Annotated in this window: 105 protein-coding genes, 1 tRNA gene and 1 pseudogene (2 of these 107 only partly in view); 50 read left to right on the top strand and 57 right to left on the bottom strand. The window is 74.3% G+C overall.

The annotated features are described in order from the left end of the window. The 9 genes from AC07B0_RS13440 to AC07B0_RS13400 form a co-directional block, all read left to right on the top strand. Positions 1-1,188, top strand: the 3' portion of a protein-coding gene (locus AC07B0_RS13440) for a TOMM precursor leader peptide-binding protein (RefSeq protein WP_469379558.1). The gene continues 825 nt to the left of window position 1, outside the view; 1,188 of the gene's 2,013 nt are visible here — the last part of the coding sequence; its start codon lies off the left edge, out of view; the stop codon is at positions 1,186-1,188. A gap of 63 nt (positions 1,189-1,251) precedes the next feature. Beyond that, positions 1,252-3,018, top strand: coding sequence for a thiopeptide-type bacteriocin biosynthesis protein (locus AC07B0_RS13435; RefSeq protein WP_469379560.1), 1,767 nt, complete (start codon positions 1,252-1,254; stop codon positions 3,016-3,018). Positions 3,019-3,032: 14 nt separating this feature from the next. Continuing rightward, the gene (locus AC07B0_RS13430) at positions 3,033-3,389 is read left to right on the top strand and encodes a zinc ribbon domain-containing protein YjdM (protein ID WP_356873241.1); all 357 of its coding nucleotides are present in this window, start codon (positions 3,033-3,035) and stop codon (positions 3,387-3,389) included. 532 nt (positions 3,390-3,921) lie between these two features. Further along, a complete protein-coding gene (locus tag AC07B0_RS13425) occupies positions 3,922-5,082 on the top strand; it encodes a hypothetical protein (RefSeq protein WP_469379562.1) in 1,161 nt (386 codons plus the stop codon). Between the two features lie 221 nt (positions 5,083-5,303). After that, on the top strand, positions 5,304-6,824 hold the full coding sequence (locus AC07B0_RS13420) for a glycoside hydrolase family 3 protein (RefSeq protein WP_478898094.1): 1,521 nt from the start codon (positions 5,304-5,306) through the stop codon (positions 6,822-6,824). Positions 6,825-6,868: 44 nt separating this feature from the next. Continuing rightward, on the top strand, positions 6,869-7,537 hold the full coding sequence (locus tag AC07B0_RS13415) for a DUF1796 family putative cysteine peptidase (RefSeq protein ID WP_478864222.1): 669 nt from the start codon (positions 6,869-6,871) through the stop codon (positions 7,535-7,537). Positions 7,538-7,549: 12 nt separating this feature from the next. Beyond that, a complete protein-coding gene (locus AC07B0_RS13410; protein WP_478898092.1) occupies positions 7,550-8,314 on the top strand; it encodes a PIG-L deacetylase family protein in 765 nt (254 codons plus the stop codon). After that, complete coding sequence (locus AC07B0_RS13405) at positions 8,308-9,099, top strand: ABC transporter ATP-binding protein (RefSeq protein WP_469379570.1); 792 nt, start codon at positions 8,308-8,310, stop codon at positions 9,097-9,099. The genes AC07B0_RS13410 and AC07B0_RS13405 overlap by 7 nt, the downstream gene beginning before the upstream one ends. Further along, complete coding sequence (locus AC07B0_RS13400; RefSeq protein WP_478898090.1) at positions 9,096-9,965, top strand: ABC transporter permease; 870 nt, start codon at positions 9,096-9,098, stop codon at positions 9,963-9,965. Before AC07B0_RS13405 ends, AC07B0_RS13400 begins: the two co-directional genes overlap by 4 nt. A gap of 29 nt (positions 9,966-9,994) precedes the next feature. On the opposite strand, the gene AC07B0_RS13395 is transcribed toward AC07B0_RS13400, so the two are convergent. The 10 genes from AC07B0_RS13395 to AC07B0_RS13350 all read right to left on the bottom strand — a co-directional run bounded on the left by AC07B0_RS13395 (position 9,995) and on the right by AC07B0_RS13350 (position 20,417). Next, a complete protein-coding gene (locus AC07B0_RS13395; protein ID WP_467297301.1) occupies positions 9,995-10,657 on the bottom strand; it encodes a hypothetical protein in 663 nt (220 codons plus the stop codon). A gap of 92 nt (positions 10,658-10,749) precedes the next feature. After that, positions 10,750-11,535 carry a 3-hydroxybutyrate dehydrogenase gene (locus AC07B0_RS13390; RefSeq protein WP_469379575.1) on the bottom strand — a complete coding sequence of 262 codons (786 nt, stop codon included), beginning with the start codon at positions 11,533-11,535 and terminating at the stop codon, positions 10,750-10,752. A 137-nt stretch (positions 11,536-11,672) separates the two neighbouring features. Further along, positions 11,673-12,335, bottom strand: coding sequence for a methionine ABC transporter permease (locus AC07B0_RS13385; protein WP_356873223.1), 663 nt, complete (start codon positions 12,333-12,335; stop codon positions 11,673-11,675). Next, positions 12,332-13,348, bottom strand: a complete 1,017-nt coding sequence (locus AC07B0_RS13380) for a methionine ABC transporter ATP-binding protein (protein WP_469379578.1) — start codon at positions 13,346-13,348, stop codon at positions 12,332-12,334. The genes AC07B0_RS13385 and AC07B0_RS13380 overlap by 4 nt, the downstream gene beginning before the upstream one ends. Continuing rightward, positions 13,345-14,226 carry a MetQ/NlpA family ABC transporter substrate-binding protein gene (locus tag AC07B0_RS13375; RefSeq protein WP_356873219.1) on the bottom strand — a complete coding sequence of 294 codons (882 nt, stop codon included), beginning with the start codon at positions 14,224-14,226 and terminating at the stop codon, positions 13,345-13,347. Before AC07B0_RS13375 ends, AC07B0_RS13380 begins: the two co-directional genes overlap by 4 nt. A 113-nt stretch (positions 14,227-14,339) precedes the next feature. Then, the gene (locus AC07B0_RS13370; protein WP_478898087.1) at positions 14,340-14,795 is read right to left on the bottom strand and encodes a GntR family transcriptional regulator; all 456 of its coding nucleotides are present in this window, start codon (positions 14,793-14,795) and stop codon (positions 14,340-14,342) included. A gap of 70 nt (positions 14,796-14,865) precedes the next feature. Next, complete coding sequence (locus AC07B0_RS13365; protein WP_356873215.1) at positions 14,866-15,849, bottom strand: ABC transporter permease; 984 nt, start codon at positions 15,847-15,849, stop codon at positions 14,866-14,868. Further along, positions 15,846-16,796, bottom strand: coding sequence for an ABC transporter ATP-binding protein (locus AC07B0_RS13360; protein WP_478898085.1), 951 nt, complete (start codon positions 16,794-16,796; stop codon positions 15,846-15,848). Before AC07B0_RS13360 ends, AC07B0_RS13365 begins: the two co-directional genes overlap by 4 nt. A 68-nt stretch (positions 16,797-16,864) precedes the next feature. Next, positions 16,865-18,406 (bottom strand): alpha/beta hydrolase, encoded by a 1,542-nt coding sequence (locus tag AC07B0_RS13355; RefSeq protein WP_478898083.1) that lies wholly within the window; start codon positions 18,404-18,406, stop codon positions 16,865-16,867. A gap of 127 nt (positions 18,407-18,533) precedes the next feature. Beyond that, positions 18,534-20,417, bottom strand: a complete 1,884-nt coding sequence (locus tag AC07B0_RS13350; RefSeq protein WP_478898082.1) for a glycoside hydrolase family 15 protein — start codon at positions 20,415-20,417, stop codon at positions 18,534-18,536. 303 nt (positions 20,418-20,720) lie between these two features. Between AC07B0_RS13350 and AC07B0_RS13345 the strand changes: the two genes are divergently transcribed. Beyond that, entirely contained in the window at positions 20,721-21,857 is a 1,137-nt protein-coding gene (locus AC07B0_RS13345) for an alpha/beta hydrolase family protein (protein WP_478898080.1), read from the top strand. A gap of 107 nt (positions 21,858-21,964) precedes the next feature. Here the strand turns inward: AC07B0_RS13345 and fusA are convergent, their stop codons facing one another. Next, entirely contained in the window at positions 21,965-24,043 is a 2,079-nt protein-coding gene (fusA, locus tag AC07B0_RS13340; protein ID WP_478898078.1) for an elongation factor G, read from the bottom strand. Positions 24,044-24,574: 531 nt separating this feature from the next. Here fusA and AC07B0_RS13335 point away from each other — a divergent pair. From AC07B0_RS13335 to AC07B0_RS13290, 10 genes and pseudogenes are all read left to right on the top strand, one after another. Further along, entirely contained in the window at positions 24,575-25,762 is a 1,188-nt protein-coding gene (locus AC07B0_RS13335; RefSeq protein WP_478898076.1) for an MFS transporter, read from the top strand. A 155-nt stretch (positions 25,763-25,917) separates the two neighbouring features. Further along, the gene (locus tag AC07B0_RS13330; RefSeq protein WP_478898074.1) at positions 25,918-26,349 is read left to right on the top strand and encodes a VOC family protein; all 432 of its coding nucleotides are present in this window, start codon (positions 25,918-25,920) and stop codon (positions 26,347-26,349) included. 123 nt (positions 26,350-26,472) lie between these two features. Then, entirely contained in the window at positions 26,473-27,549 is a 1,077-nt protein-coding gene (locus AC07B0_RS13325) for an MDR family NADP-dependent oxidoreductase (RefSeq protein WP_478898073.1), read from the top strand. Continuing rightward, complete coding sequence (locus tag AC07B0_RS13320) at positions 27,546-27,911, top strand: MerR family transcriptional regulator (RefSeq protein ID WP_467297274.1); 366 nt, start codon at positions 27,546-27,548, stop codon at positions 27,909-27,911. The genes AC07B0_RS13325 and AC07B0_RS13320 overlap by 4 nt, the downstream gene beginning before the upstream one ends. A 76-nt stretch (positions 27,912-27,987) precedes the next feature. Continuing rightward, the gene (locus AC07B0_RS13315) at positions 27,988-28,377 is read left to right on the top strand and encodes a VOC family protein (RefSeq protein WP_356873261.1); all 390 of its coding nucleotides are present in this window, start codon (positions 27,988-27,990) and stop codon (positions 28,375-28,377) included. A gap of 347 nt (positions 28,378-28,724) precedes the next feature. Then, positions 28,725-29,303, top strand: coding sequence for an RNA polymerase sigma factor (locus tag AC07B0_RS13310; protein WP_356873197.1), 579 nt, complete (start codon positions 28,725-28,727; stop codon positions 29,301-29,303). A gap of 818 nt (positions 29,304-30,121) precedes the next feature. After that, positions 30,122-30,952, top strand: a pseudogene (locus AC07B0_RS13305) (IclR family transcriptional regulator); the annotation flags it as partial. A 229-nt stretch (positions 30,953-31,181) separates the two neighbouring features. Further along, positions 31,182-32,690 (top strand): alpha/beta hydrolase, encoded by a 1,509-nt coding sequence (locus tag AC07B0_RS13300; protein WP_478898071.1) that lies wholly within the window; start codon positions 31,182-31,184, stop codon positions 32,688-32,690. A gap of 60 nt (positions 32,691-32,750) precedes the next feature. Beyond that, positions 32,751-33,335, top strand: coding sequence for a hypothetical protein (locus AC07B0_RS13295; protein ID WP_469379598.1), 585 nt, complete (start codon positions 32,751-32,753; stop codon positions 33,333-33,335). Between the two features lie 113 nt (positions 33,336-33,448). Continuing rightward, on the top strand, positions 33,449-34,273 hold the full coding sequence (locus AC07B0_RS13290) for a polysaccharide deacetylase family protein (RefSeq protein WP_478898069.1): 825 nt from the start codon (positions 33,449-33,451) through the stop codon (positions 34,271-34,273). Positions 34,274-34,526: 253 nt separating this feature from the next. On the opposite strand, the gene AC07B0_RS13285 is transcribed toward AC07B0_RS13290, so the two are convergent. Together AC07B0_RS13285 and AC07B0_RS13280 are read right to left on the bottom strand one after the other, a co-directional pair. Beyond that, positions 34,527-34,600 (bottom strand) — tRNA-Met (locus AC07B0_RS13285). Continuing rightward, a complete protein-coding gene (locus AC07B0_RS13280) occupies positions 34,578-36,329 on the bottom strand; it encodes a CocE/NonD family hydrolase (protein ID WP_478898067.1) in 1,752 nt (583 codons plus the stop codon). The genes AC07B0_RS13285 and AC07B0_RS13280 overlap by 23 nt, the downstream gene beginning before the upstream one ends. A gap of 99 nt (positions 36,330-36,428) precedes the next feature. Between AC07B0_RS13280 and AC07B0_RS13275 the strand changes: the two genes are divergently transcribed. From AC07B0_RS13275 to AC07B0_RS13265, 3 genes are all read left to right on the top strand, one after another. After that, positions 36,429-37,160: a TetR/AcrR family transcriptional regulator C-terminal domain-containing protein gene (locus AC07B0_RS13275; protein WP_356873187.1), complete on the top strand. Its 732-nt coding sequence runs from the start codon at positions 36,429-36,431 to the stop codon at positions 37,158-37,160. 49 nt (positions 37,161-37,209) lie between these two features. Further along, positions 37,210-38,559, top strand: a complete 1,350-nt coding sequence (locus tag AC07B0_RS13270; protein WP_478898065.1) for a hypothetical protein — start codon at positions 37,210-37,212, stop codon at positions 38,557-38,559. 102 nt (positions 38,560-38,661) lie between these two features. After that, a complete protein-coding gene (locus AC07B0_RS13265) occupies positions 38,662-39,870 on the top strand; it encodes a cytochrome P450 family protein (RefSeq protein WP_478898063.1) in 1,209 nt (402 codons plus the stop codon). A gap of 55 nt (positions 39,871-39,925) precedes the next feature. Here the strand turns inward: AC07B0_RS13265 and AC07B0_RS13260 are convergent, their stop codons facing one another. Next, positions 39,926-41,125 (bottom strand): serine hydrolase domain-containing protein, encoded by a 1,200-nt coding sequence (locus AC07B0_RS13260; protein WP_478898061.1) that lies wholly within the window; start codon positions 41,123-41,125, stop codon positions 39,926-39,928. Between the two features lie 234 nt (positions 41,126-41,359). Here AC07B0_RS13260 and AC07B0_RS13255 point away from each other — a divergent pair, with 234 nt between their 5' ends. After that, positions 41,360-42,460, top strand: a complete 1,101-nt coding sequence (locus AC07B0_RS13255; RefSeq protein WP_469379605.1) for an alpha/beta hydrolase — start codon at positions 41,360-41,362, stop codon at positions 42,458-42,460. A gap of 15 nt (positions 42,461-42,475) precedes the next feature. Here AC07B0_RS13255 and AC07B0_RS13250 read toward each other — a convergent pair whose 3' ends face one another. Continuing rightward, positions 42,476-43,063 (bottom strand): helix-turn-helix domain-containing protein, encoded by a 588-nt coding sequence (locus tag AC07B0_RS13250; RefSeq protein WP_356873177.1) that lies wholly within the window; start codon positions 43,061-43,063, stop codon positions 42,476-42,478. A gap of 78 nt (positions 43,064-43,141) precedes the next feature. Here AC07B0_RS13250 and AC07B0_RS13245 point away from each other — a divergent pair, with 78 nt between their 5' ends. Beyond that, entirely contained in the window at positions 43,142-44,104 is a 963-nt protein-coding gene (locus tag AC07B0_RS13245) for a class I SAM-dependent methyltransferase (RefSeq protein ID WP_478898058.1), read from the top strand. Between the two features lie 4 nt (positions 44,105-44,108). Here AC07B0_RS13245 and AC07B0_RS13240 read toward each other — a convergent pair whose 3' ends face one another. The 4 genes from AC07B0_RS13240 to AC07B0_RS13225 all read right to left on the bottom strand — a co-directional run bounded on the left by AC07B0_RS13240 (position 44,109) and on the right by AC07B0_RS13225 (position 49,408). Next, positions 44,109-46,193, bottom strand: a complete 2,085-nt coding sequence (locus AC07B0_RS13240) for a SpoIIE family protein phosphatase (protein ID WP_356873173.1) — start codon at positions 46,191-46,193, stop codon at positions 44,109-44,111. A gap of 169 nt (positions 46,194-46,362) precedes the next feature. Next, positions 46,363-46,920 carry a YceI family protein gene (locus AC07B0_RS13235; protein WP_478898056.1) on the bottom strand — a complete coding sequence of 186 codons (558 nt, stop codon included), beginning with the start codon at positions 46,918-46,920 and terminating at the stop codon, positions 46,363-46,365. Between the two features lie 43 nt (positions 46,921-46,963). Next, on the bottom strand, positions 46,964-48,028 hold the full coding sequence (locus AC07B0_RS13230) for an amidohydrolase family protein (RefSeq protein WP_478898054.1): 1,065 nt from the start codon (positions 48,026-48,028) through the stop codon (positions 46,964-46,966). A gap of 27 nt (positions 48,029-48,055) precedes the next feature. Continuing rightward, complete coding sequence (locus AC07B0_RS13225; protein ID WP_356873167.1) at positions 48,056-49,408, bottom strand: cytochrome P450 family protein; 1,353 nt, start codon at positions 49,406-49,408, stop codon at positions 48,056-48,058. Between the two features lie 351 nt (positions 49,409-49,759). Here AC07B0_RS13225 and AC07B0_RS13220 point away from each other — a divergent pair, with 351 nt between their 5' ends. Continuing rightward, a complete protein-coding gene (locus tag AC07B0_RS13220) occupies positions 49,760-50,317 on the top strand; it encodes a hypothetical protein (RefSeq protein ID WP_356873165.1) in 558 nt (185 codons plus the stop codon). Between the two features lie 14 nt (positions 50,318-50,331). On the opposite strand, the gene AC07B0_RS13215 is transcribed toward AC07B0_RS13220, so the two are convergent. The 4 genes from AC07B0_RS13215 to AC07B0_RS13200 form a co-directional block, all read right to left on the bottom strand. Next, on the bottom strand, positions 50,332-50,571 hold the full coding sequence (locus AC07B0_RS13215) for a hypothetical protein (protein WP_356873163.1): 240 nt from the start codon (positions 50,569-50,571) through the stop codon (positions 50,332-50,334). Then, positions 50,568-51,215 carry a TNT domain-containing protein gene (locus tag AC07B0_RS13210; protein ID WP_356873259.1) on the bottom strand — a complete coding sequence of 216 codons (648 nt, stop codon included), beginning with the start codon at positions 51,213-51,215 and terminating at the stop codon, positions 50,568-50,570. The genes AC07B0_RS13215 and AC07B0_RS13210 overlap by 4 nt, the downstream gene beginning before the upstream one ends. Before the next feature lie 274 nt (positions 51,216-51,489). Further along, entirely contained in the window at positions 51,490-52,119 is a 630-nt protein-coding gene (locus tag AC07B0_RS13205; protein WP_478898052.1) for a thiol:disulfide interchange protein DsbA/DsbL, read from the bottom strand. Positions 52,120-52,423: 304 nt separating this feature from the next. Further along, positions 52,424-53,164 carry a nucleotidyltransferase domain-containing protein gene (locus AC07B0_RS13200; protein ID WP_478864244.1) on the bottom strand — a complete coding sequence of 247 codons (741 nt, stop codon included), beginning with the start codon at positions 53,162-53,164 and terminating at the stop codon, positions 52,424-52,426. Positions 53,165-53,260: 96 nt separating this feature from the next. Here AC07B0_RS13200 and AC07B0_RS13195 point away from each other — a divergent pair, with 96 nt between their 5' ends. Beyond that, a complete protein-coding gene (locus AC07B0_RS13195; RefSeq protein ID WP_469379616.1) occupies positions 53,261-54,226 on the top strand; it encodes a TAXI family TRAP transporter solute-binding subunit in 966 nt (321 codons plus the stop codon). A 15-nt stretch (positions 54,227-54,241) separates the two neighbouring features. Here AC07B0_RS13195 and AC07B0_RS13190 read toward each other — a convergent pair whose 3' ends face one another. The 3 genes from AC07B0_RS13190 to AC07B0_RS13180 form a co-directional block, all read right to left on the bottom strand. Beyond that, positions 54,242-55,624, bottom strand: coding sequence for a sensor histidine kinase (locus tag AC07B0_RS13190; protein ID WP_469379618.1), 1,383 nt, complete (start codon positions 55,622-55,624; stop codon positions 54,242-54,244). Continuing rightward, a complete protein-coding gene (locus tag AC07B0_RS13185; RefSeq protein ID WP_469379621.1) occupies positions 55,621-56,400 on the bottom strand; it encodes a response regulator transcription factor in 780 nt (259 codons plus the stop codon). Before AC07B0_RS13185 ends, AC07B0_RS13190 begins: the two co-directional genes overlap by 4 nt. Positions 56,401-56,477: 77 nt before the next feature. After that, positions 56,478-57,890, bottom strand: coding sequence for an MFS transporter (locus tag AC07B0_RS13180; RefSeq protein WP_469379623.1), 1,413 nt, complete (start codon positions 57,888-57,890; stop codon positions 56,478-56,480). 309 nt (positions 57,891-58,199) lie between these two features. On the opposite strand from AC07B0_RS13180, the gene AC07B0_RS13175 reads away from it, so the two are divergent. Then, positions 58,200-59,144, top strand: a complete 945-nt coding sequence (locus tag AC07B0_RS13175; RefSeq protein ID WP_356873149.1) for a nucleoside hydrolase — start codon at positions 58,200-58,202, stop codon at positions 59,142-59,144. Between the two features lie 39 nt (positions 59,145-59,183). On the opposite strand, the gene AC07B0_RS13170 is transcribed toward AC07B0_RS13175, so the two are convergent. Continuing rightward, complete coding sequence (locus AC07B0_RS13170; RefSeq protein WP_356873257.1) at positions 59,184-60,005, bottom strand: helix-turn-helix transcriptional regulator; 822 nt, start codon at positions 60,003-60,005, stop codon at positions 59,184-59,186. Positions 60,006-60,145: 140 nt separating this feature from the next. Between AC07B0_RS13170 and AC07B0_RS13165 the strand changes: the two genes are divergently transcribed. Beyond that, on the top strand, positions 60,146-61,582 hold the full coding sequence (locus AC07B0_RS13165) for an MFS transporter (RefSeq protein WP_469379625.1): 1,437 nt from the start codon (positions 60,146-60,148) through the stop codon (positions 61,580-61,582). A 29-nt stretch (positions 61,583-61,611) separates the two neighbouring features. Here the strand turns inward: AC07B0_RS13165 and AC07B0_RS13160 are convergent, their stop codons facing one another. The 3 genes from AC07B0_RS13160 to AC07B0_RS13150 form a co-directional block, all read right to left on the bottom strand. After that, complete coding sequence (locus AC07B0_RS13160) at positions 61,612-63,120, bottom strand: glutamate synthase subunit beta (RefSeq protein ID WP_469379627.1); 1,509 nt, start codon at positions 63,118-63,120, stop codon at positions 61,612-61,614. Positions 63,121-63,284: 164 nt separating this feature from the next. Beyond that, positions 63,285-63,857 carry a hydrolase gene (locus AC07B0_RS13155; RefSeq protein ID WP_467297225.1) on the bottom strand — a complete coding sequence of 191 codons (573 nt, stop codon included), beginning with the start codon at positions 63,855-63,857 and terminating at the stop codon, positions 63,285-63,287. A gap of 56 nt (positions 63,858-63,913) precedes the next feature. Then, positions 63,914-64,411, bottom strand: coding sequence for a MarR family winged helix-turn-helix transcriptional regulator (locus AC07B0_RS13150; RefSeq protein WP_478864250.1), 498 nt, complete (start codon positions 64,409-64,411; stop codon positions 63,914-63,916). Between the two features lie 165 nt (positions 64,412-64,576). Here AC07B0_RS13150 and mraY point away from each other — a divergent pair, with 165 nt between their 5' ends. Next, entirely contained in the window at positions 64,577-65,647 is a 1,071-nt protein-coding gene (mraY, locus tag AC07B0_RS13145) for a phospho-N-acetylmuramoyl-pentapeptide-transferase (RefSeq protein WP_356873139.1), read from the top strand. Here the strand turns inward: mraY and AC07B0_RS13140 are convergent. From AC07B0_RS13140 to AC07B0_RS13095, 10 genes are all read right to left on the bottom strand, one after another. Continuing rightward, positions 65,644-66,093 (bottom strand): hydrolase, encoded by a 450-nt coding sequence (locus tag AC07B0_RS13140; protein ID WP_478898047.1) that lies wholly within the window; start codon positions 66,091-66,093, stop codon positions 65,644-65,646. The genes mraY and AC07B0_RS13140 overlap by 4 nt on opposite strands. Before the next feature lie 100 nt (positions 66,094-66,193). After that, entirely contained in the window at positions 66,194-66,448 is a 255-nt protein-coding gene (locus AC07B0_RS13135) for a hypothetical protein (protein ID WP_356873135.1), read from the bottom strand. Beyond that, on the bottom strand, positions 66,435-66,734 hold the full coding sequence (locus AC07B0_RS13130) for a DUF6400 family protein (protein WP_356873133.1): 300 nt from the start codon (positions 66,732-66,734) through the stop codon (positions 66,435-66,437). Before AC07B0_RS13130 ends, AC07B0_RS13135 begins: the two co-directional genes overlap by 14 nt. Positions 66,735-66,858: 124 nt before the next feature. Beyond that, positions 66,859-67,749 carry an aminoglycoside phosphotransferase family protein gene (locus AC07B0_RS13125; RefSeq protein ID WP_478898185.1) on the bottom strand — a complete coding sequence of 297 codons (891 nt, stop codon included), beginning with the start codon at positions 67,747-67,749 and terminating at the stop codon, positions 66,859-66,861. Positions 67,750-67,913: 164 nt separating this feature from the next. Further along, on the bottom strand, positions 67,914-68,456 hold the full coding sequence (locus AC07B0_RS13120; protein WP_478898044.1) for a CAP domain-containing protein: 543 nt from the start codon (positions 68,454-68,456) through the stop codon (positions 67,914-67,916). A 59-nt stretch (positions 68,457-68,515) separates the two neighbouring features. Continuing rightward, positions 68,516-69,103: a DUF4232 domain-containing protein gene (locus AC07B0_RS13115; RefSeq protein WP_478898042.1), complete on the bottom strand. Its 588-nt coding sequence runs from the start codon at positions 69,101-69,103 to the stop codon at positions 68,516-68,518. A 138-nt stretch (positions 69,104-69,241) separates the two neighbouring features. Beyond that, the gene (gene nadE / locus AC07B0_RS13110) at positions 69,242-70,072 is read right to left on the bottom strand and encodes an ammonia-dependent NAD(+) synthetase (protein ID WP_469379642.1); all 831 of its coding nucleotides are present in this window, start codon (positions 70,070-70,072) and stop codon (positions 69,242-69,244) included. Between the two features lie 124 nt (positions 70,073-70,196). Next, a complete protein-coding gene (locus tag AC07B0_RS13105) occupies positions 70,197-71,843 on the bottom strand; it encodes a phospholipase D family protein (protein ID WP_478898040.1) in 1,647 nt (548 codons plus the stop codon). Positions 71,844-72,099: 256 nt separating this feature from the next. Further along, on the bottom strand, positions 72,100-72,774 hold the full coding sequence (locus AC07B0_RS13100) for a sigma-70 family RNA polymerase sigma factor (protein ID WP_356873121.1): 675 nt from the start codon (positions 72,772-72,774) through the stop codon (positions 72,100-72,102). Between the two features lie 146 nt (positions 72,775-72,920). Beyond that, positions 72,921-73,658: a hypothetical protein gene (locus AC07B0_RS13095; protein ID WP_478898038.1), complete on the bottom strand. Its 738-nt coding sequence runs from the start codon at positions 73,656-73,658 to the stop codon at positions 72,921-72,923. Between the two features lie 282 nt (positions 73,659-73,940). Between AC07B0_RS13095 and AC07B0_RS13090 the strand changes: the two genes are divergently transcribed. Then, complete coding sequence (locus AC07B0_RS13090) at positions 73,941-75,083, top strand: MFS transporter (protein WP_356873117.1); 1,143 nt, start codon at positions 73,941-73,943, stop codon at positions 75,081-75,083. Further along, complete coding sequence (locus AC07B0_RS13085) at positions 75,080-76,444, top strand: collagen-like triple helix repeat-containing protein (RefSeq protein WP_478898035.1); 1,365 nt, start codon at positions 75,080-75,082, stop codon at positions 76,442-76,444. Before AC07B0_RS13090 ends, AC07B0_RS13085 begins: the two co-directional genes overlap by 4 nt. A gap of 248 nt (positions 76,445-76,692) precedes the next feature. Here the strand turns inward: AC07B0_RS13085 and AC07B0_RS13080 are convergent, their stop codons facing one another. Further along, complete coding sequence (locus AC07B0_RS13080; protein ID WP_478898033.1) at positions 76,693-77,895, bottom strand: acyl-CoA dehydrogenase family protein; 1,203 nt, start codon at positions 77,893-77,895, stop codon at positions 76,693-76,695. Positions 77,896-78,048: 153 nt separating this feature from the next. Between AC07B0_RS13080 and AC07B0_RS13075 the strand changes: the two genes are divergently transcribed. Then, the gene (locus AC07B0_RS13075) at positions 78,049-79,896 is read left to right on the top strand and encodes a CoA transferase (RefSeq protein ID WP_478898031.1); all 1,848 of its coding nucleotides are present in this window, start codon (positions 78,049-78,051) and stop codon (positions 79,894-79,896) included. Then, complete coding sequence (locus tag AC07B0_RS13070) at positions 79,893-81,599, top strand: class I adenylate-forming enzyme family protein (protein WP_478898029.1); 1,707 nt, start codon at positions 79,893-79,895, stop codon at positions 81,597-81,599. Before AC07B0_RS13075 ends, AC07B0_RS13070 begins: the two co-directional genes overlap by 4 nt. 56 nt (positions 81,600-81,655) lie before the next feature. On the opposite strand, the gene AC07B0_RS13065 is transcribed toward AC07B0_RS13070, so the two are convergent. The 3 genes from AC07B0_RS13065 to AC07B0_RS13055 are packed head-to-tail and all read right to left on the bottom strand — an operon-like array spanning position 81,656 to position 83,933. Further along, positions 81,656-82,477, bottom strand: a complete 822-nt coding sequence (locus AC07B0_RS13065; protein ID WP_478864263.1) for a metal ABC transporter substrate-binding protein — start codon at positions 82,475-82,477, stop codon at positions 81,656-81,658. After that, positions 82,435-83,301 carry a metal ABC transporter permease gene (locus AC07B0_RS13060; protein WP_356873105.1) on the bottom strand — a complete coding sequence of 289 codons (867 nt, stop codon included), beginning with the start codon at positions 83,299-83,301 and terminating at the stop codon, positions 82,435-82,437. The genes AC07B0_RS13065 and AC07B0_RS13060 overlap by 43 nt, the downstream gene beginning before the upstream one ends. Beyond that, positions 83,298-83,933 (bottom strand): ATP-binding cassette domain-containing protein, encoded by a 636-nt coding sequence (locus AC07B0_RS13055; RefSeq protein WP_356873103.1) that lies wholly within the window; start codon positions 83,931-83,933, stop codon positions 83,298-83,300. Before AC07B0_RS13055 ends, AC07B0_RS13060 begins: the two co-directional genes overlap by 4 nt. Positions 83,934-84,151: 218 nt before the next feature. On the opposite strand from AC07B0_RS13055, the gene AC07B0_RS13050 reads away from it, so the two are divergent. From AC07B0_RS13050 to AC07B0_RS13040, 3 genes are all read left to right on the top strand, one after another. Further along, positions 84,152-84,739 carry a hypothetical protein gene (locus AC07B0_RS13050; protein ID WP_478898027.1) on the top strand — a complete coding sequence of 196 codons (588 nt, stop codon included), beginning with the start codon at positions 84,152-84,154 and terminating at the stop codon, positions 84,737-84,739. 92 nt (positions 84,740-84,831) lie between these two features. Next, positions 84,832-85,485: a hypothetical protein gene (locus AC07B0_RS13045; RefSeq protein WP_478898025.1), complete on the top strand. Its 654-nt coding sequence runs from the start codon at positions 84,832-84,834 to the stop codon at positions 85,483-85,485. Positions 85,486-85,751: 266 nt separating this feature from the next. Next, a complete protein-coding gene (locus tag AC07B0_RS13040) occupies positions 85,752-87,218 on the top strand; it encodes an amidase (protein WP_478898023.1) in 1,467 nt (488 codons plus the stop codon). A gap of 63 nt (positions 87,219-87,281) precedes the next feature. On the opposite strand, the gene AC07B0_RS13035 is transcribed toward AC07B0_RS13040, so the two are convergent. From AC07B0_RS13035 to AC07B0_RS13020, 4 genes are all read right to left on the bottom strand, one after another. After that, positions 87,282-87,998, bottom strand: coding sequence for a hypothetical protein (locus AC07B0_RS13035; protein ID WP_356873095.1), 717 nt, complete (start codon positions 87,996-87,998; stop codon positions 87,282-87,284). 270 nt (positions 87,999-88,268) lie between these two features. Continuing rightward, complete coding sequence (locus AC07B0_RS13030; RefSeq protein WP_478898021.1) at positions 88,269-90,188, bottom strand: protein kinase domain-containing protein; 1,920 nt, start codon at positions 90,186-90,188, stop codon at positions 88,269-88,271. A gap of 106 nt (positions 90,189-90,294) precedes the next feature. After that, a complete protein-coding gene (locus tag AC07B0_RS13025) occupies positions 90,295-90,687 on the bottom strand; it encodes a GNAT family N-acetyltransferase (protein ID WP_467297429.1) in 393 nt (130 codons plus the stop codon). 112 nt (positions 90,688-90,799) lie between these two features. Further along, entirely contained in the window at positions 90,800-93,208 is a 2,409-nt protein-coding gene (locus AC07B0_RS13020; protein ID WP_478864269.1) for an ATP-binding cassette domain-containing protein, read from the bottom strand. A 223-nt stretch (positions 93,209-93,431) separates the two neighbouring features. On the opposite strand from AC07B0_RS13020, the gene AC07B0_RS13015 reads away from it, so the two are divergent. After that, entirely contained in the window at positions 93,432-94,004 is a 573-nt protein-coding gene (locus tag AC07B0_RS13015; protein WP_478898019.1) for a GNAT family N-acetyltransferase, read from the top strand. A 242-nt stretch (positions 94,005-94,246) separates the two neighbouring features. Here AC07B0_RS13015 and AC07B0_RS13010 read toward each other — a convergent pair whose 3' ends face one another. The 3 genes from AC07B0_RS13010 to AC07B0_RS13000 all read right to left on the bottom strand — a co-directional run bounded on the left by AC07B0_RS13010 (position 94,247) and on the right by AC07B0_RS13000 (position 95,769). Further along, entirely contained in the window at positions 94,247-94,612 is a 366-nt protein-coding gene (locus AC07B0_RS13010) for a PRC-barrel domain-containing protein (RefSeq protein WP_356873085.1), read from the bottom strand. A gap of 127 nt (positions 94,613-94,739) precedes the next feature. Further along, positions 94,740-95,063, bottom strand: coding sequence for a putative quinol monooxygenase (locus tag AC07B0_RS13005; RefSeq protein WP_356873083.1), 324 nt, complete (start codon positions 95,061-95,063; stop codon positions 94,740-94,742). A gap of 22 nt (positions 95,064-95,085) precedes the next feature. Then, positions 95,086-95,769: a TetR/AcrR family transcriptional regulator gene (locus AC07B0_RS13000; protein WP_469379677.1), complete on the bottom strand. Its 684-nt coding sequence runs from the start codon at positions 95,767-95,769 to the stop codon at positions 95,086-95,088. A gap of 191 nt (positions 95,770-95,960) precedes the next feature. Between AC07B0_RS13000 and AC07B0_RS12995 the strand changes: the two genes are divergently transcribed. The 4 genes from AC07B0_RS12995 to AC07B0_RS12980 all read left to right on the top strand — a co-directional run bounded on the left by AC07B0_RS12995 (position 95,961) and on the right by AC07B0_RS12980 (position 100,773). Beyond that, the gene (locus AC07B0_RS12995; protein ID WP_478898017.1) at positions 95,961-96,992 is read left to right on the top strand and encodes a medium chain dehydrogenase/reductase family protein; all 1,032 of its coding nucleotides are present in this window, start codon (positions 95,961-95,963) and stop codon (positions 96,990-96,992) included. A 74-nt stretch (positions 96,993-97,066) separates the two neighbouring features. Then, complete coding sequence (locus tag AC07B0_RS12990) at positions 97,067-97,588, top strand: SRPBCC family protein (protein ID WP_356873077.1); 522 nt, start codon at positions 97,067-97,069, stop codon at positions 97,586-97,588. A 139-nt stretch (positions 97,589-97,727) separates the two neighbouring features. Next, positions 97,728-98,960 carry a hypothetical protein gene (locus AC07B0_RS12985; RefSeq protein ID WP_478864272.1) on the top strand — a complete coding sequence of 411 codons (1,233 nt, stop codon included), beginning with the start codon at positions 97,728-97,730 and terminating at the stop codon, positions 98,958-98,960. Then, complete coding sequence (locus tag AC07B0_RS12980; RefSeq protein WP_478898015.1) at positions 98,950-100,773, top strand: dynamin family protein; 1,824 nt, start codon at positions 98,950-98,952, stop codon at positions 100,771-100,773. Before AC07B0_RS12985 ends, AC07B0_RS12980 begins: the two co-directional genes overlap by 11 nt. A gap of 47 nt (positions 100,774-100,820) precedes the next feature. Here AC07B0_RS12980 and AC07B0_RS12975 read toward each other — a convergent pair whose 3' ends face one another. Further along, positions 100,821-101,180 (bottom strand): hypothetical protein, encoded by a 360-nt coding sequence (locus AC07B0_RS12975; protein WP_356873071.1) that lies wholly within the window; start codon positions 101,178-101,180, stop codon positions 100,821-100,823. 272 nt (positions 101,181-101,452) lie between these two features. Here AC07B0_RS12975 and AC07B0_RS12970 point away from each other — a divergent pair, with 272 nt between their 5' ends. The 7 genes from AC07B0_RS12970 to AC07B0_RS12940 all read left to right on the top strand — a co-directional run bounded on the left by AC07B0_RS12970 (position 101,453) and on the right by AC07B0_RS12940 (position 108,389). Next, positions 101,453-102,343, top strand: coding sequence for a CAP domain-containing protein (locus tag AC07B0_RS12970; RefSeq protein WP_478898013.1), 891 nt, complete (start codon positions 101,453-101,455; stop codon positions 102,341-102,343). A 194-nt stretch (positions 102,344-102,537) separates the two neighbouring features. Continuing rightward, positions 102,538-103,113, top strand: a complete 576-nt coding sequence (locus AC07B0_RS12965) for a hypothetical protein (RefSeq protein WP_478898011.1) — start codon at positions 102,538-102,540, stop codon at positions 103,111-103,113. A gap of 404 nt (positions 103,114-103,517) precedes the next feature. After that, on the top strand, positions 103,518-104,234 hold the full coding sequence (locus AC07B0_RS12960) for a thioredoxin family protein (protein ID WP_478898009.1): 717 nt from the start codon (positions 103,518-103,520) through the stop codon (positions 104,232-104,234). Beyond that, complete coding sequence (locus AC07B0_RS12955; RefSeq protein ID WP_478898007.1) at positions 104,231-104,782, top strand: hypothetical protein; 552 nt, start codon at positions 104,231-104,233, stop codon at positions 104,780-104,782. Before AC07B0_RS12960 ends, AC07B0_RS12955 begins: the two co-directional genes overlap by 4 nt. 618 nt (positions 104,783-105,400) lie before the next feature. Beyond that, a complete protein-coding gene (locus tag AC07B0_RS12950) occupies positions 105,401-106,123 on the top strand; it encodes a response regulator transcription factor (protein ID WP_356873061.1) in 723 nt (240 codons plus the stop codon). Next, entirely contained in the window at positions 106,120-107,505 is a 1,386-nt protein-coding gene (locus AC07B0_RS12945) for a HAMP domain-containing sensor histidine kinase (RefSeq protein ID WP_469379694.1), read from the top strand. Before AC07B0_RS12950 ends, AC07B0_RS12945 begins: the two co-directional genes overlap by 4 nt. A gap of 302 nt (positions 107,506-107,807) precedes the next feature. Next, on the top strand, positions 107,808-108,389 hold the full coding sequence (locus AC07B0_RS12940; RefSeq protein WP_478898004.1) for a hypothetical protein: 582 nt from the start codon (positions 107,808-107,810) through the stop codon (positions 108,387-108,389). 26 nt (positions 108,390-108,415) lie between these two features. On the opposite strand, the gene AC07B0_RS12935 is transcribed toward AC07B0_RS12940, so the two are convergent. The 5 genes from AC07B0_RS12935 to AC07B0_RS12915 form a co-directional block, all read right to left on the bottom strand. Beyond that, positions 108,416-108,847: a pyridoxamine 5'-phosphate oxidase family protein gene (locus tag AC07B0_RS12935; protein WP_469379697.1), complete on the bottom strand. Its 432-nt coding sequence runs from the start codon at positions 108,845-108,847 to the stop codon at positions 108,416-108,418. A 259-nt stretch (positions 108,848-109,106) separates the two neighbouring features. Beyond that, positions 109,107-109,745 carry a cysteine hydrolase family protein gene (locus tag AC07B0_RS12930; RefSeq protein ID WP_469379699.1) on the bottom strand — a complete coding sequence of 213 codons (639 nt, stop codon included), beginning with the start codon at positions 109,743-109,745 and terminating at the stop codon, positions 109,107-109,109. Between the two features lie 107 nt (positions 109,746-109,852). Continuing rightward, complete coding sequence (locus AC07B0_RS12925; RefSeq protein WP_478898002.1) at positions 109,853-110,848, bottom strand: GlxA family transcriptional regulator; 996 nt, start codon at positions 110,846-110,848, stop codon at positions 109,853-109,855. A gap of 195 nt (positions 110,849-111,043) precedes the next feature. Next, a complete protein-coding gene (locus AC07B0_RS12920) occupies positions 111,044-111,298 on the bottom strand; it encodes a hypothetical protein (RefSeq protein ID WP_356873049.1) in 255 nt (84 codons plus the stop codon). A 409-nt stretch (positions 111,299-111,707) separates the two neighbouring features. Then, positions 111,708-112,073 (bottom strand): YybH family protein, encoded by a 366-nt coding sequence (locus AC07B0_RS12915; RefSeq protein ID WP_478898183.1) that lies wholly within the window; start codon positions 112,071-112,073, stop codon positions 111,708-111,710. Between the two features lie 106 nt (positions 112,074-112,179). Here AC07B0_RS12915 and AC07B0_RS12910 point away from each other — a divergent pair, with 106 nt between their 5' ends. Further along, a protein-coding gene (locus tag AC07B0_RS12910) for a LysR family transcriptional regulator (protein WP_478897999.1) crosses the window boundary here: on the top strand, positions 112,180-113,011 show its 5' portion. The gene runs 50 nt beyond the window's last position; only the first 832 of its 882 coding nucleotides appear in the window; it begins with the start codon at positions 112,180-112,182; the stop codon falls past the right edge of the window.

The raw sequence follows: 113,011 nt of genomic DNA, 5'->3' as shown, positions 1-113,011 counted from the left end.
TACGGACGCGCCGGTGACTTCGCCGACAGTGAGCGGATCGCGCTGTTCGAGGCCGTAGAGCGGTACGCGGGCATGCGACCGACCGGCCGCCGCACCACGCTGCGCGCCTCCTTCGCCGAGCTCGGGCCCGACCGGGCCGTGGACCCGGAGCGTCTCGGCCTGCCCGACCCCGCGTACCACGGTCATCCGGCGTCGCCGACCGTCCCCTACACCCCGGACCTCGAACTGGACTGGGTGCACGGCTGGTCGCTGACCCGGCAGCGGGTGACGGCCGTCCCCGAGCACGTCGCCTACTGGGAGGTACCGGGCCCCGGGCGTCCGCGCGTGGTGTACGAGTCCTCCAACGGCTGCGGTCTGGGCAACAGCCCCGAAGAGGCCGCCCTCTACGGCCTGTTCGAGGTCGCCGAGCGGGACGCCTTCCTGATGGCCTGGTACGCGCGGACGCCCCTGCGCCGCGTCGAGGTGCCCGCCGAGGACCTCGACACGGCCCTCCTCGCGGACCGGGCGGCCGTGGCCGGCTACCGGCTGGTCCTCCTCGACGCGACGAACGACTTCGGCGTCCCGGCCGTCCTCGCGGTCTGCCGTTACGAGGGCACCCACCCCGGGGCGCCGCGGATGTTCCTCGCGGCGGGTGCCCACCACGACCCCCGCGCGGCGATCCGTTCGGCGGTGGCCGAGGTGGTCACCAACGTGCTGGAGTCGGCGCACCGTTCGTCCGGCGAGGGCGGCCCGCGCGATCCGCGGCGGCTGCGCCCGATGCTGGACCGGCCGGAGCTGGTGGTGACCCTCGACGACCACGTCGGGCTCAACATGCTGCCCGAGGCGGCGCCGCGCACCGCGTTCCTCTTCGCCGGCCCGGGCCCGTCCCTGACGGCCGCCGAGGCCTGGCCGGACGCACCCGGGCCCGTCCACGACCTCGGCGCCCTCCTCGCGGCCACCGTCGAGCGGCTGTCGCGGGCCGGTCTGGAGGTGATCACCGTCGACCAGAGCGAACCGGGCGTGCGCGAACGCCTCGGCCTGCACTGCGTGAAGGCGATCGTCCCGGGATCGCTGCCGATGACCTTCGGGCACGTCAACCACCGCACGCTGGGCCTGCCCCGGCTGCTGGAGGTGCCGTACCGGCTCGGCCGCACGTCCCGTCCCCTGCGCCACGAGGACCTGGTACTCCACCCGCACCCCTTTCCCTGACGCCGGCGACCCCACGGCCCCGCCCCACGACCCGCCCCACGGACCCACACCCGAGGAACCCACGTGACGACCACCGGCACCTGGCACGGCCACCACCTCTTCCTGCACTCCACCACCGAGGACACCGACGCCTTCCTGCTCCGTGACGCCGCCCCGCTCCTCGACGGCCTGGTGGCGTCCGGGCACGCCGAGCGGTGGTTCTTCATCCGGTACGGGGAGGACGGCCCCCACGTACGGATCCGGGTGCGCGGCCTGAGCCCGGCCGCCGCCGGGGAACTGCCCCGCGCCCTGGCCCTGGCGGCGAAGGAGGTGCCCGCCGTGCCCGGCCCGTGGCCGTCCCGCCACGGGGAGGTCCGCGCCGTGCCCTACGTACCCGAGACCGGCCGATACGGCGGCCCCCGGGCCCTGCCGGTCGCCGAGGAGGTCTTCGCCGACTCCACTCAGACGGCCCTCGCGGCCCTGCGGGAGCTGCGCGGCGCCGGCCCGGCGGCCCGGCTGACGTACGCGGCGGACCTCGCGCACGCCACCGCGCACGGGCTCGGCATGGACCCGCTCACCGCGGCCGGCTGGCTGCGGCGGCACGCGGCGGGCTGGCGGTGGGTCAGCGAGGTGCCGCTGCTGCCGGGCGCGGCCGTGCACAGCCGGGTCAACTCCGTGTACGCGGCGCAGCGCGAGGGGCTGGCACGGCGCGCGGAGGACCTGCGCGAGCGGCTGGCGGCGGGCACCGCGCAGCCGTGGACCGGCCGGTGGGCGGCCCGCGTCCACGCGGCGGACGCCCTGCTGCGGGCCGGGGCGGACGGGGCCGGAGGGGAGGCGGCCGGAGGCCGTGCGCCCGGGGGTGCGGAGCCGCTGTCGCCCGACGCGTCCGCCCGGGTCTGGGCCTCGCAGCTCCACATGCTCTTCAACCGGCTCGGGGTGACCCCCGACGAGGAGCGGGCCGTGTGCCGGCTGGCCGCCCGGACGCTGCTGGAGCCGCGTGCGGCGTCCGGCTCCCCGTCGGAGGACCACACCTTCTTCCCGCCGGGGCACACCGCCCCCGACCTGCAGTACCTGGAGCGCAGCAAGTTCCAGATCGGCCGGGGCGAGGACACGGCGCTGCGGCCGCTGCCCGCCGGCCCGCAGCCGGCGCCGTCCTCCGGCGCCTGGCCGGAGACCGCCCTGCCCGCCGACCCGCTCCCGGACACGTCGCTGCGCGCGGTCCTGGCGGCCCGGTCGTCCGTCCGGGGCGCCCTCGGGGGACCGGTGGACGCCGGCACCCTCGGCGCGCTGCTGTGGCACTCCCTGTCCGAGAGCGGCCGCTCCGAGGAGCGGTTCCCCGACGGATCCGTCCGGACCGCCGTGCACCGCCCCCATCCCAGCGCGGGTGCGCTCTACACGGCCCGCGTCCGGCTGATCGTGCTCGACGTGGCCGGGGTGGCGCCGGGCACCTACGACTGCGTACCGGAGCGCAGGACGCTGCGGTACGTCGGCCCCGCGCCGACGGTGGCGGAGATCAAGCCGCTGTCGACGTACCTGTCCAGGCCGGCGACGGACCCGGCCGGGATCGGCATCGACGGGGTGCCCGTCATCCTCGGCCTGTACGCGGACCTCGGTCTGCTGCGCCGCCGCTACGGCCTGCGCGCGCTGCGCCTGGCCCTGCTGGAGACCGGCCACCTGGCCCAGAACCTCCTGCTGGTGGCCTCGGCGCTGGGCCTGGGCGGCACCACCCTGGGCGGCTTCCAGGACGACCTCGCGCACGAACTGCTCGGCCTGGACGATCTCGCGCAGCCGCTCCAGTACCTCCTGCCGCTCGGGCGCCGCCCGGAGGAACGGGTCGCGTACCCGTCCTGAAATAGACTGCCCCGATGACCGACGTCTCCTTGCCCCCCTGTCCCGAGTGCTCCAGCGCCTACACCTACGAGATGGGCGCGCTGCTGGTCTGCCCCGAGTGCGCCCACGAGTGGTCGCCCGCCGCGGCGGAGTCGGGCGAGGCGCCGGCCGAGCGCGTGATCAAGGACTCGGTCGGCAACGTGCTCGCGGACGGCGACACGGTGACCGTCGTCAAGGGCCTGAAGGTCAAGGGCAGCCCGACCGGAATCAAGGCCGGCACGAAGGTCCGCAACATCCGCCTCGTCGAGGGCGTGGACGGACACGACATCGACTGCAAGGTCGAGGGCTTCGGCCCCATGCAGCTCAAGTCCAGCGTGGTCAGGAAGGGCTGACGGCCCCCCACCAGTCCCACCAGTCCCACCTTTCGTCCTTCGCCTTCCGCCGGGGTTACAGGTACGAGGTCCGTGGCCCGTGCCCCGGCGAAACCCCCGCCAGCTTGATCGTGCATGGTCAAATGGCTGGATTCGTGCGGTTGGAGCCGTGGGCCCGGCCGCGACGCACCCCCGCGCGCCAGGCGCTGCGCCCGACACCCCCATTCCGCCCGCGCCCGGGCCCCCGGCCCGGGTTGCCGGGCGCCGCACCCCGCGCCGCCGTGGCGGCAAACGCCGAGGTCCCGCGCCGTGCGCGGGCCGTGCGGCCGGTTCGCGCGAAGGGGTCAGCGGTGCGCTTCCCGGGCCGAGTGCCGGGCCGTTCCCGAGCGTGCGGCGAGGCTCCTTCGAGGGGATGTCGAGCGGGCTCCGTTCGGCGTGAAATTGGTCTGGACCACCCGACTCCGTGATGGTTAGGGTTCTTAACAGAACTCGCGCCGGCCGGCAGCGGTCCCGTTCCGCCTTCCGCCAAACCCCTCTCGTGGAGGACCCGTCCGTGATCGACATCGTGGCCGTACTCAGAGCCGAAGACGCGGTTCTCGACTTCCTCTCCGTCCTCTCCGACCCCCGGCGCACCGAGGTCCACGTCCTGTCCGGCGACACCGGCGCCCACCTGGTCCTTCCCCCGGGCACGGACCCGCGCGAGCGGCTCGCCGCGCTGGCGGGCCACGTACGCCCGGTCGACGACACGGCCGCCTCGCCCGGGCCGGAACCCCTGGCCGTCCTGCTCCGCCGGGCGGCGGCCGGCCGGCCCGCGCGGCTGTGGACCCACTCGCCCGCCGACAACCGCCGGAGCCGGGGCGTACTCGGCCGCGACGCCGCCCGCGCGGCGGAGACCGAGGGCCTCCCCGTCCGGCACGCCGTGGGCTACTCGCCCTACCTCCAGTTCATCAGCGACCTGGACCGTCCGCTCGACGCCGCCCAGACCGCCGCCAAACTCGACTTCGTCAACCGGCACTGCGCCCACCTCCTGTCCACCCGTTCACCGGAACAGATGCTGTACACCGCCCGAGTCCCGGCCACCGAGCGGTACTTCGAGGCCGGGCCCGCCGAACGCGACGGACTCTTCGCCCTGTTGTCCAGCCTCGACGACGGAGCCGCCACGGTGGAGGACCCGTGGGAGTTCGCGAGCTCCCCCTACGAGCAGGAACGGCTGGACGCGACGACCGCCTGGATCGCCGGCCGGCTGGCCCCCGCGGACGGACCGCTGACCGAGGTCGGCGCCTGCGAGGGCGCGCTCACCGTCCGGCTCCGCGACAAGGGCTTCACCGTCGAGGCCACCGAACCCAACCCCCTCTTCCGCCGACGCCTGGCCGCACGCCTCGGCGACACGGGCCGCGTCCACCCCGACGGACTCGAGGAGCTGGCCGCCCGGCCCCGCCTGCCCGGACCCGCGTACCTGCTGATCGAGATGCTCTACTACGGCCAGGACCTCGACCTGCTCGACACCCTGCCGACCGGCCTGGTCTTCGTCGCCCTCGAACCCGAGGCGATCGCCACCCGCCTCGTCCCCTGGCTGGAGACCGCCCCGCACTGGGAGAACGCCGGGGAAACGGTCCTCGTCCGTCCCGCGCTCGAAGCAGTCTGCGGCGGCCGCGCCTACCTCAGCAAGCGCGGGAGCACCGGCGTCCTGCTGCGCCGCACCGCCGCCCGCTGACCCCGCCCGGGCCCTGACCGCGGCCCCCTCGGCCCGACGGCCTCCGTACGACGGCCTCCGTACGACGCTCCGGTAGGTGCGGCCCCTGCACACCACCGCCGCCGTGCCCCGCCCCGCCCCGTACCGCTTCCGCCGTACCCCCCACGCCCGTTCCGAGCCGGTGGCGGCGCCCCTCCGCACCCGTCTCCTTCCTCCGTCCCGTTCCCGAAGGTTGAACGCCCGTGAGCACTGCCACGACCCTGGTCAACGCCTGCCTGCTGCCCGCCTACGACGGCCGGACACCACCCGGCTGGATCCTGCGCGCCCTGGACGAAGGGCTCGCCGGAGTAGGCCTGTTCGGCACCAACCTCCGCTCCACCGGGCGCGGCCTGCGCGAGGACATCGTCGATCCGATCCGCGCGGTACGGCCCGACGCCCTGATCGCCCTGGACGAGGAAGGGGGTGACGTCACCCGGCTCGACTACCACCGCGGCAGCGTCTACCCCGGCAACCACGCCCTCGGCAGCGTCGACGACCCCGAACTGACCCGCCGCGTAGCCCTGGCCGTCGGCGCCGACCTGCGCGCTGCCGGGATCAACCTCTGCCTGGGCCCCTGCGCCGACGTCAACTCCCGCCCCGACAACCCGATCATCGGCGTCCGCTCCTTCGGCTCCCGGCCCGGCCCGGTCGCCCGCCACACCCGCGCCTTCGTCCAGGGCCTCCAGGAGCACGGAGTCGCCGCCACCCTGAAGCACTTCCCCGGACACGGCGACACCGTGACGGACTCGCACACGGCGCTGCCCGACATCCACCGCGACCTCGACGCCCTCCGCGCACTCGACCTGCCCCCCTTCGCCGGGGGCATCGCCGCCGGCGCCAAGGCGGTCATGACCGGCCACATCCGGCTCCCGCACCTCTCCGACCTGCCCGCCACCCTGAGCCACCGGATCGTCACCGGCCTGCTCCGCGAGGAACTCGGCCACGAGGGCGTGGTGATCAGCGACGCCATGGAGATGGCCCCCGTCAGGGACCGCTGGGGCTTCGGCGGCGCGGCCGTCCTCGCCTGGTCCGCGGGCGTCGACCTCGTCCTGCTCGGCGCCACCGACGGCGAGCTGCTCCTCCCCGAGGTCCACCGGGCGGTGGAGCACGCCCTGCGCACCGGCGAACTCACCCTCGAACGGCTGGAGGAGGCCGCCGCCCGGGTCGCCGCACTCCGCGCCTGGGCGGCGCCGACTACGGCCCCGCACCCCGGCCCGCTCACCACGGCCCCGGCCGGTTCCGCGGCCGGCTCCGCGAACGGGTCCGGCATCGGGCTCGCCGCCGCCCGCCGCGCCCTCGCCTCGGCCGGTCTGCCGCCCGTGGCCCCCGGCGAGCCGGTGCACTCCGTACGGCTCGTCACCGGCGCCAACATGGCCGTCGGAACGGCCCCTTGGGGACTCGCCCCGGCCCTGAAGCTCCTCGACGCACTGGCCTCCGACACCGACGTGGAACAGGGCACCGATCCACGGAACGTCCCCTTGCCCGACACCGGCCCCGTCGCCGTCGCCGTACGCGGCGCCGCCCTCGACCCCTGGCAGCGGGCCGCCCTCGACGCCCTGCGCGCCCGCAGGCCCGACCTCGTCACCGTCGAGATGGGCCTCGGCCCGCAGACCCCGGAACCCGGCGGCCGGCTCGTCCTCACCCGCGGGGCCGGCCTGGTCAACGCGGTCGCGGCCGCCGAACTCCTCACCGGCCGGACCTGCACCGGCCCCCTGCGCGCCTGAACCGTCCCGGCCACCCCCATCCCCCTGCCACCCCGGAGGACCAGGTGTACGACGTCTGCGTCGGCCTCGGCTACCACTGCGAATCGACCCACCAGATCCGGCGGATCACCGGCGACGAACGGGCCCACTTCTTCGACTGGCTCGACCTCGACTTCGACTCCGTGTACGACACCCTCGCGACCGACTTCCGCGAAGTCCTGCGCCCCGGCCTGACCGAACCCTTCGGCAACGGCACCTGCGCACTCGACACGGGCTCACGGATCCGCTTCTTCCACGACTTCCACACCCCCGACGGCGGACCCCTGACGGCCGACGACATCGCCGACCAGTTCCCCGCCGTACGCGCCAAGTTCGAGCACCTCGCGGAGCGGTGGCGCCGGCTGACCGCCTCGCCCACCCGCGTGCTGTACGTCCACCACGACGCCTTCGACGAACGCGAAGCCGCCGACCTGGCCCGTCTGCACGCCCTGCTCCGCGACCGCCACCCCGGCCACCGCTTCGCCCTGCTGTGGCTGCGCCGCACGCCGCCCGGCGACACGGCCGCCCTCCCGCCCGGCGTCCGCTGGGGCACCGTCGCGGCGCGCCCCGGCCGCTGGCAGGGCGACGACGCCCAGTGGGACGCCGCCTTCGCCGCCCTGGGCGCCGTCATCCGCCCCGCCGTCCCCGCCGCTCCCGCCGCCGCCTCCGTCATCCGCCCCGACGTCCGCACCTGACCCGGAGGAACCATGCCCGCCCCCGAACCGCCCCGCTGGCGCACCGTCGTCCTCTCCCCGCACTTCGACGACGCCGTCCTGTCCCTCGCCGGACTGCTGCCCGCACTGCCCGCACCCGTCGCCGTCGTCACCGTCTTCGGCGGCGCCCCGGCGCCCGGAGCGCCGGTCTCGTGGTGGGACGGCACCTGCGGGTTCTCCACCGCCGCCGAGGCCCACCGCACCCGCCGCGCCGAGGACGCCCGGGCCTGCGCCCTCCTCGGCGTCGAACAGGTCGTCCTCGGCCATCCCGACGGGCCGTACGGCGACGGCGGGGAACCCGACCTCCTCGACGCCTTCCTGGAGGGCCTCGCCCCCGGCACCCGGATCCTCGCCCCGCTCGGCAGCAACCAGCCCGACCACGCGGGCGTCCGGACGCGCGCCATGAAGGTGCTCGCCGCGCTCGGCGCCCCCGCACCGTGGGTCTACGCCGACCTCCCCTACACCGGGCACCTGCCCGAATGGGGCAGTGACGGGGCGAGCGCCGCCCTGGCGCGGAGCCCGAGGTGCGGACTCGCGTACCAGGAGCTGCTGACGAGCCACCGCACCACCGTCCGTCACGCCCTGGTCCTGACGGACGAACAGTGGCGGGCCAAACACGAGGCCGTCCTGTGCTACGCCTCCCAGCTGGCCGCCCTCGTCCCCGACCACGGCGCCTTCCTCGCCCGCACCGGACCCCTGCGGGCCGAAGTGGTCTGGGAACTGTCGCCCCTGGAGACGCCGTTGGACCCGCCGTGCTGACCCCGGACGGCCCCGGCGCTCCCGGTGCGGACCGGCGCCCCGTCGTGCTGGAGGCGAGCGGCCTGGTCAAGGAGTACCGGCGCGGCCGGGCCGTCGACGGCGTCGGCTTCACCGTCCGCGCGGGAGAGCGCCTGGGCCTGCTCGGCCCCAACGGCGCGGGAAAGACCACCACCCTCCTCATGTGCCTCGGCGCCGTCGAACCCGACGCGGGCCGGGTCGAGATCCTCGGCCGGACGGTGCACGCCGAACGGGCAAGGGCCATGCAGGGTGTCGGCTTCGTCGCGGGCTACCTCCCCCTGCCCGACCGGGTCCGCGTCCGCGAGTACCTGCGGCTCTACGCGGACCTGTACGGGCTGCGCGCCCCCGGCGCCGCCGTGGAGCGGGTCCTGTCCCGGTTCGGCATCGAGCACCTCGCCGTCGCCATCGGCACCGAACTGTCCAGCGGCCAGCGCACCCTGGTCGGCATCGCCAAGGCCGCCCTGCACGAACCCCGCCTGATGGTCCTGGACGAACCCACCGCCTCCCTCGACCCGGACATCGCGCTGCGCGTGCGCACGGCCCTGCTGTCCCTCTCGGCGGAACAGGGCACCGCCCTGCTGGTCACCAGCCACGACATGGTGGAAGTGGAGCGGCTGTGCGAGCGCGTGATGTTCCTCCACGGCGGCCGGATCGCCGCGGACGGGACACCCGCCGAAGTGGCGCACCGCTTCGGCAGGGCCGACCTGGAGGGCGTCTTCCTGCACCTGGCCGAAGAACGCGACCGCGAAAGGGCGTCCGCCCGATGAGGATCCCCGTCAGCCCCCTCGCCGCGGACGGCGACCGCCCTCCCGCGCTGCGTTCCCCGGCCGTCGCCTCCGCGCACCGGGTGCGCGCCGTCGCCCGCCGCCACTGGCTGGTGCTCAAGCGCAGCCCGCACCGCTTCTTCGACGTACTGGTCTGGCCCCTCGTCGACACCCTGCTCTACGGGTCCATCGGCCTGTTCGCCGCCGAGGCGGCGGGCACCGATCCGGGGGCCGCGACCACGGTGGCCGTGTACCTGCTCAGCGGCACCGTGCTGTGGCACCTGGTCCACCAGACGCAGATCTCGCTCGCGACCGGCTTCCTGGAGGAGACCTGGTCACGGAACCTCCTCGGCCTGCTGGCCACCCCCATGCGGGAGTGGGAGTACCTCGCGGGCGTCGGCCTGTTCGCCCTCCTGCGCACCGCGGCGAGTACGGCCGCGGTCGCCGCACTCGCCTTCGCCGCCTACGCCTTCGACGTCACGGCACTCGGCCTCGGCCTGATCCCGGTGGCGGCCCTGCTGCTCGCCTGCGGCTGGTCGGTGGCCCTCCTGGTGGTGGGCCTGGTGCTGCGCTACGGCAGCGGGGCCGAAGCCCTGGTCTGGGGCGCCCTGTCCGTGGTGATGCCGCTGTCGGGCGTCTTCTACCCGGTCTCCACGCTCCCGGCCGCCCTGCGTCCCCTCGCCCAAGTCCTGCCCACCACGCACGTGTTCGCCGCCGGGCGGGCCCTGACCGCAGGCGGGGCCGTGCCGTGGCGGGAGCTGGGCACCGCCGCCGCCGGGACCCTCGTCCTGATGCTGCTCAGCCTCTACGCGCTGAACCGCATGATGCGCTCCTTCCGCAGACGGGGCCTGGTGACGCGGTACTCCTGACCAGTGCCGTGACCGGAAAGGCCACAGCGCTAGCCCCTCCCGCCGCCGGGCCCCCCGCCCTCCGGCTCCGGCGCCGTCCGGTCCGGGCACTGCGGGCGGCCGGACGACAGGAGCGGGTCGTCCAGGAGCACCAGCCGGTACCCCGCCCGGCGCGCCCGGCCCTCCGTGGTCCGGCGCCGCGGGCCGGTGCCGTGCCTCTTCGGCGACCGGGCCCGTTGCGCCGCCGCGATCAGGGCCGCGACGGGTGGCGCCTCGGCCCGCAGACGGTTGAACCGGCGCACCGAGATCCCGACCAGGCCCGCCGCCGCCGGCCACGTCGCGCCCTTGCGGATCGCGTTGAGGACCAGCTGGAGGGCGGCCGGAGTCGGCGCCGCGCCGGGTCCGAGGCCGTGCGCCGAGGCGAGGGCCTGTCCGGCCCGGATCGCCTCGGCGAAACTGGCGTCGAGAGCCAGCCAGTCGCGGAGCATGTGCTCGGGTATGCCCGCGGCGGCGGCGCACCCCGGGATGGTCAGTCCCTGCGCCGCTCCCCGTACGGCTTCCGCCATGTGCGCGATGGTCTCCTCGCGCTGGCTGGGCGTGCGGCGCAGTGCGTCGCGCAGCGACCTGTCGATCTCCTCCTGCGAGGTCAGCCATGCCAGTATCCGGTCGGCCCACTGGTCCTGTCGGGCCTGGTGTGATGCGTTCTCCGTCATCCCGTACCCCCATGTGATTAGGGCAGCCTAACCTAAGGATTTGGGTGGGTGGGCGGAGTGGGGAAGTTGGCCGAAGGCATATGCACGGTCCGTCAAGCGGCGGTCCAGCCGCCGTCCATGGGCAGGGAGGCGCCCGTGACGTGCCCGGTGTGCGGGCCGCAGAGCCACAGCGCGACGGCCGCGACCTCCTCGGGTTCGATCAGCCGCTTGATCGCGGAACCCCGCAGCAGCACCTCGCCGACGACCCGTTCGGGCGGGAGGCCGTGTGCCTCCGCCTGGGCGGCGATCTGCCGTTCGACGAGCGGGGTGCGCACGTAGCCGGGGTTCACGCAGTTGCTCGTCACGCCGTGCGGCGCACCTTCCAGGGCGGTGACCTTGCTGAGCCCTTCCAGCGCGTGCTTGGCCGTCACGTAGCCGGACTTGAAGGCGCTGGCCCTCAGGCCGTGCACGCTGGAGACGTTGACCACCCGGCCCCAGCCCCGCGCGTACATGTGGGGGAGGGTCCGGCGCAGCAGCAGGAAGGGCGCGGTGACCATCACCTTCTGGAGCAGCTCGAACCGCTCGGGCGGGAAGTCCTCTATGGCCGCGACGTGTTGGAGTCCGGCGTTGTTGACCAGGATGTCGAGATCGGCGGGCAGGGCCGCGATCGCGGCCGGATCCGCGAGGTCCGCCGGATGGGCCCGCCCGCCCACGAGCTCCGCCACGTGCGCGGCGGCCCCCGCGTCGACGTCCACGACGTGGACGATGGCCCCCGCGGCGGCCAGCGCCACGGCGCAGGCCCGCCCGATGCCGCTCCCGCCGCCCGTCACCATGGCCGTACGCCCGCCCAGCCCGCCGGCCGGGAGCCCGGGCACCGTTCCACCGAATCCGCTCGTCATGACCGAACGTTAAGGACGTGCGCCGGGCCCTGCCGATGTGCGCCGCCCCCACACTCCGGGCCCCGGACGTGGCGGCGGCCACCACCGGCCCCCCGGAAGGGGGGAGCCGATGGTGGCCGGGGCGGGGCGGCGGCCGGTCAGCGCCGGAGGATCCTGCGCGACACGCGGTTGCCGAGGAACTGGGCGGACTGCACCAGGATGATGAGGACCAGCACCGTCACCACCATGACGGAGGTGTCGAAGCGCAGGTAGCCGTAGGTCATGGCGAGGTTTCCGACGCCTCCGCCGCCGACCGTCCCGGCCACCGCCGAGAAGTCGATGAGCGCGACGAGCATGAAGGTCAGGCCGAGGACGAGCGGCCCCAGGGCCTCGGGGACGAGCACCGTGAGCAGGATGCGCAGCGGTCCGGCCCCCATCGAGCGGGCCGCCTCGATGACGCCCGGTTCGACGGAGAGCAGGTTCGACTCGACGATCCGCGCGATCCCGAAGGTGGCCACGATCGTCATCGGGAAGATCGCGGCATCGGTGCCGATCATGGTGCCGACCACGGCCCGGGTGACGGGGGCCAGGGCCACGATCGCGATGATGAACGGCACCGGCCGGATGACGTTGATGAACGTGCCCAGGACCGCGTGCACGATCCGGTTCGGCAGGATGCCGCCCTTGCGGGTGGCGTAGAGGGACAGCCCCACCACGAGCCCGCCGACGGTGGAGAGCGCGAGCGTGATCAGCACCATGTAGACGGTCTCGCCGGTCGCCTCGACGACCTTGGGCCAGAAGGTGCTCCAGTCCGCCTTCACGCGGCACCCACCTCCCGGCCGGCGCCCGCGCCGAGTCCGGCGGCCACGGCCTCGACGGCCCGCGCCTCGCCCCGCAGTTCGATGGTCACGCTGCCGAGGGGCCTGCCGCGGACCTCGCCGACGCCTCCGTGGACGAACGTGAAGTCCACGCCGTGCTCGCGCAGCAGCGGCGAGAGCCCGTCCGTCACCGGGGCCCCGTCGACGACCGGGAGCGTGACCAGCCGTCCCGGATGGCGGGCGCGCAGCCGGTCGAGGAGCGGGCCGTCGGGTTCGCTGTGCAGCGCCGAGCGCACGAAGGCGGCCGTGGTGCGGTGGCGCGGCCGCGCGAACACCTCGTAGACCTCGCCGCTCTCCACGACCCGGCCGTCCTCCATGACGGCGACCCGGTCGCACAGGGAACGGACGACCTCCATCTCGTGGGTGATCAGGACGATGGTGACGCCCAGTTCGCGGTTGACCCGGCGCAGCAGGGCCAGGACCTCCTGGGTGGTCTGCGGATCGAGGGCCGAGGTGGCCTCGTCGCACAGCAGCACCTTCGGGCGGGTGGCCAGCGCGCGGGCGATGCCGACGCGCTGGCGCTGTCCGCCGGACAGCTGCTCGGGGTAACGCTTGCCGTGCCCGGAGAGGCCGACGAAGTCCAGGGTCTCCTCGGCGCGCGCCCGGGCGGACGCGCGGTCCATCCCGGCCAGGCGCAGCGGGTAGAGGACGTTGCCGAGGACGGTGCGGGAGCGGAAGAGGTTGAACTGCTGGAAGATCATGCCGATCTCGCGGCGGATCGGACGCAACGCGCGCTCGCCGAGCGCGGCGAGGTCCTGGCCGTCGACGAGGACGCTGCCCGAGGTCGGCTCCTCCAGGCCGTTGACCAGGCGCAGGAGGGTGGACTTGCCCGCGCCGCTGTGCCCGACGACCCCGAAGACGCTGCCCGCCGCGACGGACAGGCTCACCCCGTCGACGGCACGCGCCCCGCCGGGGAACTCCTTGTGGACGTCCCGCAGTTCGACCGCGGCCGTCATCGGCCCAGCTGCTTCGCTACGCGGGCGAGCTCGGCGCGCAGCTCGGCGGCGGGCAGTTCGACGTGGTGGGCGGTGCCGTTGCTGGTGCGGCGGACCTCGTCCTGCACGGCCTTCGACGCGTACAGCTTCACGATCTTCTCGTAGTCCGCGTTGTCCTTCTGGTCCGCGCGGGCGGCGATCACGTTCAGGTAGGGGACGGCCTGCGGGCTGGTGGGATCGTCCTTGAACAGCGCGGTCTTGGCGTCGATGCCGGCGAGTTCGGCGACCCCGTCGTTGATGATCGCGGCGTCGGTGTCCTTGAGCGTGCGGGGGGTCTGCTGGGCGTTCACCGGGGTGAGCTTGATGTGCTTGGGGTTGGAGGTGATGTCGTCAGGGGTGGCGAACAGCCCGGCGTCCTTCTTCAGCTCGATGAGCTTCGCCTGTTCCAGCACGCGCAGGGCCCGGCCCTGGTTCGCGGGGTCGTTGGGCAGTGCGATCCCGGCCTGGTCGGGCAGGTCCGCGAGCTGCTTGTGCTTGCCGGAGTAGAGACCGAGCGGCACCACCGTGGTCGCGGCGATCGGCGCGATGTCGGTCTTGTTCTCGGTGTTCGACTGGGCGAGGAAGACCAGGTGCTGGAAGGCGTTGAGCTCGATGTCGCCCGCGCTGAGGGCCTTGTTGGGCAGCGAGTAGTCGTCGAAGACGACGGTCTCGACCGTGAGCCCCTCCTTCTTCGCCTCCTTGGCGAGGACGTCCCACTCGGGGGAGTCGCCCGCCACGCCCACGCGGATGCGCCGCTCGTCGGAGCCGCCGAACCCGCAGCCGGAGACGAGGAGCGCGAGGGCGGTGGCGGAGGTCGCGAGGGCGAGCGCGGTACGGCGGCGCGGAGATACAGCAAGCATCGTGGGATCCAGTGGTAGACGAAACGCGTCAAGCGAGGTACCTACGAACGGTAGGCATGGATCCCGGAAAAGACTTGGTTTGAAAGATCGTATTCACGATCCTGCAATGAATCTCAGGTGGTGGGTGGGGGTGGGGGTGGGGGTGGGGTGGCTGGGACGGCCGGGGTGTGCGCGGGTCTCATGACCCCCGCCGGGTACTGCTCGCCCAGGACGGTGTCGAACAGGCTCGTCACCTCCTGCGCGGTCAGTCCGTGCTCCCGCGCCTCGCGCATCCACTCGCCGAGCCGGGCCCGCACGGGCGACTCCGGGGCGGTCCGGGACGTGGCCAGCGTGCGCGTGATGAAGGTGCCCGACCCCTGGCGCACCTCCACCAGCCCGGACCGCTCCAGTTCCCGGTACGCCTTGAGGGTGGTGTTGGGGTTCACCTTCGTGGTGGCGGCGACCTGCGCCGCGGTGGGCAGCTTGTCCCCCTCGGCCAACGCCCCCATGCGGAGCGCCTGCTCCACCTGGTGGACGATCTGGAGGTAGGCGGGCAGACCGCTGCGTCGTTCGATGCGGAACACGACCACGGCGCCCGCCTCCTTGATCCCTCGTCGGTCGATCCCTTGCGGATCCGGTCCAGCCTAGGCGGTTGCCGCCCTACATCCGGCCCCTGCCGGTCCGCAGCGCGCACACGCCCAGGAGCAGGACGGCGGCCGCCAGCAGCACCCCCGCGTAGGTCCACTGCATGCCCGCCATCTGGTCGCGGCCGAAGTAGTCCCAGACCGAGTTGACGATGCCGCGTTCGCTGCGGCAGGCCTCGGGCGAGGACTCGTGCGCACAGGTGCTCCAGCCGTAGAGCCTGCCCGACGCCGTCCCCACCCACTGGTCGATCTGCACCGCGTGGTCGAGGACGGCCGGCGGGGTGCTGTCGAGCGGGAAGGCGAGCCTGCGCGGCGTGGCGAGCCGGTCCCGGAAGAGGGAGGCCGCGAACAGGGAGGCGGCCGAGATCAGGAAGGTGAGGGTCATGGCGGGCGTGACCCGCCGCAGCAGGGTGCCGACCGCCAGGCCGAGCGAGGTGGTGAACAGGGCGGTGGCCACGAGGACGGGACCCGTGGTGTCGAACACCGAGCCGGTCAGCCAGTCGTCGGGGGCGAACGGTCCGACGGAGCGCCACCACCAGGCGTAGAGCAGGCCCAGGACCGCCGTCGGCACCGTCACGAGGATCAGCGCGAACGACAGCTTGGCCAGCAGCCACTGACGCAGGGTCACCGACTGCGTGGTGACGAGGCGCACCGTGCCGTGCTCGTGGTCGGCGGCGATGAGCGGTGCGCCGAGGAACGCGCCGAGCAGGACGGGCAGGAAGCCCAGTGTCGATCCGCCGGACTCCAGGTCGTTGGAGATCCGGTTGCTCAGGGCCTCGTCGACGGAGCCGGGTGTGCCGGGCCAGCCGGCGCCGTGCAGGGCGTCCAGCATCGCGCCGCGCTGGTACACGATCCAGGCCGCCCCGATCACGGTGACCGCGAGGCAGGACAGGAGGGCGGCGCGGTGCTGGTGCACCATGAGCCAGGCCAGCCCGCGCAGCGCGCGGGGACCGGACGGCTTGCGGTCCCGCGTCGCGGGGCCCCGGGTGAGCGTGTTCATGCGGCGCGGTCCTCTCGGTGGCCGGGAACGGAGCTGGGCGAGAGCAGGGCGGGGGCCTGCGGCGAGCGGAGGTAGGCGAGCAGCACTTCCTCCAGGCTGGGCTCGGCCGGCTGCCACTCCGGGCCGATCGGCGCCTCGCGGCGCACCAGTGCGGTGAAGTGCCGCCCCGAGGTCCGGGCCTCGATCAGGGTGTGGGCGGCGAGGGCGGCGGGCAGTGCGCCGCCCTCGTCGGTCACGCCCGTCACCAGGGTGTGCATCGGGAGCAGCTCGTCGGTGTCGCCCGCCATGCGGACGCGCCCGTCGGCGAGGACCAGCAGGTGGTCGCACATGTCCTCGATCTCGCTCAGCAGGTGCGAGGACAGCAGGACCGTCGTTCCGTGCTCGGCCGCCTCGGAGAGGAGCAGCGAGCCGATCTCGTCCCGGGCCACCGGATCGAGATCGGCCATCGGCTCGTCGAGGAGCAGCAGTTCGGGCCGCTTGCCGAAGGCGAGCGCGAGGGCCACGCGGGTGTGCTGGCCCCCCGAGAGGTCCCCGATCCGCGCCTCCATCGGCACGTTGCCGCCGCGCACGATCCGTTCCGCCGCCTCCTGGTCCCAGGCCGGGTTGAGCTCCTGCCCCATGCGCAGGGTCCGGGCGACGGTGAAGCGCTTGAAGAGCGGCTTGTCCTGTCCGAGGTAGGCCCAGCGGGTCCGGGTGTCCTCCGAGCCGACGGGACGGCCGAAGACGCTCAGCTCACCGGCCGTCGGCTCGACGAGCCGGGTCGCCAGGCCGAGCAGGGTGCTCTTGCCGGCGCCGTTGGGTCCCACCAGCGCGGCGATACGGCCGGCGGGTATCCGGAACGAGGCGTTTCGAAGTGCCCACCCCCGGCGGTACCTCTTGCCCAGCCCGCGCGCCTCGACGGCCCACCGGTTGTCGGCCGCAGCGTCATCATCGGTCGTCTTGCGCACGGCGTCCCCCCTCTCTCCATGAATCCACTAGATGAGTAGTGGAATAATGGACTCGGGTCCGGCCCCTGTCAAACCTTCGGTTCCGGCAGCGGCTTCGCCGCGCAGGAGGAATCCCGGGCCGGCAGCCGTCCGTCGAGCAGGAACTCCTCCACGTAGGCGTCCGCACAGGCGTGGTGCGACTGGTAGGCGACGTGGTCACCGCCCCCGATGGTGATCAGACGCGAACCCGCGAGCGCCCGGTGCGACCGCAGGGCGCCCTCGTAGTGGGTCGCCGGGTCACGGAGCGAGCTCAGCATCAGGACCGGCGGCAGCCCCTTGCCGGTGACCTCGACGCGCGGCGCGGTGGAGCGCGGCCAGGCGGCGCAGACCGACGCGAAGGTCAGCTCCCGCGCCCCTGCCATCGGGTACCGGCGGGTGTCCGCGGCGCTCCTGGCCACCCAGTGGCCGGTGTCCCGCGTCCAGGGGGTGTCGGAGCAGGTGACGGAGAAGTAGGCGGCGGCGAACTCCGCCGACATCGGGTGCCCGAGCTTGCGGGCGACGGCCCGCCTGACCTCGGGCGGCGCGTCCTGCGGGCGTTCCAGGACGCCGAACGCCGCCGCGATCTGGGGGAAGGAGTCGCCGTCGTAGATGACTCCGGTCGTGGCCGCGTCGAGGTGGTTGGCCGTCACCACGGTCCCGTCGAGGTCGAGCGGCCGGTCCCGCAGGCCGCGGCGGAGCCGCTCGTACCCGGCCTTCGCCTCCCGGGGCGTGCGGCCCATGTGGTAGGTGGCGTCGTTCTTCGCGAGCCACGGCAGGAAGTCCTCCTCGAACCGGCGCTGGAAGCTCAGAGGCTGCCCCGTCGAGAAGGACTCCCAGCCACCGCTGAAGTCGACGGTGCTGTCCAGCACGAACCGGTCGACTCGGCCGGGGAACCCGCTCGCGTAGTACGCGCCGAGGAATCCGGCGTACGAGGGGCCGTAGTAGGAGACCCGCTCGGCCCCCAGCAGGCTCCGGTAGAGGTCCATGTCGTGCGTCACCTGGGCGGTCGTCAGGTAGGGGAGCAGATCGCCCGAGTTGCGGCGGCAGTCCTCCACGAAGCCCCGGGTGCGCTCCAGGGTGGCGCGGACCGCCCCTTCCGAACGGTCGCGCAGGTCACCGCTGCCGAACAGGGCGTCCACGGTGTCCTGGTCCGAGCAGACCACCTTGGTGCTCGCCCCGATGCCGCGCTGGTCGAAACCGACGATGTCGTAGGCGGCCGCCAGTTCCGGTGCGTACGAGGCCAGCCCCGCGGGCCGCCCCAGACCCGAGGCTCCCGGCCCGCCCGCCGCCGTCAGCAGGACGCCGCGCCGGGCGGCGGAGCCCGTGGCACGGTGCCGGGACACCGCGACCGTGAGGTCCGGCCCCGCGTCGGGGTGGTACCAGTCGCGCGGCACCGCCATCGCGGCGCACTCCAGCGCCCCGTCCGGGCAGGCGTGCCAGTCGAGCCGCTGCTGGGCGTACCGCGCCGGAACGGGCGGCGCCCCGGCCGGTGCCGCGGCGCCGGCCGCGGATGCCGGCAGGGCGGAGAGGGCGAGGACCGCGCAGGCGGCGGCCGCGGCCCATCGTGCGGGGCGCACACTGGAAAACTGCATGTGAAGGGCTCTTCCCGTCGGTGTGGATCGGCTCCGCCAAGCCTCTCCGAGGGGACGCCCCGTGACGATCGTGCTGCTGCCCGTACCGGGGGTGGTGCTGGTGCCACCCCCGGTGCGGGTCCCGGGATCAGGGCCGGGCCATCGGCGGGGCCGGCAGCGGTGCGCCCTCCGTGGCGCGCAGGGCGAGGAGCACGATGGCGTCGGTCCAGCCGAGCGGAACGACCGCCTTCGGGCGGCCGTCGGGGCTGACCGTCTCGGGGAGTTCACCGAGCGCGTTGCGCTTGGACAGCACCCAGTCCACGACCGCGTCGGCCTTCTCCCGTTCCCCCGTGCCGGCCCACGCGAGCGCGAAGAAGGAGGTACTGGGCGTCCAGGTGATGTCGCCCCACGGGGCATCGGGATCGTCGCCGGGGATCACGCCGCCGTTGGGCCGCAGCAGCGCCCCGTACGTGTCGTCGAGGGCGCGGGGGAGACCGGCGGGGGCCTGGTTGAACGGCGGCGCCATGAACGCGACGGCGCTGTCCCGGCCGTGCAGCCCGTCGGCGGTCCGCGGATAGCCGAGCGGGGCGAACCGCCGCTCGATGCCCGCGGACAGCCGCTGCGCCGCGACGGCCCACCGGGTGGCGTCCTGCGTACGGCCCAGACCCCGCGCCAGGTCCGCGGCCGCGTTCAGCCCCGCCAGCAGGGGCGCCGCCGTCCCGATGTTGACGGTGTCGGTGGACAGTTCCCAGTAGTCGGGAGAAGCCGGGGGCAGGCCGTCGGCGTCGAGGCTCCCGGCCGCGTGGTCCGCCGCCTTGCGGAGCATCGGGTAGAGGGCCTCCAGCCGCGCCGCGCGGCCCGCCTCCGGGGCCGTCCGGTACCACTGCCACGTGGCCCAGGGCACCCAGCCGTTGCCGTCGAGCTGCCACGGCCTGTCGTCCGGCGGCCCGGAACCGTCCAGCCGCGTACGGGCCTCCCAGGTGCCGTCGGCGCGCTGCGTCCCCGCGTTGTACCGCAGGATCCGGTACGCCTCCTCGTCGTACCCGCAGTGCGCGAACGCCACGGCGGCGAAGCTGGAGTCGCGCGGCCAGGAGAAGTCCCAGAACGGTGACCAGGCCGCGGCGAAGGAACCGTTCGGCCGCAGCAGCGCCCGCATGGACAGCAGGGCCCGCTCGGCGCTTTCGCGCCGGGCCCCCGCCGCGCCCGGGATCCGGCCCGCCGCGAGCCACGCCCGGGACTCGGCGATCTGCTCCAGGGCGAGCGCGTCGTCCGCTTCGACGACGACGGAGGCGGCCCTGCCGGCCGGCAGGTACCGCCACCGCCCGGACGGCAGGCGCAGCACGTTGCCGCCGGTCACGTACCGGGCGCCGACGGCGAACTCCGGAGTGACCGCCTCCACGTCGGTGCCGTTGGAGAGCAGGCCCGACGTCCGCGCGATCCGGTCGGCGGCCGGCACGTAGCAGGGATCCGTCTCGCCGCACCGCTCCGCACCGGCCGGGTTCACGTGGAACGCCAGCCGGGACGCGACCGCCTCCCAGCGGCCGGCCGGCCCGTCGCGGTGCCAGCTCACCGGCGCACCGGCGGCCGTCTGCCGGGTTCCGTGCCAGACGACCGGCTTGCCGTCCGGGGTCGTCGCCTGCGCGAACAGGTAGTACGGGGTGTCCGGCGTCACGGCGGCGTCCAGGGGAACCTCCACCCAGCCCGCGCCCGCACCGCCCAGCGCCGCCACGTCGACCGTACGGGAGGCGATCGCGGACCCGGAGTCCTCCCGGGTACCGCGGACCTCGACCCGTACCCGGCCGCCGGCCGCCGTGCTGCTCAGGTACAGGCTGACCCGTGACAGGCGGGCGTCGGCCGTCCTGAACTCCTGCGCGGCCGCGCTGCCGGCGGCCGCGATGCCGATCAGGGCCGCGTCGTGCAGCGCCTGCCCGTCAGGGGGGACCCCGTCGCGCGCGCTCGCCGGCCCGCCGGCTCCGCACAACAGCGTGGACAGCAGGGCCGTGGCCAACGCGGCGGACCTCGTACGCACCATGCTTCTCCCTTCGGGTGATCCGGACGTCAAACGAGAGACGGGCATGGAGGGTGGCGCGCTCCTCTCCGAGGGTGACTCGTGTGATGGGCGGACCATCGCAGGACCGCCCGGCCGCGCCGGAACCGGACCCGTCTGGACGAACCGCGGCCCGGGGGCGGTCATCCGCGGACGTCATCCCACGGATGTAGGGAGGGACGGGTGTTGCATCCGTGGACCGATGGCAGCCGCGGGACAGCTTCCTAGCCTGGACACACCGGGTCGCGGGGAGCACCCCCGACGACGTACATCGCCGTGAGGACACCAATGAGGCGCGCGTTCCTGGCTGTTGCGGCAGCCGCCCTGCTCATGACCGGTACGGCCCAGGCGGGTTCGGCCCGGGCCGCGGCCACACCGGCGCACGCGCCGCGGGACGCCCCGGCGTTGCCGCGGCCGACCGGCGGACACCCGGTCGGCATGACCACCGTCCACCTGAAGGACGAGGACCGGGCCGACCCGTGGGTGCCGCAGGAGCGCCGGGAACTGATGGTGTCGCTCTGGTACCCGGCGAAGAAGCCCTCGCGCACGCCCGCGCCCTACATGACGGAGGAGGAGTCCCGCAGGTACGTCGAATCCAACCGGGCCGTCGTACCGCAAGAAGTGCCTTCGGACGTACTGACGACCGTGGTCACCCACGCGACCGTCGACGCCAAGCCGGTGACCGCGCGCGGCAGGCTGCCCCTGGTCGTGCTCTCGCCCGGCTTCGGCATGCCGCGCGCCACCCTGACGGGCCTCGCCGAGGAACTCGCCTCACGCGGCTACGTCGTCGCCGGCATCGGGCACAACCACGAGGCCGTCGGCATCACCTTCCCCGACGGCCGCACGACCGGCTGCGAGGCCTGCCCCGCCCCGGACTTCCCGCGCGTCGGGGCCGAACGCGCCCGCGACGTCTCCTTCGTCCTCGACGAGCTCACCGGCCGGCACCCGAAGTGGAAGGGCGGCACGCTCATCGACACCGGCCGCATCGCCATGGTCGGACACTCGGCGGGCGGCTTCAGCGCCGTCCCGGCCATGCTGGGAGACCCCCGCATCAAGGCGGGCGTCAACATGGACGGCAACTTCCGCTTCCCCAACGACGTCCCGCTGGACCGGCCCTTCCTGATGCTCGGCAAGCCCGGCCACGTCCCGGGCGGCGGCGACCGGACCTGGGACGAGACCTGGAGCGAACTGACCGGCTGGAAGCGCTGGCTGACCGTCGACGGCACCGAACACACCTCCTTCGGCGACATGGCGACCGTCGGCAAGCAGCTGGGCATCAGGCTCCAGCCCCTCGACGGAGACCGCTGCGACGCCCTCCTGCGCGCGTACGTCGGCGCCTTCGTCGACACCCACCTGAAGGGACGCCCGGCCCCCCTCCTGGACGGCCCCTCGGCGCACCACCCCGAGGTCCGGTTCCACGGCTAGGCCGTAGGGCCCACGGGGTCGCGACGGCCGGCAAGGCACCGGAGCCGCAGAGCCCCGCCCCCCCCCCGGATTTCGCCGGAGGGGGGGCGGGGCTGCCGGGCCGGCCGTCAGCGGGTCAGCAGCTGGCCCGCGACCGACGCCGGGACCGGGGCGAGACCCGCCGGCCGGGTGGTGAAGGTGCCCCGGCCCTGGGTCCGGCCCCGCAGCCGGGACGCGTACCCGAACAGCTCGGCCAGCGGCACCACCGCCGTGATCACCGAGGTGCCCGCCCCGGCCGTGGACCCCGAGACCCGGCCGCGGCGCGCCGCGAGATCACCGAGGACGCCGCCGACACCGTCCTCCGGGACGGTCACCGTGACCTCCACGACCGGCTCCAGCAGCTCCACCGTGCTCGCCCGCAGCGCCTCGCGCAGGCCGAACCGGCCCGCCGCCCGGAACGCCATCTCCGAGGAGTCCTTGGAGTGGGTCGCCCCGTCGGTGAGCGTCACGCGCAGCCCCGTCACCGGGAACCCGCCCAGCGGACCCTCCGCCAGGGCGTCCCGGCAGCCGGCCTCCACGGCACGCGCGTACTCCTGCGGCACCCGCCCGCCGACGACCGCCGACCGGAACACGAAACCGGGCTCCTCCAGCGGCTCCACGTCGAGGACGACGTGCGCGAACTGGCCCGCGCCACCGTCCTGTTTGACGTGCCGGTGGACCAGACCGCTCACCCCGCGCACGACGGTCTCCCGGTAGGAGACCTGCGGCTGCCCGACGGCCACCTCCACCCCGTGCCCGCGCCGGACCTTCTCCACCGCGACCTCCAGGTGCAGCTCGCCCAGGCCCGACAGCACGGTCTGGCCGGTCTCCGCGTCGGAACGCACCACCAGCGAAGGATCCTCCTCCGCCAGCCGCGCCAGCGCCACGGCGAGCCGCCCCGTGTCGGTGCCGCGCACGGCCTCCACCGCCACCGACACCACCGGCTCCGCCACCGAGGGCGGTTCCAGCAGCACGGGGGCGTCCGGAGCGCACAGCGTCGTACCGGCCCGGGCCGTCTTCGGCCCGATCACGGCGACGATGTCACCGGCCACCGCCTCCTCCCGTTCCTCGTGCCGGTCGGCCTGCACCCGCAGGATCCGGCCGACCCGTTCGGTACGGCCCGTACCGGGGTCCAGTACGGACGCGCCCTTGCGCAGGGTGCCCGAGTAGACCCGCAGGTAGGTGAGCCGCCCCGTCGCCGTGGCCGTCACCTTGAAGGCGAGCGCCGCGAACGGCTCCGCCGGATCGGGGGCGCGTTCCTGCTCCGCACCGCCGGCCGTGCCGCGCACCGGCGGCATGTCCGCGGGCGACGGCAGGTACGCCACGACCGCGTCCAGCAGCGGCTCGATCCCCCGGTTGCGGTACGCCGAACCGCACAGCACCACCACCGCCTCGCCCCGCAGCGTCAGCTCCCGCAGGGCGCGGGCCAGGGTCGCCCCGCTCAGGGACGACTGCGCGCAGAACTCCTCCAGCGCCCGCGCGTCGAGTTCGGCGACCGTCTCCTCCAGGAGCCGGCGGCGCCGCAGCGCCTCCTCGCGCAGCGGTTCGGGAACCGGACCCGTCTCGTACGCGCCGTCGCCGTCGGGCCAGAGCAGCGCCCGCATCCCCACCAGGTCCACGACCCCGCGGAAGCCGTCCTCCCGCCCGACGGGCAGCTGGACCACCAGGGGTACGGCGCCCAGCCGGTCGCGGATCGACGCGACCGCGGCGTCCAGGTCGGCGCCCGCCCGGTCGAGCTTGTTGACGAACGCGATCCGCGGTACGCCGTACCGGTCCGCCTGCCGCCACACCGACTCGCTCTGCGGTTCGACGCCCGCGACGGCGTCGAACACCGCCACCGCTCCGTCGAGCACCCGCAGGGAGCGCTCGACCTCGTCGGCGAAGTCGACGTGCCCCGGGGTGTCGATGAGGTTGACGCGGTGCCCGTCCCAGGTACAGCTCACGGCCGCCGCGAAGATGGTGATGCCGCGGTCGCGTTCCTGGGCGTCGTAGTCGGTGACGGTGGTGCCGTGGTGGACCTCGCCCCGCTTGTGGACGGCGCCGGTCGCGAAGAGGATCCGCTCGGTGAGGGTGGTCTTGCCCGCGTCGACGTGGGCCAGGATGCCCAGGTTCCGCAGGGTGGTGCGGGCGGGGGAGGAGGGGACGGTGGATCGCCGGTCGGTGCGCATGGCCCGAGGCCTTTCGAACGAAGAGGAAGAGGGCGGCGCGATTCCCGGACACCGGACCTGTCCGCCTTCCCGTGCGCCCGGCCGTCCCCGGCGCCGGCCCGTGCCGGAACGGCACCCGGGCGGGCGGAGCGGGGAAAACGGAAGGGCGGGGCGGAGGCTAGAGGTGTGTCACGGGCCTACGGTGACGGCCGCGCAGCCGGCACCGCACGGTGCGAGACACCGGGATCACGTCGTACCGGGACGGGGGAACGAAGGCGGCGGTGCGGTACGTGCACATGGCCCGGTTCCCCTTCTCTTCGCTCGGCATCGGACGCGCGGGCCCCGGGTCGTGTCGTCCCGGTCGGCGGCGCGCACGGCGAGTCTAGGCAACAGGGGCGGGGCACGGCACCGCATTTGTTCGCGGCGGCCGGTCCCCGCGCGCCGCGCCCGGCAGGACGATCTCCCGCGCGCACCGCGCCGGGCAGGCCGATGCCGACGCGCCGGGCACGGCGCGCCGGGCCGGGGCGGGCGCGCGGGGTTACCGTCGGCGGCATGGACGGTGACCGCCGAAGGTGGCGTCAGTGCGTGCTCGGCGGGGCGGTGTTCGCCGTGTGCATGGCCGGCACCACCCTGCCGACCCCCCTCTACGGCCTTTACCAGGAGAAGTTCGGCTTCTCCGAACTGATGGTGACCGTCGTCTACGCGGTGTACGCCTTCGGGGTCATCGGCGTCCTGCTGCTGGCCGGCAACGCCTCGGACGCCGTGGGCAGAAAACCGGTCCTGCTGGCCGGCCTCGGCTTCGCCGTCGCGAGCGCTGTCTGCTTCCTCTGCGCCACCGCGATGGGCTGGCTGTACGCGGGACGGCTGCTGTCCGGCCTGTCCGCGGGCCTGTTCACCGGGGCCGCCACCGCCTACGTGATGGAGCTGGCCCCCCGGGGCGGCGCCTCCCGGGCCACGCTCGTGGCGACCGCCGCCAACATGGGCGGCCTGGGCTGCGGCCCCCTGCTCGCCGGCATCCTCGCCCAGTACGCGCCCTGGCCCCTCTACCTGCCGTTCGTCGTGCACCTCGCCTTGGTGGCGGCGTCGGCCGCCGTCCTGCTGCGGCTCCCGGAGACCGTACGGGAACGGCGTCCGCTGAGCACCGTACGACCCCAGCGGCCCGGCGTGCCCGCCGAGGTGCGGTCGGTGTTCGGGCCCGCCGCGATCGCCTCGTTCGTGGGGTTCGCCCTGTTCGGGGTGTTCACCTCGGTCAGCCCGGCGTTCCTCGCGGAATCCCTCGACGTGCACAACCGCGCCGTGAGCGGTCTCGTCGTCGCCCTGGCCTTCTTCGCCTCGACCGCCGGACAACTGGTGGTCGGCCGGGTCGGTGTGGGCCGCTCCCTGCCGCTGGGCTGCGCCGGCCTGCTCGCCGGCCTGGCCCTGCTCGCGGGCGCGCTGTGGTGGGACCAGCTGTGGCTGGTGGTGCTGAGCGCGCTCGTCGGCGGGGCCGGGCAGGGCCTCGCGTTCCGCGGGGCGATGTCTGCGGTGACCGCCGCCTCTCCCGCGGACCGGCGCGCGGCGGTGATCTCGACCCTGTTCGTGGTGGCGTACACGGGCATCTCGGTGCCGGTGATCGGAGTGGGCGTCCTGTCGGGCCCGATGGGCCTGGAGGGGGCCGGGCTGGTGTTCATCGCCTGTATGGCCGTCCTGGTCGGCGCCGCGGCCGCCTACCTGCTCCGCAGACCCGTACGGGTGGGGTGACGGACGGTCGGCGCCGCCCCGCTCGGCGACAACCCCCTTGGTTCCCGCAGGCGTTCACCTCGTCCGGCGGCGTTGCGGCGTGCGCGAGGAGGCTCGGTAGGACACCGTGGGGACCGCCCGGACCGACCCGCTGGCGCTACCCGAGGAGACCTTCCGTGAACTGGACGCTCGAAGTCGTACCGGTCCCTGTCGCCGACATGGACCGCGCGAAGGAGTTCTACGCAGACAAGGCCGGGTTCAAGGTCGACCTCGACGACGAGGTCGCCCCCGGCGTGCGCATCATCCAGATGACGCCGGCCGGCTCGCGCTGTTCCATCGCGATGCTCCAGGGGATGCCCGCCGCGCCCGGGACGAAGCAGATGGCCCCCGGCACCCTGCAGGGCCTCCAGATCTGCGTCACCGACATCGAGGCGGCCCGCGAGGAGCTCCTCGCCCGGGGCGTGGACGTCTCCCCGGTCCGCCACGTCGGGGCCACCGGATGGGAGGACGGCAAGGGCGGCACCTGGAACTCCTTCATGACCTTCGAGGACCCGGACGGCAACGGCTGGGTCGTCCAGGAGGCCCCCTCGGAGCTGTCGGAACGCTGAATCTCCGGCAGAAGACGATCGGGGAGGGCGGCTTGACCCTGACGTGCGGGTCAGGGGTTAGCGTCACCGCACCCCGGCCGCGCCCCGCGCGGCCGCCGCCCCCGATCCGCCCGGGAGACCCGCATGCCCGTGACCGTCCTGCCCCGCACCGGCCGCGAGGTCCGTCTCGCCGCCGTCCCCGACAGGCTGCCCGCACCGGAGCACTTCGCCGTCGTCGAGACCCCGCTGCCCGAACCCGAGCCGGGCCAGGTGCTCGTCAGGAACACCCACTTCCTCGTTTTCCCCGGTCTGCGCACCCTGATCGGCGGGGAGACCGACGGCCTGCCGCTCCCGCTGCTGCACGTCGGCGACACCCTCTTCGGCCCCGCCGTCGGCGAGGTCGTCGCCGCGCCGCCCGGCAGCACGCCGCGTACCGGTACCGCGGTCACGCACATGCTCGGCTGGCGCGAGTACGCCCTGGTTCCCGCCGCCGCCTGCACCCCGCTGGGCGACGCGCTGCCCCACCCGGTCGAGCACCTCGCCCAGGGCTCCGCCGCCTACGGAGCCCTCACCCGCCTCGCCGGGGTACGCCCCGGCGACGTCGTCCTCGTCACAGGAGCCGCCGGCGCCGTCGGTACCCTGGCGGGGCAGATCGCCCGCCTCCTGGGCGCCGCCAAGGTGATCGGCACCACCGGTACGCCCGCCAAGGCCGCGCGCCTCGTCTCCGAACTGGGCTACGACGCCGTCCTGCTCCGCGGCACCGGCCGGCCCCTCGCCGCGCAGCTCGCCGAGGCGGCGCCGGAGGGAGTCGACGCCGTCTTGGACACGGTCGGCGGGGAACAGCTGACCGCGGCACTCGGCGCGGCCCGGCAGGGCGCCCGCGTCGCCCTCGTCGGCACCCTGGCCGGACAGCTGTCGCGGCGCCGGGCCGGCGGCAGCGCACCGGCCGAGATCGACACCTTCCGCATCGTCGTCAAAGGCCTCTCGCTGCGCGGCTACAGCGGCGCCGACCACCCCGACGTGGCGGACGAATGGGCCGGCCGGTTCGGCGGCTGGCTGCGCTCCGGTGAGATCACCTTCCCCCACACCCGGATCACGGGCATCGAACGGGCCCCCCGCGCGTTGCAGGAGTTGATCGAAGGCCGGCACTTCGGGGCAGTCGTCGTGGAACTCCGCTCCGGTGCGGCGGGCGGCGGGGGAGAGGAAGGCGGGTCGGCATGAGGATCGGCGAGGCGGCCGCGGCGGCCGGGGCGACGCCCAGGGCACTGCGGTTCTACGAACAGCGCGGGCTGCTCCCCCCGCCCGCGCGCACGGCTTCGGGGCAACGGGAGTACGGGCCCGGCGAGATCGCGAGGGTCCGCGTCATCCGGAGCCTGCTGGCCCTCGGGCTCACCGTCGAGGACCTGCGCGCCCGCGCCGACCGCCTCCACCTGCTCGACGGGGACCCGCAGCCGTCCTGCGGCGCCACCGTGCCCGGCGCCTCCCCGGTGGTCGCCCGCCGGCTCGCCGTCCTCGACGCCGAGATCGCCCGGCTCACCCGGCTGCGCGAGAACCTGGCCCGCGAGGCCGCCGCCGACCGCTGATCCGGCACCGGTGGCGGCCCGGGCGGTCGCCGACCGCGCTCCGCATGCCCCCGGACACGGCGGGTATGCGCGGGCCATGACGGTCAAGAAGACGAGCGTTCTCGTACTGGACTGCGCCGAGCCCCAGGCCCTGGCCCTCTTCTACGCCCAACTCCTCGACGCCGACGTCCGGATGGGGGAGGACCCGGACATGGTCGAAGTGGTCGGCACCACCGGAGTGCACCTCGCGGTGCGCCGGGACCACGGATACGCGCCACCGAGCTGGCCGCGCCCCGAGGACTCCCAGCAAGCACACCTCAGGATCCAGGTCGCCGCGGCCGACCTCGACGAAGCCGAACGCGAAGCGGTCTCCTTCGGGGCCCGCCCGCTGGAGTCCGGCCTCGGGGACGGGCCGCACGAAGCCCGCCTGTTCAGCGACCCGGCCGGACACTCCTTCACCCTCGCGGGCCAGGCCTCCACGCCCTGAGGGTCCCCGCCCCCGGCTCGTACGAGGGGGCGTGCGCTGGTGTGTGAGGGGCGCGGAAAGAAGCGCGTGCGCCACTTCCGGAAGATTTCGCGGGACCGGCCTGCACGATCGGGCGCGTTCTTCGATGGGGTGGGTCCTGGGGGCGCACCGCGCCGCCGCGGCTACCGGACCCGGGGGCGAGTACGCCGCTCCGCACACACCACTTGGGAGGTTTCACGTCACGTGAATGTCGTCGAGATGGTCGCCCTCGTCCGGATACTCGCCACCGCGGTCCGTGTTCGCACAGCCGATCCGACCCGGGCGCCCAGGCCCGCGCCGGGAGCCGGAGTCCAACCGTGGGGGAACGCATGAGCGAGGGCGAGTACGACCCATCGGGAGACCAGGCGGTCTCCAGCGAGCTGGCGGGCGTCCTGCCCGTGGAGTTCACCGCGTTCCATTCCCAGCAGCACCGCGCCTACCTGCGCTACGCCCACCTCCAGCTGGGCAACGCCAAGATGGCCGAAGAGGTCGTCGACGACGTGTTCACCTTCCTGCTGAAGGTGTGGAGCCAAGCACTGAGGGAGGCCAGCCTCCACGGATTCGCCTGGGCGGTGCTGCGCGAACACGTGGAACGGAGACTGGCCGTCCTGGCCCGGCCGGTCGCGATGGTGGAGACGGCCTGGTTCGCCGCGCTGCGCCGGACCTCCCGCGAACGCCTGGAACTGCTGGAGTCCAAGCTCGGCCTGTACGCGGCGATCGCCGAACTGTCCGAGCGCCAGTACGACGTCGTCCTGCTGACGTTCCTGCTGGGCAACGAATCCGACACGGTCGCCCGGATGATGGGGATCTCCCCCGCGACGGTCCGCTCGCACATCCGCGGCGCCCGCCGAACCCTGTCCCGCAAGCTCGGGGTGGACTGGATCCCCGGAGAGGAGAAGGAGCAGTGAGCGACATGCCCCGTGACCGCGACATGGCGCTGTGCGAGCTGGACGCGGCCCTGAAGGACGCGCTGGTGCTCGTGGAGGAGTACGCGGGTTACGACGAGGGCGCCGCCCGGCGCCGCATCGCCCGCCGCATCGCCGCCGACCGCGCCCGGTCGTCGACCGGAACGGTCTGCGGTACGGCCGCCCCGCCCCGGAGCTACGACTCGCCGGCCGCGTCCGACGAACTGGTCCTGGACGCCGCCTGCCACGTACGGTCCGCGCGCGTACTGGACGACGTCACCTGGGCCCTCGTGGAGAGCCGGGACTTCGCCGAACTCGCCCTGGAGGCCGGATCCTGGCCCCACGGCGAGGACTCTGCCCTGCTGTTCGGCTGCCTCCTGCACCTGACCGACCGGACCGAGGGCGCCCGCTTCTGGTTCCAGTACGCGGCCGGAGCGGGCTCGCGGACCGCCGCGGACTGCCTCTACCTGCACCACCTGGCCCGCGCCGAGGTCCGCACGGCCCGCCACTGGAAGGAGCAGGCCCAGGCCCTGCCCCCCGACACGCGCCTGCCCACCCTGCCCCCGATCCCGCAGGACCTCGAAGAGGCCCTCGGTGCCTCCGTCATCTGGACCTCACCGCCCATCACCACCCAGGACCTGACCGGCCTCGCCTGCGGACCGGGCCGATCGGGCCGGCCCCCGTACCGGCTCCCCCTCCGGCTGCGCCAGGCCGTCACGGCGCGCACCGGGAAGGAACACCCCGACCTGGGGGACGTGTTCACCCCCAGCCGGCAGATCGCCGTGGCCGTGGCCCAGTACGCCCGGCTCGACACCCCGCAGCTGACACAACTGGCCGGCACGTGGACCTGCGGCACCCCCGGGCGGCCCCAGCCGCCGAGCGCCGCACGGCCGGCCCCCGACGGCCGGCCCGCGTCCGCACCGCTGGAATCCGTCCACCAGGCGCTGCGCGTCCTGGAGGTCATCAACCGGCACTCCGGCGGCGTCGGCCTCACCCAGATCGCCCGCGCGACGAAACTGCCCCAACTGGTCCTCGCCCGGGCCATGGAGCAGCTGATCCGGGCCGACCTGGCCACCCCGGTCGGGCCGGACGCCTACACCGCGGGCAATGCCCTCCTGCTGACCGGATCGGTGTCCGGATCCGCGCCCGGAGAAGGCCGGGACCAGCTGAGGGAGACCCTCGCCTGGGTCCGCGACGCGGTCGGAGCGGCCGTCTACGTCGCCCGCTACACCGATGGAGAGGTCTCCATCACCCAGTACGCCGACGGCCCGGCCGCCCCGCTGGTGGAGGAGTGGGTCGACTTCCGTGCCGCCGCCCACGCGTCCGCCGTCGGCAAGGCCCTCCTCGCCCAGCTCGGCCCGGCCGACCGCAGGGACCACCTGGCCCGGCACAGGATGGCCCGCTTCACCTCGCACACCCTCACCAGTCCGGAGGTCCTCTTCCACCAGCTCGACACCCGCCCGCCCAACGCGCCCCTCGTCGACCTCCAGGAGTACGCCCTCGGCACGGTCTGCGCCGCCGTGCCCATCACCGCGGGCCCGAACCCGGAATGCGTGGCCCTGTCCATCCCCGTCCCGGATCCGCTCCGGCTGGGGCAGGCGGCACGGATCCTGCAGAGCGAGGCCGCGGCGGTCTTACTCGCCCTCATCGTCGCCGGCAGCACCGGACCCGCGGCCCCCGCGAAGGCCCCCGACGACGAGGCGCCCCGACCGGGTTCCGCCGGACTGGAGAACACGGTCCTTTCCCCGACCGCGTAGGCACCGCGAGCGGAACGCTGCGGCAGCGGTGGCGCGCACGGCCGTGGAGGAACTCCCTCCAGGGCGCGCCGCCCCTGTCGCCTCCGCCTATGGTGGGAGAGGGGCACATCCCTCGGAGCGTGCCATGCGATGCGCGACCCTGCTCTGCGCCGCGGCCCTGACCGCCCTGACCCTCGGCGCCACCGGCCCACCGGCCGCGGACGACCCCCGGCTCGCGGAGTTCTACCGGCAGAAGATCGCCTGGGGTCCGTGCCCGGCTTCCTACCCCGCCCCCATGCGGTGCGGGAAGCTCACGGTTCCCCTCGACTACGCGCACCCCTCCCGGGGCACCATCGAGCTCGCCCTGTCCCGGATCCCGGCCACCGGGCCGCACCGGCTGGGCTCGCTGGTGCTCAACTACGGCGGCCCCGGCGTCGGCGGCGCCGGAACCACGGCCAAGCGCACCGACCGCTGGCGGGACCTCGCCCGGTCCTACGACATCGTCGGCTTCGACCCCCGGGGCATCGCCGAGAGCGCCCCCATCAGCTGCGGCGGCGCCCTCCCGCTCGTCGGCACCGAGTACATGGACGCCTCCGAACTGCGGGGCGCGATCGAGGCGGCGAACCGCGCCTGCGAACGCCGCAGCGGCCCGATCCTGGAGCACGTCGGCACGGTCGACGTCACCCGCGACATGGACGTCCTGCGCGCCGCGCTGGGCGATCCGAAGCTGAACTACCTGGGCGCCTCGTACGGCACCCGGATCGGCGCCGTCTACGCCGCGCAGTTCCCTCGGCACGTCGGCCGGATGGTGCTCGACGGAGTCGACACGCTCTCCAAACCCCTGGACGAACAGGCGCTGGACGTCGTGAAGGGCCAACAGCTCGCCTTCGAGGGCTTCGTCGCCTGGTGCACCGAACAGCCGGGCTGCGTCTACGCGGGCATGGATCCGCGGAAGGCATTGGAGAAGGCCGAGCGACTGGTCGCCGAGCTGGACGCGGACCCGCTGACCACCAAGGACGGCAAGGAGTTCAACGGCCAGTCGCTGGCCTTCGCCATCGAGAACGAGCTGTACACGACGCACGACTGGCCGGAGCTCGCACGCGGCCTGGGCCTGCTGGAGCGGAAGGGCGACCTGACGGTCCTGGCGGACCAGGCCGAGCCGGAGTCGGACAACGAGGGCGCCGCGTGGACGTTCGTGAACTGCTCCGACTACACCGACCGCGGCGCCGGGGGCGACGCCGAGGCCCTCCAGCGGAAGCTCGACGCCCTGCGTCCGGAATTCCAGGAGGCGTCCCCGATCTTCGGGCGCGGAGAGCTCTCGGAGATCGAACTCTGCCACGGCCGGCCCCCGGCCGACCGGACCGTCGCCGACGTCGACCACCCCGGAGCGCCGCCGATGCTCCTGATCGGTGTCCGCAACGACCCCGCGACCCCGTACCCCTGGACCGAGGAGACGGCCCGGCGCCTCGGTTCGGCCGTGGTCGTCGGCTACGAGGGCCACGGGCACACCGGCTACACCCACTCGAAGTGCGTCAAGCAGCACGTCGACCGCTTCCTGGAGACGGGGCGGCTGCCGGGCGGCAACGGCGGCAACGGCGGCAACGGTGCCGATACCGTCTGCCCCGCCGAGAAGGTGGACGCGAAGGGCGGGTAGGCCGCCGGGCCGGCAACCGCCGGGTGCCGGACGGCGTCCCCGCTGCCGGGGGTGGTGTTCGTGCGGGAGAGGGAACCGCAGGGGTGGTGGCGGCCGGCCGTGGCCCTGCCCGTCGTCGCGGCGGCGGCGCTGTACGGCTGGGCCCACTGGTACTTCGCGGGCCCGGCCTCACCGCCGACCGCGGCGGCCGTGGCCGGCGGCGCCGTGCTGGTCGCCGGGACCTGCGCGCTGTACTCCGTGCGGATCGGCGGCAGCGGCGGCCTCTTCGGCTCACTGCTCATGGCGGTGGGCCTGCTGCTGGCCGTGACGGCGGCCGACCGGGCGGCGGGCCGCGCCGAGACCGCCGTCTGCGTCGTGCGCGAGGTCCACAGTCAGGTACAGGGGTCCTACGGCGAGGGCGCTCCTCCCGCCAAGACCGTCTACCGCCTCGTCCTGGACTGCCCCGGGGGATACCCCTCCGCACTCAAGGACGACCGGCCCCTCGCGGCGCGGGGGGAGGAGATCGAGGTCGCCTACGACGCCCAGCGGCGGGTGTCCCCGGAACCCGCGGGCGGTGCCTCGCCGTGGGCGGCCGCCGTGTGGGCCGCGCTCCTCCTCGCCGCGTCCACCGTGATCGCGGCCCGGAGCCGTACGACGGCCGGGTGAGCCCAGCGGGTGGAATCGTCCGGCGGCCCGGACGGGCTGCCGGACGCCGGGCCCGCCCTCTCGCATAGTCGTGACCGACGGCAGGTGACGGCGGCAGGGTGCGGGAGGCGGCAGTGACGGTGGACGCGCGACGACGGGCCGTGATGGCGGGACTCGGGGCGGTGGCCCTGGCGGCCGTGGGGCAGGGCACCGGCCGGGCGGCCCCGTCCGCCGCCTTCGCACCCGGGGCGCCCCGGGCTGCGGCCGGCCCCCGCCCGCCGGAGGCCTGGATGGGAACCGTGATCCGCCGGATCCCCACCACCCGCCGGATCATGGCGCTCACCTTCAACGCGGCCTGGGACGAGAGCGGCCTCGACACCGTCCTCACGGAACTGCGGCGCCGGAAACTGGCGGCCACCTTCTTCCCGACCGGGCAGTTCGCCGAGCAACACCCCGGGGCGGTACGGGCCATGGCCGCCGCGCACGGCCTGGGCAACCACTCCCACACCCACCCGTACTTCAAGGACCTCTCCACCACCGAGAGGCACCGGGAGGTGCGCCGCGCGGACGCCGCGATCCGCGAGGCCGCCGGGACCGAACCCCTGCCCCTCTTCCGCTTCCCGTACAGCTCCACCACGGCGGACTCCGTGGCCGACGTCAACGACCTCGGCTACGCGGTCGTCGAGTACACCCAGGACACCAACGGCTACCTCGGCCCGCAGGGCGGCATGAGCGTCGACAAGGCGGTCCGGCGGGCCGTCGACGCCTTCAAGCCCGGGGCCGTCCTCCAGATGCACGTGGGCAGCACCGGCGACGGGATCGTCCTCGATGCCGAAGCCCTGCCCCGCATCATCGACGCCGCCCTGGCCGAGGACTACGAGATCACCGATCTCCGCCACCTCCTCGTCCCCGCCACCCCGGCCCGAGCGTTTACGCCATATACCCGGTTCAATTCATAAACCAGTTCTACCTGCGCCATCCGTGGCTGACCTGCGCATACGAAGGCTCACGGCCCTCTGCGGCGTCGCCGCCGGCGCGGCCTTCGCGTGGCCCGCGAGCCTGGTCCAGGGCTCCGGAACGGCCTACGTCACGGTCACCCTGGTCGCCGCCTCCATCGAGGCGGGCACCGTACTCGGACACCCCCAAGCGGGGAAAAGCGGGGAAAAGCGGAAGGGGCTCGGATCCGAACGGATCCGAGCCCCTTCCGGGCAGTAGCGGGGACAGGATTTGAACCTGCGACCTCTGGGTTATGAGCCCAGCGAGCTACCGAGCTGCTCCACCCCGCGTCGGTGAACCCCACCCTACGGCACCGCGCGGGGTGTCATCGACCACGGGGCCGGGAAGCCCGTGGGGGAGCAGCAGGGCCGAGTCCGAGTGGACGGTGACGCGGACCGGGCCGGCCGGGCCCCCGCCGGCCGCCGCGTCCCCCGCGCCCGGCTCGGGGGCGAAGCGCGGGTGGGCGCCGGCACTGAGCTGCCAGCGGATGCGGTGGCCGGTGGCGAACCGGTACGCGGTGGCGCCCATCGCGGCGGTGATCCGTGCGGGCGAGGGGCCGCCGGCCGGCAGTGGGGCCGGTCCGTCGCAGACGTGGGTGGAACGCCCGCGGGGGTCCACGTCACACAGCCGCGCGAAGACCACGCCCGGTGCGCCGTCGGTGGAGACGCTCAAACGCGCGAGGACCGGCCCCGCGATCTCCACGGGCTCCGTCAACGGCGGGCCGGTGAAGGTCAGCACGTCCTCGCGGGCCTCCAGGGCGGTGTTGTCACGAGGCCCGGCGCCGAGCGACAGCAGCGGGCCGCCGACGGACGGGGTGGGGTCGGCCGGATCGTGGCGGAAGGACGCCAGCGGGGCGGATCCGGCGGGGGCCTGCCGGATCAGGTGGCCGTCGGGCGCGGGGAACCAGGAGGTGGTCTCCGGGGACTGCGGCCATGCGTCGAGGTCGCGCCAGGCGTCCTCGCCCCCGACGTGGACCCGGACGGGCGTCGGGCGCAGTCCCGAAGGGTCGGAGCACAGGTGCGCGCGCAGCCAGGCGAGGCTCTCCGCGAACACCTCGGGCCAGCCCTGGCGCAGGGCGGAGGCGTGGGTCCAGGGCCCGACGAGCAGGGAGCTCTCGCGTCCGGCCCGCCGCAGGCGCGCGTACTGCTCGAAGGTCTGGCCGGCCAGGACGTCGTGCCATCCGGTGATCAGGGCGGTGGGCACTCCCGGCCCCTCGGCGGCCCGCGCCGTGGACGCGCCCCGCCAGTACGGGTCTTCGGGGTCGCCGTGCGCGATCACCCCGTCCAGCCAGGGCGGTTCGCCGCCGAGGGCGGCCGCGTACGAGCCCTGCGGCGGGGCGGCGGCGGTGGGGCCGCGCAGGACGCGCCGCACGCGCGCCGAGGCCTTCACCAGGGACGGCACCCCCCGGTGCTGGTGGGTCATGGCGGCGGCGACGAGCAGGGCGTTCTCCAGGTGGAGGACGCCGCCCGCGTGGAACAGGGCCCAGGGGTCGTGCAGGCCGAGCTGCACGACCATCGCCTTCAGCTCCGGGGGCGGTTCCAGGGCCAGCGCCCACTGCGCGTACCCCAGGTAGCTGGGGCCGACCGTGCCGAGGACGCCGTCGAACCAGGGCTGCTCCCGCAGCCAGGCCACGGTCGCCAGGCCGTCCGCGGCCTCGTTGCGCCAGAGGTCGAACAGGCCGCCGGAACCGCCGGTGCCCCGGCAGCTCTGCAGGATCACGTGGAAGCCCTGCTCGGCGAAGAGCATGCCGTACTGGGGCCCCCACGGCAGGCCCCTGCCGTAGGGCGAGCGGACGAGGAGGGTCGGGAACTCGCCCTCCGCGCGCGGGAAGTAGTGGTCGGTGACCAGCGGGCTGCCGTCGGCGGCCGGGACGACCAGCCCGGGCTCCAGGCCGGCCGCGTGGCGGCGGGGCGGGAGCCCGCGCCAGGTGGACCGCATCAGGCGTGCCGACAGCGGCGGCCGGCCGGCGGGCGGGGTCCAGGCGGACCCGGGCGGTGTGTCGTGCGCGGATGGCGTCATCGTTTCCCCTCCATCATTCTCGTACGCGGTACGAGAATAGAGGATGCTTGGATGGAATCCGACAGGAGCCACCCCCGAGGGGAAAGGAACACGAGGACCGTGACTGCAGAGGCCGGGCCCGGCGACGCCGGCCGCGTCGATCCCCGCGAACTCTGGCTGACCCCCGATCAGCCCCGCAGGGGACGCAGGCCCGCCTTCAGCCGAGAGGCCATCACCGCGGCCGCCGTCGCCCTGGCGGACACCGAAGGCATCGACGCGGTCACCATGCGCCGGCTCGCCTCCGAGGTGGGCGCGGGCGTCATGTCGCTGTACAGCTACGCCCCGGACAAGGAGACCCTGGTCGATCTGATGGTCGACCACGTCAACGCCGAACTCCCCGCCCCGCAGGTACCGGAAGGCGACTGGCGCGGCGGCCTCAAGGCCATCGCCCACCTCCAGCGCGCCCTGATGCTCCGCCACCCCTGGCTCCCCGCCGCCCTGCACGGCCGCCGCTCCCTCGGCCCCCACGCCCTCGCCTTCCTGGAGCACGCCCTCGCCGCGCTGCGCCCCACCGGCCTGGACGGCGCCGCGAAGCTGGAGGTCTTCGCCCAGCTCACCGGATTCGTGTCCGGGTACGTCGCCCACGAGATCGCGCAGGCGGCCGCCGCGAACTCACCCGACCGGGTGGCGGCGGAGGTCCGCTACCTCGCCGCCGTCGCCGCCGACGGCAGGCACCCCGAACTCGCGGAGGTCCTGGGCTCCCCGGCCCGGCCCGCGAGCCCCGCAGCCACCTTCGAGCGGTTCCTCAACCGCCTGGTCGACGGCCTCGACACCGACCGGCCGGGACCGTGAGGGCATGCGGACCGCTCCGCGCGGCCCGCGTCACGAGTACCTTCTGTGCATGCAGATCGAGGGTCCGCGGCAGCGGGGACACGTACTTTTCATAGCGGGCGACGCCGCCGTGCGCCGGCGGGCCGTCCAGGTGGCGCCGAGCGCGAACCTGGCGGCGCTGGGGGTGGTCCCGGTCGCCGGGCTGCTGAACAGCGAGGTGCCCAGCGACACCACCTACCTCGACGGGGTCCGGGACCCGAACACCGCCCTCATGCGGCTGCGCACGGCCGCCGCCACCCCCGGGCCGCTGTTCGTCTACCTGTCCGGCCGGCTCACCGCCGACCGCCGCGGCTGCCGGCTCCACCTCGCCCTGGCGGGGACCACCGCTACCTCGGTCCGCTACACCGCACTGCCCTGGGACTGGCTCGGCACCGAACTGCGCGGCCGCCCCCGCGGGCTGACCACCGTCCTCCTCGACCTCGGGGCGGACAGGGCGGCCTGGTCGCTGCTCCAGGAGTACGGCAGCCTGCCCGCGTCCCCCGCGGCCGAGATGTACGGCGTGGTCTCCCCGCCCGGCTTCGCCGGCGGCGGCAACACGGTGAGCCGCTACACGCGGCACTGGATCGACCAGCTCCACACCAGCCCCGTCCGGCCGGACAACCTCCGGCTGCACGCCCTCGCCGTGGGGGCCGCCGCGCTGCCGCCGGGCTCCCTCGTCCTGCCGACCGCCCGGGAGCTCGCCGCCCCGGCCCCGCCCGGGCACACCACCGTCGGCGCCCCCGGCCCGGCTCGGCCCGCCCGTCACCCGGAACCGGTACGCGGCCCGCACCCCGCCCCGACGCCCGTACCCGTACCGGCCCCCACGGCCCGGCCGGCCCCCGCACCGGCCGGCGAGCCGGCACCGCCCGCGCGGCCGCCCGTACCGGACCGGGACCCGCGGCCGCACATCCACGCCCTGGCCACCTCGGGCCGGCACCCGGAGGCCGCCACCCTCGCCCAGGCCTGGGAGCAACACGTCCTCCAGACCCACGGGTTCACCTCCGACGAGGCGCTCGCATGGCTGGAGATCCGTGCCGACCTCGCCCGGATGGCCGACGACTTCCGGCTCGCGACCCGGCTGTGGACCACCGCGGGCCGCACCCGCCTCGCCCGGGGGCCCGCGGACGCACCCGGGGTCCGGGCCGCCGCGGCCGGCGCCCTGTACTGCTGGACCCGGCTGGAGGATCCGGCCGGGGCCGCCGAAGCCGGCCCCGAACTCATCGGCCTCCTGCGCTCGTTGCCGTCCCCGGATCCCGCGCACCTGCGCCTCGTCCAGCAGCGGATGGAGCTGCTGCGCCGCCCGACCAGCCGCACCCCAGCCGGACTTGAGCCCGGCGCGACCCCCACCGGACCGAAGTCCTCGCAGGTCACGGCGAGATGAAGGAAAATGGGGTGATCATCCGGCGGTGTGACGCCGCGACTACCGTGGGAGAGGTGCGCCGTCGCGCAGCTATCGCCACGCATTCGATTCAGGGGGAACGGAATGGCAGCTCAGCCCACCGTCGTCGACCTACTGGAACTCAGTCCCGACTTCGTACGCGACCCCTACCCGGTCTACGCGCGGCTGCGTGAACAGGGGCCCGTCCACCACGTGTGGACCCCCGACCGCGGGGACATGTGGCTGATCGTCGGACACGAGGCCTGCCGCACGGCCTTCACCGACCCGCGCCTGAGCCGGGACTGGCGGCGGTCCGGCAACATCAGCCAGATCATCAACACCGGCCAGGACCAGCCCGGGCTCGCCCACATGCTGATGGCCGACCCGCCGGACCACACCCGGCTGCGCCGCCTGGTGGCACGGGAGTTCACCACCCGGCGCATCGAGGGCCTGGCGCCGCGCATCCAGCAGATCGCCGACGAACTCCTCGACGCCATGGAGCAGAACGAGCACCGCACGGCCGACCTGGTGGACGCCTTCGCCTTCCCGCTGCCGATGACCGTCATCTGCGAGCTGCTGGGCGTGCCCGAACTGGACCGCGCGGCGTTCCGCGCGTGGTCCAGCGAAATGGTCGCCCGTACCAGCCCCGAGGCCGAAGCCGCCGCGTACGAGGAGATGCCGCGGTACCTGGGCGAGCTCATCGGCGCCAAGCGCGCCGCCCCCGGCGACGACCTGCTCAGTGCCCTGATCCACGCCGTCGACGACGGCGGCGACCGCCTCTCGCCGGAAGAGCTGGTCGGCATGAGCCTCCTGCTCCTCATCGCCGGGCACGAGACCACGGTCAACATGATCGGCAACGGCATGCGGGCCCTGTTCGCCCACCCCGACCAGCTCGCCGACCTGCGCGCCGACTTCGATCTGCTCGACGGCGCGATCGAGGAGATGCTGCGCTACGACGGCCCGGTCGAGACCTGCACGGAGCGGCTCGCCCTGGAGGACGTGGAGATGGGCGGGGTGGTGATCCCGGCCAATTCCGCCGTCCTCATCGCCATGGCCGACGCCGACCGCGACCCGGCGCGCTTCGCCGACCCGGACCGGTTCGACATCCGCCGCGACGCCCGTGGCCACATCGCCTTCGGGCACGGCCTCCACCACTGTCTGGGCGCCCCGCTGGCCCGGATGGAGGGCCGCATCGCGCTGCGCTCGCTGCTGGAGCGCTTCCCCCGGCTCGCCGCCGGCGCCGACGAGGCGGAGCTCGCCTGGCTGCCCGGAATGCTGATCAGGGGCGTACGGCAGCTGCCCGTGCGCTGGTGACCGGCGGCTCGGAACCGGCCCTTCCCGGGGCCGTCCCGCGCCGGACGGGACGGTCTCAGGTCTTCGGGGTGACGATCCGCGCGATCCGCAGGAAGAGTTCGGTGGCGTGGTCCTCGTCGAGCGTGGCGAAGGAGCGGTTCATCTCCACCACCACCGTGGAGTGGGACCGCGGGTCGTGGAACATCGCCGTGTTGTAGCCGATGATCGTCCCGTTGTGTCCGAGCCACCCGTTGAACGACGCGATGCCCAGCCCGTACCCCACCTGCTCCGGCTCCGCCGCGACCGGTACGAGCCGCAGCCGCTCCCGCTGGAGTCCGGGGGTCAGCAGGCCCGTCCCGGTCGCCAGTTCACGGGCCCAGAAGCGCAGGTCCGCGATGTTCGAGAGCATCGCGCCGGCGCCCGCCGAGTAGGCCGGGTCGGAACGCGTGGCGTCGGTCATCGCCCCGCCCGGGCCCGCCCGGTACCCCCGGGCGGCGGGCTCCGGGACGGCGGAGTCCGTCGGCAAGCCGGTGGCGGCCAGCCCCAGTGGTTTGGCGATCTCCTCGCGCACCCACGTCGCGAGCGGTTTCCCGCCCGCCTTCTCGACGATGTCGCCGAGCAGGACGTAGTGCGTGTCCGAGTAGTGGAAGCCCTTGCCCGGAGCGAAGTACGGGGCGTGCCGGCGGGCGATGTCGAGCGCGTCCCGCGTGCGGAACGGGGCGTCGGGATGCTCCGTGTACCGCTTCAGCCAGGCCGGATCCTCGGTGTAGCTGTAGATCCCCGCCGTCATGTTCAGCAGCTGCCGGATCGTGATGGCGTCGCCGTTCGGCCAGCTGACGTACCGGCTCAGCGGGTCGTCGAGGCGCAGCTTTCCGGCGCGTACGAGCTGGAGGACGGCGGTGGCGGTGAAGGTCTTGGTGACGCTCGCGATGCGGACCTTGTCCTCGGCGGTGATGGGCCTCCCCGTCCGGAGGTCGGCGGCGCCCACCGCGTACTCCCAGGCCCCGTGTCCCGGCACGTTCACGTCCACCCGGATGCCGGGCACGTCGTGGGCGCGCCGGGCGTCGTCGACGGCTTCCTTCAACTGCCGCTCGACCCCGGCCGGAAACCGGGTGCCGGACGACTGGGCGGCCGGACTGCCCGCGCTCGCCGAGGGGCCCGGGGCCTCGGGGCCGCGGGGCGTGCCCGGCGCGCAGGCCGTGGCCCAGCCGGCCAGTGCCACCACCGCGGCGAGGGCCGCGCGGGCCCCCCGCCGTCGCCCCGTGCGTCGCTGCACCCTCGCCGCCTCCCGTAGCCGGTATGCCGCTTTCGTCCGCGACGATACGCCCCGCTCCCGGCCGGAACCCCGGCCCGCCACACCACCCGAAGGGGTGTCACGGACGTGAATCGGCCATATGCGTGAAGTGGGAACGGATGATCGCGTACGGCTCTCTAGCCTGGTGTGCGGCGGTGGGCCGCGCGTCCGGGCGGGGCGTCCGGACCGGTACGGCGCAGAAGGTTCCTCGGTTCCATGGGTCTGACGAGTAGTGCTCTCCTGGTGAGCTTCGTGCTGGGCACGCTGTTCCTGTTCGCCGCCACGGTGTGGGCGTGGCCACGGCTGGCGGGCGGGAGCCGGGGACGGGTGCTGGGGCGGATCGGGCTCCTGCTGGTGGTGCAGGTGTTCCTGTTCTCCTCGGTCGGCCTCGGGGTCAACCGCAGCCTCCTGATCTACGGTTCGTGGAGCGACCTGACCTCCGGGCAGAAGGGCCAGGCGGCCGGACCCGGCGGCGTCGCCGTGGAGGTCCTGAAACGGCAGGCGCCGGACGTGCCCGGCGCGGGCAACCCGGCGAACGCGGGCCTGATCGAGAAGGTCACCGTGCACGGCGAACGCTCCGGGATCGCCTCCCAGGCGTACGTGTACCTGCCGCCCGAGTACTTCCAGAAGGGCGGCGAACAGCGGAAGTTCCCCGCGGCCGTCGTCCTCACGGGCTACCCCGGAACGGCGGAGAACCTGCTGAAGGGCCTGCGCTTCCCGAGGACGGCGTGGACGAAGGTCAAACAGAAGAAGATGCAGCCGATGATCCTCGTGATGATGCGGCCCACCGTCGTCCCCGAGAACACCCAGTGCGTCGACGTGGCCGGCGGCGGGGCGAAGAGCGAGACCTTCTTCGGGACGGACGTCCCCAAGGCCATCTCCAGCTTCTACCGGGTGGGCGGCACGGCCGCGAGCTGGGGGATCATCGGAGACTCGACCGGCGGCTACTGCGCGCTGAAGATGACGGTGCAGCACCCGGAGACGTACGCGGTCGGGGTGGGCCTGTCCGCGGACTACAAGCCGGAGATCGACGCCTACTCCGGTGACCTCTTCCGCGGGAACAAGGCCGAGGAACAGCGGTCCGACCTGATGTGGCACCTGGACCACCGGCCCCAGGGGAAGGTGTCGCTGCTGGTGACCACCTCGCTGAAGGGGGAGCCGAACTACCAGGCCACCCAGGAGTTCATCCGCAAGGTCAAGGCCCCCTCCCGGGTCTCGTCGATCACCCTCGACCGCGGCGGCCACAGCTTCAACACCTGGAACCGGGAGATCCCGCCGGCCCTGGAGTGGATGGGTGCCCGGCTCACGGCCGGGTGAGGCCGGGGCCCGGCCTCAGGCGCCGCTCGGTTTCGCGCGGACGTGCATGCGCTCCCCCTGCCGCCCGAAGAGGCTGAGCACCTCCACCGGCCGCCCGTCGGCGCTGCTGAACCAGTGGGGGAGCCGGGTGTCGAACTCCGCTGCCTCACCGGGGCCGAGGACCAGATCGTGCTCGGCGAGGACGAGCCGCAGCCGCCCGTCCAGCACGTACAGCCACTCGTAGCCCTCGTGCGTCCGCAGATCCGGCTCGCTGCCCCGGTCCAGGATGAGCATCTTGTACGCCTGGAGGGGGCCCGGGGTCCGGGTCAGCGGAACGACCGTCCCGCCGTTCGGCATCGTGCGCGGCGTCAGGCGCACCCGGGGGTCACCCACCTCCGGGGCGCCGACCAGGTCGTCCAGCGGCACGTGGTAGGCGGCGGCGAGCGGCAGCAGCAACTCCAGACTGGGGCGGCGCTGCCCGGACTCCAGCCGGGACAGGGTGCTCTTGGAGATGCCGGTCTCCTCGGACAGCGCGGCCAGGGTGAGACCGCGCTGGGTGCGCAGCCGTCGCAGCCGGGGGGCGACCTCGTCGAGGACCTTGCGGTGGGGATCTGGTGTGTCCATGAGGGCATTCCACTCCGCCGTCCCGGAAACGGCAACAATATTTGCCGCCGGGATCCGGCCGGGTGCACGCTGCCGTGCATGAGCCCACACAGCGCTTCCGGAAACGGCCACCAGCACGGACACGGTCACGGACAGGCCCCCGGCCACGGCTCCGGCCCCGGCCACGTGCACGGCCACGACCACGGCACCGACATCGACTGGGCGGCCATGACCGCCCAGCTGGAGACCAACGGCGAGCTCCAGCTGCCCCTCCTGCGCCGCACCGCCGCCCGCCTCGGGGAACTGCTCGGCCCGCGGACCCCGGTCCGGCGCGTCCTCGACATCGGCAGCGGGCCCGGCGTGATGACCTGCGTCCTCGCCGAGGCCTTCCCGCAGGCCGAGGTCGTCGCCGTGGACGGCACCCCGGCACTCCTCGACCACACCCTGGCCCGCGCCGAACGACTCGGCCTCCACGGCCGGATCACCACCTCGCACGCGGAGCTGCCCGAGGGCCTCGCCGGGCTCGGAGCCGCCGACCTGATCTGGAGCAGCAAGGCCGTCCACCACCTCGGCGACCAGCAGGCGGCACTCGACGGACTCGCCGCCCTGCTGCGGCCCGGCGGCGTGCTCGCCGTCGCGGAGGCCGGTCTGCCGATGCGCTTCCTGCCCCGCGACATCGGCATCGGCGCCCCGGGCCTCCAGGCCCGCCTCGACGCCACCCTGGAACACTGGTTCGCGGCCATGCGGGCGGAACTCCCCGGCAGCACCTCCGTGACGGAGGACTGGCCCGCGATGCTCGGCCGCGCCGGCCTCGGCCCCGTGGGCGCCTTCACCGACCTCCTCGACCTGCCGGCCCCCCTCGGCGAACCCGCCCGCGCCTTCCTCCACGGCCACCTGACCCGGCTGAGGGGCAACACCGACGACGAGTACCTGGACGCCGAGGACCGCAAGACCCTCGACGCCCTGGTCGACCCCGAGTCCGCGGAGGGCATCCTGCGCCGCCCCGACGCCTTCCTCCTGTCCGCCGCCACCGTGTTCACCGGAGTACGCCCCGCCCGCTGACCCCTCAGCCCGGCGTCGACCGCCGGACCGTGCCGATGCGGGCGGCGAGGAGGGCGATGTCGTCGTCCGCGGATGCCGGGACCAGGTGTGTGATGAGCGTGTCGCACAGGTGGTCCAGCGGCTGCTCCGGCTCGGTGAGCAGCCGCGTGAGCTCGCCCAGCCGCTCGTCGATGTCGTGGTTGCGGGCCTCGACCAGGCCGTCGGTGTAGAGCACGAGGAGACTGCCCGGCGGCACGGTGAAGTCGGTGGTGGTGAAGCCGACGCCGCCGACACCCAGGGGGACACCGGGCGGGGTGTCGACCAGGTAGACCGTGCCGTCGGGCTCCGCCACCGCGGGCGGCGGGTGCCCGGCCCGGGTCACGGTGCAGCGGCCGGTGGCCGGATCGCAGACCAGGTACAGGAAGGTGGCCAGCATCGGCTCGGCCAGGTCCGCGAGGGTCGCCTCCAGCTGGTGCAGCAGCGCCGTCGGCGGCATGTCGAGCCGGGCCAGCGCGCGGACCGTGGCCGACAGCCGCCCCATGACCGCCGCGGCCGCGATGCCGTGCCCCATGACGTCCCCGATGAGGAGGGCGGCCCTGCCGCCGCTCAGCGGGAGGACGTCGTACCAGTCCCCGCCGACCTCGTTGACGTCGCTGGCCGCCAGGTAGCGGTGCGCCGTCTCGATGCCCACCGGCGGGGAGACGTGCTGCGGGAGCATGCTCCGCTGGAGGACCACCGCCGTCTCGTGCTCGTGGCGGTACAGGCGCGCGTTGTCGATGCTGATGGCGGTGCGCGCGGCGAGTTCCCCGGCCAGGGTGACGTCGTCGGAGCCGAACGGCCCGACCGGCCGGGTGCGGTAGAAGGTGGCGACGCCCAGGACCACGTCCCTCGCCGTCAGCGGAACCATCATGAAGGAGTGCACGCCAGCCTTGAACAGCTGCTCCGGCTTGGGCGAGTGGCGGGCCGCCGGGGCGATCGCCTGCTCGTCGAAGCGGGCCACCAGGAACGGCTGCCGCGCCCCGAGGGCCTGGGTGTACGGGGCCGCCGCCGGGAAGGTGAGGGTCCTGCCGAGCGGGGCCAGGACGTCCGTCACCGCCGAGCTGGTCAGCGGTGCCTTGCCCAGACGCCGCAGGGCGACGCCGCCGGCCAGGCCCATGCCCGGCTCGTCGCCCCGTGCCAGTACGTCCAGGACGTCGACGGTGACCGCGTCGGCCAGGTGCGGGACCGCCAGGTCGGCCAGCTCCTGGCTGGTGCGCTCCAGGTCCAGGCTCGCCCCGATGCGGGCGCTGGCCTCGCTGAGCAGCGCGAGCCGGCGACGCCCCGCCTCGGCCTCCATGTGGTCGCGCTGCTGCTCGGTGATGTCCAGGAGCGAGGCGATCACCCCGATCGGCCGGCCACCGGGATCCTCCACGCGCACGTACGAGCACGACCATACGCGGTCGTGCTCCGGGTCGGCCGGGGTGCGCCCCGTGCGGCGCCGGTCCAGTACGGGCTCGCCCGTCGCCAGGACCCGGCGCATCGCCTCCTCCATCTCGCCCGCGTTCACCTCCGGCAGCACCTCGGCCAGGCGCCGGCCCACGTGGGCGGACTCCGCCAGCCCGTTCATCGCCTCCAGGGCCGGGTTGACCTGGAGGAACCGCAGCTGGGTGTCGAGGACGCCGATGCCGACCGGCGAGCGGGCGAACAGCCCGTCCCACACCGCCGACGAGCCCCGGATGCGACGGGCGGCGTGCGCGTCGGCCGCGAACACGAGCACCGCCGAGGCCCCGTCGCGCCGGTCGGGCACGGGACAGGCCCAGATCTCCAGCTCCAGCGGATGACCGTCGCGGTGCCACGCGGTGACCGTCCCCATCACCCCGTGCCCGCCCGCGGCCGTCTCCCACAGGGAACGGCCCAGGCTGCGGTCCGCGCCCGGATGCAGCAGGTCGGCGATGTGCCGCCCCAGCACCTGCGGCGGGGCGTACCCCAGCAGGTGCTGCGCCCCCTGGTTCCAGCGCACGATCGTCCCGTCGCCGCTGGTGGCGAGCAGGGCCACCGGCAGGGCGCCGAGCCACCCGCCCGCGTCCTGCGCGGCGTGGCTGATCAGATCCGCCAGTGGCTCGTCGTACATTCCGTACCCGCCCTCTTGGGCAGCCTCAGCCCCGTGTCGCACCGACCCCCTTCAGGGCGCGCGCTCGCGCACGGCCCGGCCCGCCGGCCCCGTCCCGTCCACACTCCCCATCGTCGCCCTCCCGGCCCGGGAGCGCCCCCCGGCCGCCGGGGGCGCTCCGGACCGCAGGTCAGGGAGTGCGGACGGCGGCCACCTCGAACTCCAGCACCACCTTGTCGCCGACGAGGACGCCGCCGCCCTCCAGCGCGGCGTTCCAGGTGATGCCGTAGTCCTTGCGGCTGATCGGTACGGCGCCCTCCAGGCCGACGCGCAGGTTGCCCTGCGGGTCCGTGACACTGCCCTGGAACTCGAAGTCGATGTCGACCGACCGGGTGACGTCCTTGATGGTGAGGTCCCCCGTCACGCGGAAGGTGGCCTCGTCGAGCTGCCTGACCGCGGTGGACACGAAGGTGATGTCCGGATAGGCGGGCGCGTCCAGGAAGTCGTTGGTGCGCAGGTGGCCGTCCCGCTGCTCGTTGCGGGTGTCGACGCTCGCGGTCTTGACGGTGACGGACACCGAGGACTTGGAGGGGTCGGCCCCGTCGAGGTGGGCGGAGCCCTCGAACTCGTCGAAGGAGCCGCGCACCTTGGTGACCATGGCGTGCCGGGCGACGAATCCGATCCGGGTGTGGGCCGGGTCGATCGTGTAGTCGCCCGTCAGCGTGGCGAGCGGGGTGGAGGTGGTCATGAACCTGCTCCGTGGGGATCGGGGGCGGGGTGCGGGCCGGGCTTCAGACGGTGGCGAGCTGCGGGATCAGCCGCAGCGCGTTGTCGTGGTAGATCCCCTGGAGCTGCTCCGGAGTGAAGGCCGGATCGGAGTCGAGGGCGGGGAACGCCAGCTCCGTGACCGTGTCGCCGGGGGCGGCCGGCCAGTCGGTGCCGAAGAGGATCCGCTCGGCGGGCACGTGCGCGAGGAGGGTCGCCGCGCTCGCCATGGGTCCCGCGGTGTCGTAGTGGAAACGCCCCAGGTAGTCGCGGACTGCGGCCGGTTCCACCGGCGGATCGCAGAACCGTCCGAGGGCCTGGAGGCGCGTCGCGATGTACGGCAGGAAGCCGCCGGCGTGCGGCAGGATCACCGAGATGTCCGGGAACCGGTCCAGCGTCCGCTTGCTGATCATGTTGACGGCCGCCCTGGTGGTGTCCAGCAGGAAGTCGCACATGAAGTTGGGGATGCCGGGGACCGTGGAGGGTCCGGGCGGGCCGTCGGGCAGGTTGTGCGGGTGGGTGTCGACCACCGCGGAGAACTCGTTCAGCTCGGCGAACACGCCGTCGTAGGACGGGTCCCCGAGGTAGACGCCCCCGTAGTTGGCCGTCACGTTCACGCCGACGGCGCCGAGCTGCCCGAGTCCCCGCCGGATGGCCCAGGAGGACGCGTCGGGGTCGTCGAGGAAGAGGGGGACGTAGAAGGAGAACCGTCCGGGATGGGAGGTCGCCACCTCGATCATCGACTGGAGCGTGATGTTGACGGCCTCGCGCAGTTGCGCCGACGAGTGGTAGCGGGCCGGCAGCATGGGCTTGAGGACGGCCGTCACGATGCCCGCGCGGTCCATGAAGGCGATCGCGGCCTCGATGTCGAGCCGGGTCCACGGCGGCAGCCGCTTCGGGTCGATCAGTTCGTGCCGCACGGCCCACTCGCGCCACTCGGGCGCGCAGTAGTGGTGGTGCATGTCGATCTTCGACCGGGCCGAGTGGGCCGCGCCCGCGGCCGGCGCCGCGGCCGCGTCGGCGAGGCCGCGGAGTGCGTCCGGCTCCGTACCCAGGAGTCCCAGACCGGTGGTGCTCGGAGATTCAGGCATGCCAGTTCACCGTCCGTAGGGGGCTGGTCAGTTACCGGGGCCGACGGGGGCCGCGGAGGCCGGCCCGGCCGGCGACGCGACGGCCCGGGGCGAGGGCTCCGGGGCGAGGTCCGTGCGGGGGAGCACCGGCTCCAGGGTGAGCAGGAGGCGCTCCAGGCCGCGGAACGCCGCCACCGGGCCCTTCAGCCAGGCCCCCTGGCTCTCCCGCGGGTCGGCCAGTTCCATCTCCGGGAACTCCCGCAGCAGACAGGAGAGCGCGATGTCGAGTTCGAGCCGGGCCAGCGGCGCCCCGAGGCAGTAGTGCGTGCCGTGCCCGAAGCCCAGGTGCGTGCTCTGGATGCCCTCGCGCGTCACGTCCAGCACGTCGGGGGAGTCGAACTGGCCGGGGTCCCGGTTCGCCGAGGAGATGGCGATCTGCACGAGCGCGCCCTTCGGGACGACCGTGCCCCGGACCTCCGCGTCCTCGGCCGCGTACCGGAAGGTGGAGGTCTCCACCGAACCCTCGAAGCGTACGAGTTCCTCCACCGCCCGCGGGATCAGCGAGGGGTCCAGCCGGAGCTTCTCCAGCTGGTCGGGGCGGAGCAGCAGGTCGAGGACGGAGTTCCCGATCTGGAAGGCGGTGGTCTTGTGTCCGGCGAAGAACAGCACCCACAGGGAGGAGACCAGTTCCGCGTCGTCCAGGCCCTCTTCCGACCGGATGAGGTCACTGAGGAAACAGTCCGAGGGGTGGGCGCGCGTGTACGCGATGAGCCGGTTCAGCCGGGCCTGCAGCCATTCCTCGGCCGCCCTCAGCTCCGCCTTCATCCGGGGGTCGAACCGGGCCCGCGTCACCACCGAGAACTGTCCGAGGATCTCCGGGCGGTCCTCCTCCGGGATGCCCATCAGCTCGCACAGGACCGTGATGGGGAAGGGGAACGCGAACGCCGACATCAGGTCGACCGGCTCGGTCTTCGGGCAGTCCCGCAGGAGGCCCTCCGCGATCTCGGTGATCCTGGGCCGCATCCCCTCCACCCGCCGCGGGGTGAAGGCGCTGCGCAGGGTGCGGCGCAGCCGCGTGTGCCGGGGCGGGTCCGAGTTGAGGACGTTGTCGTCGAGGGCGTCGAAGAAGCTGCCGTACACGGCGTGGTAGGTGTCGAGCGCGCCGCGCATGTTCTTGCTGAAGCGGGGGTCGGACAGCGCGTCGCGGGCGTCGTCGTACCGGGTGATCAGGTACGTGTCGACCCCGTGCGCGGGCGTCAGCCGGCACACGGGGTCCTGCTCGCGCAGGGCCGCGTAGACGGGGTGCGGGCACGTCCGGAACTCCGGCGCGCCCCTGGACACGGACGACACGATGTCCCGCAGCGCTTCGCCGCCGTTCGGTGCCGCATTCTCCTGCGCCATGTGTGCGTACCCTCCGTGGTGTTCGCGTCCGGCGACTCACGGGTTCCCTGCGGCGCCGGACCGTGAAACGGGCCGTGGCTCGTTCGAGTGAGCCGGACGCCCGCGTGCGCGGGGCCGCAACGACCCGGGCCCGCCCCGGCCGGCGGCGGTGGCAGGGCCGGCCCGGGGGGTACGGAGGCACCCGGAGCGTCCGCCGACCGGCCGTCAGCCGTCCGAACGGACCCGGTGGCGGCGGCCCGGAGCGGGGAAGGGCTGCTGGTGCGGCCGGCCCGCCGCGACGGGGCCCGCGCCGTGCCGTCACGGCCCCCGCCCGGCCGGCTTCCCCCGGACGACGCCCCCCAGGAGCCCCCCATGGCCCGAACCCTGACCTTCACCCTCGCCGCGGCCGCCTCGCTCGCCACCCTGGCGGCCGTCGCCGCCCCCGCCGCGACCGGCGTGGACACCGCCAAGGCCGCCGCCGACCGCGCGGCGGTCTACCGGGCGACCGCGCCGTTCCAGCTGCACGCCGCCGCGGTGAAGGCCGGCTACGTACCGGACAAGTACTGCGTGGAGCGGGCGGGAGCCGGAGCGCTCGGCTACCCGCACTTCAACCACGGCTACGACAACTCCGTCGACCCGGCGAAGCCCGCCGCCCTCTTCTACGAGGACGACGGGCGCGGGGGCAAGCGCCTCACCGGGGTCCAGTGGGTCGTGTACGACCGGGACCAGGACACGGCGACGGCCGACGACCGTCCCACGATGTTCGGCATCCCCTTCAAGGGACCGCAGCGCGGGAACTTCCCCGGCCAGCCGGTGCACTACGCCCTGCACCTGTGGCTGTGGAAGAAGAACCCGGCCGGCGCGTTCGAGACCTTCAACCGGGCGGTCACCTGCCTGCCCGGCACCACCCGCCCCAAGCCCGCCGCCTGACCCGGCGGACCGGCTCAGACACCGAGCAGGCCGCGCAGGTGGGCGCAGGCCCCGGCCTCCGTGGCGTGCTCGGCGACGGGCTCGTACGCACCCCGCTCGTACACCCCGGTCTCCCAGCCCCCGCCCGGCCGCGCGCGCAGGTACGCGAAGTCGGGCGGGGTGGGAGCGGGTTCGTGCACGCCCTCGATCCAGTAGTGCCCGGCGGGCACCCCGGCCTCCGCGAGCGCCCGGCCGAGTGCCCGCCGGTCGCTCACGGGGCGACCCGGACCAGGTAGCCCTGGTCGAGCAGCCACTTGACGTTCAGCCGCTGTCCCGCGCCCGGGTCGAGGAACGCCGGGTCCAGCTTGATCTGCCGTCCCCCGCCCGGCTGCTCGAACCAGGGGGCGATGGAGCCCTCCCAGACGACGAACCGCTTGGTGACCCGGTAGACGTGGTAGTCGCAGGGGAACTCCGCCTCGCGGGTGTTGAGGTTCTGCGGGGGCAGTGCCCGCTTGGCGTACGCGTCCCCGGCCGGGGCGAGGTACGAGCCGAACTCGGAGCCGAAGCGGTCCAGGACCTCCCCCTCCAGCAGCAGCTCGGGGGCCTTGTCGACGTTGCCGTTGACCTCGGCGAAGCCGTCGTTCGGCGGGTACTTCCAGCCGCCGGTGTCGGCCGGGCCCTCCCAGTACTTCTTGAGGAACTCGGAGGAGGAGAGCCGCCCCGTGCGGTGGTAGTGGGACAGCAGCGGACCGACCGGCGGCTGCCACTTGTGCGGCAGGCGCTTGGGGCCGAGCCGCTTGTCGCCCTTGAACTCGCCGGTGCACGGGGCCGCCGCGGCGGAGACGGCCGCCGGGCCGGCGGGCTCGGCCGGGGCCGCCTGGGCGGCGGGGGCGGTCGCGAGGGCGGCGGTGACGCCCATCGCGGCGAGGACGGCACGGATCCTCAGGTCGGTACGGCTGCGCTCCACGCGGGACTCCTTCGGTGCGGGCTGGCGGTCGCCGCACACAGTAATGAATCACCGGCGGAGGGTGACCGAGGTCCGGCGTGAACCGGCCACCCGTGTCGCGGGCCGTACGCACCCGCACCGCCGGTCCGGGCACGTGCCGCCGCACGGCCTGCCCGGCGCGTCCGCCTGCCCGGGACGCCCGGCCCGGCCGGTGGCCCGGGAGGTACGCCGCCGCCGAACGGCCAGTTCAGAACCCCGCGCGGCGCCCGACCGGGTGAGCCCCCGCCGCCCGCCCGGACAGCACCTCGGCCACCAGCCCGTCGAGGACGGCCAGCGTCCCCGGGAAGCCGGGCGAGGTCTCCCGGACGAGCCCCGGCCCGGTCAGGAACCGCCCGTCGACCACCAGGGCCGGCACCCCCTGGATGCCGTACGCCTGGAGCAGGGCGTCGGCCCGCCGGGCCCCGGCGTCCACCTCGGGCGAGGCGAAGGCAGCGGCGAAGGCGGCCGGGTCCAGGCCCTGTTCGGCGGCCCAGGCGAGGATCGCCCCATCGGTGTTGAGGTACGTGCGGCCCCGGTGGATCGCACTGAAGGCCCGCTCGTGGAAGCCGACGGCCCCCAGGGCCTCCAGCGCGAAGTGCAGCCGCTGCTGCGGCTTGAAGTTCTGGCGGCTCCCCGGCTTGCGGTCGAAGTCGGCGGGGAGCCACCGGAGCGCGACCCGCTCGCCCTGGCCGCTCCGCCACGCGTCCAGGACCGGCTGGAGCTCGAAGGAGTGCGAGTCGGAGTACCAGAAGAAGGCCTCCACCGTGACCGGTCCGGTTCCCGTGCCGGACGGAGCGGAGCCGTTCACGCGGGTGTAGTCCTGGCCTTCGACAGCCATGGGGCGGCTCCTCCGTCTTGTCTGTGCCGGACCCCGGGCCCGCGCGACGTCGGTGTCGCGCGTCCCGCCGGTCCTCGGGAACACACGCCCCGCGGGCTGGTTCCGTACCCGTGCCGGGAGCGCACACGACGGAACGTACGTGTCCGGCAAGCGGTCACGGAACGATGATCCCGGCCACCCCGGGGCCGGAAACCGACCACGGGCCGGTGGAGGTTGTGCGGATTCGTCGTAGGCCGTCCCCCCTTGGCGGGGGTCCTGCCGCCGACGAGGGCGCCGCATCGGGCCCCGGGGCCCGGGGCGGACGTCACCGTCCGGGCGCGAGCGGTCCGGCGACGCCCCGCCAGGTCCGGTAGTAGCCCTCGCGCAGGGGCCCGCCGGTCAGGGCGAGGACCTCCGACGCCGCGGCCGCCAGCGGCGCCGGGTCGCCCGACTCGCACATCCGCAGGTGCCCGTCGAGCAGCGCGCCCCCGCGGGACGCGTCCGCCTCCAGGAGACGCCGCGGCAGCCACTTGCCGCCGCCCGTCCACGCCCGGTGGTGGTCGCAGAGCAGCTCGGCCGCGGCGCCCAGCACGTACCCGGCCACGGCCAGCCCCTCGAAGCGGTCCCGGGCGTCGGCGAGGTCGTCCAGCGCGTCCGTCAGCGAGTACCGCCGGGTCTCCACGGTCTGCGGGTCCAGCGCGGGCGGACCCTGCCGCAGGTCCGCCTCGGCCAGGGCGCGGGCCCGGACGGCGTCGCCCCGCGGATCGGCCAGCACCAGACCCGAGGCGTACATGTGCTGGAGGACCGCGCGACGCGAGGCGCGGTCCGCGGCGAAGAGCTCGGCGAGACCCGTGCGGGTGTGCACGAACAGTTCCACGACGCGCCCTTCGGAGCGGACCGTCTCCCGGGCCGTCCCGGCCCCGTCCGCGACGAGTACCGCGATGTCCAGATCGCTGCTCGCCGTGGCCCGCCCGGAGGCCGTGGACCCGGCCAGGATCACGGAGAGGGCGTCGGGGAAGCGGTCACGGGCGATGCGGCGTGCCTGCTCGACGGGTTCGTTGCGCATACCCGCCATGATCACGGGAAGCGGGCCCGGCAGCGACGGGTTTTCGGCAGCCGGGGCCCGTACCGGACCCGGCCGGGCAGCCCCTACGCTTGCGGCGTGACCAGAGCAGAGCCCAGCCGCCGACGGGTGATGGGAGCCGGGTTCGGGGCGGTCGCGGCCGCGCTGACCGGGTGCTCGGCCGGCTCCGGACCGGTGCGGCGGCTGCGGCTCGCCACCGGCCCGGAGGGCGGCCCGTACAACGCGTTCGGCCGGGCCCTGGCCCGGGCCGTCGCCGCGAGCGGCCGCGGCCTGGAGATCGTGCCGGTCGCCACCGCCGCCAGCGTGGACAACCTGCGGCAGCTGGAGGACGGATCCGTCGACCTGGCCCTGGCCATGGCCGACGCGGCCGAGGACGCGGTCCTGGGGCGGGAACCGTTCGCACGGCCCGCCCCGGTGACGGCCCTGGCCCGGATCTACGTGAACTACACCCACCTCCTCGTCCCGCGCGACGGGCCCGTCCGCGCGGTGGAGCAGCTCGCGGGACGCCCCGTCGCGGCCGGCGCGGCCGGGTCGGGGGTGCGGGTGGTGGCGGGCCGCGTGCTGCGGGCCGCCGGAGTCGACGGCGGCGCCGCCGCGCGGGAGCGGGAACTGGGCCTCGCCGAGTCGGTGTCGGCGCTGCGCGAGGGCGCGGTCGACGCGCTGTTCTGGTCCGGGGGCGTCCCCACCCCCGCCCTGGCCGAGCTGACCGGGGAGCGCCCCGTACGGTTCCTGCCGCTCGACGGCCACGTGAGCGCGCTGCGCGAGCGGTACGGCCCCGTCTACACGGCGGTCACGCTCCCGGCCGGGGTGTACGGGCTGACCGCACCGGTGGCGACCATAGGCGTCGGCAACTACCTCCTGGCCCGCCGGGGCGTACCGGACGGCGCGGTGCGCGACCTGCTCCGGGTGGTCTTCGACCGGTGGCGCGACCTGCTGCGGGAGGTGACCGCCGGGGCCCGGCTGGAGCCCCGCTTCGCCATCTCGACCGGCGCGGTCCCCCTCCACCCCGGCGCGGTCGCGCACTACCGGGAGGTGTACGGCTGAGCGGCCACGGGCCGCTCACGCGGGAGCCGGGGGCGGCAGCCGGAGCTCCACGACCAAACCGTGCGGCACGTTGCCGCTCACACCGAGCCGGCCCCCGCTGACGCGGGCGATCTCCTCGGCGATGGCCAGCCCCAGCCCGCTGCCGTGCACGTTCTGGTGCGCGGGGGAGCGGGCGAAACGCCGCAGCAGCAGATCCCCCTGTGCCTCGGGCACGCCCGGCCCGTCGTCGGCGACCCGTACGACGGCCTCCCCGTCCGCGCCGAGCAGCGCGCTCACCTCCACGCGGCCGCCGGGCGGCACGAACTTGACCGCGTTGTCGAGGACCGCGTCCAGGACCCGGCCCGCCGCGTCGGGCAGGCCGCGCGCACGCAGCCCTTCCGCGGGGCACGCGCACGTCAACTCCAGCCCGGCCCCGGCGAACACGGGGGCCCAGGCCCGCACCCGGTCGCGCACCGCCCCCGACACGTCCTGGTCGCGCAGCTCGGCCGTGCCGGACTCCACGCGGGCCAGGGCCAGCAGGCCGTCGAGCAGCTCCTCCAGGCGCTCCGCCTCGTCCAGGGCCCGGGCGTGCTCGGCCAGGCCGGGCCCGGCGGCGACGTACGGCTCGACGTTCTCCAGTTGCAGGACGAGCGTGGCCAGCGGGTTGCGCAGCTGGTGGGAGGCGTCGGCGACGAAGTCGCGCTGGCGGCCGATGGAGTCGGCCATGGCCTGCGCCATGGCGTTGAAGTGGAGCCGCAGCCGGCGCAGCTCGGGCGGCCCGGTGCCGGACACGGCCCGCGCCCGGAGGCTTCCGGCGGCCAGTTTCTCCACCGCCCGGTCCAGGTCGAGGAGCGGCCGCAGCAGCCAGCGCGCGATGCCCGCGGCGACCAGCGCCGCCGCCGCGAAGGCGGCGACCGCCCCGGCCGCGATGAGCGCCCAGCGCAGCGTCACGTCCCGCCGGGCCGCGTCCGTGGGCAGGGACATCAGGACGGCTCCGCTGACCCGCTCGTCCCGGCCCACCGGCTCCGCGAGCACGACCGTGTCCGGACCCCAGGGGCGCAGGGTCGGCAGCCGGTCGGTGGACCGGCCGGTGAGGGCGCGGCCCCGGGCGTCCGCGGCCGCCCCCTCACCGGAGCGCCACGTTCCGGCCCGTGCGACCGTGGCGCCCCCGGTGTCGACCACGACGACCCCGGCCCCGTACAGCTCGGCGTACCGGCGGATCTCCGAGGACAGCTCGGACCGGTCGGCGTCGGTGCGCATCCGCTCGGCGAGGTCGGCGAACCGTACGGCCTCCGAACGCCGTTGCAGGAGCAGGTGCTCGGTCCGGCCCCGGGCGTAGGCGTCGGCCAGGGGGACGCTGAGCAGCAGCGCGGCGACCCCCATGAGCACCGTCAGGACCGCGAGGAGCCGGCGCCTCACGGCCCGCCGTCCCGCCCGCTCACCGTGCCGCGCCCGTCGTCCGGCCCGTCGTCCGGTCCGTCCGGCCCGTTGTCCGGTCCGTCGGGGGCGGCCGGTGCACCGAGCTGGTACCCGTAGCCGCGGACGGTGCGCACCAGCCCGGGGCGGCCGGTCTTCGAGCGGATGCCCGCCACGTGCACGTCCAGGGAGCGGGACGCGCCGAGGAAGGCGTCCCCCCAGATCCGGTCCAGGATCTCCTCCCGGGAGTGCACCTCGTGCGGCCGGCCGGCCAGGAAGGCCAGTACGTCGAACTCCCGGCGGGTCAGCCGGACGGGGCGGCCCGCCGCCGTCACGGTCCGCCCGGCCAGGTCCACCTCGACGTCCCCGCTCCGCACCGTCCGCCCGGCGGCCTCCGCCGGCTCGGCGCCCGCGGGACCCGGGCGGGCGCCCGTCCGGCGGCGGACGGTGTCGATGCGGGCCATCAGCTCGGCCATCCGGAACGGTTTGACCACGTAGTCGTCGGCGCCGGCCCGCAGCCCCTGCACGATGTCCCGCTCCCCGCAGCGTGCCGTCACCACGATCAGCGGGGCGTCGCAGACGGTCCGCAGCCGGCGCAGCAGCTCCAGTCCGTCGAGGTCGGGCAGCCCCAGGTCGAGCAGCACGAACTCGGCCTCGTGCACGTGCCGCAGGGCGTCCAGGGCCCGGCCGACCCTGCGGACGCTGTGGCCGCGCTGGGCGAGCGCGGTCCCGAGGGCGTGCGCCATGCGGTCGTCGTCCTCGACGAGCAGCGCGTGCATAGACGGTTCCCTCGTGTGACGCGTGACCTGGGAGGCAGCAGCCTACGGGAGCCGTCGCCCCCGGTCACCGGGGCGGGTCAGCGCGCGGCCTCCGCCGGGGCCGTCGGCTCCGGCCGGGCCGCCCCGCCGTCGGCGGCAGCCGCCCGCGCGGTCGCGTCGGCCTCCTCCTCGGCACGGCTCAGCGCCGCGTTGCGGGTGTCCGGCATCAGCACGTAGGTGACGAGGGAGATCAGCGCGCACCCGGAGACGTACCAGAAGAACATGGTCTCGTGGCCGCTCTTCTTGAACCACAGCGCCACGTACTCCGCCGTCCCGCCGAAGAGGGCGTTGGCGATCGCGTACGGCAGGGCCACGCCCAGGGCCCGCACCCGGGTGGGGAACAGCTCGGCCTTGACCGCCGCGTTGATGGAGGTGTAGCCGGTGACGATCACCAGGGCGAGCAGGGACAGCCCCAGCGCGGACCAGTACGAGGACGCCGAGCCGAGCGCGGTCATGATCGGGTACGTGCCGACCGTGCAGCCCACCGCGAAGGTGATCAGCAGCGGGCGGCGGCCGATCCGGTCGGACAGCATCCCGGCGAAGGGCTGGAGCACCGCGAAGAGCGCCAGCGCGGTGAAGCTGACCAGGGTGGCCGTGGTCTTCGGCAGGCCCGCGCTGCCGACCAGGTACTTGGTCAGGTAGGTGGTGTACGTGTAGTAGGCCACGGTGCCGCCGAGGGTGAGCGCCATGACCAGTCCGGCCTGCCGCCGGTGCTGCCACAGGACCTTCAGCGTGCCGCGCGTGCTGTCGTCGTGGGCGGCGTCGCCCGCCGACTGCTCCTTGAACGCGTCGGTCTCCTGGAGCCGTCGCCGCAGCCAGAAGACGACCACCGCGAACAGGGCCCCGAGGACGAACGGGATCCGCCAGCCCCAGCTCTCCAGCTGGGCCGTGGTGAGCGTGTGCTGCATCGTGATGAGGATGCCCAGGCCGAGGAGCTGGCCGCAGGTCATCGACACGTACTGGAACGACGAGCCCAGCCCGCGCCGGTTGCGGGCCGACGCCTCGGTGAGGTAGGTGGCACTGGCCGCGTACTCGCCGCCGATGCTCATCCCCTGGAGCAGCCGCGCGAGCAGCAGCACCAGGGCGCCGAAGTAGCCGGCCTGGCCGTACGTCGGGGCGACGGCGATGAGCAGGGCCGCCACCGACATCATCGTCACGGTGAGCGTGAGCGCGCTCTTGCGCCCGTGCCGGTCGGCCGCCCGGCCGAGGATCCACCCGCCGACGGGGCGCATCAGGAAGCCGACGGCGAAGATCCCCGCCGTGTTCATCAGCTGCGTGGTCGGATTGTCGCCGGGGAAGAACGAGTCCGCGAAGTAGATCGCGAAGCTGGCGTAGACGAACCAGTCGTACCACTCGACGAGATTGCCCAGCGACCCGCCGATCAGGGCGAGGCGGCGCTTCCGGCGTTCGTCCGCGGGTGGCGGCGCGGGCACGGCGACGGACGAGGACATGGCGGCTCCAGAGGGAAGTCCCTGATGGGGGAGGGGAAACGCCCCGGCGGTGGGGGAGTGCCCAGAGCATGCGGGGGGCCGCCGCCACCGGACAAGGTCCGCCGCACAGATCTAACGTTCCGCTAAGAAAGCCGCACCCGAGCGGCCCGCACCGGGCCGCGCCTCCCCGCCGGACCGGGGCGGCGGGCGGGGGGCGGGATCCGGACAGGTACCGGGCGACGCGCGCCCCGGCGCGCCGGAACGGGCGGCCCGCACGGCCCGGCGCGGGCACACTGGGCCCGTCCGGCAAACCGACGCGGAGGACCGCCCGTGCCCGTACCGATGATCATCGACTGCGACCCCGGCCACGACGACGCCCTCGCCATCATGCTCGCGGCCGCCGACCCCGCGGTCGACCTCCTGGCCATCACCACCGTCGCGGGCAACCAGACCCTGGACAAGACCACCCTCAACGCCCGCCGCGTGTGCACCCTCGCCGGGATCACCGACGTGCCCCTCGCCGCCGGGTGCGACCGCCCGCTGCTCCAGCCGCTGGCCGTCGCCGCCGACGTGCACGGCGAGTCCGGGCTCGACGGACCCCGCTTCCCGCCCCCCGAGGTCGACGTGGTCCCCGGGCACGCCGTGGACGTCATCCACCGGATCCTGAGCGAACACCCCGAGCCCGTCACGCTCGTGCCGACCGCCCCGCTGACGAACATCGCCCTGCTGCTGACCCGCTATCCCGAATGCGCCTCCCGGATCCGGGAGATCGTGCTGATGGGAGGGTCCACCGAGCGGGGCAACCGCACCCCGGCCGCCGAGTTCAACGTCTATACCGACCCGGAGGCCGCGGCCGTCGTCTTCGGCAGCGGAGTGCCCCTCACCATGTGCGGGCTCAACGTCACCCACCAGGCCCTGGCCACCCCCGACGTCCTGGCCCGCTTCGAAGGCCTCGGCACCGAACTCGGCCGCACCTGCGCCGAACTGCTCGCCTACTTCGCCTCCGCCTACCACCGCCTGTGGGGCATGCCCCACCCGCCGCTGCACGACCCGGTCGCGGTGGCCCGGGTCATCGACCCGACGATCGTGGGCTGCGTGGACGCGCACGTCGCGGTGGAACTGCACGGCACCCACACCCGCGGGGCCACGGTCGTGGACCTCCACCGCTACCTGGGCCGCCCCGTCAACGCGAAGGTCGCCGTGACCCTGGACACCGAACGGTTCTGGGACCGCATGGTCGGCGCCGTCGAGACCCTCGGCTCCCGCCGGGCCTGAACCACGGCCGCCGGCCCGCCCGTACCGGAAACCGGCGCTTCAGCCGGCGACGGGGTACATCAACCCGCGCCGCCCCTCCGGGGACGTCAGCCACTCCAGCTTCTCGGCGGTGTCCGTGCCCGGCAGCGGGGTGTGCAGCACGATCGACAGGTCGGGCCGGGCCGGCACCCGCAACTGGGTCGACTCGACGTACAGCGCACCGGCCAGCGGGTGCTCCATCTGCTTCTCCAGCTGCCCGCCGGGACGCACGTCCCGCCGCGACCACAACGCGGCGAACTCCGGGCTCAACTCCCGCGCCTGCGCAACGACCTGCTGGAACCCCTCGTCCTCCGGATGTTCCGAGCAGGCCGCCCGGAACTGGGCCACGACCTCGCCGGCCACCCGCTCCCAATGCGTCGCCCGACTCCGGTAGATGGGGTCGGTGAAGAAGTCGATCAGACAGTTCTGCACGATCTCGGGACGCATCCCGAAGACCAGCGCGGCCGACTCGTTGTACATCACCGTGTTCCAGTACGCGTCCATGATGTGCGCCGGGAACGGCATCCAGGCGTCGATCAGCCGCTTCATGCCGTGGCACATGTCCCGGTCGCCCGGGGCGACTTCGAGCGCGGGCGGATTGAGTCCGGCCAGCACGTACAGGTGCCGGCGCTCGGCGCTCGTCAGCTTCAGCACCCGGCTCACCGCGTCCAGGACCTGAGCGGACACCGTGATGTCGCGGCCCTGCTCCAGCCACTGGTACCAGGACACCCCGACCCCGGCCAGCACGGCGACCTCCTCCCGGCGCAGGCCCGGTGTCCGCCGGCGGGCCCCTCCGTCGGGGAGGCCCGCCTCCGCCGGAGTGATCCTCGCGCGCCTGCTCATCAGGAACCCGCGCAGTTCCGTCCGGCGGTGCTGGTCGATCGGTATGGCCACGGAATCCCCCCAGTCGGCTCCCTGGTGGTGCCGCCAACAGGATAAGTTCCCACTCTGCACGGGCATTCCCCGGCCGTGATGGTGTGACCATGGCGATCGACACACCGACCACGACCACCGCACCCGATACGACGTCCCCCGCCGCCGCGAGCCCCGAGCAGCCCGGCGGCGACCGGCTCTCCGGCCGGGCCCGGCTCGTCCTCTTCGTGCTCTGCGCCGCCCAGTTCATGGTGGCGCTCGACTTCTCCGTACTGAACGTGGCGCTGCCCGTCCTCGGCAAGGACCTCGGCCTCGGCCAGTCGGCCCTCCAATGGGCCGTCACCGCCTTCGCCCTGCCCTCCGGCGGCTTCCTGCTCCTCTTCGGCCGGATCGCCGATCTGTACGGCCGCAAGCGGCTGTTCCTGACCGGCCTCGCGGTCTTCGGCGCGGCATCGGTCCTCGCCACCCTCGCCTGGGGACCGGCGTCCTTCCTCACCGGCCGCGCCCTCCAGGGCCTCGGCGCGGCGGCCATCGTCCCGACCGGCATGGCCCTGCTCACCACCACCTTCCCCGAAGGCCCCCTGCGCGACCGGGCGCTGGGCATCTCCGGCACCTTGCTGTCCCTCGGCTTCACCGTCGGCATGGTGCTCGGCGGCGTCATGACCGACACCCTCGGCTGGCGCTCCACGATGGGCCTGCTCGCCCTCGCCGCCCTGATCGTGCTGTGCCTGGCACCCCGACTGCTGCCCGAGTCCCGCACCCCGCAGCGGCCCCGGCTGGACGTACCGGGCGCCGTCACCGTCACCGGCGGCCTGCTCGCCCTGATCTACGCCCTGTCGACGGCGGCCCAGCGCGGCTTCGGCGGCCCCGACGTGTGGGGCACCCTGGCCGCCGGGCTCGTCCTGCTCGCCGCCTTCGTGGTGGTCGAGTCGAAGTCCCCGGCGCCGCTGGTCTCGCTGCCGATGCTCAAGCGGCGCACCGTCGCCTGGGGCAACATCGGCGGCCTGGTGACCTTCTCGATGATGTCCACGGTCGTCTTCGTCCTGACCCTCTACCTCCAGGAGACCCTGAGCCTCTCCCCCTTCCGCACGGGACTGGTCTTCGGAGTCCAGGGCATCGCCTCCGTCCTCGCCGGCACGTACGCCCCCCGGATCATCGGCCGCTTCGGCGCCCGCCGCACGCTGGCCGGCGGGCTGCTGGGCCAGGGCCTGTTCACCGCGGCGCTGCTCGGCGTGGGCACGGAGTCCGGCGCCCTGCTCGCGACCGTCGCCGTATCGCTGGCCAGCATGTGCCACCTCGGCGCGATCATCTCGTACGGGGTGACCGTCACCAGCGGCGTGCCCGACGAGGAGCAGGGCCTGGCCACCGGCCTCGTCACCACCACCCAGCAGGTCGGCATCACCATCGGCATCCCGCTGCTCGGTGTCCTGGCCACCACTGGGGACTCCCTCTTCGGCGGGGTTCGGACGGTCCTGGCGGTCGACGCGGCCCTCGTGATCGTCACCGCCCTCCTGGTGGCGGCCGGCCTCGCCCGCCGCAAGGCCTGAGCCCGCCGGGTCCTGGGCCGCCCGCCGCGCTATTGCGTTCCGTAGCGCATGCGGCCCAGGGCCGTCATCGGCCGGTCGTGGGCGGCTATCGGCGCCGGAAGGCAGGTGGAGCCGGTCAGGTAGCGGTCGACCGCGGCCGCCGCCGCCCGGCCCTCCGCGATGGCCCACACCACGAGCGACTGCCCCCGGCCGGCGTCGCCCGCGACGAACACCCCGGGCGCCCGCCCTCCGCTGGCCGCGAAACCGTCGTCGCGGGCCAGGTTCCCGCGGCCGTCGAGCTCCAGCCCCAGCTGCCGGCGCAGCCCGCCCGCCCGCTCCGGGCCGCCGAAGCCCAGCGCCAGCAGGACCAGGCCGGCGGGCAGTACCCGTTCGGTGCCGGTCAGGGGCCTGCGGGCGGCCGGCTCGACGGCGCTGAGGTGCAGCGCCCGCACCCGGCCCGCAGGGTCCCCCTCGAAGCACAGGGTGGCGCTGGAGAACAGCCGGGGGTCGCGGCCCGCGCGGCCGCGGGCCTCGGCGTGCGCGTGGGAGATCCGGTACACCTTCGGGTACACCGGCCAGGGCTCGCCGTCCTCCCGGCCGGGCCCGGGCTCCGGGTTGATGTCCAGCTGGATCACGGAGAGGGCGCCCTGCCGCAGGGCCGTGCCCAGACAGTCCGAGGCGGTGTCACCGCCGCCGACGATCACCACGTGCCGCCCCTCGGCCGTGACGGGCGCCACGGCGAGGTCGCCCTCCCGGACCCGGTTGGCGAAGGTCAGGTAGTCCATCGCCTGATGGATGCCGTCCAGCTCCCGCCCCGGCACCGGCAGCTCCCGGCGCTCCCCGGCTCCGATCGCGACGACGAGCGCCTCGCAGCGGTCCCGCAGGCCGTCGGCGCCGACCGCGCCGCCGATGTCCGAGTCCGTCACGAAGAGCGTGCCCTCGGCCCGCATCTGCTCGATCCGGCGGTCGAGGTGCCGTTTCTCCATCTTGAACTCGGGGATGCCGTAGCGCAGCAGGCCGCCGATCCGGTCGGCCCGTTCGTGGACGACGACCGTGTGCCCGGCCCGCGTCAGCTGCTGCGCGGCGGCCAGTCCGGCCGGGCCGGAGCCGATGACGGCCACCGTCCTGCCGCTGCGCCGCTCCGGCGGCCGCGCCGCCATGTAGCCGCGGAGCAGCCCCTCGTCCGCGATGGCCTGTTCGACGTTCTTGATGGTCACCGGATCCGCGTTGATGGTGAGGACGCAGGCGTCCTCGCACGGCGCCGGGCAGAGCCGGCCGGTGAACTCCGGGAAGTTGTTGGTGGCGTGCAGGCGCTCGTACGCGGCGAGCCAGTCGCCCTGTGCGGCGTACGCGTTCCACTCGGGTATGAGGTTCCCGAGCGGGCAGCCGACGTGGCAGAACGGGATCCCGCAGTCCATGCAGCGGCCGGCCTGCCGGGAGACGAGCGGGAGCAGCGTCTGCCCCGCGTGGACCTCGCGCCAGTCGCCCAGCCGCTCCCCGACGGGGCGGGCCGGGACGGGCTCGCGGGGGATCCTGAGGAAGCCGAACGGATCGGTCACGCGCCGCCTCCCTGGATCGTGCGCGGCGAGCGTGCACCTCATGGGGTACGGGCTGCCCGGCGCGGGCGCCCCGGAGGCGCGAGGTGCGGCGTTCCATCCAGCGTACGCCGCCGGAGGCAGGGCTTCCGGACGGCACCGGCCCGGCGAGATCGGGAAGAGACGGCCTAGGCGCCGAGGGCGTCGACGATCTCGTCCGTGGTGCTCACCTTGCCGATCCGGGGGAAGATCCGGCCGAAGCTGTGGGCGTGCGCCTCGGGGTCGGTGTCGGCGGTGGCGTCCTCGGCGAACACCAGCCGGTAGCTGTGTTCCCAGGCCGTGCGGGCGGTTGATTCGACGCCGATGCTGGTGGAGATGCCGGCCAGGACGATGCGGTGGATGCCGCGGCGGCGGAGCTGGAGGTCGAGCTCCGTCCCCGTGAAGGCGCCCCAGTGCCGCTTGGTGACCACGACGTCGCCCAGGGCGGCGAGCTCGGCGGGGATCTCGGAGAACGCGGCGGGCGGTGCGGAGGCGGGGCCGGGGCGGTCGACTTCGAGGGTGGGCAGGTCGCCGCCGTCGGGGGACCAGGCGACCTTGACCAGGACCACGGGGAGCTTGCGGGCGCGGAAGGCCTCCGCGAGCCGGACGCCCCGGCGCAGGACCTCGTCGGCGGGCCGGGTGGTGGGCAGGGCAAGGATGCCGTTCTGCAGGTCGATGAGGACCAGCGCGGTGTCGTCGTCGATGGTCAGGGCGTCGCTCATGGGGGTGCTTCCTCCGTCGGTGGACCCGGGCGGAGGGGATGCCCGCCCGGTGGGCGTCAGGCTTCGGCGAGCCGTCGCAGGAGCGGGACCGCCTCGGCCACGGTCCGCTGCTCGGCGGGGGTGAGGCGGCGGCCCATCAGGTCGGCCAGCCGGCCGCGGCCCGCCTCCTGGCGCCGGGCCACGAGGCGGCGGCCCCGGTCCGTCACGGCGATGACCTTGCGGCGGCCGTCCGTGGGGTGCGGGGTGCGCTCGACGTAGCCGCCTGCCCGGAGGGCGGCGACCGTGGCGTTGAGGGACTGGGGGCGGATCTTCTCGGCCCGGGCCAGGTCGGTGACCGTCCGGGGACCGTCACGGTCGAGGCGCTTGAGGACCGATACCTGCGAGAGCGTCACCCCGCTCCCGGCGGAGGCCATGCGCAGGTGCCGCACCATCAGGCCCACGACCAGCTGGAGCTCCTCGGCGGTCTCCCGGAGCCGCTGCCCCGCGTCGTCGGGGTCCGTCGGCTCCGTCGGCTCCGGAGTGTCCACCGTGTCCACTGGGTCCACCGCGTCCATGAAACCGACGATAACGGTCATACAGGATGACTGCAAAGGCGACCTTGGTACTTCCTCCGCGCTTTCACGGCCGACGCCGTCGCCGCGGCCGGTGCCCCGGCCCCACGCGGGCCTGACGGCCGACCACCCGCCGGGCCCGCGGACCCCGGAAGGGATGATGGGGCGGTGAACCAGATACTTTTCGCAGGGGTCTTGGGCCTTCTCCTCACCCTGACCGGCACCCCGCTGCTGATCAAGGTCCTGGCCCGCAAGGGATACGGACAGTTCATCCGCGACGACGGCCCGCGCGGACACGCGGGGAAGAAGGGCACGCCCACCATGGGCGGCATCTCCTTCATCGCGGCCACGCTCGTGGCGTACGCGCTCACCAAGCTGCTCACCGGCGAGCCCCCCACCTACCCGGGCGTACTGGTCCTGTTCCTGATGGCCGGCATGGGACTCGTCGGGTTCGTCGACGACTACATCAAGATCGTCAAGCGGCGTTCGCTGGGCCTGCGGGCCAAGGCGAAGATGTCCGGACAGCTGACCGTCGGCATCGCCTTCGCCGTCCTGTCCCTCCAGTTCGCCGACGGACGCGGGCAGACGCCGGCCTCCATGCGGATCTCGTTCGTCACGGACTTCGGCTGGTCGCTCGGCCCCGTGCTGTTCGTCGTCTGGGCCCTGTTCATGATCCTTGCGATGTCCAACGGCGTGAACCTCACCGACGGCCTCGACGGACTGGCCACCGGCGCCGCGGTGATGGTCTTCGGCGGGTACACCTTCATCGGCGTCTGGCAGTTCCAGAAGTCGTGCGCCGACGCCCTGGCCCTGGTCGAGCCCTCCGGCTGCTTCGAGGTGCGCGACCCCCTCGACCTGGCCGTCGTCGCCTCGGCCCTCATGGGTGCCTGCTTCGGCTTCCTGTGGTGGAACACCTCACCCGCGAAGATCTTCATGGGCGACACCGGTTCCCTCGCGCTCGGCGGCGCGCTCGCGGGCCTCGCCATCTGCTCGCGGACCGAACTGCTGCTCGCCCTGCTCGGCGGCCTCTTCGTACTCATCACGATGTCGGTCGTCATCCAGGTCGGTTCCTTCAAACTGACCGGGAAGCGCGTCTTCCGCATGGCCCCGCTCCAGCACCACTTCGAACTCAAGGGCTGGTCCGAAGTCCTCGTCGTGGTCCGGTTCTGGATCATCCAGGGCATGTGCGTGATCGTCGGCCTCGGCATCTTCTACGTGGTGGGGGCCGGCGCGTTCTAGTGCCGTGACCGGGTCTCCGGATCGCCGGACGGGCCCGCCCGTTTGGCGCCGAGCAGGACGCGGTATCGGGCCCGGGCGGTGAAGTCCGCGAGGCTCCACAGGGCCGGGCGGCCCGCTTCCGCGCAGAGGTGGAGGACCGCGTCGTCACCGGCCCACACGCCGACGTGCGCGCCGAACGGCTCCGGATCCGCGTTGAAGAAGAGCAGGTCGAGCACCTCGGGCTCCGTGACCCGCGTGGTGTGCCGGGTGTCGTTCCACAGTTCGCTGGAGCGCAGCGGGGGCACGTACCTGCCGAAGTGCCGCAGCACCTCGTAGGCGAAGAGCTGGCAGTTGGCGCCCGGGGCGAGGCCGGGGAGCCGGCTCACCGCGGGCGATCCGGGGTAGCGGGAGGCGGCGTAGCGGACGGTCCGGAACGCGTCGGGCAGGGAGGCGAGCAGGGGTTCCATGCCGTCATCCTGCACCGGGAAGGGCAACGGGGCGCCCGCGGGGCCCGGTTGCCGGGGCGGCCCGGGCGGCGTCGGGTTCCGGCCCCGGCCGCCGGCCGGGTCAGCGGGTCAGGCCGCTGGTGATGCGGCTCCACAGGGAGCGGGTCGCGCCGAAGCCGGTTTCGTGGGACCAGATGTGCGTGCAGCCCGGGCACTGGAGGTGGAGCAGGCTGCCGGAGTTGGAGAGCATGTAGCGCCAGTGCAGGGAGCACGTACGCCCCTCCCCGCACGGCTCGCACGACCGGGTGTCGTCGCAGTTGGGGCAGGCCACCCACGCCCGGCGGCCGATGTCCGCCTGGGGGTCAAGCGGCAGCATGGCCGCCCCCGCGCCGGGGGAGGACCCCGGCCGCGACCAGGTCCTCGTATACGCGCTGCTGCTCGTCGTCCAGGCCGGAGTACAGCAGGTCGTACGCCGCCTCCTCGCCGCGCAGCACCTCCAGGGGGTCCCAGTCCGAACCGAGGGCGGCCATCACCTGGGTCCTCCGGAGCATTTCCTGGGAGGTGAGGTCGACGGTGAATGCGACCGGCGGGACGCCGTCCGGCCGGTCGGCGGGGCCGTCCTGGCCGGGGGGAGGGGTGGGGTGGTGCGGGCTCATGCCCATGAACTTAGGTAACCCTTCCTTCGCGGGTCAAGTGCGGGTGGGCGGAGTCACAGCGCCCGGGCCGCGACGGACGCCCCGCGACGGGCGGTCCGGGGCGGTGCCCGGGCCGGCGGCCGGGGCCGGCTCAGGCCGCCCGGCGGAAGTCGGCGAGGGCCTGGGACACCGCTCGCCCGCCGATGCCGGCGAGCACCGGGTTCGTCACCCGGTAGTAGCGGTGGGCCGTGAGCCCGAAGCACAGGGCCCAGCCGCGCCCGCGCGCCCAGGTCCCGTCGTCGGCCCCCGCGGCGTCGCGGAACCGGTCGCGGGTGGCGGACGTGAGCAGGGCCCAGGCGGGCAGCATGTCGCAGGCCGGGTCCCCGACCCCGACGGTGCCGAAGTCGATGACGGCGCTGATCCTTCCGCCGCGCACCAGCAGGTTTCCCGGCAGCAGGTCGCCGTGCACCCAGACCGGTGCGTCCTCCCACTGGGGGAGCCCCAGAGCCTCCTCCCACGCCGCGGTGGCGGTGTCGGCGTCCACGGTGCCGTCCGCGCCCAGCTCGCGGATCGCCGCGCGCACGTCGTCGTCACGGCCGGCGAGCGGCCCGCCCCGGAACGACCGGGGCCCACCGGTGGCGTCGACCCGCCGCAGGGCCGCCACGAAGCGGCCCAGACCGGTCGCCGCGTCCGCCGGGTCCGCCGGGGGCTCGTCATGGGCGTCTCCGCCTTCGAGCCAGCGGTACACCGACCAGGGCATGCCGAAGCCCTCGCCCGGCACGCCCTCGCCGAGGGGCACGGGCAGGTCCAGCGGCAGGTGGGGAGCGAGGAGCGGCAGCCACCGCTGCTCCTTGGCCACCTGGCCCGCGGCGCCGGCGACCCTGGGCAGGCGCACGACCATGTCCTCGCCCAGCCGGTACATGGCGTTGTCGGTACCCGCGGAGCGCACCGGGGTGACGGGCAGCGCCGCCCACTGGGGGAACTGCGCGGCGACCAGGCGCCCGACCAGTGCCGCGTCGATGTCGACCTCGTCGGCGTGCATCTTCCCGTGGGACACGGATCTCCTTGGTGCGTGGGGGATTCCGGCGGCCGGCTGTGCGGCGGCCCGGGGCGCTGGGGAGCGTAACGGCCCGGTCCGTGGCGTCGCCACGGGATTTCGACCGGGCGGCGGCAATACCCTTCGGCGGCACGGTGTCTGACGTCAGGTCAGTTGTAGCGGCACACGGTGACCCAGCCCTCGCCGGGGACGGGAACGCCGCTCTTCGCCCCGCAACCCATCTTCGTGTACGAGCCGTCGGTCATGTTGGCGTAGTGCCCCCAGGCGGCGTAGCCGGCGGCGTTGGTCTCCGGGTCGTGGTCGGAGTCGGCGTCGTAGGCGGCCTTCTCGCCGGCCCATTGGGCGGTGGCTCCGCTCGGCGGGGCTCCCGACATGTTCTCGGCGCCGGCGGCGGAGTCGTCGTGCCGGAGCCCGCCGCCCGCGGTGGACCGGGGGTCGTCGGCCCACGCCTGCGAGGCGGAGGCCAGCCCGGTGTCCCACGTCAGGGGCGGCTGACCGGCCTGCCGGCGAACGCCGTTGGTCTCCGCGAGGATGGCCTGCCGATCGGCCGGGCTCACTTCGGCGGGGATCCCCACCGGGGAGACGGCGGCGGCCGTGGCGGCGCCCGTGGTCCCCAGCAGGACGCCGCCCGTCATCAGCGCCGCCGCCGCGACGGCGGTGACGCGGTGTCGTATCAGGGGCAGATCCTTCATGTGCGGCTCCCGTCACGGTCGCGGGCGGACCGGCCCCGGCCGGGGCCGGTCGAGGGTCCTCAGCGGAACGCGGTGGCGCGCACCCCGTTGCCGCACAGGGCGAAGTCGCCGCCGTCCTCCGGAGACACCTGGAGGCCTCCTCCGCCGACGCCCACGACGAGCGAGGGCGCGACGGTCGGCGCGGCGCCGGACTTGCAGTACCCGTCGGCCTCGCCGAGCACCGGCGAGAAGGTGATCTGTGTCGAGGCCCGTCCGCCGACCGGCAGCGTCACCGCCCGTGCCTGGCCTTCACGGACGACACGGAGCGGCCTGTTCTTGTCCGGTGAACCCTGGCCCGCCAGGGCCACGGTGGGGAAGCCCCGGAGCACGCACGGCTTCGGGCCTTCGTTGATCACGGTGATGCGGACCGCCGACGCCCCCACCCGCTGGGCGCTGTTGGCCACGAGCTGGGTGTTCGGGCAGGGCGCGGCCGGAGCCCGGCGCGCATCCGCCGTGGCCGTACCCGTAGCCGTCGTACCCGTCGCGCCCGTATCCGTCGCCGCCGATGCCATCGGACCGGCGCCCGCCAGCACGCCGCCCGCCAGTACGGCGGTCGCGAGCAGCCGGGACGCGACGGTGGCCGCGCGGCTCTTCGTCGTGCCCTTCATCCGGGTTCCTCTCCCCGCCCCGGCGGGCCGCCGCGAAACCGCGGCCGCCCCGTCCCGGGCCGGTTCCGTCCCCCCTGCGCCTCCCCCTCCACCATCCCACGGGGCCCGGCGCGTGTCCCGTGGGACCCCGCGCACGTCCTACGGCGCGATCGGCAGCTGCCGCTTGTGCTCGGTGAGGCGGTAGCGGCGGGCGATCGTCTCGAACGCCTGCTCACCGACCGGCTTGCCCTCCAGGAAGTCGTCGATGTCGTCGTACGTGACACCGAGCGCGTCCTCGTCGGCCTTGCCCGGGTCGAGGGTCTCCAGGTCCGCCGTGGGCGTCTTCCACACCAGCTGCGCGGGGGCACCCAGGGCGTCCGCGACGGCGCGCACCCGACGCTTGGTCAGGCCGGTCAGCGGGACGAGGTCCGCGGCGCCGTCGCCGAACTTGGTGAAGAAGCCGGAGACCGCCTCCGCGGCGTGGTCCGTGCCGACGACCAGGCCGTCGTGCGCACCCGCCACCGCGTACTGGGCGATCATGCGCTGGCGGGCCTTGATGTTGCCCTGGACGAAGTCCTGGTGGCGGGCGTCCCGGAAGACGGTGCCCCCGGCCACGGAGGCCTCCAGAGCGGCGTCGCTCGCGGGCTTGACGTCCACGGTCAGCACCCGGTCGGCGTTGATGAACCCGAGGGCGAGCTGGGCGTCCTTCTCGTCGGCCTGCACGCCGTAGGGCAGCCGCATGGCGAAGAAGGCCGCGTCGTGCCCGGCCGCGCGGGCGCGCTCGACGGCGAGCTGGCACAGCCGGCCGGCGGTGGTGGAGTCCACACCGCCGCTGATCCCGAGCACCAGGGAGCGCAGGCCGGTGGAGGTGAGCCGCTCGGTGAGGAAGGCGACCCGGCGCTCGATCTCCTGCTGGGCGTCGAAGGTCTGCGACACCTGCAGTTCCCGGGCGATCTCCTGCTGCAGGGCGGTGGACGCCGGCTGGCTCACGGCTGCTCCTCGTGGTCGTTCGTCGTACGGTGCGTGGTCCGCTGTCCCGTCGACCCTAGTCGACACGACGGCCCCCGGATCCGCCGGTGGCGCCCCGTTCCGTCACACCGGCCGGCCGGGCTCCTCAGAACGCGTCGCGGTGCCGTACCCGCAGCGGGCGGCCGTCCGGATCGACGAGCAGCCGGTACAGCGGCAGGGACCACGCCCTGGTCGCCCGGGACAGCTCGGGCGGGCGGTACGCGCGCAGCCGGCCCGGCGGCCGCGGCCCCTGTCGGCCCCCGTCGTACCAGGCGTCGAGCGCCGCGGCCGACTCCGCGAACAGGCCGAAGGCGCGCACCGGATCGCAGAGCGGGTCCGGCGGCGGGACGGACGAGGACGGGACCGGGTCCGGCCCGGGCTCCGGGGGCGGCTCGGCGTCGAGGTGTTCGCGGGAGAGCTCCAGCCGCAGCTCCCTGGCGAAGCGCCGCGCGCCGTCCCCCAGCCCGGCGGGGTCGCGGGGTTCGCGCGGGTCCTCGGCGGAGTCCAGTACGGCACAGTTGAGTTCCGAATCGTGGGTCCAGGACCGCAGGTTGATGTTGTCGGAGCCCACCGACGCCCACACGTCGTCGATCACGCACACCTTGGCGTGGACGTACACGGGTGTGCCCGCGTGGTTCTCCAGCCCGTACACCGCGACCCGGTCCCCGCCGTCGCGGCGCAGCCGCTCCAGGGCGGTGACCCGTCCGACCAGGTTCATCGGCAGGGAGACGGGCCCGTCCTGTTCCGGGACGGTGGGGATGACCGCGATCAGGTGCAGCCCCGGCTGGGCGGCCAGCGCGCGGGCGAAGTGCTCGACGACCTGCGGGGACCAGAGGTACTGGTCTTCCAGGTAGATCAGGGTCCGGGCCCGGTGGACGGCCTTGAGGTAGCTGCGCGCGATGCTGCGCTCGCCGTCGGGGGCGAAGGGGTAGCCGCGGAACAGGCGGTTCGGATAGGTGCGCAGCACCTGCACGGTGTGGGTGCCGCAGGGCTCGGGGTCGGGCGCCTGCGGCGGCAGGGTGTCGGCGTGCTCGTCCTCGCCGTGGACGAGCTGCCGCAGCCGGACCAGGGGGCTGCGGGTCAGCGGCGCCGGATCCTCCCACCGCTCGCGGAAGCCGGCCTCCAGGTCGCCGACCGCCGGACCGCGCACCTCGAGCTGTACGTCGTGCCACGGCGGCCGGGGCCCGTAGGCGTCGGCGAACGGCACGGACTGCGGATCGCCGTGGTGCGCGGCGTCGTCGTTGCGGGTGTGGCACAGGTCGATGCCTCCGACGTACGCGACGTCGCGCTCGGGGCGGCCGGGGTGGCGCAGGACCACCAGCTTCTGGTGGTGGGACCCCCCGGGGCGGACCCGCATGTCGAGGAGGTACTCGCCGCCGCCCGCCTCGACCTCTTCGCCGAGGTGGCGGTTCTCCGCCTCGCTGAACTGGAGGCCGTCCAGGTGGGAGCGCCACACCAGCCCCTTGACGATCACGCCCCGTGCAGCCGCCTCGCGCAGCACCCCGCCGACCTCCGTCCCCTCTCCGTCGAGGCGTTCGTCGGGGTCGCCCCGCCAGTCGGTGAACAGCAGCAGGTCCCCGCTCCGCTGGGCACGGATGGCGGCGAGCAGCTCCCGGAAGTAGGTGCTGCCGTGGACCAGGGGCCGTACGTGATTGCCGTGCGCCCATGCCGTCCCGCCCGGACGGCGGCGGTCCAGGCGGGTCGCCGGATTGCCGCGGTCGCGGGTGGTCAGCAGCCAGTCGGATAGCTCCAAAGCACGGTCCTCCCTTTCCCCTGCGGCTACCCGCAGGGTGCCCGGGCATGCGACCCCGCGCCGCGCCGGGTCTGCGTGCCCGCGGCGGTCGTGCCATCCGGTCCGCGACGGTGCGGTCCCGGCCCGCGACGGTGCGGGCCCGCGCCGACCGGGATGCCGGGGGCGCGGCTGCGCGCGGCAGGTGGCCCAGCTGGGTGACGACCTCGTCGCGGCGCACGGCCCGCCGCCCCCTCCCGGGCCGCGGGCCGTCCGGGCATCAGGCCGCCTTCGGCCGCGCCCCCGCGCGCCCGCCCGGCCCGTGGAGGGCGTGCGGCGGGGCGGCGGGGCCCGGCTGGGGGTCGGTCAGGAGCGCGGTCAGCGCCAGGCGGGCGCGGGCCACGCGGGAGCGGACGGTACCGACCGGGCAGCCGATGGCCGCGGCCGCGTCGGCGTACGGCATCCCGAGGAGCTGGGTGAGGACGAACGCCTCGCGGCGCTCGGCCGGGATGCCGGCCAGCAGCTCCGCCAGGGCTATGCCGTCGTCGAAGCCCGGCACGCCCCTCGGCTGGGCCTGCTCGGCGGCCGCCTGCCAGTCGGCGCGGTCCGCGGTCCGGGGCCGGGCCGCGGCGTGCCGGACGCTGTCCACCACCGTGCGGCGGGCGATCGACAGCAGCCAGGTGCGGGCGGAGGAACGGCCCTCGAACCGGGGGAGGGCGCCGAGGGCCCGCAGGAACACGTCCTGCGTCAGGTCGTCGGCCGCCTGGGAGTCGGAGCTGAGGTAGGCCACGTACCGCCACACGTCACGGTGGAGCGCGCGCACGAACCGGTCCGTCTTGACGGGGTCGCCGTCACGGGCCGCGAGGGCCAGCCGGGTCACCGCCGCGTCGGAATCGGGAGTGTGCCGGGGCCGCGCGCCGACGGGACGGGAAACGGTGTGCAGGGCAGGGGTCATCGCCACGGGTCCTTAGGGCAAGGGCCGGCGCCGCCTGGAGCGGTACCGGTGAAGGGGTGCGGCCGGCCGGACGGCACGGCCGATGCCCGAGGCACGGAGCGGGGGCGCGCGGGGCGGCCGCGGCCGCGTGCTCGGGGAACCGGCTGTCAGAGGACAGCGGTTCCCGCCGGAGGACCCCGCGAGGTGATGACGTGGACGAGGAACAGCCGCCGCGGCGCCCGGAACCGGTGCCGGCGGCGCACGAGGACGGGCGGCCGGTACGAGGGCGCCGCCGTGCGCAGCAGCAGGCGCAGTGGGGTCCGCAGCCACGCGGCGACGCACCGCGCGATGCGGAAGGCGGCCCGCTCACCGTGGGCGAGCCACAATCCGCACAACACGGCGGCCAGCAGGTGGGCCGTCAGCATCCCGGCGGGCGACATCGAGGCCATCTCGTGCCCCACGGCACCCGCCCGCCCGCCCGTGGGGGCGTACACCGGCCCCGCCGCGTCGTGCAGGGCGTGGTGGACGTGGGAGGCGGCCGCGTGCGCGCCGGCGCCGCCCGGGGACGGGGCGGCGGACCCAGCGCCGCAGGTCAGGTACTCCGCCCACTGCCGGGCGAGCGGGGTCCCCGCCGGGAGGACGGGCTGTACGAGGGCCTGTGCCAGCGAGAACACCGCGTGCAGGCCGCCCTGTACGGCCACGGCCGCCACGGTCACCCGGAGCGGCCCGCGCTCCCGGGCGGACAGGAACCAGCCGGCCACCGACGCGGCGGCCGTCGCGGCACACAGCGCCCACCACGGCACGGCCGCCCCCGACATCAGGAGGTGACCCGTGGCGGCGAGCAGCACGCACAGGGCCGCGAACAACGCGGCCCGGAACGCTCGGTGACAGTGGCCCGGCTTCATGGCGGGCTCATCCTCACACCAGCCTTCCGAGTCACGCAGCGAGCTGCGCACTTCCCGACAAGTTCCTGTGCAAGGCCGCTGCGGCCGTTATGACGCACCGCTGTGGCGCACCGCTGTGGAGCATGGAGCACCGCTCACGCGCCGGGAACCGATCCGCCGCCGCACCCGACTGCCTACCCGGTCGGGCGAGGCGTTCAACATCCGGAGATCGGGGATTTCGTGGCCGTGGAGGAAGCGAAGGGCGGGCCCCCGCCGGTACAAGTAGAGGGAAAGGAGAGGAAGTTGACGGCACTCCTCACCTGTGCCATGGGCTTCTCGATGCTCCAGCTGTTCCTCCTCGGAGCCCTGGGCCCACGTCTGGTGGGGGAGTCGGGCATGTCGCCCGCCGTGCTGGGACTGACGACCACCATCGGCTTCGGGACGGCCGCGGCGCTGTCCCCGGCCGGCGGCCGGATCGTGGACCGGATCGGCCCGCGCCGTTCACTGGCCGCCCTGCTGCTGGTCTCCGCCGCCGCCCTCGCGCTGATCGCCGCCGCCCCCGGCACCGGGCTGCTGCTGGCCGCCGTCGCGCTGGGCGGCGTACCGCAGGCGCTGGCCAACCCGGCCACCAACAAGGCGATCCTGCACGCCGTGCCGCCCGCCCGGCGCGCTGCCGTGACGGGGCTCAAGCAGTCCGGCGTCCAACTGGGCGCCTTCGCCGCCGGGCTGCCGCTGACGCTGCTCGCTGGCGGGATCGGCTGGCGGGGCTCCGTGTGGACCGGCGCCGGCGCGGCCCTGCTCGCCGGCCTGTGGACCCTGCGCACCTTGCCCGCCGATCCGCCGCCGCTTCCCGCGGGCCCGCGTACCGCGCTCGTACCGCGCGCGATGGTGGCCTGGCTGGCGGTCTTCTCACTGTTCCTGGGCGCCGCGATCGCCTCCGTCAACACCTACCTGTCCCTCTTCGGGGCGCAGCGCCTCGGGATGGGCCCGACCGCGGCCGGCGCGCTCGTCGCCGTCCTGGGTGCGGCGGGCATCGCCGGACGGATCGGGTGGTCGAAGGCTGCCCGGCCCGGGCGCGCCGAGTGGCTGCCGGGCTGGCTCGCGTGCGGAGCCCTCGGGGCGGCCGCGCTGCTCGGTGCCGCCCTCGTCGCGGGTCCGCTCGTGTGGGCCGGCGCGGTGGCCGTCGGGGTGTTCGCCGTGTCCGGCAACGCCGTGTCGATGGTGCTCGTGATGCAGCGGGCCGCGCCCGGCCGGGCCGGCCAGGACTCGGCGCTCGTCGCGGCCGGGTTCTTCGCCGGATTCGCGGTGGGGCCGCCCCTGTTCGGGCTGCTCGCGCAGAGCGGCCGCTACGGGGCCGGCTGGCTGCTGGTGGGCGCGGAGTTCGCGGCGGCGGCAGCGGTCGCCTTCGCCTGGGCCCTGCGCGACCGTGCCGGGCGTACGGCGTGAACGCCACGGGAGGCCCGGACTGGGCCTGCCTCGCACTGGAGGCGGTCATGGAGCGGGTGGCGGTCACCGAGGCGGCCGTGGGAGACCGCTTCCCCCTGTACGCCGAGCCGGCGGACGGCCGGTGGAAGACGACCGGCAACGGCTCCTGGGCGGGCGGCTTCTGGGCCGGCCTGCTGTGGCTCCGCGCCCGGTACACCGGCTCCGCGTCCGACCACCGGGCCGCGTCCCTGCGGACCGCCCGGCTCGCACCGTGGGCAGAGGCAGACACCGCGACGCGGGGCCTGATCCTCTGGTACGGGACCAGCCTCGCGCAGGGCGACCCGGACGCCGCCGCGCTCCGGGCCCGAGCCGCCCGGGCCTGCCTGTCCTCGTTCGACCCCGCGCTCGGGATCGTGCCCTGGGGCGCCGCGTTCGGCGGGCCGCGCCTGGTGGCCCGGGCGGACGGGGTACCAGGCACCGTGCCCCTCCTGGCAGGGGCCGGCCCGGCCGGAGCGGCCGCGGCGGCGGCCCACCTCCACCGGCACCTGGACCTCTGCGTCGGCGCCGGTGCCGGTGCCGATGGCATCGGGTCCCGGGCAGGTGCGGGCGGCAGCGCCGTGCCCGGGGGGCCGGCCGAGGGCGAAGGCGCCGGGGACGGTGCCGGCGTGGGCGCCTCGGGAGGGGGGCGCGCGAGCGGGGGCCGTGGTGCCCGTGCGGCTGCGGCCGGCCCCACCGGCAGGGCGCCGGATCCGCGCCCTCCCGCCTGGAGTTTCGACGGGGCGGCGGGCTGGCGGCCCTGCGCGGATCCTGAGCCCGGGTGGAGCCGGGGCGACGCCTGGCTGCTCCTGGCGGTGGCCGACGCCCTCCTGATCCCGGACGTAGCGGCCCACCACCCCACCCGCATCGAAGCAACGGCCACCCTCCTCTCACCGCCCCCACCCGAAGCCCCCACCCTGCCCGGCCCGTCCGGCGCACCTGGCCTCCCTGGTCCGTCCGGAGCGCGCGGCCTGCCGGGAGCATCCGGGGTGCCCGGGCCGCTTGCTGTGCACGGACGGCTCGTACCGCCCGCGCTTGCCGGATGGCCGGGTGGGCCCCTCGACACCTCGGCGGCGGCCATCACCGCGGTCGCCCTCCTGAAGCTGGCCCGGCTGCCCGGGCCCCGGGCGGCCTGGTACGCGTACCGGGCGAAAGAGATCCTGGGCCACCTGGTGCGGGAGCACGTCACCGGCCCGGGACCCGGCCGCCCGGCAGGCATGCTGCTGGACGGCTGCTACGACGCCGGCCGGGACCTGGCCGTGCGGCACGAACTCATCTGGGGTGACTTCTTCCTGGCCCTCGGCCTGGCCGCCCTGTGCGGCCTCGTCGACCTCACCGACGTCTAGATCGTGCCGTCGAAGTCCCGTCTGCCCGGAGGGCTTCGCTCCGCACGACCGTCGCCGATGCTCCGCATGACCTCCCTCCTCCGCCTACCCCGTCGCCCCGCCCTCCGGGCGAACGGCACGCCTTCGATGACACTCCCCAGCGACCGGCGGGGTCCGGAAGAGACGGCCTTGCCGATCAGGCCGGATCGGAGACCCCGGCCCGTCTCCGGTACCCCGCCCGCACACCGCCCGGGGCCTCGGCGGCACGGCTATGCGGCCGCGTCCGGGCCGTAGTCGCGCAGGACGTGCCGGGCCACGGACGTGACGTGCAGTTCGTCCGGGCCGTCGAGGATGCGGGCGGCCCGCCCGGTGCGGAACAGGGCCGGCAGCGGGGTGTCCGGGCCGAGCCCGGCGGCGCCGTGGACCTGGATCGCGGAGTCCGTCACCTGCTGGAGCATGCGCGCGGCGGCGACCTTGGCCAGCCCCACCTCCGTACGGGCGTCCCGCCCGGCGGCGATCAGCGCCACCGCCTCGTGGGTCAGCAGGCGGGCGCCGCGCAGGGCGAGCAGTGCCTCGAACACGTGCTGCTGCACCAGCTGGTGCCCGGCGAGGGGCCCGCCCGGCCCGCCGCGCGCGGTGGCCCGCGCACACATCAGGTCGAACGCGCGCCCGGCCTGCCCGATCCAGCGCAGGCAGCGCAGCGTACGGCCGAGCTGGAGCCGCTCACCGGCGATGGACAGCGCGTCGCCGCCCTCGCCGAGGAGGTGGTCGGCAGGCACCCGGACCCGGTCGAGGCCGATCTCGTACTGGCCGCCCGCACCGAACACGGGCAGTTCCCGCAGCACCCGGAAGCCGGGGGAGCCGGTGGGCACCAGCAGCAGGGACAGCCCCTCACGGTCCCCGGGCAGGCCCTCGGTGCGGGCCAGGACGGTCACCAGAGCGGCCCGTCCGGCGCCGGAGGTGAACCACTTGCGCCCGCTGACCACCCAGCCGCCGTCCGGCGCGCGTTCGGCGCGGGTGGCGGTCAGCGTCGGGTCGCTGCCCGGTACGTCCGGTTCGGTCATGGCGTAGCAGGCCCGGATCCCTCCCGCGACGAGGGGTTCGAGGTACTCCTCGCGGACCCGTGGCGCTCCGTGCCGGGCCAGCATCGTGACGTCGAGCAGCGGCGCGGAGCCCAGCACGGCGGGGCCGTGGTCGCTGGCGCCCTCCGCCTCGGCCAGTGCGGCGTACTCCCCGAAGGACAGGCCGCCACCGCCGAGTTCCGCCGGCAGCGGCAGGGCCCACAGCCCCTCTTCCCGCGCCCGCGCGCCCAGTTCGTCCCGCGCGGCGTCCGCCGCCGGTCCGCCGGCGTCCAGTACCTCCTCGTACGGGACCACCCGGGTGGCGACGAACCGGGTCACCCTCTCCCTCAACTCGGCCACCCGCACGTCGGGTCGCACCGTCTCCCCGGCAGGGGACTCCGGATCCGTCACTGCATTCCTCCTCGATCCCGGGAACCCGTGCGAACGGCTGTCCGACTCTCTGCCCGTGGAACTGGTCGGGCGTACGCGCCCCCGGGTTCCCGCATCCCGCTTCCCGCCAGGACCCGGGCGCCGGCCACCGCCGCGCGCCGGGAGAGGAGAGGCATGGCGTCACCAGCAACCGCGCGGACGGTCAGGCCGCTCGCCGCACTGCGCTTCGACACCTCGGGGCCCCCGCAGCTCATGGGCCCCGTCACCGACCACCTGCGCGCCCTCGGCGCGCGCCCCTGCTCCACCGGCGAGAACCCGTCCGAGGGCCCGGGCCGCTGCTCCCTCGCGGGAGACGGCTTCCCGGAGGTCCGCGCGGTCTCCGCCTGGGCTTCCGCCAACAGCGGCATCGCCAACAGCGGTATCCCCGACAGCGGCATCGTCGACGAGGCCACGGCGCAGGCCGCCACCGGGGTCATGTCCGTCCACGGCCGCCGGGACGGCGGCCCACGCGGGCTGGCCGCCGACTACGTCGCGACGGCCACCGCCGTCCTCACCGTCCAGGGACTCCTCGCCGGCCTGCTGGGCCGGGCCCGCGGCGGCGGAGCCACCGAGGCCACCACCACCGCGGACCGGGCCGGTCTCCTCACCGTGTCCCAGTACCTCGCCGCCGCCGGAGCCGACGAGGCCGAGGCCGCCGAACTCGCCCCCGGGGGACCCCCCTTCACCTCCGCCGACGGGATCCTCTTCGAGCTGGAGACCCTCGACCCGGGCGCCTGGGCGGCGTTCTGGCGGGACCTGGACGCGCCCGCCGACGCCCTGCGGGCCGGCTGGCGCCCCTTCCAGTTCCGCTACGCCACGGCCTGCGCCCCCTTCCCGCCCGCCCTCCACGCGGTGACCCGGGCTCACCCGATGCGCCGGATCACCAGCGCGGCCGTCCTCTCCGGCGCCCAGGTGTGCCCCCTGCGCACCCTCGGCGAACGCGCCGCGGAACACGACGGGGCCCCGCCCTGGTCACTGCGTCCCCTGGACACCGCCCGCGCGGAGTTCCCCGACCGGGCCCTCCCGGCCGGCCGCAGCACGGGCCCGGGGCCCGCCCCCGGCCGGCCGCTCGCCGGGCTGACGGTCCTGGAGGCGGGCCGCCGCATCCAGGCACCCCTCGCCGCGCACCTGCTGGGACTGCTCGGCGCCGACGTGATCCGCATCGAGCCGCCCGGCGGGGACCCGCTCCGCGGCATGCCCCCCGCCTGCTCGGGCGTTTCCGCGCGCTGGCTCGCCCTCAACCGGGGCAAACGGGCCGTGGAGATCGACATCAAGACAGCCGCCGGCCGCAGCCGGCTGCGGGAGCTGGCCGCCGGAGCCGACGTCTTCCTGCACAACTGGGCGCCGGGCAAGGCCGCCGCCCTCGGCCTGGACTCCGACGACCTCGCACGGGTCAACCCCGCGCTCGTCCACGCCTACACCGGCGGCTGGGCCGGCCGGATCGACGACGCCCCCATGGGCACCGACTTCATGGTCCAGGCCCGCACCGGCGTCGGCGAGGCCGTCCGCCCCGAGGACGAGCCCCCCGCCCCCTCCCTGATGACCCTGCTCGACGTACTCGGCGGGCTGCTCGGCACCGAAGCCGTACTCGCCGGCCTCCTGCTGCGCGAACGCACCGGCCGCGGCGTCCGCGTGGACTCCTCCCTCCTCGGCGCCGCCGACACCCTGACCGCCCCGGCACTGCGGCGAGCCGCCCGTGGCGAGAACCCCCGCCGGCCCGCCGGATTCCGCCGCCCGCTGCGCACCGCCGACGGCTGGATCGCCCCCGCCGACGACAGCGCCCCCGCCGCGGCCGCGTACGCCGCGGACCTGCGCGGCCGCACCACGGCCGACGCCCTCGGCCGCCTGCGCGCCGACGGGCTCGCCGCCACCGCCGTCACCACCGACCTGTCCGCCCTGCACCGCGATGCGCGCCTCAGCGGCCCGATCGGCCGCGACCCGTACGGCGCCCCGACCGTCCCCGACCCCTGGAGCTTCGCGTGACCGCCAACGGACCCGCCCTGCACGACCTGCTGCCCGCCGAACTGCGCCGCTCCTGGGTGGTCGACGGCACCTGCCCCGACCTCGACCTGTACAGCCTCTTCCGGGCCCACCAGATCGCCGATCTGCACCGCACCGCCGTGCTCGACGCCAAGGGGGCCCTGTGCTACACCGCCCTCGACCGCAAGGTGCGATGTCTCGCGGCCGGCCTCAGAGCGCTCGGCATCCGCCCCGGTGAGGTGGTCGCCGTACAGCTCCCGAACGACCGCGGCGCCGTCATCGCCGACCTGGCGCTCGCCGCCCTCGGCGCGATCGCCCTGCCCTTCCCCGTGGGCCGGGGCGTACTGGAGGCCGAGTGCCTGCTGCGCCGCGCCGAAGCCGTGGCCGTCATCGCCGCCACCGACCACCGCGGCACCCCGCACGCCGCCGAACTGCTCACCCTGTCCGCCGCCCTGCCCGCCCTGCGGCACGTCATCGCCGCCGGTCCCGGAAGCACCCCCGAGGGAGCCGTCCCGCTCAGGGCGCTCCTCCGGTCGGACCCCAGCGGCTTCGCGCCCGCCCGGCCCGACCCCGACAGCGCGGCCCGGATCCTCGTCTCCTCCGGTTCGGAGGCGGAGCCGAAGATGGTCGCGTACTCGCACAACGCGCTGGCCGGTGGCCGCGGCAACTTCCTCGCCTCGCTCATCCCGGACCGGACCCCGCCGCGCTGCCTCTTCCTCGTGCCGCTGGCCTCGGCGTTCGGCTCCAACGGAACCGCCGTCACCCTGGCCCGGCACGGCGGCACCCTCGTCCTGCTCGACCACTTCACGCCGGACGCCGCGATCGAGGCGGTGCGCGCACACGAACCGACGCACGTCCTGGGCGTCCCCACGATGATCCGCATGATCCTCGAACGCCTCGACGGGCCCGAACGCACCGACGGACGGTGTGAGTTGCCCGCTCCCACCGCCCTGGTCCTCGGCGGGGCACCCCTGGACGAGACCACGGCCGCGGCCGCCGCGAAGGCGTTCGGATGTCCCGTGGTGAACCTCTACGGGTCCGCGGACGGGGTCAACTGCCACACGGGGCTCGGACACACCGTTCCGCCCACCGACGGCGAGGGCCTCATCGCGGGCCGCCCCGACCCCCGGGTCGCCGACATCCGCATCGCCGACCCCGTCACCCACGCCCCGCTGCCCGAAGGCCAGTTGGGGGAGATCGTCTCGCGAGGCCCGATGACCCCGCTGTGCTACGTCGCCGCTCCCGAGCTCGACGCCCGCTACCGCACCCCCGACGGCTGGGTCCGCACCGGAGACCTCGGCTTCCTGGACACCGACGGGGCCCTGCACGTCGTGGGCCGGCTCAAGGACATCGTCATCCGCGGCGGTGCCAACATCAGCCCGGCCGAGGTGGAACGCGAGCTGACCTCGCACCCCGACGTCCGGGACGTGGTCTGCGTCGGCGTCCCCGACCCGCTGATGGGCGAGCGGCTGGCCGCCTGCGTGGTGGCACGCGGCACGGGCAGGCCCACCCTCGCCTCGCTCTCCGCCCACCTGTCCGGCCGGGGCCTGGAACGCTGCAAGCACCCCGAGCGGCTCCTGACCGTCGAAGCACTCCCGCTGACCGCGGCCGGCAAACCCGACCGGGCCGCGCTCCGCGAACTCGTGACCCGTGCTCGGGCAGGGGACGACGGCACGGCGGTGGCCCCGCTCGCCCAGGCCGGATGACACGAGGGGGCCCGGCGGCCGATGCGGCCGCCGGGCCCCCTCGTCCCGCCGGCGGTTCAGGAACCGGCCATGGCCTTCTTCAGCCCGGCCGCCGCCTCCCGGTAGACCGGCAGCAGATCGAGGTCCTCCCCCGGGTAGTTCACGATCTTCACCTGCCGGGCCCCCGAGTCGGGCAGCACCGTACCGGTGGACATGTGCGCGTTGTCCAGGACGAGCGCCGGCTTCTTCGCGGAGAGCTCGGCGAGCTGCGCCGGGGTCACCGCCTCCGGCCCGTAGGTGCCGACCGTCGTGGCCCCCGCCAGCTTCGCCGACCACGCGGTGAACACCTGCGTCACCACCGAGGGGCTCCTGCCCCCGGGCCAGGCCGCCCGCACCTCCGCGTTCAGCTCGGCGTACGTGGTGTCGAACCCGGCCTTCCAGCGCGCGGCCGCGTCCTGCGTGCCGAACAGCCGGCCCAGCTCGGTCACCTCGGCGCGCACCGCGTCCGGGTCGTTGTCGAGGTTGACCTCGATCAGCTTCGCCTTCGACCCCGCCGCCTCCTTGATCTTCGCGGCGTACGGTTCGAACGGCGCATACAGCACGAAGTCCGCCCGGGCCACGGCCGCGAGGTCCGAGGGCTTGGGGTCGTAGTCGGGGGCGTGGTGCACCGACTGCGGCACGATCACCTTGATGTCCTCCGCGCCGGCCGCCTTGGCGAAGGCCCCCTCCCAGGTCGTCGTGACGACCACGACCGGCTTCCCGCCGCGCGACGGACCGGCGGCGTCGGAGGCCGCCCCGGGGGAGGCGGTGGGGGAGGCGCCGCTCCCGCAGCCGGCGCAGAGCAGGAGGGCCGAGCTCAGTGCGAGGAGGGAAGGGACTCGGACGAGGTGGGGCGCCATGAGGTGGTTCTCCGTTCGGGGACGAGATGGACGGCGAGGACCACGGCCCCCGCCGTCAGGACGAGGACGGGGCCGGGAGGCCAGTCCAGCCACAGGGCCAGCAGGAACCCGGTCAGGTTCACCACGAGGCCGATGCCGACCGCCCACAGGGTGATCGACGTCAGGGAGCGGCCGAGGCGGCGCGCGGCCAGCGCCGGCAGCAGCGTCAGGGCGTCGACGAGCAGGGCGCCGGTGAGTTTGATCGCCCCCGCCACGGCGACGGCCACCAGGACCAGCAGCGCCGCGGTCAGGGCCCGTACGGCCACACCGGAGCACTCGGCGAGTTCGCGGTCGTACAGCAACAGCCCGATGTCGCGCCGCCGCCACCAGAACAGGCCCGGCACCGCCACGGCCAGCACCCCCAGGACGACGAGGTCGGCGGCACCCACGGACAGGACCGACCCCCACAACAGGGCGAACGCACCGGAGGCGTTGACCCCCGACACGGCCAGGACGAGCAGCGCGGCCGCGATGGCCAGACTCATCAGCAACCCCATCGCACCCGACAGGCCGTCGGGCGTACGGGCCAGCGGGGCCACGCCCGCACCGGCGAGGGCGCAGGCGACCAGCGCGCACAGCATGGGGTCCAGGCCCGTCAGCAGCCCGACCGCGATGCCGAGGAGCGCGACGTGCATCATGGCGAACCGCACGGGCATGATGTCGAGGCCCACGATGACCACACCGATCACCGGCAGCCCGACCGCGGCCAGCAGCAGGGCCAGGCCGGCCCGTTGTACGGCCAGCAGCCCCAGCAGGTCACCGAGGTCGGCGGTGGCGAGGGTCACCGGACCTCCCGCAGCCGGCCCGCGGCCATCTCCAGCACCCGGTCGCACCGCTGGGCCATCGCCCGGTCGTGCGTCACCACGATCAGCGTCACCGGCAGCGCGGTGAGCACGTCCGCCGCCCGGGACTGCCCGTCGAAGTCGAGGGCGGCGGTCGGCTCGTCGGCCAGGACCACCTGGGCGCCGGCGGCCACGCAGCCGATCGCCCGGGCGAGGTACATGCGCTGCAACTGGCCGCCGGAGAGCGTGTGCAGGGGCCGCCCGGTGAGGGCGCCCACCCCGAGCCGGTCGGCGGCTTCGGCGGCCTCGGCCGCGGCGGCGCCGGCGGCGAGGAGCTCCGAGCCGAGCAGCGGGAACCGGCCGGCCGCCGGCTTCTGCGGGATCCAGGCGCAGGCCCGCCGCCGCCAGGCCCACTCGGCGGCCGACCCGGTACCCCGGCCGCCGACCAGGATCGATCCCGTCACCTGCCGGTGCAGCCCGAGGACGGCGCGCAGCAGCGTGGTCTTGCCCGAACCGTTCGTCCCGGTGAGCGCCACCCGTTCGCCCGCGGCGATCTCCAGGTCCACGTCGGCGACGGCCTCGACCCGCCCGTGCCGGCAGGCCACTTCCCGCATGCGTACGTCCAGCCCGCCCATCTCACGCCCCTCGATCCTCCGTAGCAGGAGTGGGCCGGGCCGGATGTCCGCCCTCCCACGCCACAGGAGTCGGACGCCGGGCGCTCCGGGTTCCCGACCGACACCACCTACGCTGTGCGGGTGACACCCACCGACCACCGCAGTGATCCCGCCCGGCCCGCAGCCACCAGCCCCGAGGGCTCCGTCCTCTTCCTCCGCGGCTGAGACGGGAACGGCAAGTGACCCCGTACTCCCTCGCGTTCTACACCGACGTCGTCACCACCGGCACCGTGCTCGGACTGCGTCCCACCGACCCTCCCGAGCGCGTCGCTGAAGTCCTGGGGCCGGACTTCGCCGAGAACGTCCTCGGCGCCGGCGCCATGTTCCGCGACTACGGCCTCGCCGAGTTCTCCTGGCACCGGGCCGACGCGGGACGGCCCTGGTCCGGCCACCACTGCACCCTCCAGGTGCACCGGCTCGCCCGCCGCGACCGCACCCTCCCGGGCCCGGAACTCCGCGCCCGCTACGGGCGCTTCGCCCCCCGGCTGCGCTTCGCGAAGCTCCGCGGGCTGCTGGAACGGCGCGGCGTCCCCCTGATCGAAGTACCGGAGAGCGCGGGGAACGCACCGTACTTCCGGACGTTCTGGCAGCCCGGCTCCCGGGTGTCCGTGTCCGTCATCGGCACCTACGGCGAGTACAGCACCCCGGACAGCCTCCGCGTCGGCGACGTCTACGCCGTCCAGGCACCGCTGACCCGCGAGGAAGTGGAATGGCGCCGGGCGCGGCGCGCGTCCGCGGGGCCGCCGGCCTCCCCGGCGGCGCGGTAGATCGGTTCGCCGGGGTACCGCACCCCTGCCGGGGCCCGCGCGGGTGCGGCAGTATGCTCCTGCACGCCCCTACCCGAGACCGGAGCACGGTGATGTTGGCCCACGAGTACGGCTACCAGGTGTTGCCCGGTCCGGCCCTGGAGACGCCCGGAGTCGAGGCCGTACTCCGGCGCCGTGAACGGGGCCTGAAGCGGGGCGCCCTGCTCCTCGCGGCGGAGGCCGTCGCGCTGGTCGCCGTCCTCATGGCCGTCGGGGCCACCTCCACGGCGGGCGTCGTGACCGCCGCCGGGTTCGCCCCCGTGATCGCGGTGACGGCGGGTCTGCTGCTCCTGTGGCGCAGGGCCCGGCGCAAGGAGCGGCTCGTCATGGCCACCTACGGCTGGCAGGTGTGGCCCTGCCGCGCCCAGGACGTACGGGTGGTGTCCGCGGAAGGCGAGCGCGCGGGCGGCCGGCGGTGGGGGACCGACGGCCGGATCGTGCTGCTGCAACCGGACGGCCAGAGCCACTGCTCGTTCCCGCCGCCCTGGGACGGCTGGGACGGCCCCCGGGTTCCCCGGCAGCAGGCGGGCGACCAGATGTGGTTCGCGGGCGACACCCGCTTCGGGGGCATGCTCGCCGCCCCCGGCGGTCTCCCGTTCCGCTACGTGGTCCGCACCAAGCCGGGCCGGCGCGGGGGCTCGGCGGCGGAGGACGAGTCGGCCCGCCGCACCGGCCTCATGCCGCGGAACTGGAAGCCCCGCTCCTGACGCCCGTCCTCCAGGCCGCGCAGGACACGGGTGTCCGAGTGTCCCCCTACCCCCGGTCCCCAAGGACCCCGGTCCGTATGCCCCTTGACGTCACCGGGCCGCCGACCCGGTCCCGGGAGCACCCGACTACAGTGGCGCCCGATGACGGGCGGCGGAACGCGGCGACGGAACCGGCACCACCTCCACGCCCGAACCCGCCGAACCCCGCACGCACCCGGGAGCCGTGACCCCTCCGCCTCCCGCGGCACCACCCCAGGAGCCCGCCCGTGACCCTCCGCCGCCCCCTGCACCTGGCGCCCGCCCACGAGCAGCTCTCCGCCCTGCGCGAGCGGACGGTCACCAGCCGCGCCCTGCTGGAGCGGTACCTGGAACACCTCTCCCGGACCGGACCCGGGCTCAACGCCGTCGTCACCCTCGACGCCGGGGGAGCCCGCGCGGCCGCCGATGCGGCCGACCGCCACCTGGCCGCGACGGGCGAACCCCTCGGCCCGCTCCACGGCCTGCCCATGACCGTCAAGGACGCACTGGAGACGAAGGGGCTGCGCACCACCTGCGGTTCCCCCGGCCTCGCGGAGCACGTCCCGGAACAGGACGCCGACGCCGTCGCGCTCCTGCGGGCCGCCGGCGCCGTCATCATCGGCAAGACGAACGTCCCCGTCATGTGCCAGGACATCCAGACGTCGAACCCGCTGTTCGGCAGCACCCGGAACCCGTACGACGACACGAAGACCGCCGGCGGATCCTCCGGCGGGGCCGCCGCGGCCGTCGCCGCGGGCCTCACCAGCCTCGAAGTGGGCTCCGACCTCGCGGGCTCGCTGCGCCTCCCGGCCGCCTACTGCGGCGTGTACGCACTGCGCCCCAGCGGCGGCGCCGTCCCCACCCGCGGCCACGTACCCCGCCCGCCCGGCTGGCTCACCGGCTCCGACATGCTCGCCGTCGGCCCGATCGCCCGCACCGCCGAGGACCTCGGCCTCCTCCTCGACGTGCTCGCCGCACCGTCCCCGGCCGATGCCGCCGCCTGGACGCTCACCCTGCCGGCGCCCGCGCACCGCAACCTCGCGGACTACCGCGTCGGCCTCTGGCAGGACGACCCCCACTGCCCCGTCGACGGGGCCACCCGCGCACTCCTGGACCGGGTCGCCGGGCTGCTGCGCTCGGCCGGCGCCACCGTCGACGCGGACGGCCGGCCCGTGGAACTCGCCGACAGCGACCGGCTGTTCCAGCGGCTCATGTACGCCACGACGAGCGCCACCGCCACCGACACCGGCTTCGCCGACGAGGTCGCGGCCGCCGACGCGATCCCCGCCGACGACCCGCGGGGCCTCTTCCCGCGCTCCCGCACCATGCGGCACCGGGACTGGCTGCTGGCGAACGAGGAGCGGGAGCGGCTGCGCGCCCGGTGGGCCGCCTACTTCGCCACCCACGACGTCCTCGTCACCCCGGCCGCCCCGACCGCCGCCGTCGACGACCAGACCGCCGTCCCGGTCCCGCAGCGGTACGTCACCGTCGACGGCGAGAAGCGCCCGTACTTCGACCAGACGGCCTGGCTGAACCTCGCCGGGCACGTCAGGCTCCCGGCCCTCGTCATGCCCGCCGGGCGGACCCCCGACGGCCTGCCCCTGGCCGTCCAGATCATCGGCCCGTACCTCGCGGACCGCACGGTCGTCGCCGTGGCCGGGCACCTGGCCCGCCACCTCCCCGAGCCGGTGCGGCCGCCCGCGTTCACCGCGTGACGGCCACGGCTCCGGCGGCCCGCCCCGGCGTCGTCGTGCGCCGCACGGCCCGCGCCGGAGGGGTCAGGAGATCGCGTACCACTGGCTGGCCCAGCCGGTGTTGATGGTGCTGGTGGACTGGTCGGCGAGGTTCACGGACGCCGGCAGGGAGGTCTGGCCCGTCAGGAGGGTGCTGTAGCGCAGCTGCGGCGGCGTCAGGCCGGCGTTGACCGAGATGCCGGCGCCCGTCGCCTTCAGGGTGAGGGCGTTGGTGGCCCAGCTGCCGTTCAGCAGGAGCGCGATGAAGTACGTCCCGGGTGCGGCGGTGAACGGCTTGGCCAGGGGGAACGGCTTGGCGATCGCGTCCGTCATCAGCTGCGGCGAGACGTCCGCCGTGGACCCGACCAGGGTGCCGCGGGCGTCGTACACGCCGAGGTAGCAGTTGGACAGCTGGGCGTTCGGGTCCACCCCGGCGAGGCCCAGCCAGATGTTCGACCAGGTGATCTGCTCGCGCAGGACGATCCGCACCAGGGTGACCCGGCCGCCGACGCCCGCGGACGACTGGGCCGTCACGTGCCCCGCGTCGTTGGGGTCGCCGGTCCACGCCAGCAGGTTCTGGTCCTGGGGCAGGGGCCCGTCGAACCCCGGACCGCCGCCGCTGCGGACGGGAGCGGGCGACGGAGCCGCGGAACTCGCGGCCCCGCGCGGACGGTCGTCCTGGGCCGTGCAGCCCGTCAGGACGAGGATCGCCGCGAGGAAGGCGGCGAAGCCGGTCGTGACGGTGGTGGTGCGGGTGCGCATGGTCCCCCCATGAGGTGCGTGTGTGCCGAGGGGACATGGTCACACGGTCCCGCGGCGGCCGGCCGGCCGGATCCGCGCGGGTGCGGGTGGCCGGTTCCATGGGCTATATTGGATCTTGAGCTCGCGGCCGCGACACGCGGTGGTGGGCCCCGCGTTGGTGGTCCAAGGAAAGACGCCCCACTTCCCGTGGGGAAATGCAGGTGCGAGGCCTGCCCAGCGCTCGGACGAAGGCCCCGGTCTCCTCAGGGAGACCGGGGCCTTCTCGTACGCTCAGGCCTTCGTCCAGCGCTGTGACGCGGACCCGGAGCACGACGACGTGACGAGGCCACTGCCCATCCCGGTGTCCAGGCAGCCGCCCGAGAACTCGCTCCGCAGGCTGCCGCCCGCACCGGAACGCCACAGCCGGCCGATGTCCTGGGCGCAGTCGCCCACGAACACCGCCTGGCCGAGCATGTTGGCGTACAGGCACTGGCCGCTCTGCTGGTTGACGAGCTTGAAGGTGCCGTCCTGCCGTCCCTGTACGGTCCACCGCGCGCTGGAATCCGAGCAGTCGCCGTGGTCCGAGGCGCCGAAGACCTGGGTGACGCAGCTGCCGTCGTTGCCGTTGCGGTAGCGCTGGGTCCCGGACGGGGGCGGCTGGGGCGGCCGCGGGGGAGTCGGAGCCGTGGACGTCTTGCCGCCCGAGGGGGGTGTGACCCCGCCGCCGGAGTTCGCGGAGCCCCCGGCCGCGCCCGCCCCGCCCGCCCCGTTGGGGGTGCCGGGGTCGCCGCCGCCCGGGCCCGGACCGGGGCCGGGGACGGATCCGGGATTCCCGGGGAGCGTCCCCGGGGGACTGCCCGCCGCCCCGCCCTGCCCGTTCGCCTGGCCGTCGCCCACGGGCTGGTCCTGGGGCGGCGACTGCCCGGGCGAGGGCGACCCGGACGGGCTGCCGCTCACCGGGCCGGAGGGCGTCGCCGTCGCACCCGCCGCGGGCGGCGCGGCCGGGGCGAGCGGGGTGGACTGCGCCTTGGCCTCCGGGGTGGTCGTGTACGGCAGGTTCTGGACGAGGAGGGTCGTGCCGCCCGCGACCACGACGACGGGGACGACGGCGAGCAGGACGCGGGTGCGACGGCTCCTCCCACGGGGCTCGGGCCGCCCCTCGGGGCGGGACCCGGTCGCGGGGTCCGGCTCGGGCCCCTTCTCCGGCGCGGCCGGTTCCGGCGCTCCGGGTCCGGCCGCCGGTTCCGCTCCGGGCTTCCGGCCCGCGAGCGGGAGCGTGGGCACGTCGACGTCCTGTACGTCGGCGGCGAACGCGGCCCGCTGGGTCAGGTGCTCGGTGATCGCGGCCGGCCAGAGCGGGGCGGTGAACGGCCCGTGGCGGGAGGCGCGTTCGAGGAGCTCGGCGGCGGTGGGCCGCCCCTCGGGGTCCTTGTCCAGGCAGGCCGCCACGAGCTCGGCGAGCTCCGGGTCGAGCTCCCGCAGGGGCTCCAGGTCGGGCTCCTCGTGCACGATGCGGTACAGCACGCCGTGCCCCGACTCCTCGCCGAAGGGCGGCCGGCCGGAGGCGGCGTACGCGAGGACCGATCCCAGGGCGAACACGTCGGTCGCGCCGCTCACCGCGCGCTTGCCCGAGGCCTGTTCGGGCGCCATGTAGGCGGGCGTGCCCACGACCATGCCGGTCCTGGTCAGCTGGCTCTGTTCGGCGGCCCGGGCGACTCCGAAGTCGATGAGGGTGAGGCCGTCGAGGGTCAGCATCGCGTTGGACGGCTTCAGGTCCCGGTGGACCATCCCCAGGGCGTGCACCGCTTCCAGGCCCGCGGCGGCCTCCCGCAGGAGCAGCCACAGGGCCCGCGAGGACAGCGGGCCGCCGTTCAGGTCGACGGCCTCCCTCAGCGTGAGCCCGGGGACGTACGCGGTGGCGAACCACGGCGGCCGCGCGGTGCGGTCGCTCGCCAGCAGCGGGGCGGTGGCCCCCGCGGGCAGCCTGGACAGGTTGTCCAGCTCGTGCCCGAAACGGCGCAGGAAGTCCTCGTCCTCACCGACCACGGACGACAGCAGCTGCTTGACCGCGACGTACCGGCCCTCGTGGACCCCGAGGTAGACCCGGCCCATCCCGCCCGCCCCGAGCCGGCCCGCCAGCGGGATCTCCCCGATCCGCCGCGGGTCCTCGTCCTCCAGCGGCTTGGCTCCGCTCCCCCTCAGCTCTAACACGTCAGCCCCATCGAATTGGAAACATTTCCAGAAACCTACCCGATGGGCCGGGAACGGCAACGCCCGGACCCCGTAACGGATTTGCCCGCCGGACGGTCCGCGGGCCTCAGACCGTGCGGTGCATGCCGACCGACGCGGGCGCCGTGGGGCTGAACCCGAACTTCTCGTACAGGAACCGGGCGTCGCCGTCGGCGATCAGCGAGACGTACGCGCCGTCCGGTGCCCGCCGCTCCAGCTCCCCGACCAGCTCCTCCATGATGCGCCGGCCCAGCCCCCGCCCTTGGTGCCCGGGCAGGACGCACATGTCGACGATCTGGAAGAAGCAGCCGCCGTCGCCGATGACGCGCCCCATCCCCACCGGTTCGCCGTCGTGCAGCACGGTCACCCCGTGCCAGGTCCCCGGCAGCCCGGCCCGCGCCATCTCGGGTGTTTTGGGGCTCAGTCCCGAGCCGGACCGCAGTCGGAGGTAGACCTCCACCGAGGGGGTCCCGGCGCACATCACGTAAGAGTCACTCGTCGTGGTCACTCGCTACATGCTACGGACGGCAGGCGCGGGAGGCCAGGAAGCCAGGAAGCCAGGAGGCCAGGAGTCGGAGGCCGGCGGGGCCCGGTCAGGCCCCCACGTAGGCCGCGAGGTGCTGTCCGGTGAGGGTGGAGCGGTCGTCCACGAGGTCGGCCGGGGTGCCCTCGAAGACGATCCGGCCCCCGTCGTGACCGGCTCCCGGCCCCAGGTCGACGATCCAGTCGGCGTGCGCCATCACCGCCTGGTGGTGCTCGACGACGATGACGGACTTCCCGGAGTCGACCAGCCGGTCCAGCAGCCCGAGCAGTTGCTCGACGTCGGCGAGGTGCAGGCCGGCGGTCGGCTCGTCCAGGATGTACACCCCGCCCTTCTCCGCCATGTGGGTGGCCAGCTTGAGCCGCTGCCGCTCGCCGCCGGACAGCGTCGTGAGCGGCTGCCCGAGGCTGAGGTAGCCGAGCCCGACGTCCGCGAGCCGCTCCAGGATCTTGTGCGCCGCCGGCGTGCGGGCCTCGCCGTCGCCGAAGAACTCCACCGCCTCGGACACCGACATCGCCAGCACCTCGCTGATGTCCCGGCCGCCGAGCCGGTACTCCAGCACCGACGCCTCGAACCGCTTGCCCTCGCACTCCTCGCACGTGGTCGCCACCCCGGCCATCATCGCCAGGTCGGTGTAGATGACCCCGGCTCCGTTGCAGTTCGGGCAGGCGCCCTCGGAGTTCGCGCTGAAGAGCGCCGGCTTCACCCCGTTGACCTTCGCGAACGCCTTGCGGATCGGATCGAGCAGCCCCGTGTACGTCGCCGGGTTGCTCCGGCGCGAGCCGCGGATCGCACCCTGGTCGATCGACACGATCCCCTCGCCGGCGCCGCCGGACTGCCGGGACAGTGATCCGTGCACGAGCGAGCTCTTGCCGGAACCGGCAACTCCGGTGACGACGACGAGGACCCCGAGGGGGATGTCGACGTCGACGTCGCGCAGGTTGTGCGTGGCGGCGCCCCGGATCTCCAGCGCGCCGGTGGGCTTGCGCACCGTCTCCTTGAGGGAGGCCCGGTCGTCGAAGTGGCGGCCCGTGATGGTGCCACCGGACCGCAGCCCCTCGACGGTGCCCTCGAAGCAGACGGTGCCGCCCCCGCTGCCGGCCCCGGGGCCGAGGTCGACGACGTGGTCCGCGATCGCGATCGTCTCCGGCTTGTGCTCCACGACGAGCACCGTGTTGCCCTTGTCCCGCAGCCGCAGCAGCAGCCCGTTCATCCGCTGGATGTCATGCGGGTGCAGCCCCGTGGTGGGCTCGTCGAAGACGTAGGTGGTGTCGGTGAGGGAGGAACCGAGGTGGCGGATCATCTTGACGCGCTGCGCCTCGCCGCCCGACAGCGTGCCCGACGCCCGGTCGAGCGAGAGGTAGCCCAGCCCGATCTCCACGAACGAGTCCAGGGTCTGCCGCAGCGTCGTGAGCAGGGGCGCCACCGACGGCTCGTCGAGGCCGCGGACCCAGGCGGCGAGGTCGCTGATCTGCATGGCGCAGGCCTCGGCGATGTTGATCTTCTTGATCTTCGAGGACCGGGCTGCTTCGCTGAGCCGGGTGCCCCCGCATTCGGGGCAGGCGGTGAAGGTGACCGCCCGGTCCACGAACGCCCGGATGTGCGGCTGCATCGCCTCGCGGTCCTTGGACAGGAACGACTTCTGGATCTTCGGGATCAGTCCCTCGTAGGTGAGGTTCACGCCCTCGACCTTCACCTTGGTCGGCTCCCGGTAGAGGAAGTCCTGCATCTCCTTCTTCGTGAACTTCCGGATCGGCTTGTCCGGGTCGAGGAAGCCCGACTCCGCGTACAGCCGGACCGTCCACCAGCTGTCCGACTTCCAGCCGGGAATGGTGAAGGCGCCCTCGGAGATCGACTTCGAGTCGTCGTACAGCTGGGTGAGGTCGATGTCGGAGACCGCGCCGCGGCCCTCGCAGCGCGGACACATGCCGCCGGTCCGGGTGAAGGTCTTCTTGACGGTCTTGCTGCCGGCTCCCCGCTCCACCGTGATCGCCCCGCTCGCCCGGACCGAGGGGACGTTGAAGGAGTAGGCGTTGGGGGAGCCGATGTGCGGGCGCCCGAGCCGGCTGAAGAGGATGCGCAGCATCGCGTTCGCGTCGGTGGCGGTGCCCACCGTGGAGCGGGGGTCGGCCCCCATCCGCTGCTGGTCGACGATGATCGCGGTGGTCAGGCCCTCGAGCACGTCGACCTCGGGCCGTGCCAGCGTCGGCATGAACCCCTGCACGAACGCGCTGTACGTCTCGTTGATCAGCCGCTGGGACTCGGCGGCGATCGTGCCGAACACCAGCGAGCTCTTGCCCGAGCCGGAGACGCCGGTGAACACCGTGAGGCGGCGCTTGGGGAGCTCGACGCTGACGTCCTTGAGGTTGTTCACCCGTGCGCCGTGCACGCGGATCAGATCGTGGACGTCTGCGACGTGCGACGCGGACGACGTGGCGTCCGCCCTCTTGGCCTTGCTCATCGTGGTGTCTCCCTGCTGATTCGTGCGGGCCGCCCGGGCGGTCTCCGTCGGCGTCGCCCGGTGCGAGCGAGCGGCTCCGCCGGTGTCCATGACGGTTACGTTAGCCGTGGCGGGCCGAAGGGGGCTTCTCGATTCGTGACCGGTTCGCCCGGGCCGCCCGTCCGCCCGTCCGCCCGTTCCGCGACGCGTGACGGCCCCGCGCGCGCCGTGCGAGGGTGGTGCCATGACCATCGAGGTTCGTCCGGCCGCGGTCTTCGGGGACGTCCGTACGCTGCTCGGGCCGAAATCACCGGCCGCCAACGTCTGCTGGTGCCTCAGCTACCGGATCCCCTCCAAGCTCAACAACGAGCTGCGCGGGCCGGCCCGTGGTGACCACGTCGCCGCGCTGTGCAGGGCGGAGCCCCCGCCCGGGGTGCTCGCCTACGACGGTGACGAGCCGGTCGGCTGGGCCGCGGTCGCACCGCGCGCGGACACCTCCTTCGCGCGCAGCCGCAGGATCCCGTACGTCGACGACCTGCTGGTCTGGTCCCTGTGGTGCGTCCGGGTCCGCCCCGGCCACCGCAAGCAGGGGATCTCGCACGCCCTCATCGCCGGCGCGGTCGAATTCGCCCGGGCCCACGGGGCACCGGCGATCGAGGCCTACCCCCTCGACAACGGAGACGCCCGCGTCGACATGACGATGGCGTACGCCGGGATCCGGAAGAACTTCGAACGCGCGGGGTTCGTCCGTGCCGCCGACACCACCTCGGTGCTGGCCGGGCATCCCCGGGTGCTGATGCGCCTCGACCTGCGATGACGCGCCTTCGATCGACCCCAAATGACCGGTATGCCCGGGTTGTGTCACTCTGGGAGTGGCGGCCGGTGAGCGGTAGCGGCCTCCTGGCTGCCGGGCCCGGCCCGGGGCACACACCCCTCCCCGTTTTCCGTGTCCCGTGCGCCGGGTTTCCCCCGTGCCTGTGCCCGACGCCCTGTGCCTGACATGCGAGCGGGCCCCGACTCGACGAGTCGGGGCCCGCTCCGGACCTGTGTGCCGGGCGCCTACAGGGGGCGGCCGAACGGGCCGCCGATGCCGTAGTAGATGCCGATCTCCTCGCGGTACTGCGGGTCGGCCAGGTGCTTGTCCCGGTGGAACTCGGGGGCGTCCTTGACCTGTGCCCGCGTCCGGTCCACGTAGATCTTCTGCTCGTCCGCGCTGATGCTGATGACCGTGCTCGCGGGGAGCAGCACTTCCTTGCCGAAGATCCACACACCGGTGTCGACGACCAGGTAGGCGTCACCGGCCTCGTCGTTGTGCTTGTCGACCTTGCCGATGCTTCCGTCCGTGGCCTCGACCTTGTAGCCGGTCAGGTCGGCGCCCGTCAGATGGCCCGAAGTCGACCGGTAGTTCCACATGTTCTCAGTCACGCGAACAACAACTCCTCCGGTTGCAGGGCGCCGCCCGAGGTGCGGCCGCGCCCGTTTCCGTGCACTTGCGGGACGGATCCGATCCGCTCCCAGCGCTCGTGTGCCCAGAGGTCCCGGCCCTACACGCTCAGTCGACCTGGAGCTCGCCCATCCGGCTCCAGCCGTCGGCGCCCTCGATGGTGGTGCTGACGATGGAGGGCGTACGGGTGACCAGGGGGCGCATCGTCTCCAGGGCGGCACGGAAGTGCTCGGACGTGACGTGTGCCTCCGCCGCGTCGTCCTGGAAGGCCTCGACCAGGACGTAGGTGTCGGGCTCCTCCAGGCTGCGGGACCACTCGAACCACAGGTTGCCGGGTTCGGCGCGGGTCGCGTGCGTGAAGTCCGCGACCAGCTCGGGCCAGCGGTCGACGTAGGCGGGTTTGACGGAGAATTTCACCACAATGAAGATCATTTGGTCATTGTAGGCACGGACGTCACGCCGGGCCCGTCAGGGCGTCCACCTCCGCCGCGAACAGCCGGGCGGGGTCCAGCCCCATGCCCGTGAAGTGGCCCGCCAGCTCCAGGGAGAGCACGCCGTGCAGGCGGGTCCAGAAGGACAGGGCCGTGCGCACGGCCCGCGGCGGTGCGTCGGGGTGGCCGGCGGCCCACTCCCGGTGGTCCGTCAGGTGCTCCTCCAGGGCCTGCGGCCCGGACCCGTCGGCCGAAGGGGCTGGAGTGGCCGCGGTGGCCGCGACGCACGCGTCGAGCAGGACGGACATCATCTCCGAGGCGATCGCGGTCACGTCCTGCGGTGCGTGGTAGCCGGGCACCGGGGTCCCGTAGACGAGGAAGTAGCGGTGCGGGTCCTCCAGTGCCCAGCGGCGCAGTGTCCGCGCCAGCCCGGCGAGGTGCTGAGGACCGGGCCCGTCGGCGGCGACCGCGGCGAAGGCGTCGGCGAGGCTGCGGTAGGCGTCCGTGACGAGCTCCGTGATCAGCTCGTCGCGGTTGGCGAAGTACCGGTAGAGCGCGGGCCCGCTCATGCCCATCTGCTTGGCGATGGCGTTCAGGGACAGGGCGGAGGCGCCGGAGCCGGCGATCTGCTGCCAGGCCTTCTCCTTCACCTCGGCCCGCACCTGCCTGCGGTAGCGCTCGCGGGGGGTCGTCGCGCTCCCGGTCATGGCGGTCACCTCTCTCACTGGTCTCGGCTCTCACTGGTCTCGGCCGGTTGGCAGCCGTTGGTTAGAAGCTATCACCAACGGCATGCCTCATCGCGATCGATTGGGCTACTCGCTTGACAGTGCCGCGATCGCCCTTCACTCTGGTTACAGGTTCTAACGAACACGAGATACCGAAACAAGCGGAGGTCTGCATGAACACCGTCGAGCGCGTCGAGATCGTTCTCCCGGGCAAGGTCGAGCCGGAAGGGCTGGAGCTGCACCGCGGACCGGTGCCCGTGCCGGCGGCCGGACAGCTGCTGATCGGCATGGAGGCCACGGGCGTGTCCTTCGCCGAGCAGCAGATGCGCCGCGGCCGGTACTACGACCAGCCCGCCTTCCCCTTCGTCCCCGGCTACGACCTGGTCGGTACCGTGCTGGCCGCCGGAGAGGGCGCCGGAACCGGCCTGCTCGGCAAGCGGGTGGCCGCCATGACGAAGACCGGGGGCTGGGCGAGCCACGTCGTCGTCGACGCGGCCGACGTGGTGGAGGTCCCCGAGGGCGTCTCGGCGGCGGACGCCGAGACCGCGGTCGTCAACGGCGTCACCGCCTGGCAGATGCTCCACCGCAAGGCCGGGGTCCGCCCCGGCGGCACCGTCCTCGTCCACGGAGCCAACGGCGGGGTCGGCTCGGTCCTGGTCCAGCTGGCGCTCGCCGCCGGCGCCCGCGTGATCGGCACCGCGTCCCCCCGCCACCACGACGCGCTGCGCGCGCTCGGGGTGGCCCCGGTCGACTACCGCACGGGCGACGTTCCCGCCCGCGTACGGGAGCTCGCACCCGGCGGAGTGGACGCCGTCTTCGACCACGTCGGCGGTGACGGGATCCTCGGCTCCTGGCGGCTCCTGGCCCCCGGCGGCACGCTCGTCTCCTACGGCAGCGCCGCCACCCGTGACGACGAGGGCTCCGGCGCCTGGCCCGTACTGCGGCTCCTGGGCCGGGTGTGGCTGTGGAACCTGCTGCCCAACGGCCGCAGCGCCTATTTCTTCAACGTGTGGGCCGGCCGCGCCTACGCCAAGAACCGTTTCCGGACCCGCCTGCGCTCCGACCTCACCCAGGTCTTCGCCGCCCTCCAGCGCGGCGACATCACCGCGAAGGTGGCCGCCGAGATCCCCCTCGCCCGCGCCGCCGAGGCGATGCGCCTGGCCGAGTCGGGCAGCGTCGCCGGCAAGGTCGTCCTCGTCCCCTGACGACGCACGCCCCCGCTCCGTACTCCCGTTCGCCCGTACCCCCGCTCGCTTCCGCCGATCCAGGAGAACCCGCCGTGCTGACCACCTTCCTCGCCAAGGCCGCCGCCCTGCCCGCCGCACTCGCCGTCGCCGTCTGCGGCAGCCCCCACCACCCGGTGGAGATCGACCGCGACGCTCCCGTCATCACCCGTGACGACATCGTCATCCACGCCCCCCTCCACAAGATCTGGAAGATCCAGACCGATGTCGAAGGCTGGCCGTCCTGGCAGCCCGAAGTGACGGAGGCGACCAAGCGGACGCCGGGCCCCCTGCGGACCGGCTCGGTGTTCAGCTGGTCCGTCCACGGCCTCAGCGGAATCGACTCCACCGTCCGGGAGGTCGTCCCGCAACGCCGCATCGTGTGGGGCGGCCCCGCCCAGGGCATCACGGCCGTCCACGTGTGGACCTTCACCCCGCGCGCGGACGGAGTCCACGTCCACACCGAGGAGTCCTGGGCCGGGGCACCCGTGGACGCCGACGCCCCCGCCGCCCAGCAGGCGCTCGACGCCTCCCTCGACACCTGGCTCCACCGCCTGAAGGCGAAGGCCGAAGGGTGAACGGACCCCGCCGGGCGGACGGGACCTCGACGGCACGGCCTCAGGGATTTCCCCGAGTTTGTGGCCTGCCCGTGCGGATAGGTACAAGCCCGTACCGCCGCACACCGGCGAGTGCCGCACACTCCGTCAGGAGGAACACTTGTCCGACACGGCCTTCAGCCTGGGGATCGGATCGGCAGCCCAGGCCGCCGCCTCGCTCGTCAACACCCACCGCCAGATAGCCGCCGCAGACCGCGCCCGCGCCGACCGGCACGACTTCGAACGCGCCCAGGCCACCACCCGCTTCGGCCGGGACCTCCAGCTGGAGGCCATCCGCCACCAGCGCCAGTTCGAACTCAGACACCTCGACTCCGAACTCCGCAAACGGGAATCGCTCGAAGCCCTCGGCCACAAGACCCTCTTCGACACCTACCCGGTCCCCGAGGGCCCCGGACACCTCCGCGACAGTCTGCGGCTGCTCGCCCCGGACCTCTCCGACCTTCCCCCCGTCCTCCTGCTCCCCAAGTTCCACGGCCCCACCGCGGCACACTGGTCCGGACTGCGGACCACGCTCGTCTCGGCCCTGCGCCGCACCCTCGGCGCCGACGGCCTGGTCGAGTTCCAGGAAGTCGACGGCGCCATCTCCTGGCCCCACGCGGGGCTCTACTGGAACGACCTCTACGGCCTGCCGACCCTCGTCGTCCAGGTCTCCCTCTTCCGCGACACCCTCGACCTCGCCCTCGGCGGCTGCCACCTGCGCGCCGCCACGGACGGCCCCCCGGCCGACCCCCTGCGCACCGTCCACCGCCACCGCCGCGCACCGCGCCAACGGTGGACGGACAAGGAGGTCGCCCGCCTCAACGCCGCCGCCCCGCCGGCCCTCGCCCTGGCGGTCCCCGACGACGAGGAGAGCGGCGGCCGGCTGGAGGTCGAGGTCGCGGCCCGCGCCGTCACCGCGGTGGTCACCGCCGCCGTCGACACCTACTGGCTCGCCGTCGCCGTCCGCTACCGCCAGCGCTTCGACGCCGCGGTCGCCCTGCTCGGACCCGACGCCCTCACCGACTGGCCCGCCGACCTCGGCGTCCCCCTCGGGCAGGTCGCCGACCCGGCCCACCACCTGCTGACCGTCGCCCGCCGCGAGGCCGTACGCGGACGCACCACCGAAGCGGAGGCGGCACTGGAACGGTCCCTCGCGGCCCTGGCCCACCCCGACTACGCCCTCACCGGGCCGCCGTACCCGCCCGGTGAGGAGATCGCCGACCACCTGCGCGAAGCCGACCCGCTCTACACCGAAGCCCTTCGCGGGGCCGTCGCCACCCTGGACGCCGCCACCGGCCCGGACGGCCCGGCCCCCCTCCCCGCCGCCGTACGGGAGGTGCTCGATGCCCGATGACACCCTCGACCTCACCGGACTCCCCGACGCCCTCGACCGCCACCACGCCCTCCTGCCGCAACCCGAACCGGCCGTCACCGAAGCCCTCGCCGCGCTGCGCGACGCCTGCGAACGCTCCCACCTGGCCGTCGTCGGGCCCGAGGCGGCCGGCAAGTCCACCCTCGTCAACGCCCTGGTGGGCGCCGAGGTGACCCCGGTCTCCGCCGGGCTGCCCGGGACCGTCGCCCCCGTGCACGTCCTGTACGGGCCCGCCCCCGACCCGCGCTACCGCGTCCTGCGCCGCACCGAAGGGGCGGACCCGGGGCGGCCGGGCACCGGGCAACGGGTCACGGACCGGGCCGCTTTCGAGCAGTGGATGCTCCAGGCGCACAACCCCGACAACGAACTGGAGGTCCTGCGGGGCGAGATCGAACTCCCCGCAGCACTGCTGCGCGGCGGGCTGCGCCTGGTGGACCTGCCCGGCATCGCGGGCGTCTCCGGCCACGTGGCCGCGCAGACCGAACGCGACCTGGACGGGCACGCCTTCAGCGTCGTCCTGGTGTCCCTGGGCCGCGCCAGCCTCAAGGGCCTCGTCGACATCGTGCGCGAGCTGCGCGACGGTCCCCGCCCGGCCAGGGTCGCCGCCGTCGTCTTCAACGAGATCGACCCCCGCCCGCTCACCCCCGAGCGCCTCGGCGACCACCTCGCCATGCGGCGGCGCAGCGTGGCGGAGCTGCTGCTGCCGCACGACGAGGACGGCTCCCTCGGCCTCGCGCAGGCGTCCCTGCACTGCCTGAACCTGCTGGCGCCGGACGAGGCGGCCCTGGAGTCCCTGCGCACACGGCTCCTGGAACGGATACGCCGCGACGTGGGGGACACCGTGGCCCACACCGCCCAGTACGCGTTCCCGGTCCTGGGCGCGGCCCTGGACCGCCGCAGGGCACGTACCAACGACGTACTGGCGGGCCGGATCGGCCGCGAGGAGATCCGCCGGCACCGCGACGAGGTGCTGGCGGGGGTCGGATACCGGTACCGGCTCGCCCCGTTCGTCCCCAGCCCGGGGGGCGACGTCCTGGCCACCATCGAAGGCGCCACCCGCAAGGCCGACTGGCTGGGCGTGGAGCAGGTGTTCCTCGCCGAAGCGCGGCGGCTGGACACGCTCCTGGAAACCCACAGGAACCGCATCATGGGACCGGTCATGATCACCAAATCGGAGGCCAACGCGATCAACACGGAGGTCCGGGCGGCCCTGGACGAGTCCCGCACGCGCATCAGCGCCGCGGCGAAACCCGGTCTGAGCCGCCTCGCGGCGGACCTGGACGAGTACGCCCGGGAACGTGAAGCACGGTTCGACGCCCTGATACCGACGGAGCTGTACCGCAGCACGGGCCGCGCCGCCTCCGTCGGGGCCGTGCAGGTGGGCAGTTACCACTACGAGAGCGCGGGCGACGCGTTCGAACGCGAGGTGGAAGACGACGGCCTCGTCGGCTTGTTGGGGGCCGTCTGGTACGTGCCCTACCACTATCTCGGAGGCGGTCACCGCGGATACTCGCTGAGGGAGATCCGCAAATCGAGGGGGAGGATATCGTCCCTGCTCCTCGGTACCTCGGAAGCGCCGGCGGAAGGCTGGCTCGCACGGCGCAGGAGCCTGGTGGCGGCGGCCCGCGACGACCTCGTCAAGAGGATCGGCAGCCTCGGCGACATGGCGGCCGAACGGCCGGCGTCGCTGACCTCGGCCCTGCGCCGGCACCTGGCCCGGCTGGACGGGGCCCGCGAGGACCTCGCCGCCCAGCGGAAGCTCCTGGGCCCGGGCAAGGTGAGGCCGGCCGGCTGAACGGTGGTGGCCGGGGCGGGCGTCGTGCCCGCCCCGGCCGGGGCCGTCTACTGCCAGGAACCCTCGGTGCCGAAGGCGGTGGTGTCGGTCACCGTCCCGCCGTCGACGGTCCGGCTCTCCTCGGTGTACACCTCCCCGCGGGCGGTGAAGCGGGAGTCGTCGCCCGTCGGGTCGTCCGCGGTGCACTCCCCGCCGGTGGTGGGGCCGTCGTCCCAGCCGTCCGGGTAGTCGACGTCGACCTCGCCCCCGTAGGAGTCGCGGACGGTGTGCACCCCCTCCCCGATGGTCTCCCGGGTCGTGTGGTGGACCTCGATCCCGAACAGCCCGTCGTTCGCGTTTCCGTCTTCCCCCTGGCAGCCCTCGCCCGCGGGCGCCGACTCCTCGCGCATGTCCTCCGAACCCGGCACGTGTGCCCCCTTTCCGGGACGGCGGCGCCGTCGTGGCTCCGCCCGGACCACCCCTTCCCGGGCGAAAGGGCCGCCACACCGCCGAAGGTGAACTTCCGCTTCTTTCGTCCTCCCCGTCATGTGCGGGGTGTTTGCCCTGACTTGTTCATGAACTGACCCTGCGGGGTTCCTTAAGGGAAGCTGAAGGACCCTTCCACGGGGCTCTTTTGGCTGATCACCGGCCTAGTCTCGGTCGCACCCCTCCTCCCCTCTCTCTGTGAGGTGCTACAGGCATGAGCCGCAGCCGAACTCCCGCAACCCCGTCCCGCGTCGACGCCCGCCGGAAGAAGACGGTCCGCACCCGCATCGTGCTGTCCGTCACCGCGGCGTCGGCGGCCGCGGCGGTCGCGGTCGGGGTCGCCGTGGCCGACTCCGACGGCGGTGCGCGCGTGGACCGGGCCGACGGCGCCACCCAGCCGAAGGCCGCGAAGGCGGACCCGAGCGAGCTCCCCGGCGGCGCCGAGGTGACGGCGACCCCCACCTCCACCCCGGCATCCCCCGCCCCCTCGGTCTCCGCCGAGGCCGCGGCCGCCTCGGGCTCGCCGCTCCCGGCTTCCCCCGAGGCCGGGGCCGGGGCCCCTGGATCCGCCGCTCCCGAGAAGCCCGCGGAAGCGGAGGACGCCCCCGCCAAGCCGGCGGCGACCCCGACCCGCAAGCCGGCGCGTACGACGGCTCCGACGTCCGGCGGCTCCTCGGGCGGTGGTTCCGGCTCCTCCGGCGGGTCTTCCGGCGGCGCCCCGAGCGACATCGAGTCCGCGGTCCTCGCCCTGGTCAACAAGGAGCGGTCCGCCGCCGGATGCGGACCCGTCACCGCCAACGCCAAGCTGACGGCCGCGGCGCGGGCGTACAGCGACACCATGGCCCGCAGCGGCGTCATGTCCCACACCGGACCCGACGGGTCCACCATGACGAGCCGTGTGGAGGCCGCCGGATACGCGTGGTCCCGCCTGGGCGAGAACATAGCCCGCGGCCAGTCGGACGCCGACGCGGTCATGAAGGCGTGGATGAACAGCTCCGGCCACCGCGCCAACATCCTCAACTGCGCGTTCAAGGAGATAGGCATCGGCGTCCACAAGGGCGACGGCGGCCCCTGGTGGACGCAGAACTTCGGCGCGCCGAAGTAGGAACGTGCCGGCGGCCGCCGTACCCCACCCCCCACCGGCCGCCGAGCGGCAGACGTCCTCCGACCCGTCCGCGGGTCCGGAGGACGTCGGCGTTCGGCGCCCGTCCGGCTCCGCCCGACTCCGTCCCGCCTCGTCCTGATTCGTCCGGGGGGAGGCGGTGACGGGCCGCCCGGTCCGTCGGTCACTATGGGGCCGTGCCCCGAATTCCGCGCTACCTGTTCATATGGCTGTCGTGCACGGCCACCAGCGTGACCGCCGTGCTCGCCACGGTCCAGTTCGTGGTCGGCTCGACCCGGCACACGCCCCCGGTCGCCCGCTCCGCCCCCATGGTGTTCGAATCCCCGCCGGCCTGGGAGGCGGTGACGGCCGCGCCCTCCGGTACGCCGTCCCCCTCCGCGTCCCCGTCCCCGTCCCCGTCCCCGAGCGGCTCGCCCACCCCGACGGAGCGGCCGTCACCCTCCCCGACGCCCCCCGCGAAGGCCCCGTCGGCGGCTCCCCGGACGACCGCGCCCAAACCCGAGGTGGACTGCCAGGAAGGCGGACCGGGCCTGCACACCGTCCCCTCGCAGGGCGGGAAGGCCACGGTGCGGTACGGGAGCCGAGGCGTCTGCCTGATCTCGGCGATTCCCGGCCGGGGGTTCAAGGCCACCACGTCACAGACCGCGGACGACACCCTGACGGTCACCTTCACCGGCGCGGACCACCGCTCGGTCATCACGGCGACGATCAGCCCCGTGGCGAAGGCGAGCATCCGCGAGACCTCGTACTGAGCGCACGCCCACCGGGAACCGGGAAGGGATCCGTCGGAGAACCGGGGCGGGAGGAGGTCCGCGGCGACCGATCCGCACCACACGGCCCCACTTGCCCCCTTCCAGCCGATTCACCGCCCTACGCAGGCACATGGACCGGGTTCCGCCGAAGCGGAAGCTGAGCTCTTCCTTAGGGCAACCTCAAGATCGGGTCCACCCGGTCCGCGCGGCCCCGAACGGCCCTACGCTCGCGTCAGCCGAGCGGCCCTCGGCGCCCGGGCCCGGCGGCTCCACCGCGCCGGCGGGCGCCGCCGCCCGTCGCCCTTCCCGCAGTCCGAACCGTGCCTTGGGGTGTCTTCGCCATGAGTTCCCGCCCGCTCCGATCCGTCCCCCGCGCCCCACAGGGCTCCCCGGCCCGCCTCCGCGTGCGACTGCCACTGGTCGCCGCGGCCGTGGTCGCCGCGGGCCTGACCGCCGCGTGCGGTCCTTCCTCGTCGTCGGTCGGCGCCGCCGCGGCGTCCGCGGCCGGAACCGCCCCGCCGGCCCCGCCCTCCGGGAGCCCGTCCTCCGCGGCACCGTCCGAGTCGGAGCCGGCGGTGGCGTCCCCGAGCGCGACGGCTTCCCCCTCGCCCTCCAGGTCCGCGAGCCCTTCGCCGTCCGCCCCCTCGCGCGCCCGGACCGGATCGCCCGCCCCCACCCGCTCGCCCGCCCAGCCGTCCCGTACGACCGCCGCCCCGGCGCCCGCACGGGTACCCGGCCCCGGCTACGACAGTTCGGCCGACGGGCAGCGGCAGATCGACGCGGCGCTGCGCGCGGCCAAGGCCGACGGGAGGATGGTGCTCCTCGACTTCGGCGCCAACTGGTGCGGCAACTGCAAGGCCGCCGACCAGGTGTTCGCCCAGCCCCAGACCGCCGCGCTCCTCGGCGACTCCTACCACATGGTCAAGATCGACATCGGTGGCAACAGCTCCGCGAACTCCGCGCTCCTGCGCAAGTACAGCCCGGGGGGCGGAAGTTACAAGATGCCCGTCCTGGTCGTCGTCACGCCCTCCGGCACGGTGCGCACCGACACCCACGCCACGGGCAACCCCTCCCTGACCTCGGAGGGCCTCAACGCCTTCCTGCGCAAGTGGGCGTCATGAGACAGGTGCCCTCCCGGAGGGCCCGCATCGCGGCGGCCCTCCTCCCGCTGACCGCGCTCACCGCCTGCGCCGGCGCACAGCCCGCCGGGAGCGGCGCCGCCCCGGCCACGGCGCGCTTCACCGCCAACGGGGTCACCGTCACCCTCACGGTGTCCGACTGGCACGCCCCGAAGGGCACCCTGACCGCCGTCCTCACCCCGGAACAGGGATTCCACCTCTACAGCACGGACCTGCCGCCCACCGGAATCGAGGGCGTGGGCAGGCCCACCACGATGGCCGTCACCGGCGCCCTGACGGCGGAGGGGAAAGCGGAGGCCGCCGCGGAAGTACGGTCGATCACCCTGCCCGGCGTCGGCGCGCCCGTGCCCGTCTATCCGGACGGCCCGGTCACCGTCACCCTCCCCGTCCGCGCCGACGGCGACGGGGACGCGACCGTCCTGTTCGGCTACGCGAGCTGCAGCACCCAGGAGGGCTGCACCATCCCGGTCAGCGACCACCCCGTACCCCTGCGCGTCACCGGCGCCGGACTCAGGCTCGGCACCCCGTAGCGCCTTCGGCGACGACGCCTCACGGATCCGGTGGTTGCTCAGGCGTGCTGCATCGCCGTGTGCTGACAGAACTCCCGCTGACACCGGGCGTCTAGACCGCCGTCGTCGTCAGGTGAAAGGAACTGGCTGCACGTGCAGATGTAGCAGTACAGGTGACCGCCAGGGTCGTAGTCCGCTTCACGGAGGCGGGCCGCGGCAGCCTCGCGTACCGAGCGGCTGTGATTCTCCAACTCGGCGAAGTCGGACTCGTTCTGCTTGAACGCTTCGCGTTGAGCTTCCGTAGGGGGCCCCGTCGGGGCCGGCTGCTCGCTGGGTTCCGTCATCGCAAACACCTCCGTGCAGAGCTGTGCCGAGCTGCCGGGCCGAACGCAAGAGGCGGCCGATCGTGCCCGGGCTGAAGGGGGAATCGCGGAAACGAGTGGGGGGCACCCGGGCATGGCCGCAAGCCCTCGACCGAGCGCACCCCCATTGTCCGACCGGTGACGCGGGCAGGCCACCGGTGAAGCCCTCCCCCCTCCGCCGCCGCGGACTCACCAAAGGAGACGGCCGGCCCCGTGGACGGAGCTTCTCCGGGACCGCGCGGACCGGGTGGTTCCGGAGACGGCCTAGGGTGTCCCCATGCCCAGCGTCCTCGTCGTCGAAGACGACCCCAGCATCCGCCAGTCACTCATCGAGGTCCTCGCGGAACACGGGTATGCCGTACGGAGCGTGGGCGACGGGTTCGGCGCGCTCCGGGAGATCACCCAGATACCCGTCGACGCGGTCGTCCTCGACCTCGGGCTGCCCGACCTCGACGGAGGGGACGCCCTGCGCATGATCCGCGGCATCTCCTCCGTGCCCGTACTCGTGGCCACCGCCCGCGACGACGAGACGGAGATCATCAAGCTCCTCAACGCGGGCGCCGACGACTACCTGGTCAAACCGTTCTCCGGCGGCCAGCTCATTGCACGCCTCTCCGCCGTCCTCCGGCGCACCACCCAGGTTCCCCCCGCCCACACCCCCGCGGGTTCCCTGCCGGCTCCGGCCACCGAACCGCTGCGCCCCACCACCGTCGGGGAACTCGCCGTGGACCCCGTCGCGCGCACCGCGCACCTGGCCGGCCAGGAGCTCCACCTCACCCGCCGGGAGTTCGACCTCCTCGCCTTCCTCGCCCACCACACCGGCCAGGTCGTCTCCAAACGCAGGCTGCTGACCGAGGTCTGGCGCGAGCCCTACGTGGACGACCAGACCGTCGACGTGCACCTGTCCTCCCTGCGCCGCAAGCTCGGCGAACGCGCCGCGGCCCCGCGCTACCTGCTGACCGTCCGGGGCGTCGGCATCAAACTGGTGGCACCCCGTTGAGACGCTCACTGGCCGGAGTCGCCCTCGCCGTGACCTCCATGGTCGCGCTCTCCTTCCTCATACCGCTGGCCGCGCTCGTCATGTCCCTGGTCAAGGAACAGAGCGTCACCGCCGCCGAGCAACGTGCCGCGGCCCTCGCACCCGTCCTCACGCTGACCACGGACCCGGCCGCCCTGCGGGAGTCCGTCGCCGGCCTGGACGCGACCGAGCACCTGGTGATCCACCTGCCGGACGCCCCGCCGCTGGGCAGCTCCCAGGCACCCGGGGCGCTGCTCCAACGGGCGCAAAAGGCGCGGGAGTCCATCTCCCAGGAGATTCCCCGCGGCTGGATCTCCCTCCAGCCGGTGGTGCTCCCCGGAGACCGGGTCGCCGTCATCGAGAACTTCGTCCCCGAGGAGGAGCTGACCCGAGGGGTCAAGGCCTCGTGGGCCGTCATGGCCCTGCTCGCAGTGGGCCTGGTCGCCGGCTCCGTCCTGGTCGCCGACCGCCTCGGCGCGAAGGTCGTCAGGTCCTCCAGGAACCTCGCGCAGGCCTCCCGCGCACTGGGCGAGGGCGACCTCGACACCCGGGTGGACCCCGTGGGACCGAGGGAACTGCGCGATGCGGGCGTCGCCTTCAACGCCATGGCCCACCGGATGACCGAGCTGCTCGCCGTCGAACGCGAACTGGTCGCCGACCTGTCGCACCGGCTGCGCACCCCGCTGACCGCCCTGCACCTGGCCTCGGAACGCATGGCCGGTACTCCGGAGTCGGCCAGGGTCGAGGCCGCGGTCGCCGAACTGGAGGCGGAACTGGAGGCCATCATCACCGCGGCACGCACCCCGCTCGCGGTCGGACCCATGGGCCAGGGCCTGCTCGGCACCCCGGACACGAACGCCGCGGACCACGGCGCCCGCTGCGAGGCCGCAGACGTCGTCCGCCGCCGGACCGCGTTCTGGGAGGTCCTCGCGGAACAGCAGAAGCGGCCCTGCTCCCTCGAACTCACCCAGGAACCCACGGCCGTCGGCCTCTCCGACGACGACCTCGCCGCCGTGGTCGACGCGCTCATCGGCAACGTGTTCCGCCACACCGCGCCCGGGACCCCGTTCGGCGTCCGTGTCGTGCGCACCGCGCAGGCCGTCGAACTGGTCGTGGAGGACTCCGGGCCGGGCATCCCGCGTCCGGACCAGGCCCTCTCCCGCGGCGGCAGCAGCGGCTCCTCCGGCCTCGGTCTCGACATCGCCCGGCGGGCCGCGGACGTCACCGGCGGCTCCCTGCGCATCGCACGCGGCCCGCGCGGAGGCGCCCACATCACCGTGACCCTCGCCCTCGCCCCGCCCCTGCCGTCCGAGCGCCGGCCGCGCACCTCCCGGCGGCGGCCCGGATGGCTGCGCCGGCGGTGAACGCCCCGGCCCGCACCACCGAGCGCGGGCCCCGCACCTGATCTAGCATCGTGATGTGGGTGCGAAGCGTGACGCCACCGACCGGCCGGCCCCCTGACCAGGGACGGAACCCGACAGCCGGCTGGCCGGACCACCGCACGCCACGAGCCGGAGCCGTCGGACACGCGCGAAGCGAAACCGGACGGCACTCCTCCATCACTCCGCGATGTCCTTCTCGCATCGCGTGACCCGGCGCGCGCACCCAGAACCCAGGCGGACGCCCGGCGACGAGCCGGGCCGAGGGAAGGGAAGAGGGGAAGACCATGAGGAAGAAGATCCTGCCGACGGCGGTCGTGGCCGCCGTCGCGATCGGCGGCTGGACCGCCGTCACCGGCACCACGGCCGGGGCGGCGGAGAGGGCCGTGCCCAGCGCCACCTGCATGCTGTCGGAAGGCCCCAACAACACCTTCGGAGTCTCGGGCAACGGCTTCAGGCCCGGCACCCAGGTCACCGTCAAGAACTCGAAGGGCCAGGTGGTGCGCACGACCACGGCCATCACAGGAGGCTTCTTCGAGGTCACCGGCCTCCCGAACGACACGTACCGCGCCGAGGGCGCGAGACGCCGCGCCGCGACCTGCCCGCGATGGGTGTCGGACGAGGAAGCCGCCATCAAGTGCACCGTCACCAAGGGACCCGGCCAGACGTTCGGCGTGTCCGGCAGGGGCTTCCCGGAGGCGGAGACGGTCACCCTGAAGAACTCCGCGGGCGCCGTCGTGGGCACCACCTTGACCATCAAGGACGGCTTCTTCGAGTTCACGGGACTGCCGAACGACACCTACAACGTGACCTCGAAGTTCGCCAAGGTCACCTGCCCCCAGGCCGCCGCCACCACCGACGGCGGCTAGTGCCGTCGAAGTCCGGGCCGCCCGGCTCAGACCTGGCCGAGGTCCGAGCTCACCCACCGCTGCGGACGCATGTGGATCACGACCTGCTCGCCGTGCTCCTTCCACGCGAAGTCGACGTAGCCCTCCACCTTCTCCGCGGGCAGGTACCGGGCGGACATCTCCACCAGCTTCTCGCGCGTCGCCGGTACGGTCGACACGACCGGGCCCTCCACCGAGACGTACCGGATCGACGGCTCGACCCGGTCGACCATCAGGGTGAACCGGCCCGCGGCCCCGATCAGCTCGGCCTTGCGGGAGTCCCGGCCGGTCATGATCCAGATGTCGCCGCCGGGGGAGTATTGGTACCAGATCGGGACCGTCAGCGGGGCACGGTCGCCTTCCGGGCCGGCGTCGACGGCGAGGGCGGCGATGTGGGCTTCGGCGAGGAACTCCTCGCGTTCGGCGGGAGACAGGGGCACGGGATACTCCTTCGGGAGGGAAGGTCTGTACCGGGTCAACTCCGCCCCGCCCCGGGCCATTCCCCGGGGTGCGAGCGGTACCGCACCGGCAGCGGCCGCGTCCCAGGATGCCACCCGCGGGCGGCGCTCGCCCTCACCGCAGCGCCGGTGGCGCGCCGCCGTCACAGGCGGGTCCCGGTCGCCGCGCAGCCGGAGGACGGAACGGCGAGCGGCCCCGCCGCCGGGGCGAGCGGCGACGGGGCGCGGTGCGTCAGGCGGGTCAGACCGGCAGCTCGTCGACCGTGGCGACGACCGTGCCGAACAGGTCGGTCACGGCGGTGAGGGCGGCGGCCTGGAGCGCGGCGGCGGACAGGACGGACCCGTCAGGGGCGGCGAGGGCGCGCGTGGCGGTGGTCTCGGCCACCACGGTGGGGCGGTATCCGAGGTTGAACGCGCCCTGCGCGGTGTAGTTGACGCACATGTGCGTCATGAAGCCACCGATGACGAGGTCCCTGCCACTGCCCGGCGCGGCGCCCAGAGCGGTCAGGGTCCGCTCCAGCTCGGTGCCGTGGAAGGCGTTGGGAACCTGCTTGACGACCACCGTCTCGCCTTCCGCCGGGGACACCTCGTCGCTGATGGCGCCGATGTGGGCGCGGATGTCGTACGGGGTGTCCTCGCCGCCGTCGTTGACGACGTGGACGACGGGCGTGCCGGCGGCGCGGGCGCGCTCCAGCAGCCGGGCTCCGGCGGCGACGGCTTCCTCGACGCCTTCGAGGGCCATGACGCCCGTCCGGTAGGTGTTCTGGAAGTCGATCATGATCAGGATGGAATCGCTCAGCTTGGGCGCCTGGTTGTCCAGGCCGGAGAGGTCGCGCAGGGTCGTGGAGGGCTGGATCGTCGAGGGCTGGTTCGTGCTCATGGAGTGCCTTTCACAGGGGGTTTGACGGTGGTTCGGGCATGGCAAAGCCGTCCGCCGTGCCCGCGTACGGGTGTCACGGTGGTGGCGGGTGGGAGGGGTGTGTCGGGTCAGGCGTCCGTCTGGGTGCGGAAGCGGCGCCGGTAGGCGGCCGGGGTGGTGGCCAACTGGCGCTTGAATGCCCGGTGCAGGGTCTCCGCCGAGCCGAGCCCGGCCGAGGCCGCGACGTGGTCGACGGGACTGTCGGTGGTTTCCAGGAGCCGCCTGGCCACCTCGACGCGGGCGGCCTCGACGTACGCGGCGGGACTCGCGCCGGTCTCCTGTTTGAAGACGCGGGCGAGGTGCCGCTCGCTGAGGCACATCCGCGCCGCCAACGCCTGCGCGGAAAGGTCCTCGTCGAGGTGGTCGGCGATCCACAGCCGCAGCTCGTCGATGTCCCGGCGGGAGGACGCGGGCCGGCTGAGCGGTACGGAGAACTGGCTCTGTCCGCCCTGCCGTTTGAGGTACATGACCAGTTGCCGGGCCACCGCCAGCGCGACGTCCTCACCGAGGTCCTCGGCGACCAGCGCGAGCGCGAGGTCCAGGCAGGCGCTGATCCCGGCACCCGTCCACAGCCGGCCGCGGTCGGTGCGGACGAAGATCGGATCCGGGTCGACGGTGACGGCCGGATGGTCGGCGGCGAGCTGGGCGGCGGTCGACCAGTGCGTGGTCGCCGTCCGCCCGTCGAGGAGTCCGGCCGCCGCGAGCAGGTGCGCTCCCACGCACACCGAGGCCACCCGCCGTGCGTGCGGGGCGGTTTCCTTCACCCACGCCACGACACCGGTGTCGATCCGGGCCCGGGGCCCGTCGTCGGTCATGTCCACCGCGCCGGGTACCAGCAGGGTGTCGACCTGCCCCTGGACCTCGCCGAAGGCCAGATCGGCGAGCAGCCGCACACCGGCCGACGTCCGTATCTCGCCGGCGGCGGGCCCGGCGAGCCGGACCCGGTAGCCGGCGCGGCCCGCGGTCTCCCGGTTGGCCAGCGCGAAGACCTCGGCCGGACCGGTGACGTCGAGGAGGTCGACATCGGGGAAGACCGCGATGACGACACGGTGTGTGAGGGGCATGAACACATCCTCACGGCCCCCACCCGTGACCGCAATGACGGTTTCCTGTCACATCCGGACATCCGGACATCCGGACATCCGGACACCGGACACCGGACTTCGGTGGGCGGGGGGCCGACAGGGAGAGCGGAGGCGGACGCAGCGATGCGCGGGCCGTTGCCGGTCCGCGCATCCTGCCTCTGTCGAGGGCTGGGGTCAGTAGTCGCCGTGGCCGTGGCCGCCGCCGTGGCCGCCCCAGCCGTAGTCGTCATCGTCGTCCCAGCCGCTGTTGTGGTAGCGGCCGCCGTCATGGTCCGAGTCGCCGCCGCATCCGCCACCGGTGAGGTAGCTGACCGAGTGCGTCGGAGCTGCCGCCGAGGCCGTGCCCGCGGTGCCGATCGCGGCACCGCCGGCCATCAGAAGACCGGCAGCGGAGACCGCGAGGAGGCGCTTCGCTCTCTGTGCATGCATGGGAATACCCTTCCTTCCACCCTCCTCCAGCTTTTTCAGGGCAGGAGCGGATGGCCGCGGCCGCAAGACAGGGTGCGGCGCGGGTCGTATGCGTTGCCGCCTTCACGTACGGCACGTCTGCCCAGCGGTGCGTCCGCGTGCGACGTACGTTCCCCGGGCCGGGCACGCTACAGAGCCTCGGTCCCCGTCGAAGCGGAGACTCCGGCCGCCAGGGGGCGTGCCCCGGGGGAGCGGCCCTCACCCCACTCAGGCTAGTACCGCTTGCGCGGGTCAGCACCTTGTGGCGGCCGGGACGGCATCGTCCGCCGCGCAGTTCCCATCGCCGCACCCCGAACCACCCGTCGTGGAAAGGCAGTTGGCGGCACGTTCGGCCGCCGCGTCGGGGCCCCGGCAAACACGGCCCCGGCGGTCAGGGGGCGGCCGGGACGAACTCGGGCTGGTCGAGCACCCGCAGCCAGCTTCCGTCGGGCTGGCGCCGGACGACCTGGGCCCGGGCGCCGGACCCGTCCTTCGGCGGGGTCGAGGTGAGGGCGATGTCTCCGCTGACCAGCGTCGGCAGCGGAGCCTCTTGCTCGAAGACGGGACGGCCGGCCAGCACCCGCTCCCACAGCGCGCGGATCGCTTCCCGGCCCACCGTCCGTTCGCCGGGGGGATGGGCCAGCACCGCGTCCTCCTCGTACAGGGCCGCCACCCCGGCCGCGTCACCGGCGTTGGACCGCTCGACGAACAAGCGGGTGATGTCCTCGGGCCGCATCGCCTTCTCGTACCGCGTCATCGCCGCCTCCTCCTGTTCTCCTGTCGGGTTCCGTCGACTCCCAGCCTGATCCGCGCTCGACCAGAAGTCCAACAGCTGGAAGTGCTGGAAGCTAGAATCTGTGGTCATGGAACTGAGGCAGCTGGAGTACTTCGTCGCGGTCGCCGAGGAACGGAACTTCACCCGGGCCGCCGAGCGGGTCCACATCAGCCAGTCCGGGGTCAGCGCCCAGATCCGCCGCCTGGAACGCGAACTCGGAGCCGTGCTGTTCGACCGGTCCGAGCGCACCGCCACCCTCACCGTCGCGGGAAAGGCGGCCCTCGAACACGCCCGCGCCGCGCTCGCCGCGGCCGGGGCGGTGGGACAGGCGGTGGGGGAGGTCACCGACCTGATCCGGGGGCGGCTCACGGTCGGGATGGTCATCGGCTGCACCGTCACACCGCTGTTCGACGCCCTCGCCGCGTTTCACCGCGCGCACCCCGGTGTGGAGCTCTCGCTGCTGGAGGACCACTCCGACCGGCTCGTCGAGGGCGTCCGCGCCGGTACCGTCGACCTGGCCCTCGTCGGGACGGCGAACGCCAACCCCGACGGACTGGAGGCGCTGACCCTCGTGAGCGAACGGCTCGCCGTGGCCGTTCCGGACGGACACCCCCTGGCGGGACGGCGCCGGGTGACCCTGCGCGACGTGGCCGCCCACCCCGTCGTCTGCATGCCGCCCGGCACCGGTCTGCGCACGGCGTTCGACCACGCCTGCGCCGCACGCGGCCTCCGGCCCGCGATCGCGCTCCAGGCCAGTGCCGCCGACGCCGTCGTGGCCCTCGCCGTCCGGGGGCTGGGCGTCGCCGTCCTCAGCGAATCGATGGCCGCGAGCCATCGGGACCGGCTCACCGCCCGCACCATCGACGACGTCGAAACACCGGCGCTGCTCTCCCTGGTCTGGCGCGACGCGCACGGCCCGG

Source organism: Streptomyces sp. NPDC044704 (assembly GCF_056433525.1).
The sequence above is the reverse complement of the archived record's forward strand: the minus strand, read 5'-3'. Positions and strand labels throughout refer to the sequence as shown.

Excerpts from the sequence above, each read along its gene's own strand:
- AC07B0_RS13430 (WP_356873241.1), top strand. The coding sequence starts at position 3,033 with ATGACCGACGTCTCCTTGCCCCCCTGTCCCGAGTGCTCCAGCGCCTAC.
- AC07B0_RS13410 (WP_478898092.1), top strand. The coding sequence starts at position 7,550 with ATGCCCGCCCCCGAACCGCCCCGCTGGCGCACCGTCGTCCTCTCCCCG.
- AC07B0_RS13400 (WP_478898090.1), top strand. The coding sequence starts at position 9,096 with ATGAGGATCCCCGTCAGCCCCCTCGCCGCGGACGGCGACCGCCCTCCC.
- AC07B0_RS13395 (WP_467297301.1), bottom strand. The coding sequence starts at position 10,657 with ATGACGGAGAACGCATCACACCAGGCCCGACAGGACCAGTGGGCCGAC.
- AC07B0_RS13390 (WP_469379575.1), bottom strand. The coding sequence starts at position 11,535 with ATGACGAGCGGATTCGGTGGAACGGTGCCCGGGCTCCCGGCCGGCGGG.
- AC07B0_RS13380 (WP_469379578.1), bottom strand. The coding sequence starts at position 13,348 with ATGACGGCCGCGGTCGAACTGCGGGACGTCCACAAGGAGTTCCCCGGC.
- AC07B0_RS13375 (WP_356873219.1), bottom strand. The coding sequence starts at position 14,226 with ATGCTTGCTGTATCTCCGCGCCGCCGTACCGCGCTCGCCCTCGCGACC.
- AC07B0_RS13365 (WP_356873215.1), bottom strand. The coding sequence starts at position 15,849 with ATGAACACGCTCACCCGGGGCCCCGCGACGCGGGACCGCAAGCCGTCC.
- AC07B0_RS13355 (WP_478898083.1), bottom strand. The coding sequence starts at position 18,406 with ATGCAGTTTTCCAGTGTGCGCCCCGCACGATGGGCCGCGGCCGCCGCC.
- AC07B0_RS13350 (WP_478898082.1), bottom strand. The coding sequence starts at position 20,417 with ATGGTGCGTACGAGGTCCGCCGCGTTGGCCACGGCCCTGCTGTCCACG.
- AC07B0_RS13345 (WP_478898080.1), top strand. The coding sequence starts at position 20,721 with ATGAGGCGCGCGTTCCTGGCTGTTGCGGCAGCCGCCCTGCTCATGACC.
- fusA (WP_478898078.1), bottom strand. The coding sequence starts at position 24,043 with ATGCGCACCGACCGGCGATCCACCGTCCCCTCCTCCCCCGCCCGCACC.
- AC07B0_RS13335 (WP_478898076.1), top strand. The coding sequence starts at position 24,575 with ATGGACGGTGACCGCCGAAGGTGGCGTCAGTGCGTGCTCGGCGGGGCG.
- AC07B0_RS13325 (WP_478898073.1), top strand. The coding sequence starts at position 26,473 with ATGCCCGTGACCGTCCTGCCCCGCACCGGCCGCGAGGTCCGTCTCGCC.
- AC07B0_RS13320 (WP_467297274.1), top strand. The coding sequence starts at position 27,546 with ATGAGGATCGGCGAGGCGGCCGCGGCGGCCGGGGCGACGCCCAGGGCA.
- AC07B0_RS13315 (WP_356873261.1), top strand. The coding sequence starts at position 27,988 with ATGACGGTCAAGAAGACGAGCGTTCTCGTACTGGACTGCGCCGAGCCC.
- AC07B0_RS13310 (WP_356873197.1), top strand. The coding sequence starts at position 28,725 with ATGAGCGAGGGCGAGTACGACCCATCGGGAGACCAGGCGGTCTCCAGC.
- AC07B0_RS13300 (WP_478898071.1), top strand. The coding sequence starts at position 31,182 with ATGCGATGCGCGACCCTGCTCTGCGCCGCGGCCCTGACCGCCCTGACC.
- AC07B0_RS13280 (WP_478898067.1), bottom strand. The coding sequence starts at position 36,329 with ATGACGCCATCCGCGCACGACACACCGCCCGGGTCCGCCTGGACCCCG.
- AC07B0_RS13270 (WP_478898065.1), top strand. The coding sequence starts at position 37,210 with ATGCAGATCGAGGGTCCGCGGCAGCGGGGACACGTACTTTTCATAGCG.
- AC07B0_RS13265 (WP_478898063.1), top strand. The coding sequence starts at position 38,662 with ATGGCAGCTCAGCCCACCGTCGTCGACCTACTGGAACTCAGTCCCGAC.
- AC07B0_RS13255 (WP_469379605.1), top strand. The coding sequence starts at position 41,360 with ATGGGTCTGACGAGTAGTGCTCTCCTGGTGAGCTTCGTGCTGGGCACG.
- AC07B0_RS13250 (WP_356873177.1), bottom strand. The coding sequence starts at position 43,063 with ATGGACACACCAGATCCCCACCGCAAGGTCCTCGACGAGGTCGCCCCC.
- AC07B0_RS13245 (WP_478898058.1), top strand. The coding sequence starts at position 43,142 with ATGAGCCCACACAGCGCTTCCGGAAACGGCCACCAGCACGGACACGGT.
- AC07B0_RS13240 (WP_356873173.1), bottom strand. The coding sequence starts at position 46,193 with ATGTACGACGAGCCACTGGCGGATCTGATCAGCCACGCCGCGCAGGAC.
- AC07B0_RS13235 (WP_478898056.1), bottom strand. The coding sequence starts at position 46,920 with ATGACCACCTCCACCCCGCTCGCCACGCTGACGGGCGACTACACGATC.
- AC07B0_RS13230 (WP_478898054.1), bottom strand. The coding sequence starts at position 48,028 with ATGCCTGAATCTCCGAGCACCACCGGTCTGGGACTCCTGGGTACGGAG.
- AC07B0_RS13225 (WP_356873167.1), bottom strand. The coding sequence starts at position 49,408 with ATGGCGCAGGAGAATGCGGCACCGAACGGCGGCGAAGCGCTGCGGGAC.
- AC07B0_RS13220 (WP_356873165.1), top strand. The coding sequence starts at position 49,760 with ATGGCCCGAACCCTGACCTTCACCCTCGCCGCGGCCGCCTCGCTCGCC.
- AC07B0_RS13210 (WP_356873259.1), bottom strand. The coding sequence starts at position 51,215 with ATGGGCGTCACCGCCGCCCTCGCGACCGCCCCCGCCGCCCAGGCGGCC.
- AC07B0_RS13205 (WP_478898052.1), bottom strand. The coding sequence starts at position 52,119 with ATGGCTGTCGAAGGCCAGGACTACACCCGCGTGAACGGCTCCGCTCCG.
- AC07B0_RS13200 (WP_478864244.1), bottom strand. The coding sequence starts at position 53,164 with ATGCGCAACGAACCCGTCGAGCAGGCACGCCGCATCGCCCGTGACCGC.
- AC07B0_RS13185 (WP_469379621.1), bottom strand. The coding sequence starts at position 56,400 with ATGCACGCGCTGCTCGTCGAGGACGACGACCGCATGGCGCACGCCCTC.
- AC07B0_RS13180 (WP_469379623.1), bottom strand. The coding sequence starts at position 57,890 with ATGTCCTCGTCCGTCGCCGTGCCCGCGCCGCCACCCGCGGACGAACGC.
- AC07B0_RS13170 (WP_356873257.1), bottom strand. The coding sequence starts at position 60,005 with ATGAGCAGGCGCGCGAGGATCACTCCGGCGGAGGCGGGCCTCCCCGAC.
- AC07B0_RS13165 (WP_469379625.1), top strand. The coding sequence starts at position 60,146 with ATGGCGATCGACACACCGACCACGACCACCGCACCCGATACGACGTCC.
- AC07B0_RS13155 (WP_467297225.1), bottom strand. The coding sequence starts at position 63,857 with ATGAGCGACGCCCTGACCATCGACGACGACACCGCGCTGGTCCTCATC.
- AC07B0_RS13150 (WP_478864250.1), bottom strand. The coding sequence starts at position 64,411 with ATGGACGCGGTGGACCCAGTGGACACGGTGGACACTCCGGAGCCGACG.
- AC07B0_RS13140 (WP_478898047.1), bottom strand. The coding sequence starts at position 66,093 with ATGGAACCCCTGCTCGCCTCCCTGCCCGACGCGTTCCGGACCGTCCGC.
- AC07B0_RS13135 (WP_356873135.1), bottom strand. The coding sequence starts at position 66,448 with ATGCTGCCGCTTGACCCCCAGGCGGACATCGGCCGCCGGGCGTGGGTG.
- AC07B0_RS13130 (WP_356873133.1), bottom strand. The coding sequence starts at position 66,734 with ATGGGCATGAGCCCGCACCACCCCACCCCTCCCCCCGGCCAGGACGGC.
- AC07B0_RS13125 (WP_478898185.1), bottom strand. The coding sequence starts at position 67,749 with ATGCACGCCGACGAGGTCGACATCGACGCGGCACTGGTCGGGCGCCTG.
- AC07B0_RS13120 (WP_478898044.1), bottom strand. The coding sequence starts at position 68,456 with ATGAAGGATCTGCCCCTGATACGACACCGCGTCACCGCCGTCGCGGCG.
- AC07B0_RS13115 (WP_478898042.1), bottom strand. The coding sequence starts at position 69,103 with ATGAAGGGCACGACGAAGAGCCGCGCGGCCACCGTCGCGTCCCGGCTG.
- AC07B0_RS13100 (WP_356873121.1), bottom strand. The coding sequence starts at position 72,774 with ATGACCCCTGCCCTGCACACCGTTTCCCGTCCCGTCGGCGCGCGGCCC.
- AC07B0_RS13095 (WP_478898038.1), bottom strand. The coding sequence starts at position 73,658 with ATGAAGCCGGGCCACTGTCACCGAGCGTTCCGGGCCGCGTTGTTCGCG.
- AC07B0_RS13075 (WP_478898031.1), top strand. The coding sequence starts at position 78,049 with ATGGCGTCACCAGCAACCGCGCGGACGGTCAGGCCGCTCGCCGCACTG.
- AC07B0_RS13065 (WP_478864263.1), bottom strand. The coding sequence starts at position 82,477 with ATGGCGCCCCACCTCGTCCGAGTCCCTTCCCTCCTCGCACTGAGCTCG.
- AC07B0_RS13055 (WP_356873103.1), bottom strand. The coding sequence starts at position 83,933 with ATGGGCGGGCTGGACGTACGCATGCGGGAAGTGGCCTGCCGGCACGGG.
- AC07B0_RS13045 (WP_478898025.1), top strand. The coding sequence starts at position 84,832 with ATGTTGGCCCACGAGTACGGCTACCAGGTGTTGCCCGGTCCGGCCCTG.
- AC07B0_RS13035 (WP_356873095.1), bottom strand. The coding sequence starts at position 87,998 with ATGCGCACCCGCACCACCACCGTCACGACCGGCTTCGCCGCCTTCCTC.
- AC07B0_RS13025 (WP_467297429.1), bottom strand. The coding sequence starts at position 90,687 with ATGTGCGCCGGGACCCCCTCGGTGGAGGTCTACCTCCGACTGCGGTCC.
- AC07B0_RS13020 (WP_478864269.1), bottom strand. The coding sequence starts at position 93,208 with ATGAGCAAGGCCAAGAGGGCGGACGCCACGTCGTCCGCGTCGCACGTC.
- AC07B0_RS13015 (WP_478898019.1), top strand. The coding sequence starts at position 93,432 with ATGACCATCGAGGTTCGTCCGGCCGCGGTCTTCGGGGACGTCCGTACG.
- AC07B0_RS13005 (WP_356873083.1), bottom strand. The coding sequence starts at position 95,063 with ATGATCTTCATTGTGGTGAAATTCTCCGTCAAACCCGCCTACGTCGAC.
- AC07B0_RS13000 (WP_469379677.1), bottom strand. The coding sequence starts at position 95,769 with ATGACCGGGAGCGCGACGACCCCCCGCGAGCGCTACCGCAGGCAGGTG.
- AC07B0_RS12995 (WP_478898017.1), top strand. The coding sequence starts at position 95,961 with ATGAACACCGTCGAGCGCGTCGAGATCGTTCTCCCGGGCAAGGTCGAG.
- AC07B0_RS12980 (WP_478898015.1), top strand. The coding sequence starts at position 98,950 with ATGCCCGATGACACCCTCGACCTCACCGGACTCCCCGACGCCCTCGAC.
- AC07B0_RS12970 (WP_478898013.1), top strand. The coding sequence starts at position 101,453 with ATGAGCCGCAGCCGAACTCCCGCAACCCCGTCCCGCGTCGACGCCCGC.
- AC07B0_RS12955 (WP_478898007.1), top strand. The coding sequence starts at position 104,231 with ATGAGACAGGTGCCCTCCCGGAGGGCCCGCATCGCGGCGGCCCTCCTC.
- AC07B0_RS12950 (WP_356873061.1), top strand. The coding sequence starts at position 105,401 with ATGCCCAGCGTCCTCGTCGTCGAAGACGACCCCAGCATCCGCCAGTCA.
- AC07B0_RS12940 (WP_478898004.1), top strand. The coding sequence starts at position 107,808 with ATGAGGAAGAAGATCCTGCCGACGGCGGTCGTGGCCGCCGTCGCGATC.
- AC07B0_RS12930 (WP_469379699.1), bottom strand. The coding sequence starts at position 109,745 with ATGAGCACGAACCAGCCCTCGACGATCCAGCCCTCCACGACCCTGCGC.
- AC07B0_RS12925 (WP_478898002.1), bottom strand. The coding sequence starts at position 110,848 with ATGCCCCTCACACACCGTGTCGTCATCGCGGTCTTCCCCGATGTCGAC.
- AC07B0_RS12920 (WP_356873049.1), bottom strand. The coding sequence starts at position 111,298 with ATGCATGCACAGAGAGCGAAGCGCCTCCTCGCGGTCTCCGCTGCCGGT.
- AC07B0_RS12915 (WP_478898183.1), bottom strand. The coding sequence starts at position 112,073 with ATGACGCGGTACGAGAAGGCGATGCGGCCCGAGGACATCACCCGCTTG.